Origin of the sequence: uncultured Ruegeria sp., from assembly GCF_947504215.1 — a bacterium.
Taxonomy (GTDB): domain Bacteria; phylum Pseudomonadota; class Alphaproteobacteria; order Rhodobacterales; family Rhodobacteraceae; genus Ruegeria.
This window is the reverse complement of sequence record NZ_CANNGO010000007.1, coordinates 1-115,343: the sequence shown is the minus strand read 5'-3', so window position 1 is coordinate 115,343 and position 115,343 is coordinate 1. Positions and strand designations below refer to the sequence as shown.

Annotated in this window: 91 protein-coding genes, 1 tRNA gene, 2 pseudogenes and 1 riboswitch (1 of these 95 running past the window's edge); of the genes and pseudogenes, 46 read left to right on the top strand and 48 right to left on the bottom strand. The window is 55.3% G+C overall.

All coding sequences use genetic code 11. From position 1 onward, the window contains the following. From hutU to nadC, 4 genes are all read left to right on the top strand, one after another. On the top strand, positions 1-61 hold the 3' end of the coding sequence (gene hutU / locus Q1B21_RS14110) for a urocanate hydratase (protein ID WP_299890268.1). The gene continues 1,622 nt to the left of window position 1, outside the view; only the last 61 of its 1,683 coding nucleotides appear in the window; its start codon lies beyond the left edge, outside the window; its stop codon occupies positions 59-61. 175 nt (positions 62-236) lie between these two features. Next, positions 237-1,286, top strand: coding sequence for a quinolinate synthase NadA (gene nadA, locus Q1B21_RS14105; protein ID WP_298935101.1), 1,050 nt, complete (start codon positions 237-239; stop codon positions 1,284-1,286). A gap of 6 nt (positions 1,287-1,292) precedes the next feature. Then, a complete protein-coding gene (locus Q1B21_RS14100) occupies positions 1,293-2,861 on the top strand; it encodes an L-aspartate oxidase (RefSeq protein WP_299890267.1) in 1,569 nt (522 codons plus the stop codon). Beyond that, the gene (gene nadC / locus Q1B21_RS14095) at positions 2,858-3,706 is read left to right on the top strand and encodes a carboxylating nicotinate-nucleotide diphosphorylase (protein WP_299890264.1); all 849 of its coding nucleotides are present in this window, start codon (positions 2,858-2,860) and stop codon (positions 3,704-3,706) included. Before Q1B21_RS14100 ends, nadC begins: the two co-directional genes overlap by 4 nt. 80 nt (positions 3,707-3,786) lie before the next feature. Here the strand turns inward: nadC and Q1B21_RS14090 are convergent, their stop codons facing one another. Then, entirely contained in the window at positions 3,787-6,198 is a 2,412-nt protein-coding gene (locus Q1B21_RS14090) for a YbcC family protein (RefSeq protein ID WP_299890262.1), read from the bottom strand. A gap of 14 nt (positions 6,199-6,212) precedes the next feature. Further along, complete coding sequence (locus Q1B21_RS14085; protein ID WP_299890260.1) at positions 6,213-7,763, bottom strand: proton-conducting transporter membrane subunit; 1,551 nt, start codon at positions 7,761-7,763, stop codon at positions 6,213-6,215. Positions 7,764-7,879: 116 nt separating this feature from the next. Here Q1B21_RS14085 and Q1B21_RS14080 point away from each other — a divergent pair, with 116 nt between their 5' ends. Next, positions 7,880-8,755, top strand: a complete 876-nt coding sequence (locus Q1B21_RS14080; protein WP_299890258.1) for a LysR family transcriptional regulator — start codon at positions 7,880-7,882, stop codon at positions 8,753-8,755. Between the two features lie 35 nt (positions 8,756-8,790). Here Q1B21_RS14080 and Q1B21_RS14075 read toward each other — a convergent pair whose 3' ends face one another. The 11 genes and pseudogenes from Q1B21_RS14075 to Q1B21_RS14025 form a co-directional block, all read right to left on the bottom strand. Next, positions 8,791-9,801 carry an iron ABC transporter permease gene (locus tag Q1B21_RS14075; RefSeq protein ID WP_299890256.1) on the bottom strand — a complete coding sequence of 337 codons (1,011 nt, stop codon included), beginning with the start codon at positions 9,799-9,801 and terminating at the stop codon, positions 8,791-8,793. Position 9,802: 1 nt separating this feature from the next. Then, positions 9,803-10,753, bottom strand: coding sequence for an ABC transporter substrate-binding protein (locus Q1B21_RS14070; RefSeq protein WP_299890254.1), 951 nt, complete (start codon positions 10,751-10,753; stop codon positions 9,803-9,805). 12 nt (positions 10,754-10,765) lie between these two features. Beyond that, positions 10,766-11,542: an ABC transporter ATP-binding protein gene (locus Q1B21_RS14065; RefSeq protein WP_298935094.1), complete on the bottom strand. Its 777-nt coding sequence runs from the start codon at positions 11,540-11,542 to the stop codon at positions 10,766-10,768. Next, positions 11,539-11,895, bottom strand: coding sequence for a DUF1636 domain-containing protein (locus Q1B21_RS14060; RefSeq protein ID WP_299080324.1), 357 nt, complete (start codon positions 11,893-11,895; stop codon positions 11,539-11,541). The genes Q1B21_RS14065 and Q1B21_RS14060 overlap by 4 nt, the downstream gene beginning before the upstream one ends. Positions 11,896-11,993: 98 nt before the next feature. Further along, positions 11,994-12,204, bottom strand: a riboswitch (cobalamin riboswitch). 45 nt (positions 12,205-12,249) lie between these two features. Then, positions 12,250-12,753 (bottom strand): hypothetical protein, encoded by a 504-nt coding sequence (locus Q1B21_RS14055; RefSeq protein WP_299890251.1) that lies wholly within the window; start codon positions 12,751-12,753, stop codon positions 12,250-12,252. Then, positions 12,750-12,971 carry a hypothetical protein gene (locus Q1B21_RS14050; RefSeq protein WP_298935091.1) on the bottom strand — a complete coding sequence of 74 codons (222 nt, stop codon included), beginning with the start codon at positions 12,969-12,971 and terminating at the stop codon, positions 12,750-12,752. Before Q1B21_RS14050 ends, Q1B21_RS14055 begins: the two co-directional genes overlap by 4 nt. Positions 12,972-13,105: 134 nt before the next feature. Beyond that, positions 13,106-13,771 carry a D-lyxose/D-mannose family sugar isomerase gene (locus tag Q1B21_RS14045; RefSeq protein ID WP_298935090.1) on the bottom strand — a complete coding sequence of 222 codons (666 nt, stop codon included), beginning with the start codon at positions 13,769-13,771 and terminating at the stop codon, positions 13,106-13,108. Between the two features lie 18 nt (positions 13,772-13,789). Beyond that, positions 13,790-14,716 carry a carbohydrate kinase gene (locus Q1B21_RS14040; protein WP_299890248.1) on the bottom strand — a complete coding sequence of 309 codons (927 nt, stop codon included), beginning with the start codon at positions 14,714-14,716 and terminating at the stop codon, positions 13,790-13,792. A 39-nt stretch (positions 14,717-14,755) separates the two neighbouring features. Continuing rightward, positions 14,756-15,715 (bottom strand): ROK family protein, encoded by a 960-nt coding sequence (locus tag Q1B21_RS14035; RefSeq protein ID WP_299890399.1) that lies wholly within the window; start codon positions 15,713-15,715, stop codon positions 14,756-14,758. A gap of 69 nt (positions 15,716-15,784) precedes the next feature. Continuing rightward, positions 15,785-17,083: pseudogene (locus Q1B21_RS14030) on the bottom strand (GH1 family beta-glucosidase); the annotation flags it as partial. A 2-nt stretch (positions 17,084-17,085) separates the two neighbouring features. Continuing rightward, on the bottom strand, positions 17,086-18,117 hold the full coding sequence (locus Q1B21_RS14025; RefSeq protein ID WP_299890246.1) for a LacI family DNA-binding transcriptional regulator: 1,032 nt from the start codon (positions 18,115-18,117) through the stop codon (positions 17,086-17,088). Between the two features lie 221 nt (positions 18,118-18,338). Here Q1B21_RS14025 and Q1B21_RS14020 point away from each other — a divergent pair, with 221 nt between their 5' ends. The 14 genes from Q1B21_RS14020 to Q1B21_RS13955 all read left to right on the top strand — a co-directional run bounded on the left by Q1B21_RS14020 (position 18,339) and on the right by Q1B21_RS13955 (position 35,683). Beyond that, on the top strand, positions 18,339-19,697 hold the full coding sequence (locus Q1B21_RS14020; RefSeq protein WP_299890244.1) for an ABC transporter substrate-binding protein: 1,359 nt from the start codon (positions 18,339-18,341) through the stop codon (positions 19,695-19,697). 57 nt (positions 19,698-19,754) lie between these two features. Beyond that, on the top strand, positions 19,755-20,762 hold the full coding sequence (locus Q1B21_RS14015; protein WP_299890242.1) for a carbohydrate ABC transporter permease: 1,008 nt from the start codon (positions 19,755-19,757) through the stop codon (positions 20,760-20,762). Positions 20,763-20,766: 4 nt separating this feature from the next. Beyond that, entirely contained in the window at positions 20,767-21,915 is a 1,149-nt protein-coding gene (locus Q1B21_RS14010) for a carbohydrate ABC transporter permease (protein WP_299890240.1), read from the top strand. 9 nt (positions 21,916-21,924) lie between these two features. Next, on the top strand, positions 21,925-23,580 hold the full coding sequence (locus tag Q1B21_RS14005) for an alpha-glucosidase (protein WP_299890238.1): 1,656 nt from the start codon (positions 21,925-21,927) through the stop codon (positions 23,578-23,580). Positions 23,581-23,583: 3 nt separating this feature from the next. Next, on the top strand, positions 23,584-24,666 hold the full coding sequence (locus Q1B21_RS14000; RefSeq protein ID WP_299890236.1) for an ABC transporter ATP-binding protein: 1,083 nt from the start codon (positions 23,584-23,586) through the stop codon (positions 24,664-24,666). 142 nt (positions 24,667-24,808) lie between these two features. Continuing rightward, entirely contained in the window at positions 24,809-25,492 is a 684-nt protein-coding gene (locus Q1B21_RS13995; protein ID WP_299890234.1) for a sugar phosphate isomerase/epimerase, read from the top strand. After that, on the top strand, positions 25,492-26,538 hold the full coding sequence (locus Q1B21_RS13990) for a LacI family transcriptional regulator (protein WP_299890232.1): 1,047 nt from the start codon (positions 25,492-25,494) through the stop codon (positions 26,536-26,538). The genes Q1B21_RS13995 and Q1B21_RS13990 overlap by 1 nt, the downstream gene beginning before the upstream one ends. Positions 26,539-26,560: 22 nt before the next feature. After that, positions 26,561-27,310: a basic amino acid ABC transporter substrate-binding protein gene (locus tag Q1B21_RS13985; protein ID WP_299080282.1), complete on the top strand. Its 750-nt coding sequence runs from the start codon at positions 26,561-26,563 to the stop codon at positions 27,308-27,310. A 66-nt stretch (positions 27,311-27,376) separates the two neighbouring features. Next, positions 27,377-29,023 (top strand): amino acid ABC transporter permease, encoded by a 1,647-nt coding sequence (locus Q1B21_RS13980; protein WP_299890229.1) that lies wholly within the window; start codon positions 27,377-27,379, stop codon positions 29,021-29,023. Continuing rightward, a complete protein-coding gene (locus tag Q1B21_RS13975; RefSeq protein ID WP_299890227.1) occupies positions 29,020-31,011 on the top strand; it encodes a beta-galactosidase in 1,992 nt (663 codons plus the stop codon). The genes Q1B21_RS13980 and Q1B21_RS13975 overlap by 4 nt, the downstream gene beginning before the upstream one ends. A 124-nt stretch (positions 31,012-31,135) precedes the next feature. Then, positions 31,136-32,260, top strand: coding sequence for an extracellular solute-binding protein (locus tag Q1B21_RS13970; RefSeq protein WP_298935077.1), 1,125 nt, complete (start codon positions 31,136-31,138; stop codon positions 32,258-32,260). A 117-nt stretch (positions 32,261-32,377) separates the two neighbouring features. Beyond that, positions 32,378-33,490: an ABC transporter ATP-binding protein gene (locus tag Q1B21_RS13965; protein ID WP_298935076.1), complete on the top strand. Its 1,113-nt coding sequence runs from the start codon at positions 32,378-32,380 to the stop codon at positions 33,488-33,490. Positions 33,491-33,503: 13 nt separating this feature from the next. After that, positions 33,504-34,424: an ABC transporter permease gene (locus Q1B21_RS13960; RefSeq protein ID WP_299890224.1), complete on the top strand. Its 921-nt coding sequence runs from the start codon at positions 33,504-33,506 to the stop codon at positions 34,422-34,424. Then, positions 34,421-35,683, top strand: coding sequence for an ABC transporter permease (locus tag Q1B21_RS13955; RefSeq protein ID WP_299890222.1), 1,263 nt, complete (start codon positions 34,421-34,423; stop codon positions 35,681-35,683). The genes Q1B21_RS13960 and Q1B21_RS13955 overlap by 4 nt, the downstream gene beginning before the upstream one ends. A gap of 40 nt (positions 35,684-35,723) precedes the next feature. On the opposite strand, the gene Q1B21_RS13950 is transcribed toward Q1B21_RS13955, so the two are convergent. The 10 genes from Q1B21_RS13950 to Q1B21_RS13905 all read right to left on the bottom strand — a co-directional run bounded on the left by Q1B21_RS13950 (position 35,724) and on the right by Q1B21_RS13905 (position 46,988). Beyond that, complete coding sequence (locus tag Q1B21_RS13950) at positions 35,724-37,643, bottom strand: beta-galactosidase (protein ID WP_299890220.1); 1,920 nt, start codon at positions 37,641-37,643, stop codon at positions 35,724-35,726. Next, entirely contained in the window at positions 37,640-38,500 is an 861-nt protein-coding gene (locus tag Q1B21_RS13945; RefSeq protein ID WP_299890218.1) for an SMP-30/gluconolactonase/LRE family protein, read from the bottom strand. The genes Q1B21_RS13950 and Q1B21_RS13945 overlap by 4 nt, the downstream gene beginning before the upstream one ends. Then, positions 38,497-39,102, bottom strand: coding sequence for a 2-dehydro-3-deoxy-6-phosphogalactonate aldolase (locus Q1B21_RS13940; protein WP_299890216.1), 606 nt, complete (start codon positions 39,100-39,102; stop codon positions 38,497-38,499). Before Q1B21_RS13940 ends, Q1B21_RS13945 begins: the two co-directional genes overlap by 4 nt. Further along, the gene (locus Q1B21_RS13935; protein ID WP_299890214.1) at positions 39,099-39,992 is read right to left on the bottom strand and encodes a 2-dehydro-3-deoxygalactonokinase; all 894 of its coding nucleotides are present in this window, start codon (positions 39,990-39,992) and stop codon (positions 39,099-39,101) included. The genes Q1B21_RS13940 and Q1B21_RS13935 overlap by 4 nt, the downstream gene beginning before the upstream one ends. Positions 39,993-39,996: 4 nt before the next feature. Further along, on the bottom strand, positions 39,997-40,764 hold the full coding sequence (locus Q1B21_RS13930; RefSeq protein ID WP_299890212.1) for an SDR family NAD(P)-dependent oxidoreductase: 768 nt from the start codon (positions 40,762-40,764) through the stop codon (positions 39,997-39,999). Then, positions 40,764-42,473 carry an IlvD/Edd family dehydratase gene (locus Q1B21_RS13925; protein WP_299890210.1) on the bottom strand — a complete coding sequence of 570 codons (1,710 nt, stop codon included), beginning with the start codon at positions 42,471-42,473 and terminating at the stop codon, positions 40,764-40,766. Before Q1B21_RS13925 ends, Q1B21_RS13930 begins: the two co-directional genes overlap by 1 nt. A 26-nt stretch (positions 42,474-42,499) precedes the next feature. Next, complete coding sequence (locus tag Q1B21_RS13920) at positions 42,500-43,840, bottom strand: alpha-glucosidase/alpha-galactosidase (RefSeq protein WP_299890208.1); 1,341 nt, start codon at positions 43,838-43,840, stop codon at positions 42,500-42,502. 21 nt (positions 43,841-43,861) lie between these two features. Beyond that, on the bottom strand, positions 43,862-44,710 hold the full coding sequence (locus tag Q1B21_RS13915; protein WP_298935060.1) for a carbohydrate ABC transporter permease: 849 nt from the start codon (positions 44,708-44,710) through the stop codon (positions 43,862-43,864). A 1-nt stretch (position 44,711) separates the two neighbouring features. After that, on the bottom strand, positions 44,712-45,638 hold the full coding sequence (locus Q1B21_RS13910; protein ID WP_299890206.1) for a carbohydrate ABC transporter permease: 927 nt from the start codon (positions 45,636-45,638) through the stop codon (positions 44,712-44,714). A gap of 90 nt (positions 45,639-45,728) precedes the next feature. Beyond that, a complete protein-coding gene (locus tag Q1B21_RS13905) occupies positions 45,729-46,988 on the bottom strand; it encodes an ABC transporter substrate-binding protein (RefSeq protein ID WP_298935056.1) in 1,260 nt (419 codons plus the stop codon). A 139-nt stretch (positions 46,989-47,127) separates the two neighbouring features. On the opposite strand from Q1B21_RS13905, the gene Q1B21_RS13900 reads away from it, so the two are divergent. The 4 genes from Q1B21_RS13900 (at position 47,128) to Q1B21_RS13885 (ending at position 52,345) form a co-directional block, all read left to right on the top strand. Then, complete coding sequence (locus Q1B21_RS13900; RefSeq protein WP_298935054.1) at positions 47,128-47,934, top strand: IclR family transcriptional regulator; 807 nt, start codon at positions 47,128-47,130, stop codon at positions 47,932-47,934. After that, complete coding sequence (locus tag Q1B21_RS13895; RefSeq protein ID WP_299890203.1) at positions 47,931-48,989, top strand: ABC transporter ATP-binding protein; 1,059 nt, start codon at positions 47,931-47,933, stop codon at positions 48,987-48,989. Before Q1B21_RS13900 ends, Q1B21_RS13895 begins: the two co-directional genes overlap by 4 nt. Before the next feature lie 274 nt (positions 48,990-49,263). Next, positions 49,264-51,477: an NADP-dependent isocitrate dehydrogenase gene (locus Q1B21_RS13890; protein WP_299890201.1), complete on the top strand. Its 2,214-nt coding sequence runs from the start codon at positions 49,264-49,266 to the stop codon at positions 51,475-51,477. A 139-nt stretch (positions 51,478-51,616) separates the two neighbouring features. Beyond that, positions 51,617-52,345: a formyltransferase family protein gene (locus tag Q1B21_RS13885; RefSeq protein WP_299890199.1), complete on the top strand. Its 729-nt coding sequence runs from the start codon at positions 51,617-51,619 to the stop codon at positions 52,343-52,345. Positions 52,346-52,354: 9 nt separating this feature from the next. Here Q1B21_RS13885 and Q1B21_RS13880 read toward each other — a convergent pair whose 3' ends face one another. Beyond that, positions 52,355-53,488: an SGNH/GDSL hydrolase family protein gene (locus Q1B21_RS13880; RefSeq protein ID WP_299890197.1), complete on the bottom strand. Its 1,134-nt coding sequence runs from the start codon at positions 53,486-53,488 to the stop codon at positions 52,355-52,357. A gap of 108 nt (positions 53,489-53,596) precedes the next feature. Beyond that, positions 53,597-53,989 (bottom strand): GtrA family protein, encoded by a 393-nt coding sequence (locus Q1B21_RS13875; protein ID WP_299890195.1) that lies wholly within the window; start codon positions 53,987-53,989, stop codon positions 53,597-53,599. Positions 53,990-54,263: 274 nt separating this feature from the next. Here Q1B21_RS13875 and Q1B21_RS13870 point away from each other — a divergent pair, with 274 nt between their 5' ends. Continuing rightward, a complete protein-coding gene (locus tag Q1B21_RS13870) occupies positions 54,264-55,691 on the top strand; it encodes a hypothetical protein (RefSeq protein ID WP_299890193.1) in 1,428 nt (475 codons plus the stop codon). A 23-nt stretch (positions 55,692-55,714) separates the two neighbouring features. Here the strand turns inward: Q1B21_RS13870 and asnB are convergent, their stop codons facing one another. The 6 genes from asnB to Q1B21_RS13840 are packed head-to-tail and all read right to left on the bottom strand — an operon-like array spanning position 55,715 to position 62,206. Then, positions 55,715-57,649, bottom strand: a complete 1,935-nt coding sequence (asnB, locus tag Q1B21_RS13865) for an asparagine synthase (glutamine-hydrolyzing) (RefSeq protein ID WP_299890191.1) — start codon at positions 57,647-57,649, stop codon at positions 55,715-55,717. 12 nt (positions 57,650-57,661) lie between these two features. Then, positions 57,662-58,783, bottom strand: coding sequence for a glycosyltransferase (locus Q1B21_RS13860; protein ID WP_299890189.1), 1,122 nt, complete (start codon positions 58,781-58,783; stop codon positions 57,662-57,664). Further along, complete coding sequence (locus tag Q1B21_RS13855) at positions 58,784-59,962, bottom strand: DegT/DnrJ/EryC1/StrS aminotransferase family protein (RefSeq protein WP_299890187.1); 1,179 nt, start codon at positions 59,960-59,962, stop codon at positions 58,784-58,786. Positions 59,963-59,976: 14 nt separating this feature from the next. Beyond that, positions 59,977-60,672: a PIG-L deacetylase family protein gene (locus Q1B21_RS13850; RefSeq protein ID WP_298935041.1), complete on the bottom strand. Its 696-nt coding sequence runs from the start codon at positions 60,670-60,672 to the stop codon at positions 59,977-59,979. Next, positions 60,669-61,583 carry a formyltransferase family protein gene (locus Q1B21_RS13845; protein ID WP_299080221.1) on the bottom strand — a complete coding sequence of 305 codons (915 nt, stop codon included), beginning with the start codon at positions 61,581-61,583 and terminating at the stop codon, positions 60,669-60,671. The genes Q1B21_RS13850 and Q1B21_RS13845 overlap by 4 nt, the downstream gene beginning before the upstream one ends. Continuing rightward, positions 61,580-62,206, bottom strand: a complete 627-nt coding sequence (locus Q1B21_RS13840) for a sugar transferase (protein WP_299890183.1) — start codon at positions 62,204-62,206, stop codon at positions 61,580-61,582. The genes Q1B21_RS13845 and Q1B21_RS13840 overlap by 4 nt, the downstream gene beginning before the upstream one ends. 531 nt (positions 62,207-62,737) lie before the next feature. On the opposite strand from Q1B21_RS13840, the gene Q1B21_RS13835 reads away from it, so the two are divergent. From Q1B21_RS13835 to Q1B21_RS13760, 16 genes are all read left to right on the top strand, one after another. After that, positions 62,738-64,603 carry an AAA family ATPase gene (locus tag Q1B21_RS13835; RefSeq protein ID WP_298935038.1) on the top strand — a complete coding sequence of 622 codons (1,866 nt, stop codon included), beginning with the start codon at positions 62,738-62,740 and terminating at the stop codon, positions 64,601-64,603. 237 nt (positions 64,604-64,840) lie between these two features. After that, a complete protein-coding gene (locus Q1B21_RS13830) occupies positions 64,841-66,007 on the top strand; it encodes a polysaccharide biosynthesis/export family protein (protein ID WP_299890180.1) in 1,167 nt (388 codons plus the stop codon). Between the two features lie 54 nt (positions 66,008-66,061). After that, positions 66,062-66,919: a sulfotransferase gene (locus tag Q1B21_RS13825; protein ID WP_299890178.1), complete on the top strand. Its 858-nt coding sequence runs from the start codon at positions 66,062-66,064 to the stop codon at positions 66,917-66,919. Between the two features lie 481 nt (positions 66,920-67,400). Continuing rightward, positions 67,401-69,512: a nucleoside-diphosphate sugar epimerase/dehydratase gene (locus tag Q1B21_RS13820; RefSeq protein WP_299890176.1), complete on the top strand. Its 2,112-nt coding sequence runs from the start codon at positions 67,401-67,403 to the stop codon at positions 69,510-69,512. Positions 69,513-69,603: 91 nt separating this feature from the next. After that, positions 69,604-70,026, top strand: a complete 423-nt coding sequence (locus Q1B21_RS13815) for a GtrA family protein (protein ID WP_299890174.1) — start codon at positions 69,604-69,606, stop codon at positions 70,024-70,026. Next, a complete protein-coding gene (locus Q1B21_RS13810) occupies positions 70,023-71,666 on the top strand; it encodes a hypothetical protein (protein WP_299890172.1) in 1,644 nt (547 codons plus the stop codon). The genes Q1B21_RS13815 and Q1B21_RS13810 overlap by 4 nt, the downstream gene beginning before the upstream one ends. A gap of 106 nt (positions 71,667-71,772) precedes the next feature. Continuing rightward, positions 71,773-72,579: a glucose-1-phosphate cytidylyltransferase gene (rfbF, locus tag Q1B21_RS13805; protein WP_298935030.1), complete on the top strand. Its 807-nt coding sequence runs from the start codon at positions 71,773-71,775 to the stop codon at positions 72,577-72,579. Positions 72,580-72,586: 7 nt separating this feature from the next. Continuing rightward, positions 72,587-73,714: a CDP-glucose 4,6-dehydratase gene (rfbG, locus tag Q1B21_RS13800; RefSeq protein WP_299890169.1), complete on the top strand. Its 1,128-nt coding sequence runs from the start codon at positions 72,587-72,589 to the stop codon at positions 73,712-73,714. A 24-nt stretch (positions 73,715-73,738) separates the two neighbouring features. Beyond that, positions 73,739-74,953: an aminotransferase class I/II-fold pyridoxal phosphate-dependent enzyme gene (locus Q1B21_RS13795; protein WP_299890167.1), complete on the top strand. Its 1,215-nt coding sequence runs from the start codon at positions 73,739-73,741 to the stop codon at positions 74,951-74,953. Next, entirely contained in the window at positions 74,953-75,849 is an 897-nt protein-coding gene (locus Q1B21_RS13790) for a class I SAM-dependent methyltransferase (RefSeq protein ID WP_299890165.1), read from the top strand. The genes Q1B21_RS13795 and Q1B21_RS13790 overlap by 1 nt, the downstream gene beginning before the upstream one ends. Positions 75,850-75,924: 75 nt before the next feature. Beyond that, positions 75,925-76,887, top strand: a complete 963-nt coding sequence (locus Q1B21_RS13785) for an NAD(P)-dependent oxidoreductase (protein WP_299890163.1) — start codon at positions 75,925-75,927, stop codon at positions 76,885-76,887. Then, positions 76,884-77,882 (top strand): glycosyltransferase family 2 protein, encoded by a 999-nt coding sequence (locus tag Q1B21_RS13780; RefSeq protein ID WP_299080189.1) that lies wholly within the window; start codon positions 76,884-76,886, stop codon positions 77,880-77,882. The genes Q1B21_RS13785 and Q1B21_RS13780 overlap by 4 nt, the downstream gene beginning before the upstream one ends. Before the next feature lie 6 nt (positions 77,883-77,888). Further along, positions 77,889-78,947 carry a glycosyltransferase family 4 protein gene (locus Q1B21_RS13775; RefSeq protein WP_299890161.1) on the top strand — a complete coding sequence of 353 codons (1,059 nt, stop codon included), beginning with the start codon at positions 77,889-77,891 and terminating at the stop codon, positions 78,945-78,947. Between the two features lie 78 nt (positions 78,948-79,025). Continuing rightward, complete coding sequence (locus tag Q1B21_RS13770; protein ID WP_299890159.1) at positions 79,026-80,807, top strand: hypothetical protein; 1,782 nt, start codon at positions 79,026-79,028, stop codon at positions 80,805-80,807. A 13-nt stretch (positions 80,808-80,820) separates the two neighbouring features. After that, positions 80,821-82,080: an O-antigen ligase gene (locus Q1B21_RS13765; RefSeq protein ID WP_299890157.1), complete on the top strand. Its 1,260-nt coding sequence runs from the start codon at positions 80,821-80,823 to the stop codon at positions 82,078-82,080. Positions 82,081-82,189: 109 nt separating this feature from the next. Further along, on the top strand, positions 82,190-83,392 hold the full coding sequence (locus tag Q1B21_RS13760) for a glycosyltransferase family 4 protein (RefSeq protein ID WP_299890155.1): 1,203 nt from the start codon (positions 82,190-82,192) through the stop codon (positions 83,390-83,392). 284 nt (positions 83,393-83,676) lie between these two features. On the opposite strand, the gene Q1B21_RS13755 is transcribed toward Q1B21_RS13760, so the two are convergent. Continuing rightward, entirely contained in the window at positions 83,677-84,624 is a 948-nt protein-coding gene (locus Q1B21_RS13755; RefSeq protein WP_366525409.1) for a sulfotransferase, read from the bottom strand. Positions 84,625-84,972: 348 nt separating this feature from the next. Here Q1B21_RS13755 and Q1B21_RS13750 point away from each other — a divergent pair, with 348 nt between their 5' ends. Further along, positions 84,973-86,280, top strand: coding sequence for an oligosaccharide flippase family protein (locus Q1B21_RS13750; RefSeq protein ID WP_298935018.1), 1,308 nt, complete (start codon positions 84,973-84,975; stop codon positions 86,278-86,280). 76 nt (positions 86,281-86,356) lie between these two features. Next, a complete protein-coding gene (locus Q1B21_RS13745; protein WP_299890150.1) occupies positions 86,357-87,517 on the top strand; it encodes a glycosyltransferase family 4 protein in 1,161 nt (386 codons plus the stop codon). Between the two features lie 17 nt (positions 87,518-87,534). On the opposite strand, the gene Q1B21_RS13740 is transcribed toward Q1B21_RS13745, so the two are convergent. The 3 genes from Q1B21_RS13740 to Q1B21_RS13730 form a co-directional block, all read right to left on the bottom strand. Then, the gene (locus Q1B21_RS13740; protein ID WP_299890148.1) at positions 87,535-88,524 is read right to left on the bottom strand and encodes a glycosyltransferase family 2 protein; all 990 of its coding nucleotides are present in this window, start codon (positions 88,522-88,524) and stop codon (positions 87,535-87,537) included. A gap of 70 nt (positions 88,525-88,594) precedes the next feature. Next, positions 88,595-90,130 carry a glycosyltransferase family 39 protein gene (locus Q1B21_RS13735; RefSeq protein ID WP_299890146.1) on the bottom strand — a complete coding sequence of 512 codons (1,536 nt, stop codon included), beginning with the start codon at positions 90,128-90,130 and terminating at the stop codon, positions 88,595-88,597. 97 nt (positions 90,131-90,227) lie between these two features. After that, positions 90,228-91,799, bottom strand: coding sequence for a carbamoyltransferase C-terminal domain-containing protein (locus Q1B21_RS13730; protein ID WP_299890144.1), 1,572 nt, complete (start codon positions 91,797-91,799; stop codon positions 90,228-90,230). Positions 91,800-92,334: 535 nt separating this feature from the next. Here Q1B21_RS13730 and Q1B21_RS13725 point away from each other — a divergent pair. After that, complete coding sequence (locus Q1B21_RS13725) at positions 92,335-94,107, top strand: carbamoyltransferase C-terminal domain-containing protein (protein ID WP_299080161.1); 1,773 nt, start codon at positions 92,335-92,337, stop codon at positions 94,105-94,107. A 4-nt stretch (positions 94,108-94,111) separates the two neighbouring features. Then, positions 94,112-94,969 (top strand): polysaccharide deacetylase family protein, encoded by an 858-nt coding sequence (locus Q1B21_RS13720; protein WP_299890141.1) that lies wholly within the window; start codon positions 94,112-94,114, stop codon positions 94,967-94,969. 50 nt (positions 94,970-95,019) lie between these two features. On the opposite strand, the gene Q1B21_RS13715 is transcribed toward Q1B21_RS13720, so the two are convergent. The 12 genes from Q1B21_RS13715 to Q1B21_RS13660 form a co-directional block, all read right to left on the bottom strand. Beyond that, the gene (locus Q1B21_RS13715; RefSeq protein ID WP_299890139.1) at positions 95,020-96,126 is read right to left on the bottom strand and encodes a transporter substrate-binding domain-containing protein; all 1,107 of its coding nucleotides are present in this window, start codon (positions 96,124-96,126) and stop codon (positions 95,020-95,022) included. A 44-nt stretch (positions 96,127-96,170) separates the two neighbouring features. Next, on the bottom strand, positions 96,171-97,433 hold the full coding sequence (locus tag Q1B21_RS13710) for a transporter substrate-binding domain-containing protein (RefSeq protein WP_299890137.1): 1,263 nt from the start codon (positions 97,431-97,433) through the stop codon (positions 96,171-96,173). 21 nt (positions 97,434-97,454) lie between these two features. Then, the gene (locus tag Q1B21_RS13705; protein WP_298935008.1) at positions 97,455-98,240 is read right to left on the bottom strand and encodes a protein phosphatase 2C domain-containing protein; all 786 of its coding nucleotides are present in this window, start codon (positions 98,238-98,240) and stop codon (positions 97,455-97,457) included. 3 nt (positions 98,241-98,243) lie between these two features. Then, the gene (locus Q1B21_RS13700) at positions 98,244-99,251 is read right to left on the bottom strand and encodes an FHA domain-containing protein (protein WP_299890135.1); all 1,008 of its coding nucleotides are present in this window, start codon (positions 99,249-99,251) and stop codon (positions 98,244-98,246) included. Positions 99,252-99,458: 207 nt separating this feature from the next. Next, positions 99,459-101,651 carry a serine/threonine protein kinase gene (locus tag Q1B21_RS13695; RefSeq protein ID WP_299890133.1) on the bottom strand — a complete coding sequence of 731 codons (2,193 nt, stop codon included), beginning with the start codon at positions 101,649-101,651 and terminating at the stop codon, positions 99,459-99,461. A 339-nt stretch (positions 101,652-101,990) separates the two neighbouring features. Beyond that, entirely contained in the window at positions 101,991-103,277 is a 1,287-nt protein-coding gene (locus Q1B21_RS13690; protein ID WP_299890131.1) for a dynamin family protein, read from the bottom strand. Continuing rightward, positions 103,274-105,316: a dynamin family protein gene (locus Q1B21_RS13685; RefSeq protein ID WP_299890128.1), complete on the bottom strand. Its 2,043-nt coding sequence runs from the start codon at positions 105,314-105,316 to the stop codon at positions 103,274-103,276. The genes Q1B21_RS13690 and Q1B21_RS13685 overlap by 4 nt, the downstream gene beginning before the upstream one ends. Before the next feature lie 67 nt (positions 105,317-105,383). After that, positions 105,384-106,256, bottom strand: coding sequence for a hypothetical protein (locus Q1B21_RS13680; protein ID WP_299890126.1), 873 nt, complete (start codon positions 106,254-106,256; stop codon positions 105,384-105,386). Between the two features lie 23 nt (positions 106,257-106,279). Continuing rightward, positions 106,280-106,681: a hypothetical protein gene (locus Q1B21_RS13675; RefSeq protein ID WP_299890124.1), complete on the bottom strand. Its 402-nt coding sequence runs from the start codon at positions 106,679-106,681 to the stop codon at positions 106,280-106,282. A 52-nt stretch (positions 106,682-106,733) separates the two neighbouring features. Continuing rightward, complete coding sequence (locus tag Q1B21_RS13670; RefSeq protein WP_299890122.1) at positions 106,734-108,485, bottom strand: dynamin family protein; 1,752 nt, start codon at positions 108,483-108,485, stop codon at positions 106,734-106,736. Positions 108,486-108,493: 8 nt separating this feature from the next. Continuing rightward, positions 108,494-110,506: a dynamin family protein gene (locus Q1B21_RS13665; protein WP_298934999.1), complete on the bottom strand. Its 2,013-nt coding sequence runs from the start codon at positions 110,504-110,506 to the stop codon at positions 108,494-108,496. A gap of 2 nt (positions 110,507-110,508) precedes the next feature. Beyond that, positions 110,509-110,931 (bottom strand): hypothetical protein, encoded by a 423-nt coding sequence (locus Q1B21_RS13660; RefSeq protein WP_298934998.1) that lies wholly within the window; start codon positions 110,929-110,931, stop codon positions 110,509-110,511. 863 nt (positions 110,932-111,794) lie between these two features. Between Q1B21_RS13660 and Q1B21_RS13655 the strand changes: the two genes are divergently transcribed. Next, positions 111,795-111,879: transfer RNA gene (locus Q1B21_RS13655), tRNA-Leu, on the top strand. Positions 111,880-112,002: 123 nt separating this feature from the next. After that, entirely contained in the window at positions 112,003-113,328 is a 1,326-nt protein-coding gene (locus tag Q1B21_RS13650) for an ISNCY family transposase (RefSeq protein ID WP_299890119.1), read from the top strand. Positions 113,329-114,096: 768 nt separating this feature from the next. Here the strand turns inward: Q1B21_RS13650 and Q1B21_RS13645 are convergent. After that, positions 114,097-115,210, bottom strand: a pseudogene (locus tag Q1B21_RS13645) (IS630 family transposase). Between the last annotated feature and the right edge of the window lie 133 nt (positions 115,211-115,343).

Genomic DNA, 115,343 nt, shown 5'->3' with positions numbered 1-115,343 from the left:
CGACATCGCCAAAGATTGCGCCCGGGAACACGGTTTGCGCCTGCCGGGCATCCTTGGGTGACCAAATCGCCCGGAATGTCTGATGCACTCCGGGCGTTTCCTGCCATCTATGGATTTGCCAGCCTAACTTAGCGCTAACGTCGAAATTTCCGGTTTCGGATTTAAACTCTATCGGATACGCCTATGTTTTTATGTAGCCCGCCAGGCACACGACAACTGAAAAGGTGGTTCGTCCGTTGCTCGATATTACACATGTTCGGTCCGTTCTGACGGACGTCTATGACCTTGCCCCTTCGGCCACGCTGGCCGCAGAGATGCAGGATATCTATGCGCGTATGGACCGGGTGATCAGCCCGCCGGATTGGGCAGTCTATGCGCCCTATGTCCGTGCAATCAATGCGCTAAAGAAAGAGCGTAACGCGGTGATCCTTGGGCATAATTACATGACACCCGAGATCTTCCACGGCGTCTCCGACTTTGTTGGCGATAGCCTGCAGCTGGCCATGAAAGCCAGCGACGTCAAAGAGGACGTGATCGTTCAGGCGGGTGTGCATTTCATGGCTGAGACGTCGAAAATCCTGAGCCCGCAAAAGACCGTGCTGATGCCAGACATGGCCGCCGGTTGCTCGCTAGCAGAATCGATCACGGCCGATGGGGTTGAAGAGATGCGCGCCAAATACCCAGGCGCACCCGTTGTTTCTTATGTAAACACTACGGCCGAGGTCAAAGCCGCCTCGGACATCTGTTGCACGTCGTCCAACGCAGTTCAGATCGTGAATGCGATGGACAGCGACACGGTCATCATGACGCCTGACCAGTATCTGGCGCAAAACGTCGCCAATGAAAGCCACAAGAACGTTGTGTATTGGCCCGGCTCTTGCATTGTGCACGAGCAATACACGGCAAAAGACCTGCGCGATTTCAGAGAGTGGAACCCCGGCACGCAATTGATTGCCCACCCGGAATGTACGCCGGATGTTGTGGCCGAGGCTGATTTTTCGGGATCCACCAGCGGTATTCTCAAGTACGTGCACGACAAAAAGCCCGAGCGCGCGATGCTGATCACAGAATGCTCGATGGCGTCGAACATTGCCGATGAGTTGCCAGAGGTCGAATTTGTCGGACCCTGCAACATGTGCCCCTACATGAAGAAGATCACGCTGGAAAAGATTCTCTACGTTTTGCACACGATGGAAGGTCAGGTCGAGGTCGATGAAGATGTCGCTGACAAGGCACGTAAGTCGGTGCAAGCGATGATTGATCTGTCACGCAAGCTTGGTCTCTGATCGAAAATGACCGAAATCACGACGGACCGGGTTGTTATCGTAGGGGCCGGGCTTGGTGCGCTCTATGCCGCGCTGAAACTGGCGCCGCGACCCGTTGCTGTGATCTCACCTGATCCGTTGGGCGAAGGGGCCAGTTCCGCATGGGCCCAAGGTGGCGTGGCCGCAGCGATGGACCGTGCGGACAGTCCGGAAAGCCACGCAGAAGACACTGTAAAAGCCGGGGCAGGAACCGTCGTGCCCGATGTTGCAGATCTGGTGACCCGCGAAGCACGCGACTACATTCTCGACTTGACGACGATGGGCACACCTTTCGATCGCTCGGAAGATGGCGGCTATGTTCTGTCCCGTGAAGCCGCCCATAGTTTCGCCCGTGTTGTGCGGGTCAAGGGCGATCAAGCTGGCAGTGAGATCATGGCTGCCTTGATTGATCGTGTCCGGGAAACGCCATCTATTCAGGTTCTCGAGGGCACAATTGCCGTTGGATTGGCCGTGTCGGACGGGCAGGTGACGGGCGTCGCTGTTCAGGACGCTTCCGAGGATGGTTCGCAGACCGTGACATTGCGGGCCTCGGCGGTGTTGTTGGCCGGTGGCGGGTCCGGTGGTCTTTATGCACTAACAACCAATCCCCCACGTATTCGCGGGCAGGTTATTGGCATGGCCGCGCGGGCCGGTGCGTTGATTGCCGACGCCGAATTTGTCCAATTCCACCCCACCGCGATGGACGTGGGCGAAGATCCTGCACCCTTGGCGACCGAAGCCCTGCGCGGGGAAGGCGCTGTTCTTATCAACAAACACGGCGCGCGTTTTATGCAGGCCATGCACCCAGACGCAGAACTTGCCCCACGGGACGTTGTGGCCCGCGCCATCTTTGCGGAGGTTCAAGCCGGGAACCGGCCCATGCTGGACACGCGCACAGCCTTGGGCGAGCGGGTCAAAGACCTGTTCCCGTCTGTTGCTAGCTACTGTGCTCGCAATAACATCGACCCCGCAAGAGACCCAATCCCTGTAGCGCCGGCCGCGCATTACCACATGGGCGGGATTGCGACCGACACTGAAGGTCGGGCCAGTCTTAGTGGCTTGTGGGTGTGTGGTGAGGCCTCATCAACGGGATTGCACGGGGCAAACAGATTAGCGTCGAATGGCCTGTTAGAAGCGTTGGTCTACGCCCGCATCTGTGCTGACGGCATAGCGGACACTTTGCCACCCGTTGCAGATGCGGATTTAATCGAAATTCAATTTGCCGACGGTAAGTCGCCCAACAAGGCCAAAGCGGTTGAAGACCTGCGCAAGACCATGACGCAAAACGTCGGGGTGGTCCGAGACCGCGCAGGGTTGACGCGGGCGTTGCAAGTAATCGAAGCGCTTGAGGCGGAACATGGCGATTGCCAGCAATTCCGCAATATGTGCGCCACCGCGACCTTGATTGCCGCAGGTGCCTTGGTCCGCGAAGAAAGCCGCGGTGCCCACGAGCGATCCGATTTTCCGGAAACGACCGAAGGGCCCGGCAAACGGTCTCGGATGTACCTGTCCGATGCACTCACCATTCGGGCCCAGGCCTGCAAGGAGCTAACATGAGTTTCTCAAACCTGCCTGATCTTGTCCTCGAACCGATGATCAAGACTGCGTTGATGGAAGACCTCGGCAGCTATGGCGATGTGACGACACGCACCGTTATTCCCGATGGCGTAACCTACCAGGCACGGCTGAACGCACGCGAGGATGCGGTTGTATCCGGTATGCAAGTGGCAGCGATTGCCTTTCGTTTGGTTGATCCTTCGCTTGAAGTAACTTCACATACACAGGATGGGGCTGCGTGCCGTAGTGGCGATAGCCTTATGACCATCTCCGGATCTGCCGCGTCCATCCTGTCGGGTGAGCGGGTCGCCTTGAACTTCGCCGGTCGGCTGACCGGAATTGCAACTCAGACGGCAGCATTCGTTGAACAAACCAAAGGTACTTCGGCCCGCGTGACTTGCACCCGCAAGACAACGCCGGGGCTTCGGATGGTTGAAAAGCTGGCAGTGCTGCATGGCGGTGGCTTCAATCATCGCTACTCGCTATCCGATGCAATTTTGATAAAGGACAACCACATCGCCGCAGCGGGCGGCATCCGCCAGGTATTGGATGCCGCGAAGGCGCAAGCCAGTCACATGATGGCTGTGGAGATCGAGGTGGACCGGCTGGACCAACTGGCAGAAGTGCTTGAAGTAGGTGGTGCCTCGGTGGTGTTGCTGGACAATATGGACAATGACACGCTGCGCGAGGCGGTTTCCATGGTGGACGGACGTATCAGGACCGAGGCCAGCGGCAATGTGACACTCGACCGAATCGCATCCATTGCTGCGACCGGGGTGGACTATATCTCATCCGGTGCGCTGACGCATTCTGTGCGGACTGTCGATCTGGGCCTGGATTTCTAAAAGGCACTGTTCTGACTTTTCCGCGCTTCGCGGTGTGAAGTTGGTTCGGGGGGCACGTCCGGACCAACCAATTGGCGCCATTATTCTGCGGCTATAGTTTGATGTTCCTCAGCATTGTTTGTCATCGGGACCCATTCCAGATCGCGATGATAGCGCCATGCCAAATCGCCGTTCTCATCCATTGCAATCAAGTGTAGCCAGCGATTATCAAACAGAGCCTTAACACCCGAATGCCTTTCTAGGATGCCATTCATAGCTTCAATCGGGGCTTCGATGATAACGGACAGGCGCAGCGGCTCATGCTGCAGGTTTTCTCCATCATGAACCGACTGCCATGGCAGCCCGGGCCGCAATGACCCGCCATTTCCTTCAACCACGCCGATACCACCGACAACGTTGTGCAACAGCTTGTTGCCGCCACCAAACAGTTTGGGTGCGACGGTCGAGCCGTAATATTGCAAGCTGATCCAGCTGGCGACCACGACTGGCGCGGTCATAATCAGTTCCAAAACTCCAAGACCTTCGTCTGCGCGCCAGTCGTAACTATGAAGGAATGATCGCCCAGCGAGACCGACCCCGTCGGTCCGATTGCGCGAGGCCGCGATGAAGGTCCGGCATCCGGCCAATCCCCATTCCGGCCGCAACTCGGCCCAATCCACGGCGCGGCGCGCGATGTCGTCCGATTTGGTCGCACGCGGCAGTCGGTCGGCGCGTTCGGCCCGCGCCAAACGTCCGGCTGACTGTAACCAACCTCTCAGGTTTTCAATTTCCTCTGCCTGCGCGCCCTTACCGATATCCTGATCGAATAGAGTCACCTCATCGGTTGTCGTATGATGCAACGCTGGCAGGAACAGCGTATCCGTCGGAATATCGATGCCTGCCGTGCGCAACCCGTCACGCACCGCGCCGTCATTTAACAACCCAGCCAAAAGGCGCGCACTGACATCCCCTGCATGCCCTCCGCAGGCGCCGCATTGCAACGCACTTTCGTGCGGGTTGTTTGTGACATCCGCACCATGGCCAGTCAGCATGACAATTGGCGCGAAATTATCGGTCAGTGACATCGCTGTCAGTATGGATTTGGCCATATCGACACGCGTTGCCAGATCAATCGACGGGTCCAATTGCGGCGCGGGATCGATCCGGCCAGTCCCATTCTTCGGACCCATCGCATCGCGCAATAGTTTCCCAGCATAAACGGGGCCGGTGGCTTCGACAAAGGCGAACGACGATACTGCTGCCAGTTTGAACCGACCCCAAGCACGCTTGGCCCGCGCTGTGTACCGACGTTTGAGATCAGCGTGCTGATCCTCCGCCGCGGTTGAGGTGACATTTGGGTTCAACAGGACCGGTCCGCGCAGCTCGGTCACATCTGATCCGGCGGCCTTATGAGCACTGGCCAGCCCAAAAAAACCGGCAAAGCCAATTGTCTCAATACCGGCGCCCTGTGCTTCAAGCGCACGGCGGAACACTTCAGACCGTACGTCGATACAAAACGCAGCCTGAACCAATGGGCGTCCTTCAGCTTTGCGAGGGTGATGCGCCGTCAGAGCTTCGCCAAGCTTCCTTTGCTGCGCCCGTTCTGTAGCATCTTGCCAGATCGCGTCGATAGCCAAGTCTCGGGTCGGGGTAATAGGTGCTTCGTGCTGAGCGATTGTTTCGACCCAACGGGCCGAGATTTGATCCCGATATTGATTGAACAACGCCTCTTCAAACACCAGCCGAATGGCCAGTAGTTCCGTCGTTGTCGTTTCGGTCTGCCCTGCAAGTTCGGCCTGCCACAAAAGGTAGCGCGCATACTGCGCCCAACCGCCCAACGTGATGAGCCAGCGATGAAAGGCTGTGCCTGCCGAGCCCGGCGTCACACCAAGGGTTTCACAGGCCCGGCCAATGGCGCGCCATTGTGATCTGTTGGTCCCGGCCACAAAGGCGCCGAACCCTTTTAGCCCATGAATTTCAAGTGTCAGATCACGCGAGGCAAAGTCGCGCCATGCACTGAACGCCCCGCCTGTCCGGGCGGGCTGCCACAGCGCTTGCCCTTGATCAAAGTGACTGGCCGCCCAAGCGCCAATCCGTTCCTCAATCAATCCCGACCAATCGACACCAGATACTTCGGTGGCAAGTTCAGCAACTGTAGGCAACGCTGCCATAGGTTCAGGTTCTGCGCCCAATGCAGTCTTCAGGTCCTCAAGGCTGGGAATATCAAACGGAGTGTCGATGGCCGTGCGCGCCTCGACCAGATCAGCATCCAACAGTTCACCTGTCCTGAGCTTTTGTGCCCAAACTGACCGATCTGGTGTGATACGTTGGCCCGCCACCCGTCCCAGACGGGCCGCGGCCACGGCGAAACTCTCGTCTTGGTGTCCAAGGAACGGGTTCACGGCAACGCTTGAAGCAAGTGGGAACAGTGGTGGTATCTGACGGACAGCATCATTGGCAATTGCGACCAGTTCCAAAAGAGCGGCGGGATAGCTTTCGTGTTTCATATACATCTCAAGTGGTCCTTTCACGCGGCCCGGTGCCTGGACCATCCGTCCAGCAGCCGATCAAAAATTGCGTTTGCGTACAGCCCGTTCGAAAGATGGACCCGTAAACCGGCGGCAGCCGGATGCGATGCCCAAAGCGGGAAGGTGGATTGTGCTAGCGCAACAGCGCCAAAGCTGACCAAGGCGAGAATGATCAGGGCCCATTCCAAGGGACCGGGGGCAGGGGTTGTTGGCAGAGTTCCTGCAGTCAGGTGTTGCGCGGCCATTTGGAGTACGAAGTAGCTAACCGAGGTGACACTTGCATAGATCACAGTGCGGCGCGTCAGTGCGCCAGGTGCGGCATCGGCAAAGCCCTGCGCCAGCAAATACGCGACGCCAAAGATCAAGATCACACCCAGAGCGATCGCCTGAATTGACTTTCCGTCGATGCCAAAGATCGCGGCAACCACGCCGTATATGAGAATTCCAATCACAAATGCCTGCAGCACATTTCTTGGGCTTGGCACTGCAACCGGGCCGGGTTTGCGCGTTGCGGCCACATTGCGCACAGCCTCACCAGCGCTGAGGAAGGCGTGCGCCTTGTAGAGGGAATGTGCCACGATATGCAGCAGCGCCAGTGGAAACAGGGCCAACCCGCATTGCATGATCATGAACGCCATCTGCGCAATGGTGGACCAGGCTAGTGATGTTTTGACGGCAGGTTGTGTCAGCATCACGAGACCGCCGAACAGCGCGGTGAACCCGCCTAACATTACCAATAACGCCATGATCCCCGGCGCCACCAGCATGACATCGGCAAACCGGATCAACAGGAACCCGCCAGCATTGATGACGCCAGCGTGTAACAGGGCGGAAACCGGCGTAGGGGCCTCCATAACTTCCGTTAACCAGCCATGAATTGGGAATTGCGCTGACGCCATGACAGCCGCGACGGCAATCAGCAGCGCGGCGGCTATGGTCAGTGCTGTGGGCTGCGCCGAGGACAAGATCGTGGCGACGTCCGAGGTACCATAGGCCAAAACCAGCAGTAGTAGAGCACCCGCCAATGCGAGTTCACTGATCCGGGCGACGACTGCCTTTTTGCGGGCGGCGCGTTGCGCCGTGGTGCGGTCTGGATAGAACAGCAAGAGCTTGTGCAACGTCAGGCTTGTCACAACCCAGGCCGCTAGCAATTGGCTTAGATTGCCGGACATCACCAGCAGCAAAACCGCTGCCAGCGTGGCCGACATCCAGCCCATAAAGGCGCCCTGACGGGGTTCTCCGTCCATGTAGGTTGCGGAATACCGAAGGACAATCCAGCCGATGAAACTGACTAGAACCAGCATTATGGCGCTGACCGCGTCCAGACGTACAGACAGGCCGATTCCCCACAATCCGATCAAGCCGGATGTCCCTGCGCCTTGGGTGATCAACAACAAAGCCGCCAAGGCCGACACTGCAAACGCTGCCAAGGCCGACCATTCTGACAGCTTTGGGACTATGCCGGGGCGCAAACCCGGATGTTTGCTGGCATACCAGGCTGAGGCCATTAAGATCAAAGGGCTCAGCAATGGAAAAAACAAGTGAATCATGATTTAGGTCCCTCAAGGTTTCAGGCTGCATCAGCCCGCCTAGCAGGACATATTTCGTAAGTATGATTATGAAAAATTCATTGTTTGGTTGATATCATTCTATTAAATAGAACGATATGCCGTTGAACTATCATCACCTGAGGTATTTTTGGGCCGTCGCACATGACGGGAACCTGACCCGCACAGCACAACGTTTGAACCTGTCGCAATCTGCTTTGTCAGTTCAGATCAAGGATCTTGAAGAACGTCTGGGGCACCCTCTGTTCGAACGCCGGGGTCGCAAGCTGCACCTGACCGAAGCGGGCCGCATTGCGCTGGACCATGCGGACGCAATTTTCGCTACCGGCCAAGAACTTGTGGCCACTTTGCAAGACGCAGCAAACACAAGGCAAGCGCTGCGTGTCGGCGCTCAGGCGACCTTGTCACGGAACTTTCAGATCGGGTTTCTGCGGCCTATTTTAGGGCGAACCGATGTTGAGGTCATCTTGCGTTCAGGCAGCCCAAGCGAATTGCTCGAAGGGTTGGAAACGCTGAATTTCGATCTGGTTTTGATGAATCATGAACCTGCAAGCGACAGCTTGACCAAATTCGAAACCCATCATCTAGCAGAACAACCCGTAAGTATTGTGGGTACTCCGGCCCGGCTGGACCCGAAGCGCGCGATCAAAGACTTGCTGGCGGAACACCCTTTCATTCTGCCGACCACCAACAACAGTGTCCGCACGGCATTCGACGCAATGGCTAGCCGTCTTGCGGTTCGCCCGCAGATCGCGGCCGAGGTTGATGACATGGCGATGATGCGTCTTTTGGCCCGAGAAGATATCGGGCTGGCCCTGGTCGCGCCGATTGTGGTTCAGGATGAGCTATCCTCGGGCCGACTGGTTGAGGCGCAGGAGCATCCGCGCATCAAAGAAAACTTTCATGCGGTGACATTTCGGCGGCGTTTTCCAAACCCGTTGATCCAGCTGTTGTTGGCCAACAATTTGTCCTGATCGAGGTGTCTCTGGCCGGGTTCGAACCGAGATCTTCAGTCGGTACGTGCTGATTTGAACAAGTACAAAAACACAAACAGCGATCCGATGGATGTCGTCACGATCCCAACGGGCAGTTCCTGTGGCGCGAGCAAAAGGCGCGACAGAATATCGGAGAGGGTAAGCAGGATCGCCCCAACAATTGCGGATGCAATCAGAAGGTTACGGTGCAGGGTTCCGGCGATCCCACGTGCGATATGGGGCACCATGAGGCCAACGAACCCGATTACCCCGGCAACCGAAACGAAACTTGCCGTTGCCAAAGCCGCCACGAAGAACATGCGAAAGCGCAAACCCTGAACCGGAATGCCCAATGTGGCGGCCGTGAAATCTCCGGTCAGCAGCGCATCCAGCCAGCGGCTGCGGTACAATGCGTAGCCAAGGATCAGCCCAAGCCCGATCAGCACCAGCGGAAACGTCTCCCACCGGGCCAGCCCCAGCCCGCCAAGCATCCAGAAGATCACCGAATGTGCAGCGCGGCTGTCGCCCGCAAAAATCAGGTAATTTGTGATTGCCGAAAACAGGAACGAAACGGCCAGGCCAGCTAGGATCAGCTTTTCTGGCGCGCTGGTGCGTAGCCCCTGAACCAGTGCAAGCACGATCGCGGATGCAATCAAACCGCCGCAAAATGCAGCAAGGGGCAAGGTCCAGATGCCCAGTACATCACCAGTGACGGTGATGACCAAAACAGCCCCAGCCGCCGCGCCTGAAGACAGTCCAAAAAGGAACGGGTCCGCCAGATCATTGCGTGTCGTGGTTTGCAACACCACGCCGACAACGCCCAAACCTGCGCCAATCACGGCCGCAAACAAGGCGCGCGGCAAGCGCAGGTCGAAGACTATTCGGTGCAGGGGCGACATTTCACCTTCGGTCAGGCCGGTTCCCAATCCAATGGCTGCCAATACGTCCGAAACTGGGATCGGTGTGGTGCCATAGATCGTGGACAACAGCAAAAGGGCGGTCAGAACGACCGCCCCCAGCCCTACTATGCGGCCTGTATGGCCCATGTCAGTTGATTTCCGGGTGCATCGCCCGCGCCATTTTCTCGATCGCTTCGATATTCGCCGGCCCGGGCGTCAGTTCTTCGTATCGCAACCCGATCCAGCGCTCGTTCTTGACCGCATCGGTTTGCGACATCACTGGATGGTCCTGAAGAAATTCGAACGTGTCCGCCGCTCCATTGCCGGTTTGGTAGTCCAACAACACCAGAAACTCGGGGTTTGATGCGGCAACAGCTTCCCACGAGGTGCGGCCCCAGCTGGTGTCCAGATCGTGGGTGACGTTTTCGCCACCGGCGGCAGCGATCATCGCGTCAGGTATGGCAAACTTGCCTGCCGTAAAGGGCGCGTCCGCCGGACCGTCCAACAGGAAGACGCGAGGTTTTGCCAGATCAGCGGTCCGTGTTTCGATGTCCGATAGCTGATCTTTCCATTCGGTGACCAGCGCTTCGGCCTTGTCTTCAACATGCATGACCTTGCCCAGGCGCAATACATCGTCAAACAGAAGGTTCATGCTGGCGTCGGGGCGATCCTTGTCCAGATGCACGCAGCTTTCTGTCAGGATCATGGTTTTGATGCCAAAGGGCGTCAACGTGTCGGGCGTCACGTCGCCACCTGGCTTCATGCCATAGTACCAACCGGCGAAGAACAGATCCGGCTCGACAGCCACCAAATTCTCGATCGTGGGGTATTTTGGGGCAAGTTCAGGGATTTCGCCGCGCAGCGCATCAAAATCGGGGCTGGTTTTGTACCAACCCGTGATCCCGGTCAGACCAACAATCTTGTCTTGCAGACCCAACGCAAAGGCCATGTCGGTCATATTCATATCGTGCACAACCAACCGCTCGGGCATTGTGTCAAACACCAATGGCTCACCGCAGTTTTCCACGGACATTTCGTGCGCGGCAGCACCGTTGGCCAGGCCGGTGATCAACGCCACAGGCCAGAGTTTCTGCATCATGATAAGCTCCTGTTATGATGTCAGTTTTCGTTTTCGGATGTCGAGTGCCGGGATCAAGCGGCCTTCATGCTGGAAGCATAAATAGTCCACTCCAAAGGTGTCCCGGACGCGATCCGGGGTCAGCACTTCAGTCACAGGCCCGAACCCCGTGAGACGGGTGGTTTTCATCAACGCAACATGGGTGGCAAACTCGGGGATCATGACCAGATCGTGGACAATCATGACCACCGTCACACCCAAATTTGCGACCAATGAGAGCATATGCCCCTTGGCGTCCGGATCCAGGTGATTGGTTGGTTCGTCCAGAAACAGCAGCGACGGGTTTTGCGCCAGCGCGCGCGCAATATGTGCGCGCTGCCGTTCGCCGCCTGACAGCATCCGCATTGATTTACCGGCCAAATGGGTCAGCTCGGTTATCGCAAGAACCCGGTCCAGATCTGCTTTGTGGTCAGCCGCTGACCGGTCAGCCTGAATGGGTATTTGGCCCAGTGCAACGTAGTCCCGCAGCCTCAAGCGGCCGTCCGGCAATTCCTGTTGGCCGACCACGGCAATGGTCCGCGCCCTTTGCTGCGCTGACAAGCTACGTAGGCTTTGGTTGCGGATACGCACATCGCCCAGGGCAAGCCGTTCAACACCGCATAACAGGTTCAAGAGGGTGGTTTTCCCGGCACCGTTTGGTCCGGCGATGGCCAGAACCGCGCCCTCGTCGAGATTGAAGGACACGTCCTGAAGCAGGACGTCGCCATTCAATGCATAATATCCAAGGCCTTCGGCGGTCAAAAAGCTCATGACCCGTTCTCGGCAGGCAAACATGGCAACCGCGAGAGTGTTTTGGTGAGCAGGGCAGGCGGGCGCTCGGACGCGCTGGTCCAACCGTCCTCACTGTCGAGATACTGATGGGCAAACTCGGCCACTGCGGTCAGATCCTTTAGGCTTGTGATTTCACCGAAAAGATACTGCGCTTTCTGCTTCGCCTGTAGGCCAACAGTCATGGGCCGTTCACACCCTGCCATGCACGCGATCAGTCGCGTCGCAAATCCGGTTGGCAGCTGCTCATCCAGCAGTTTTTGCGCTGTTTCAGCCGCCACTGGTCCCTGGCAGGTTGAGCAGATTAGTACAAAGTGGTCAGGAGTATCGGACATAGCAGTCCCCGCCACTCAAAAAATGCGGACAGAAAGTGCAAGTCTTGTGAACACGCAGACGCGCCATCATAGCCTCCTTCCAGGACGCCCCGCCCCGGGTTGGTTGAACATCTGATGGCAGGTCTCCTGACTTGCGGGTCGTCGCTTGGCCAACCTTCCCGACCCTCTGGGCCAGTGGTGATTTGGCGTCGCTCACCGCCTACAGTTGCGGGGGCAGTCACGGAATTGGCCCGATTGTCGTGGGCCGCACCGCATTCCCATTTTCATCCCCAAGGAGAACCTAAGGGAACCATCCCAGCCAGCTAGTCTGGTGTCGCATCGATTGTCAAGCGTCAGGTCATTGCCAGCGCGGCGTCACTGAACCACACGTAGAGAAGGGCGTCGTGTCGATTGCCTTTGGTGATCGCCGCTGATGGGAAACCGGCTGGCCAATGTCAGTCCGGCTTGAATCAGATGTGCATCGGGATACCCACCGGTAACCTGACCAACGGCGTCTCGCGCAGCGGGTGTTTCATCGCGTCGCATGTGATGTAGCATTTTCAGTAACGCTCTCTCATCACAAGTGACTTCCCGCCGGTCTTCCAGGCTCAGGGGATCTTTGAAAGCCAGCCCGTCAGTGCGGCAATGCAAGGCGGCCTTGATGACTTTGAAAACAAGGTGCGCAAGATTGAGGCCTTGATCGTGCCCCCACTTTTCGATTGCGACCGAGTATGCATGTTGCCAGGCTTGGGTTGTGGGCTCGGAAAAGCTGAGGATGAAATGCCGCATGACGGGAAGAAGGCCCCGTTCGAAATCATCGAAATCCCGCAATGCATTGGGTGCGCGCGCTTCGCTTTGTCCGGAGGTGGAGAAACTCATGCGCGCCGCCTTTCGGTTTTTACTGAATGGCTGGACAGGCTTTGAACGTTTTCGGGCAGATCGCATTCGGCGATTGGGGTTTCCCGCCGCGGTGATGCTGCGTGGGCTGGGAATCTGAGGGCGGCCTCAATTGCCTGCCGCAATTTTGGCTTCAGCGCACATCCGTGGCGGCTGGCGATAGTATCCATGGCCAATAGGTCGGTGAGTGTTTTTGTCATGATCGTCTCTCGGTCTCTGGTCCTTGACCGGCCGTGATTTCGAGGGATCTGACTGGGTCACACCTTATCTGACAAAAAGAGTCGGAAATGACAAGAGGAGTTGCGTCGCAAATTTACCCAGCTTCAAGCTTGGGTCAGTAGTCGGCGACCAGCAGGAAATCGGGATCAGTATCTTCCTCGATCGTCGCAAAGCGGGGGATTGGCTCTTCGAAAACGTTGTCCGTGCGGTCATCGTTAACGGTAGAAACCTCTCCGATGAGGCAATCGCCGTGTTCCGCCCAGAAAGCATGCCAAATGCCGGGCATCAGCGTCACGCTTGCGCCGGGTTTCAAACGCAGGAGTTCGCCCGGCTGAATTGTCACTGGGCAGCCATCGCTTGGGACAGTCACGGGGTTGTCGCGATCGACACCCCCATCTGGGTTCGATGCATGAACTTCCATGACCAGATCACCACCACCGCGATTGATAATATCCTCGGCCTTGATGACATGACGGTGCATCGGTGACAGCTGTTTATCACGTGAAATCAAAAGCTTTTCAGCGTATAGCATACCACGACCTTGGTTCAGGTCGCCAACGTCTCCGTTGCGCAGGGTGAACAGGAATAGACCTAGGTCATCAAATTTTCCCTGACCATAGTCGGTGATGTCCCAGCCCAACCCGCGTTCGCGGATACTTTCCGCCTTGGGGCCGCGCATTTGTTTCGGAGACCAATCTGCGAACGGTGGTAGAGCAAAACCAAAAGACTGGATGAAGCTATGGGCCTCAGCTTTGATGCGGTTGATGTCTGATCTTTTCATTGTGCTTGCCTCATCAGATCAAAGCTCATGAGCCCACGGTGGGTTTGCCCCGGCACGGGATACGGTTACCCCGGCAACTTTGGTGCCCAACGCAAGGGCTGCGCGCAAACTGTCGGCCGTCAGACCAAGTAAGCCGGATTTGCTCAGGTGGCCCGATCGGTTTAGTTCTGCAAGAACCCCTGCATTAAAAGTGTCGCCCGCGCCGACTGTGTCCACGACCTGCACGGGCTTCACTGGAACAGAGGTTTCAGTGCCATCCGCCAGATAACCCGTTGCCCCATCGCCGCCCCGTGTGACAATGACCACCGAAGGCCCAGCCTGAAGCAACAGTGGCACCTTTTCAGCGTGGCTTTCGGGGCCCGGGATAATCCAGTCCAAATCCTCGTCAGACACTTTGATCATGTCGGCCTGCGCTATCATGCGGTTCAGGCGTGTGCGATACCGGGTCTGGTCCTTGATGAACCCGGGCCGGATATTCGGGTCCAATATAACTGCACTTTCGGGTCCATGGCGATGCAACAGGGCGGCGTAGGCGTCGGCGCAGGGCTCGCAAGCCAGGCTGATTCCGCCGAAATATAGCGCGGACACAGACGAAAGCTGGGTCGGCATATCTTCGGCTTGCAGCATCCGACCTGCGGTGTTTTCGTCAACAAAATTGTACGAGGCTTGCCCGTCCTGCAGTTGGACAAAGGCCAGGGTCGTGGGGCGGTCTGAGGTGATGACATGCGATGCATCCACGTGGCTGGCCTGTAACGTATCTGCCAATTGTTGTCCGAACATGTCCGAAGACAGCCCCGTCAGCATTCCCACCGGCGCACCCAACCGTCCCAACGCAATGGCCGTATTGAAGATCGCCCCACCGGAATGCGGAACAAAACCGTTTGCGCCCGAAACCGTTGGTTCGGCGATCATGTCGATCAGGGCTTCACCGCAGCACAGGATCATCCCGGGGTCCTCTTCTGAAATATGTATGAGGCGGCAAGCTTACCGCATAAGCGCATTTTTGCAGAAGTTGTTAGCGCCAACAATGCCAAATTCAGGTTGCTCTGAAACATAAAGGTTCATTGACTGACGCAGCTCACTAAAACGGCCACCGCCGTTAAACGCCTCGCGAAACTCACGGCCAAACAACCAGCGGTTCTTTTCCGCGACGCCACCGACCAGAAATACGCCCCCTGTAGGCATCAGAGTGACAGCCATGTCACCCATCAAAGCACCAAGATGCGTCGTGAAGATCTGGGCCGCTTGCACCGCCACGGCATCAGCCCCGCTGCGCGCATCCTGCAAGATTTCTTTTGCGGACCTGAGCGGTGTATCGCATTGACCGGCCGCCACACCTGTGGCCTGGTATAAGATCGGCAGCCCCGTGCCACTTAGAAACATCTCGGCTTCCAGCGCCAGACTGTCACCAAAAAAGCTATTTGGCGCGATGCGACGGGCTGCGTCGAAAATTTCAACTTCTTCGCGATGACGAGGCGACAGACCGACATGCCCGCCTTCGCCGGACACAGTATGATAATGACCTTCTGAATAGAGCAGCGCCCCAACGCCAAGCCCGGTCCCGGGCCCGACAACCAGTCGTGTGCCAGCCGGGGGGGTGGCTTCCCCTTGCAAAACGGCGACCTCTGCGCTGGTCACTTCGGCGACCGACCATGCGGCCGCCGTGAAATCGTTGATCACATAGGTATGTTTGGCGCCGGTCGCTTCGTGCAGTTCTGCTTCGGACAGATCCAGATTCGCGTTGGTCAGGCGAATAGTTCCGCTCCTGACCGGGCCTGCTCCGGCGGCGACAACGGCCTGAGGATCGGTCCCAATCTCGTCGCGCAAACTGTGCAGGGCATCCAGGAGATCCGGCAATGTGCCGGTGGGGTGTCTGCGAAGATCGGTCAATAGACCGTTTGAGACAACACCTAGGCGGGTGTTCGTGCCACCAACATCCGCCACCAGATTCCAGTGTTCATGAACCGAACCAGCAGGTTGTGCCAGAGGCAACGCGACGCGATCCGTTGTTTTGAGTGCGGACTTCAGCGCTTGGAAAGACGCTTTGGGTCTTCTTTCAAGAGTTTCAAAATCCACATCCACCAACCCAAAACGCTTTTCGTACCCGTAGGCCCATTCGTAGTTGTCGAGCAATGACCAGATAAAATAACCGTCGATCGGGACACCCTGATCCAATGCGTCCTGAACGGCCGAAAAGTGCTGGTTTAGATAGTCGATACGGTCATCATCTTGCCGACGTTCCGGGCTGGCCATACCGTTTTCGGTAACGTAAATTGGCAGGTCGCCCGTGTATTCCTTCTGCGTCCGCGTCAGGAACCTGGTCAGAGCGGCAGGGTCGATTTCCCATCCCATTTGCGTTTTAGGCAGCGGACCCGGGACCTCTTTCAAGTTTGGCCAGGCCGTGTTTGCAGAGGCAATGAGTTTGCGGGTGTAGTAGTTCAACCCACACCAGTCGACGGGCGCACCAATGGTTTCAAAATCATTTTGCCAGCCAGAGGGCAGGTAAGGCGCCAGACCTTCCAGAACATTTTCGGGGTAGGCTTTGTTGAACACGCCACCAAGGAAGAATCGATTGTAAATGCCGTCATAGAGGTCTGCGGCGCGTCGTGCCTCGGTGCTGTTATCCGCAGGTTCGGACCATTCTAGATTGAACACGGCGCCCAGATTTCCCATCCCAAGACCGCGCATTGCCTGAATAGCGCTGCCATGGGCCAGCAATACATGGTGCATCGCGCGGGCTGCGGCCCGGATATCGCGCAGGCCGGGGGCGTGGTGCCCTTCAAAATGGCTCAGCCAGCTGACGCACCACGGCTCGTTGATCGGGGCAACGCTGTACATGCGATCGCCGATACGGCCCATTATGACTTCGGTAAAATCGGCAAACCAACCTGCAATATCCCGATTGCGCCAACCGCCAAGATCGGCGAGCGGAGAGGGGAGTTCCCAGTGGTAGAGGGTTGCACAGGGGCGGATGCCGCGCTCTAACAGCGCGTCAGCCAGGCGATCATAATAGTCCAGACCGGCTTGATTGACTTGACCGCGCCCCTCGGGCAGCACCCGCGCCCAACTTGTCGAAAACCGATAACAATCGAACCCGGCCTCGCGCACCAGATCAAAGTCTTCGGCAAACCGGTTCAGGTGGTCACAGGCCAGATCGCCGTTTTCCCCTCGCACCACATTGCAGGGTGATGCTGCAAATGTGTCCCAATGGGTCTGTCCGGCACCGCCTTGAGCATGCCCTTCAATCTGGTACGCAGAAGTTGCCACGCCAAAGAGGAAATCTTTGGGAAAGTCAGCGCGTGAGTATTTCATGTTCAGATCCTGTTGGGCGCGGGGCCAGTTGATCTGCCAACTACCAGTTCGGCTTCCAGCAATCTAGTTTTCGTAGGGTCGTCCGGAGATTGGATGCGCTCTATCAACATTTCGGCGGCCATTTCGCCTGCATTGCGCACGGATGAGCGCGTTGCTGTAAAGATCGGAACATCCTGTCCATTCTTGAGATAAGACAGGTCATCGTCATGGGCGATCACCGACACATCCTTACCCAGTTCCAGCCCACTTTCGTCTAGTGCCCTCCGGACCCCGATGGCTGAAATCATTGAGGAACACAAAATAGCCGTGGGCGGGTTATCCAGCCCAAGCATGTCCCGGGTTTCATGGTGGCCATAAACCTCTGTCATCTCGGCGCTGCGCATCAGTTCAGGGTTGGGCGACAACCCGGCCTGACGCAAAGCTTCGAGAAACCCATCGCGGCGACGTTGTGCAAAATCCATGTCTTCAAGCCCGTTGATCAGAGCAATCCGGCGATGACCAAGATCGATCAGGAATCGGGTCGCACGCAAGAACGAGCTTTTGTTGTTCACATCGATCCAGTCATACTGGCCGACTACTCCGGTCGAGCGGCCATGGACAATGAAGGGCACTGCCATACGCGTCAGAACTTCGATCCGGGGTTCATCTACCTTTGGGCCCTGCAGAACAACGCCGTCTACCGCGCCGCGCTGGAACAGGCTGCGATACGCTTCTTCAATCGACGTATCATCGGCATTGGTAAACATCATGTCATACCCATGCTCTGAGTATTTTTTTACGGCGCCGGCGACAAAATCTCCGAAGATCGGGTTAACCATTTCGTGCCTGGACGAGCTGGGAATCACATGACCTATCACCATGGATCGGCCGGTCGCCAAACCCTTGGCGCGGCTGTTTGGGCGATAACCGTGTTTTTGCGCTGCAGCCTGAACCCGCACCCGGGTATCCTCACTAACCTCAGGGTACCCGTTCAGCGCGCGGCTGACCGTTGTCTGCGAGAGGCCAAGAATTTCAGACAGCTGCTTTAGGTTCATCTTAGTATTCAAAGCGCCTTCAAATAGGGTTCAAATCTGTTTTGTGAGCAATTCTGTCGTGCGTCAACCTGTTTTGCCACCTTATCCGGAATTATTAATAGTTATGAGTTTTTCAAACAGATTGTTGACAGGAGCAAAATGTTAGCGGATAAAATCGCCAATCCAAAGCGCTTTGAATATTGAGTCTCATCAAGCGCAGGGTAACGTTGGGAGGAAGATTTATGAAACACGCGCTTTACGCAGGTGCGGCGACGCTCGCCTTGATGGCTGGGGCGGTTCAGGCAGAAGGCGAACTGCTTCATGCCGTCGGCGAAGGCAACTTTGATTGGGATGGATACAGTGCGTTTGCCGAGGCAAATGATCTGTCCGGCGAAAGTCTGACCATTTTCGGGCCATGGCTGGCGGGTGAAGGCAAGTCCTTTGAGAACCTGGTGGCCTATTTCGACGAAGCGACCGGCTCGAACTCCAGCTATGTCGGCTCGGACTCACTGGAGCAGCAGATCCTGATTGATGCTGCTGCCGGTTCCGCGCCGAACCTCACGGTGTTTCCACAGCCTGGTCTGGCTGCGAACATGGCGAAGAACGGTTATCTGACGCCACTGGTAGATGGTTCGGCTGATTGGATCAAAGACAATTTTGCTGCCGGCCAATCCTGGGTCGACCTGGGTACTTTTGAAAATGCCGAAGGAGCGGATGGCTTCTATGGGTTTTTCTTCAATGTGAACGTCAAATCTCTGGTCTGGTACAGCCCCGAGAATTTTGAAGATTTTGGGTATGAAGTGCCCGAAACGATGGAAGACTTCAAAGCGCTGATGGATCAGATGGTTGCGGACGGCGAAACGCCTTTGTGTGTTGGTCTTGCTTCGGGCGGCGCGACTGGGTGGCCAGCAACTGACTGGGTCGAAGACCTGATGCTGCGCACACAGCCACCAGAAGTTTACGACGACTGGGTGTCGAATGAGATGAAGTTCGACGATCCGCGTGTGATCGCTGTGATCGAGGAATATGGCACCTTCACACGCAACGATGATTACGTTGTTGGCGATGCGGATGATACTGCGGCCATCGACTTCCGTGACAGCCCCAAAGGTCTGTTCGACAGCCCGCCGGCATGTATGATGCACCGTCAGGCATCGTTCATTCCGGCATACTTCCCAGAAGGGACGGAATTGGGTGCGGATGCCGATTTCTTCTATTTCCCGGCATTTGCCGAAAAGGATCTGGGTACACCGGTGCTGGGGGCGGGGACGTTGTTTACGGTCACAAACCCCAATCCAGCGGCCGAGGCGTTCATGGAATTCCTGAAAACCCCCTTCGCGCATGAAATCATGATGGCGCAGGATGGTTTCCTGACACCACATCTCGGCGCAAATCCAGATAACTATTCGAACGACACGCAGCGCGGGCAGGGGGAAATCCTGACCAACGCGACGACGTTCCGGTTTGACGGCTCTGACCTGATGCCGGGCGCCGTGGGTGCAGGTACGTTCTGGACGGGAATGGTCGACTACTCCTCGGGTGCCAAAGATGCGGCAACCGTAGCCGGCGAAATCCAGTCTTCCTGGGACGCGGCGAAGTAAGCGCAGTTTGGGGGCAGCCGTTGGGCTGCCCTTCACCTCAAAACGGATGAGAGCGTCATGACACCGGCACTTCAGGGCCTGCTGACCATCGCCATTGGCGTGTCGGGTTGCGTGGGCTACTTCTACCTATCCAATCAGTTCATAGACAAAGTCTTGTTTCCGCCACGCGGTCCTAACGCAGGTCGCAATATCAATCGCGCGAACATTATCCGCCCCTGGCTGTTCCTGTTCCCTGCGATGGCGGCCCTTGGCCTCTATCTGGCCTACCCAGTGGTCGAGACATTGCGCTTGTCCCTGACCGAGCGTGTTCCGGGTGGCAGCTATCGTTGGGTCGGCCTGGACAACTATGTTCAAATGGCAGCTGAGCCGAAATTTTGGGAAGCGATGCGCAACAATATGTTGTGGCTGATCGTAGTGCCCGCGATGTCGACGGCATTCGGATTGCTGGTGGCGCAGCTGACCGACCGGATCAGGTGGGGCAATTTTGCAAAATCGCTGATCTTTATGCCGATGGCGATCTCTTTTGTCGGAGCATCAGTAATCTGGAAACTGGTTTATGACTCGCGCCCTGCTGAGCAGGACCAGATTGGGATTTTGAACGCGCTCTACATCTTTTTCGGTGGAACCGACCCGCAGACGTGGTTGACCTTACCGTTCTGGAACAGCTTGTTTCTGATGGTTGTTTTGATCTGGATTCAAACCGGGTTTGCCATGGTTATCCTGTCGGCGGCATTGCGCGGTATCCCCGAGGAAACGATTGAAGCCGCGATCCTGGATGGCGCCAACCCGTTTCAGATCTTCTTCAAGATCAAGGTGCCGCAGATCAAGACGACCATTCTGGTGGTCTGGACGACGATCACGATCACCGTTCTCAAGGTTTTCGACATCGTCTTTGCCATGACCAATGGTCAGTGGGAGACGCAGGTGCTGGCCAACTACATGTATGACAAATTGTTCCGGGCCAACGATTGGGGTGTGGGTTCGGCCTCGGCCATGGTGATCATGTTGCTGGTGGCCCCAATCCTTGTCTGGAACGTGCGCAATGCGCGCAAGGAAATGGAGTAGGGGCATGAGCGATATTGCAGGAACCAAACCGGCGCTCAGGTGGGTTGTCCACGCCTCGGTCATCTTTTTGGTGGTGCTGTGGGTCGTGCCAACATTGGGGCTATTGATCTCATCCTTCCGAACAGCGGATCAGATCGCAACCAGTGGTTGGTGGCGCTCGCTATTTCCGTCCGAGCAAAACCTGACCCTGCGCAGTGCCGCGCCGGAAACGCAGGTGCTGGATAACGGGGTTTATGTGATTGAAGGCCAGTTGTTTGGAGACGACCAGCAGGCCACAATCTCGAAATGGGGTATCAGCTCGCGCGATGTTGGCGCTTTTGAGCCGGGCCAAACGGCTGAGCTGCGCCGGGGTGGGACCATCACCGTGTCTGCCGACGGTGAATACCGCATGGAAAACACTGAGGAGTTCACGGGCAATCGCGGTCCGCGGATTTTCGTTACCGCTGAACTGCCACCCGAGTTTACCTTCGATAACTACCAAAAGGTTCTTCTGGATCAGAGCAGTACGGACAGTATGGGCAAAGCGTTCTTCAATACGCTGACGGTGACGATCCCGGCGACGATTATCCCAATCCTCGTCGCGGCGTTTGCCGCCTATGCGCTCGCCTGGATGGATTTCCCTGGTCGGGCCTTACTGATCGCGGCAGTTGTCGGATTGTTGGTCGTCCCACTTCAACTGGCGCTTATCCCTTTGCTGAAATTCCACCTGAATATCGGCATTGGCAAAGGCTATCTTGGTGTCTGGCTTGCCCATACAGGGTTTGGAATGCCCTTGGCGATCTATCTGTTACGCAATTACATGGCTGGATTGCCGCGTGATCTGATCGAAAACGCCCGCGTCGACGGTGCAACCGAGTTTCAGATTTTCACCAAACTCATCCTGCCCCTTAGCTTTCCAGCGCTCGCTTCATTCGCGATCTTCCAGTTCCTGTGGACTTGGAATGACCTGCTGGTGGCCAAAGTGTTCCTGATCGATGCGACGGGCCAGACCACAGTTATGACGAACCGCATTGTCGAGCTGTTGGGCACACGAGGCGGGAATTGGGAAATTCTGGCGACGGCGGCCTTTGTGTCGATCTTTGTGCCGCTGGTGGTCTTTTTCGCAATGCAAAAATACCTGGTCCGAGGCCTGTTGGCCGGATCTGTAAAGTAGAGGCGTCTGATGAACGTGCAGAACAACCTGAGTCAAACCAAAGCGACCAAACTGTCCTCTGATTGGTGGCATGGCGGGGTGATCTATCAGATCTATCCGCGCAGCTTTCAGGACAGTAATGGCGACGGGATTGGAGACCTGAAAGGCATCACTGAAAGGCTAGGCTACATCGCGTCACTGGGCGTCGATGCGATCTGGATTTCACCCTTTTTCAAGTCTCCGATGAAGGATTTCGGATACGATGTCAGCGATTACCGCGATGTTGACCCGATGTTCGGAACCCTTGATGATTTTCGTGATCTTCTGGACAAGGCGCACGCGCAGGGTTTGAAGGTTATGACCGATCTGGTGCTGTCACACACGTCGGATCAACACCCTTGGTTTAGCGAAAGCCGCAGCAGTCGAGAAAATCCAAAATCTGACTGGTTTGTCTGGGCTGATCCCAAACCAGATGGTACGCCGCCGAACAACTGGCTGTCCATCTTTGGCGGTTCGGCCTGGCAATGGGATTCCCGCAGACTGCAGTATTACCTTCACAACTTTCTGGCCTCGCAGCCTGATCTGAATTTTCACTGCACAGACGTGCAGGATGCATTGCTGGATGTCGCTCGGTTTTGGCTTGATATGGGTGTGGATGGGTTCCGACTGGATACCATCAATTTCTATTTTCACGACAAGTCGTTGCGCGACAATCCAGCGCTGCCTTTGGATCAGCGCAATGCGTCGATTGCCCCCGCCGTGAACCCATACAACCATCAGGATCACTTGTTCTCAAAGAGCCAACCTGAGAATATTGCCTTTCTCGAGCGGTTGCGCGCATTGACGGATGAATACGAAGGCCGGGCCTGTCTGGGTGAGGTCGGAGACGCACAGCGTGGTCTTGAGATCATGGGGGAATACACCACCGGCGACAAGCGCATGCATATGTGCTATGCCTTTGAATTTCTTGAAAAACGGGCACTAACCGCAAGCTACGCAAAGCAGGTTTTCGATCAGCTTGAGGCCAAAGCTGGTGATGCATGGCCCTGCTGGGCCTTCTCTAACCACGATGTGCAGCGCCACGCGTCGCGCTGGAACCTGGATGGTGCAGCCACCCGTCAATACGCAGTTTTGATGATGTGCCTGCGCGGGTCCGCATGTCTCTATCAAGGCGAGGAGCTTGGGTTGGGCGAAGCAGACGTTCCCTTCGAAAAACTGCAGGATCCCTACGGAATAGAATTCTGGCCCGAGTATAAAGGCCGCGATGGTTGCCGTACCCCTATGGTTTGGGCTGCGCAAGACGAGCAATCCGGGTTCAGCGTCGCAGAGCCCTGGCTGCCAGTCAGCGCTGTACAAGCCGAGAATGCGGTGGATCGGCTGGAATCAAATCCACACTCGATGTTGCACCACTATCGGCGCGCGATTGCACTGCGCCACGCGCACTCTGCGTTGGCGTCCGGCGCGCAGAAGGAAATGGCCCAGAACGGGCCTGTTCTAACCTTCCTGCGCGAGGACGCATTCGAGCAGATCTTTTGCGCATTCAATCTGGGCGGTGATCCAACAAACGTGGAGCTGCCCGATGGCAAATGGCGCGCCATAGGTCGGGATTTGGGTTCCGTCGAGGGCGCCAGCAACGTGATGCTGAATGCATCGCAGTTTTGCCTGATGGTCAGGGATAAGGGGTAAAGAATGTCTGAACTCAAACTCACAGATGTCGCCAAGTCCTATGGCCCGGTCGATGTTCTGAAACACATCAACCTCGATATTGATCGGGGCGAATTGATCGTCTTTGTGGGACCATCCGGCTGTGGCAAGTCCACATTGTTGCGGATGATCGCAGGATTGGAAAAGATTACCGGCGGATCGCTGGAAATCGAAGGTCAGGTCATGAACGATGTCCCGCCCGCACAGCGGGGCATCGCGATGGTGTTTCAAAGCTATGCCTTGTACCCGCACATGACCGTCCGGGAAAACATGGCGTTTGCACTGAAGATAGCCAACATGCCTACGTCCGAAATTGATGCAGGCGTTGATCGCGCCGCCCGCATTTTGCAACTTGAACCGTTTCTGGATCGCCTGCCCAAAGCACTGTCGGGCGGGCAGCGGCAACGCGTTGCCATCGGACGTGCGATTGTGCGTGATCCTAAAGTGTATCTTTTTGATGAGCCGCTATCAAACCTCGACGCAGCCTTGCGCGTGGCAACGCGGATCGAGATTGCGCGCCTGAAGGAAGCAATGCCTGACAGCACCATGATCTACGTGACCCACGATCAGGTCGAGGCGATGACACTGGCCAGCCGCATTGTCGTGCTCGCCAACAAGGGCATCGCTCAGGTGGGTACGCCGTTGGAACTGTACGAGACACCAGACAACGAATTTGTTGCGCAGTTCATCGGGTCGCCTTCCATGAACCTGTTGCCGGGTCAGATCACTGAGACAGGGCAATTGACAACGGTGGCGCTGGAGAGCGGTGGGGTTGCGGTTTCCGCCGTCCCGACTGAGGCGAATGATCAAGGCAAACATGTCAATATCGGTGTCCGGCCCGAAGATCTCGTTATGACAGACAACAGTGCGATTCTTTCTGGGATGGTAGATTTTACCGAAGCCCTGGGAGAGGTCACCTTGTTGTATTTCGACAAAACCGAAGGTGCAGAATCTGTCATCGCCAAGTTGCCGGGGGTGCAAAGGGACCTGCGGGGGCAGACTGTTTCGGTCACGGCTGCGCCAGAAAAAGTCCATCTGTTTCACGATGGCTTGTCGATGCGGAAGTAGGAATTCGCAGATTTCACGTGGTGCTTGACAGCGCCGCCCTTGGTGTTTCACCATATTTGAAACGTTTCAATGGTGAATAATGCGAGTTTCAGCGCAGCTTTATACAGTTCGGCAGTGCGGTGATCTTGCGCAGCAGTTGAAAATGGTAGCCGATGCCGGGTTTACCGATGTCGAAACCACGGGACTGCATCGCTTGTCGCCACCTCAGATGGCTGACATTGTCCAAAAGTCTGGTCTTCGCGTCCGGTCCGCGCATTTTGATTGGGAAGAATTAGAAGACCGTTTCGACGATATTATCGAGGTAATGAACCTTCTGAATTGCGAGGTTGCCGTAATGCCCTGGCTTGCGCCTGAGGCGCGGCCCAGCACCGTCGAAGGATGGAGTGCGGTGTCCGGCCAGTTGTCCGAATGGGCGGATCAGTTGGCGGTTCACGACGTCAAGTTGGCCTACCACAATCACGATTTCGATCTGGTCGGGTGCCCCGGCCATTCTCCATTGGATCTGATTTTGGCGCAGGGAAACATTTATTTGCAGCCCGACATAGGCTGGCTTGTGGTGGCCGGGTTCGATCCTGTCAGTTTCATTCAATGCTATTCCGACCTTATTTTGTCGGTCCACGCCAAGGATGTTGATCCGACTCGTGTGGGTGATGAACGATGGCGTGACCTGGGCGATGGTGTCGTGGAATGGGCCGAGGTTCTGGCGGCGTTGGACGAGACAAATTGTTCCGATTTATTCGTGGAACACGACGAAACCCCCGATCACAGGCGGACGCTGGAAACAGGCAAGTGGTTTCTGGAATCCCAATTGGTTAGGGCTGCCTGATGGCGCGGGCGACAATCAAATCGATTGCCGCCCGGACGGGTTATTCTGTTGGTACCGTTTCCAGCGCGCTGCGCGGGGTCAAATCCGTCAGGCGAGAGACTCGTGAGAAAATACAGAAAGTCGCTAACGAACTTGGATACCGGGTTAATCTGGACGGGTTGAAGCTCCGCACCAATAAATCTTATCACATCGCTGTTCTGGTTGGCGTTTCGATGGATGCGTCCGAAGAATGGGAAGGCGTGGAGTTTACCCGAATTCTGTCCGGGATCTCCATCGCACTGCAAGGGTCACGATACCAGCTAAGCGTGTTTTCTGTGTCGGATATAGAAAGCGCGATTGTGACCCTACAGAGCATTGTTCACGAAGGGTTGGCGGATGGTGTCATTTTTTCAGGTACTCGACGAAACGATCCTCGGATCGCGTATCTGCAGAAGCATGGTTTTCCCTTTGTTACTTACGGGATGAGCGATAGCCCCAAACCCCATCCCTTCGTGGATTTCGACAGTCAGGCAGCGGCATATGATGCCACCACACGACTGATCGATCTGGGGCACCGTCGTATTGCACTGATCAACCCGCCGGGCGATCTGATTTATGCAGCGCAACGAGAGAAAGGCTATTTAGATGCGCTGGCAGCAGCTGGCGTCAGCTTTGATTCTGAATTGATCTGCAATGGCCCGACCACTGCGCTTTTCGGGCGACAGGCTTTTCAAGCGCTGATGCAGGCACCAAACCGTGCAAGTGCCATCATTTGCGCAAACGAAGCAATGACATTGGGCGTGCTTTCAGCTGCAGCTGAAACAGGTGTTCAGGTCGGGCGTGATGTCGTTGTTATCTCGACCGACGACCTGCACCTCAGCCAGTATTTTGTGCCTCCGCCCAGCACGTACTACCTGCCGATTGTCGAAACCAGTCGTTTGCTGGGAGAGTTTATGTTGAAATCCTTGGACGGGGCGGATCCGTCCGAGACCCAGAAAAAGATCAGGGCCACCTTTATCGAGCGTCAACCTGACACGCCTGCGCCGCAAATGGCGCGAGCAAACTGATCCAACAAAGGAGAAACCAGACATGTTCAAGAAACTGCTAGCCGCCGCAACATTGGCCGCGATGACGGCTCCCGTGGCATATGCCGCCGACCTGGAAGGGCGCGTACTGAAGATTGGCACGGATGCGACTTATCCCCCGATGGAAACTGTCGATGAAACCACTGGTGAGATCGTGGGCTTCGACGTGGATGTGATGAACGCCATCTGCGAGAAGGTGAATTGCGTTCCGAACTTCGTAAACACCGCCTGGGATGGGATATTTGCTGCCCTTCAGCAGGGCGAGTTTGATCTGGTGATCTCGGGCGTGTCGATCACGTCGGAACGCGAAGAGACCATGGATTTCTCGGAACCCTATATCATCGTCAGCCAGGCGATCCTGCTGCAGGTCGATAACGGCGACATGACGCTAGATGACTTCAAAGCTGGTGGCCAAAAGCTGGCTGCCCAAACTGGCACCACCAACGCGCAACTGGCCGAGGAAGTGGTCGGTCGCGAGAACGTAAGCCTGTACGACAACTTCTCGGCGGCCATTCTGGCGCTTCAGAACGCGGACGTACAGGGTGTGATCATCGATGGTACGTCCGCCGCTGCCTATGAACAGGAATTCGCAGGTGAGTTGACGGTCGGGATCACTGGCCTTCAATCCGATCCGCTTGGCATCGTTTTTCAGGAAGGTGACGCGACGGTTGATGCTATCAACGCTGGCCTGGCGGCGATCCAGGAAGACGGCACTCTGGATGCGCTGAAAGCCAAGTACTGGGGCACCAACTGATCCTTTGATGCACTTACTGGCCTCGGCGGTAGATACTGCCGGGGTCTTGTCCCAGCGGAGATCCCCATGTCGCGCCTAAGCTCGATCCGCCCGAGCAACCTTGTGTTGCTCGCTGCTGCCCCGTTCATCATTTACCTGTTTGCCACGTCGTCCAAATATTTGCGGTCTCTGATTGCCATACTCGGTATCGGCAACAACGCTGGGCCTATCTTTATCGGTTTCTTGTTAGTTCTGGCAGTCGCTATCCTGTGCTATCTCTGTGCCCGGCATGCGCGGTTTCAAACACATGCGCCCGCTTGGTTGCGGCTATCTGCGCTGGCCGCATTTCCTGCAGCGGTTGCATTGTCGATATTGGGTTTTGTCCAACCGCAGGTACTGATGCCCTTTGCTGAGTCAGTGTTTTTCCATTCACTCAGCGAGAACACGTCAACCTTGATTGATCGGTCGAATCAGACCTGGGTTCTGTTGCCTGACGTGGTCGCACAGGTGCAAACCGGTTTGCAGATTCTATTGGCGGCGTATGCAGTGGTCATTGCACTTTGCCTGGTTTCAGCGCGCCTGATGGTCCCGTTTCGCGGATACATACGGCTTGGGTTCGAAGTTCTGACCGGCGGGCTTTTATTCTATTTAATGTTCATGGCCCATTGGCAATTTGCCACTGGCGTCGCAATCACATTCCGCGCGGCGATTTTCGCCTACATCTTCGCGGCCATCCTTGGTCTGATCTGGGTCGGGCTACAATCCTTCAAGCCTAAGGCGCGGACGACGGTCACTTATGGCTCGATTAGTCTGGCTTTGTTGGCGATCTCAGCGTTTTTTTTCATGCAGCCTCAGGTTAACTACGCGCTGGTCGGCAGCACTGATGCGCGTATTGCCATTGTGCGGGGCACACCGCAAGCACAAGCGGATTTGATCCGCTTCGGCGAATTCGACGGCGGCGGTGAACGACAATACAAAATCCGCAGCGCGACCGATGCGGCAAGCGCTCTAGAACAGATCGAGACCGTTGACAGCGTGTCGGGTGCCTTTGTCCCGGTCGAAGCCAATACCCAGGGGTATCCGGTTCTGTGGCAAACAAGCTTTCTGCCGGACAAGTATCGCAATCCTGCTTTAGCGTTTGCTGTCTTTGGATTTCTCCTGCTCACTTTGACCATCGGGGGTGCTCAGCACAAATTGCACCCCTTGGCCGTTGGGGCCGAGTTTTTCGTGGACACGATACGCGGCATTCCGATGCTGGTGATTATCCTCTATATCGGTTTGCCGCTGGCGGGTGCGGTCAAGGATGCGACCGGTGGCGGCATCGACATGACCAACATGACCCGTGGGATCATCGCCATCTCCGTGGGCTATTCGGCCTATATGGCCGAGATCTTTCGATCCGGTATCGAGGCCATCCCAAAAGGCCAGCTTGAGGCGGGCAGTTCGCTGGGTCTATCCCGCTGGCAAACTGCGCGTCTGATTGTGCTGCCGCAAGCGCTGCGGATTGTTACGCCACCCTTGGGCAATGAATTCATTGCGATGATCAAAGACACCTCGCTGTTGTCCATCCTGTCGGTGCGCGACATGACCCAACGAATGCGCGAATTTCAGGCCGCTAGCTTTCTGCCTTTCGCGCCTTTCAATACCGCGGCGATCTTGTATGTCGTGATCACACTCGCCTGTGCCAGCTTTCTGAAATGGATCGAACGGCGCGCGGCAAAGGACGACCGATGAGCAAACTTGAGCTGGGGGTTTGCTACTACCCCGAACAATGGGACCCATCGCGGTGGAGGGACGACGCTGCGCGGATGGTGGACATGGGTCTGGATTGGGTACGGATTGCCGAATTCACCTGGGGTCTGATCGAACCTGAACGCGGGCGTTTTGAATGGGGATGGCTGGATGAGGTGATCGGAATCCTGGGTGAGGCTGGTCTGCGGGTCATGATGTCGACCCCAACGGCCGCGCCGCCCAAATGGCTGGTCGATGAACATCCCGAAATTCTGCCCGTTGGTCCGGACGGGCAGGTGCGGGGGTTTGGCTCTCGCCGGCATTATTGTTTTTCAAGTGACGTCTATCTGGTCGAGGCGTGCCGGATAGCTACTGAATATGCCCGTCGCTACGGTCAAAACCCATATGTGAAAGCTTGGCAGATCGACAACGAATACAACGATCACGAAACGGTGCTCAGTTATTCCGATGTGGCAAGGCAGGGTTTTCGCCGCTGGCTGGCTGATCGCTACCGCTCGATCGATGTTCTGAACGAGACGTGGGGAACAGTGTTCTGGGGCTCGAGCTATTCAGGCTTCGATCAAATTGAGTTGCCCAATGGATTGGTTGCGTCGCCGAACCCGACCCAATCGCTCGATTTCAGGCGATATTCTTCGGACCGGGTCCGACTGTTCAATAAAGCGCAGGCTGATATCCTGCGTGACCACTCGCCGGGTCGCGATATCACTCATAACTTCATGGCGGGCAGTTTCGAGTTTGATCACCATGATCTCGCCGCCGATTTGGATGTTGTGGGATTTGATAGCTACCCGTTGGGAAATTTGCTGAGCTCTGGGCTGAGTGATCAGGAAAAACACCGCTATCTGCGAACAGGCGCACCGGATTATCAGGGGTTTCACTGTGATCTTTATCGGTCACAAGGGCGCGGGCGTATGTGGGTTCTGGAACAGCAGCCGGGGCCGGTGGATTGGGCCGAGAAAAACCCATCGCCGGCAGAAGGTATGGTGCGGCTTTGGACCTGGGCGGCCTATGCGCATGGCGCAGAGGCGGTGATGTTTTTCCGCTGGCGGCAGGCGAAATCTGCGCAAGAGCAATTTCACACCGCATTGTTCCGCTCAGACGGTAGCCCAGATCAGGCGGCCACAGAACTGAAGCAGATTGTGCTAGACCGGGCTGCTTTGCCGCCGACCAAGCGGGGCAAAGCAGCAGTCGCAATGCTGCTGGACTATGCTTCTATCTGGGCGGCGGACGTCCTGCCGCATGATGACAGTTTTCCAAATGCTCAGATCGTTCGTGACTGGTATGCGGCGCTGCGCGAGATGGGTGTCGATCTGGATTTTGTTGGTCCCAAGGATGATCTGAGTGGGTACGCTCTGATCGTTATACCTCAAAGCATGATTGTCACGCAGCAACTCGCTTCTCGTTTGACTGCGACGCAGGCGAAACTTCTGATTGGTGCGCGATCCGGCAGTATGACATCCGACATGCACACGCCTCCCAATCTAGCACCGGGCACGTTGGCGGATTTGACCGGAGTTCGCGTGTTGCGGGTCGAATCACTGCCCGAACTGGCGAATGAAACTGTGCTTTTTTTGGGGAACACGCCGCTTGGGTTCACAGGCTGGCGCGAAGTTGTAGACACGGATCAGGACGTAATCGGCCGTTTCATCAGTGATTATTGCGATGGCAGCTCTGCTGTGATCCGTTCCAAAAAGGCAACGTATCTGGCCATGGTGCCGGGGCAGGACCTGTTGCGACAGGTGCTACGAAACGCATTGGAATGGGCGGGTATCAGCCCTGCGGACCATGGGCCCGATCTGCGTATTACGCGGCGTGGTGGCTTAGGTTTTGCCTTCAATTTTGGGACAAGTGCCCTGCTCCTTCCGAGCAATGGCGGGCGCAAGATATTGGTTGGATCAGACCCTGTTATGCCCCGGGATGTAACGGTCTGGAAAGAAGATGTACTGCCGGATCAAACCGCTGCAAAATAAACGCAAAACAAAAACTGGACCTAAGAATTCTACAATCTGTCACTTTCGGGCTGACGAACTCGTGCAGAAAGTCCTACAATCGAAACATAACAAAAAACTTCAGTCCAATATCGGGAGAAAACAAATGGCTGACAGAAAAACACTTTCCAGACGATCTGTCCTAAAAAGTGCAGGTGCCGCCGCCTTGGCAGCACCGCTCTATAGCAAGAGCGCTTTGGCATCGTCGGGTGAAATCAACATCTTGATGTGGTCGGATTATCTTCCGCCCGCGTTCATCCAAGAGTTTGAAACCCTGACCGGAATCAAGGTGAACTACACCGGTATCGGTTCGAACGAAGAAATCATCAACAAGATGAAGGCCACCAAGGGCCAGGGCTTTGATATTGTCTCGCCCACCAACAACCGCTCGCTTCAGTGGGGGCCGTTGGAGCTGCTGCAGCCATTCGACATGAACAAGGTTCCGATCGATCTGGTGAACCCGGCGATGGCCAAAATCGGTACGGATGCGTGGAACTTTGGCGATAGCGGCGCACATTGGTTGCCGCATATCTGGGGAACCGAAGGCATCGCATACCGCACCGACCTGTGGCTGCCGGAAGGCGACGCGCCGTCTTATGGCGACGTTTGGGCCGAAGCGAACGCAGGAAAAACCATGGGTCGCGCGCATTCGATGATGCTGGGCGCGGGTCTGTACATGGAAAGCGCGGGCGAGATGGAGCCTGGTTCGGTCTGGGCGGCCTACGGTGACGAAGACACCATGCGTAAGGTCTGGGGTCAGATCACTGACTGGTGTGTTGAGCGCAAAAACCGGATCAAGTTGATCTGGAATGATGCTGACACACAGAAAAACGGCTTGCTGAACGAGGGCGTGATTGTCGGCCAGACATGGGATGGTCCACCGCTGGCTCTGAAATCTGCTGGTGAGCCGGTGCACTATCAGGCCCCGGTCGAAGGTGCGATGGCTTGGGTTGACGGTATTTCGATGCCCACCGGCGCGACCAATATCGATCAGGTCTATGCCTTTATCGACTTTGCCTATCAGGCCAAACCGGCCGGTGTCGCGATTGACAGCCACGGCTACAACTCACCTGTTCTGGGTGCCGATCAGTATTCCGGCGATACCTACAAGAAGAACTTTGCCGAAGCCTATCCGGGCGACTCGCTGGCGAACCTGAACCCATGGCCCGCCGAGGCGCCTTGGTACGCTGAAACCCGGACCGAGTTCGTCAACAAGTTCAAAAGCGCCTGATCGCTTAGAACCTAAGCCCCTCGCCATGGCGCGGGGGGCAATTCACCCGCACGCCGCCCAGGCGTGACGGCAAATGTTATGGTGCGGCCTAGAACCGTGCCTCAGGGGGATGCCAAAATGAGTGCAGGGGTCGGCGTAGATCTGGAAAACCTTTGGATCCGTTTCGGTGACTTTGTCGCTGTGCGCGATGCAAATGTGAACATAAACGGGGGCGAGTTCTTTTCGTTCCTTGGTCCTTCGGGCTGCGGTAAGACAACGATCCTGCGCGCAGTGTCCGGCTTTCTTGATCCCAGTGAGGGCAACGTCCTGATCGGTGGCAAGAACATGAAAGGGATTGGACCAAACAAACGTCCGACAGCGCTGATCTTCCAGAACCTTGCTTTGTTTCCGCTGATGAAAATCTGGGAAAACATTACCTTCTCGATGGAAATCAAGGGGGCCAGCGCCGCGCAACGTCGAAAACGTGCGGATGAGTTGTTGGATATGATTGCGCTGCCGGGGCAGGGTGACAAGTTGCCCAGCGAATTGTCAGGCGGTCAACGTCAGCGGGTCGCAATTGCGCGTGCGCTTTGCGCCGAACCTGATGTTTTGCTGCTGGATGAGCCGCTGTCGGCGCTGGATCTTAAGCTGCGTCAGCATATGCGGACCGAACTGCGCGAAATCCAACAACGGGTCGGCATTACGTTCATTTACATCACGCACGATCAGGGTGAGGCCCTGACCATGTCCGACAGTATTGCGGTCATGCGGGCGGGGGTGATCGACCAGATTGCCGATGGAAAGACGATATACAACGACCCCAACACTGCATTTGCGGCTTCATTTGTGGGCGAAAACAACGTCTTCCGAGGTAAGGTCAAAAAGGTCATGGACAACGAGGTCCTGATTTCGACCAACCGCTCTGGCGATTTGGTGGCTCGGGTGTCCACCGCCAATCAGGGCAAGATGAGCGAAGGCGACGCCGCCATGATGTTTATCCGCCCCGAGGCGTTCACAATCGCGCCGACCGGAGCAGCCGGCGACCATTTCGTCACCGCCCGCGTCAACCATGAAGAATTTGAAGGCAACGCCTTCAATATTTTCACCGAAGGTGAAGGCGGCAAAGAGATCAAGGTCTCGATCCCGAACCACGGTCAATCCTTTGAAGATCACACCGGTCAGAACATCACGCTGGAATACGAAACCCGCAATGCGGTGGCCGTTCCTGCGGGTGAGCTGGCAGCAGAATAGGGAGGCCAAAGATATGCCCGGCTTCCTAAAGGAGTTTTTCAACCGCAACGGCATTGGTATGGGGGCGGCGATCCTGGGTTTCGTCCTGTTCTGGACGATTGGCCTGATCATCCTGCCACAGCTGTCGATGCTCGACTTTTCTTTCCGCCCAAACTTGCCGCCCCCTGAGATTGGCGGGCCGAAGGACGTCTATACGCTCGAAAACTACAAGTATCTGGTCTTTGGCCCTGAAGGCGGTAGTCAGGACTACAACACCGTCGATCTTCGAGTGTTTTTCCGTACATTGGTTGCTGCGGTCTGCGTCACGATCTTCAACCTGATCATCTGTTATCCGATCGCCTATTATCTTGGTCAGACCGAAGGCAGCCATATCCGCATTTTTGCGATCATGCTGATCATCCCGTATTGGATCAACGAGATCCTGCGTGCCTTTGCCTTGCGGATCATCTTTGGCGAAACGGGTGTTCTCAACACGCTGTTTGTGGGGCTTGGGATCTGGGATGTGCCGTTTGATTTCATCCGCAACGACATCGCGCTATATGCGGGGTTGGGCTATGCCTACATCCTGCTGATGATTTTCCCGATGTATAACGTGATTGAAAGTCTGGATAGAAACCAGATCGAAGCCGCACGGGATTTGGGTGCACCATGGTGGCGGATCCATTGGCGCGTGGTCATTCCTTATGCCAAACCGGGCATCAGTTCGGGCTGTACGATGGTCTTCATGCTCAGCGCGGGTGCGCTTGCTGCCCCCCAAATTCTGGGCGGGCCCTCAAGTCTGTGGTTCACACAACTGATCTATCAACAGTTCAACGACAACAATGACTGGCCACAAGGCGCCGCCTACGCCATCGTGCTGCTGGTGACCTGTATCCTGTTCGTGCTGGCCGTCATGCGCCTGTTCAAGGTGAACATGGGGGATATCGGGAAATGAATACTTCCTTCCTCCGCATAAGCATATGGGTCTATCTGGCGATCTTCTTCGCCTACCTGCTGGGCCCGCTCGTCATCATGTCGGTCACGGCCTTCAACTCTTCGGGCTTCCCAAGGATGAGCCCGTGGGAATGTCTGACCTTCCAGTGGTTCGGAGAGTTGTTTCAGGATCAGCGTATTTTGAACGGCATCAAGAACTCGCTGATTATTGGGGCTGGTACGGTGGCTCTGTCCGTCGCGATGGGCCTGGCCGGGGCTCTGATGCTGACGCAGATATGGCCGAAGCTGCGTGCCACATACTACACAATCATCATCGCGCCGATCCTGATCCCGGGTGTTGTTCTGGGTATCTCGACCCTGGTCTTTTGGGATCGGATCAATCGGATGCTCGGGCTGGGTGCTGACAGTTTCCTGTCGAACGGCATCTTTCTGACGGTGATTGGCCAGTCCACCTTTATCGCCAGCTATTGCATGCTGGTGTTGGTGGCCCGTTTGCAGCGGTATGACATGGCGCTGACCGAGGCCGCATTGGACCTTGGCGCAACCCATGCGCAAGCGTTCCGCAAGATCATGCTGCCGTTTATGCGCCCTGCCATCGCGTCAGCCGCAGTGCTGGCATTTCTCGCATCTTTTGAGAACTACAACACCACCACCTTCACCTTTGGGGAATACCCGACGCTGACGATCGAACTGGCGCAGAAGGTTCGCTATGGCATCACGCCTGCGATTTCAGCGCTGGCCTTCATCATTGTGGCATTGACGGTATTCTTTGCCTTGCTGAACGAAGCCAAGTTGAAACGTCAAGAACTGGTCGCCGCGGCGCGCAAAGAGGCTACGGTCGAAGAACTCGCTGGAAAGATCAAACTGCCCAGCTTTTTCGCGGGGAACATGGCCGCAGTTCTGTTGGTTGTGTTTGCTGTGGCGACGATCACAGTGGTTGGTACGGCAACCGCATACAACCCGGCGCAGTGTATAGCAGATGTGCGCGAGCAAAAGCAGCTTGAAGCTGAACAGCGCATTCAGGAGCTGCGCAAGCAGCGCGAAGAACGGCGCAAGCAGCAAGAGGCCCAGGAAGCTGAACAAGGCGAGGCGCAATCTGCTCCAAAACCATCCAACAATAGCGGCTTTGGCAACGTGTTTGCACCGAATTCGTTGGGTGGTGATGGCGACGACGGTGCATCCGATACTGAAAGCGAACCCTCTAACAACAGCGGTTTCGGAGGGGTCTTTGACCCCAACAGCCTGCAAAGTGATCAGTAGCTTTTAGCTACCCAAGCTTCTGCGTCTGCCCGGTAAGAACTCAGGTTTTACCGGGCAGATTGCGCTGTAAGATAGCGACATCACAGCCTTGGATCACGCGCCTGTTCCAATCGACGGGATGCGCATTGTAATTGATCAGAAAGTCATGGTCCGCAGTTTCGCGTCGACGCAGACCCGCTGGCATCGCATTAACGGTCAATCCGGTTGCCTTTGCGGCCATGGCAATAATACGATCCCAAAGCGCCTCGTTCGGGGACCCCGCCAGATACCAGATACCATCCGTGCCTTTCAGTGCGGCGGTTGAATCTGCAAAGGACAGCAGGTTTGGGGCATCGCCTGACAGTCGGTCAATCCAGTGCTCGGCCGCACCACCGCCATCGACTGGGCGCGTTACATTTGGCGGTAGAGTTTCTACCAGATCAACATGGCAATCCAACCCCGACAGGCCGGGGCGTCCCGGTTCGGGAATTTGAAAGTCATGGGTTATTGCTCCGGCTCTTGGCCCGAGAATTGCTAAGTCGCAGCCGTCCGTCAGCCTCTGCTCGAAATCGTGGTCCACCGTCGCCAGGCCGGTTGCAAAGATCACGGCGTAACCGCTTTTAGGAATGTCCGTGGTCGAAAGGAAGTCCACTGAGAACCCAGCGCGCCGCAGCGCTCGGTAGGTCGAGAGAACCAGTTCGAAATAGTCGAAGCCGGCCCCTTGCGGTTGGGTTGCCCAGGCCCAGTCCGAGGCATAGTCGAACACGATTGCCACCTTTGCCCGTGCCTGCTCGACGGTGCCAAGTTTCGCCAAGTCATCAGCGGTTTGGCGTGCTTCGGCCAGCGCTGGGGCAGGGCGGTTGTCTGGCGCCAACAGTCCCGCATGCATCTGCTCTTGTGCAAATGGCGCCTGCCGCCAGCGAAAATAGCTGACCACTTCAGCCCCGTGCGCAACCGCTTCAAGTGACCAAAGGCGTACCATCCCAGGCAGGGGCGCAGGGTTGTAAGGGGCCCAGTTAACCGGCCCGGGTTGCTGTTCCATCACCCACCAACGGCCACGCCCGACAGCGCGGTACAGATCATGGTGAAACGCCTGCATGTCCGGGTCACCCTGTTGTAGAAACGCTGTTTTATGCGCCTCATCTGCCTGCAGTCGATCAGACAGGAACCCGATCGGATAGCTGTCCCATGTGGCGATATCCAGATCGGCGCCAACCTCGAAATGGTCGAATTCCAGCGTACGACCCATGTAGTTGTGCAGTAGCGGGGCATCTGTCAAAGGGCGCAGAACATCCACCTGCGCCTTGTTAAACGCCACCACCTGATCCGAGCTAAAGCGGCGGAAGGCCAGCACATGTGCCGGGTTGGGATCGGTCACAGTGAAGTTGGGAAGATCAATCTGATCGAAACTGTTGTACTCCATCGACCAGAAGACATTGCCCCATGCTTCGTTCAGGGCTGTAATGGTTTGGTATTGAGTTGCCAACCAGCTTTGAAACGCCTGCAGGGCGGAGGGGCTGTAACTGATGGTGGTGTCGTGGCAGCCATATTCGTTGTCAATCTGCCAGGCGGCAACATGCGGATTTCGCCCATAGCGTTCGCCCATGATCCGCGCAATCCGCGCGCATTCATCGATGTAACCCTGATGGTTAAAGCAATAGTGGCGTCGCGATCCAAATTTACGCGCGCTCCCCTGTTCATCCACCGCCAACATATCCGGATGCTTGTCCAGAACCCATCTGGGTGGCGTCGCCGTGGGTGTGCCCAGCACAACCTTCAATCCAGCTGCGCCAAGCGTTTCGATGGCGCGGTCCAGCCAGTCAAATTGCAGATCGCCGGGGCGCGGTTCCATCCGGCTCCAGCTGAATTCACCAATCCGGACCCATGACAGGCCGGTTTCGACCATGCGTGCGGCATCTTCCGACCACATCGCCTCTGGCCAATGTTCGGGGTAGTAGCAAACGCCAAGTTCTGGCTTCATAAGATGACTCTGTGTTCTGCCCGACCTAGCCCTGCATTTTCGTGGGCAAAGGTCATTCCGTTGGTAGGTTGTGTTTCAATCTCATTTGCACTTAGCCCTTCACGCGCGGTCGTACAAAAGAGTGTCGTCAAATCTGCGCCACCAAATGCCGGGCACGACGTATGGGATGCTTCAAAGGTAACAGCGCGAAGGAAGTACCCTTCGGGGCTGTAGATCGCAACCCGGCCCACGCCCCATTGCGCGATCCAGATGTTGCCCTGTGCGTCGATCACAGCGCCATCGGGGTTCAGGCCTTCATCACGTAAGTCGAGAAAGACGGTGCTGTCCCCGTCAGGCCATCCTGTTTCCGCGTTCAAATCCCAGCGCATGACTAACCGGGTGCGCGTATCACAGAAATAGGCGCAAGAACGATCCGGCGCGAAGCAAATTGCATTTGAGATAGTCACATCGGGTACCAGACGACGCAACTCACCCCGCCAGTACCGATAAATTGAGCCAGCGCCGGGTTCTGCCTGTTTGCCCATGGTTCCAATCCAGAACCCCCCCCACGGATCAGCGCGCCCGTCATTGGACCGGGTCACCGGGTTATCAGCCTCAAGCGGGGTAACCGATACCTTTTTTCCCGTTGGCAGTTCAAACTGCCAAAGCCCGGTTTCTGAGGCGACCAGAAGCGTGTCGCGATCAATCCAACCTGCGGCTGAGACATGTTCAGGAAAGTCCCAGCTTTGTTGCTCGTCGCTCGTGCGGGTCATCAGGCGCTTGCCAACAATGTCGAACCAGAACAGCTGCTGCCTTTCGGGGTGCCATAGCGGCCCTTCGCCCAACTGACAGGGGCGGTCGTCAAAGACCGTGCTCATTTTGCGGCCTCATCATAGGCCGCTACAATCTTTGCAGCCCGGTCTGCGATCTCAGCGACCTGCATGCCTAGTTTATAAAGCGCGGATCCAATACCAAAGCCATCGGCACCAGCCTTGATCCATTGACCAAAGTTCTCTGGTCCGGCGCCACCCACGGCAAACACAAGCGCACCAGTCGGCAATACCGGGCGCAGCGCCGCCAAGCCCGAAGGGCCAGCCATAACACCAGGGAACAGTTTCAATCCTGTGGCACCAGCTTTCAGCGCGGCAAGCGCTTCGGTGGGTGTGTAGATACCCGGCCAACTTTGCATGTTAAGCGCGACGGTACGGCCAATCACATCCGCATCATAGTTAGGTGAGACGATCAGCTTGCCGCCAACACTCGAAACGGCCTCGACCTGTTCGGGTGTCAGCACAGTGCCCGCGCCGATCAGTGAACGATCTCCAAACGCCTCTGCCAGCAAACCAATACTTGTCAGCGGGTCGGGTGAGTTCAAGGGTACTTCGATCCGGTCGATTCCGGCGTCAATCACGGCGCGTCCAACAGCTTCGGCTTCGGATGGTTGCAATCCGCGCAGGATGGCGATGATAGGACGGCTCATGCGGTTTGCCTCGTCAGGTTCCGGGCCAGTGAGAGGCCTGCCAGAGTGGTTTGTGTGGCGTTCGCGGTTTCGACAACAGCGCCTTGTTGTTGCAGGGCCTTCGCATAGATGTGTGACACCTCGTCCGCGCCAATTGTGGCCAGTTGCTGTCCCAGCCAATAGGGTCGGGTGGCGGCCAGCTCCGCACCGATCAACAGGCCAGACAGCTTTGCGCGTGCGACGCCTGCGTCCTGACCCTGCAACAGATCGGCGGCGCGTAAGCCAAATAACCGGGCAGCCAGCTGCTCGGGCTTGGATAAGGTGTCCGCAACTGCATCTGCAAAAGCGTCCTCGTCCCAGCCTTCTGCGACCGAATGCTTCAGGACGGACTGACCGCGCAACAGTTCGAACAATTCACCTGTCATGAAGGTGCGGAAACTTATGACTTCTCCGGCACTGATCTGCACCCATTTGGTATGCGTTCCCGGCAGGCAGAGAACGCCATCCCAGTTCGGTCGCGTGGCCAGAAAACCCGCAATCTGGGTTTCTTCACCACGCATGACGTCGGGCGGGTTGTTCTGTTTGAGGCCAGGCACAACAAACGCACGAATGCGCGAGTCCGTATTGGGAACGCGGATGGGGACTGTTGGAACCGGGGTCGAAGGAACGGCAGAGTAGGGTGCTTCGACCCACCCCTGCCGCGCGCCAACCATCCCGCATGCCATCACGTCAACGGGGCCAGAACCCAACCAGCCACCTATGAGGTCCAACAGGGCCGTTTGGAAATCCCCTCCGGCCAATCGTGCCATACCGCGGTTTGATTTTGCCTGATCCAATACGGCTTCGCCCTGCATGGCCCAGACCCGTAGGTGCGACGTTCCCCAATCGGCGGCGATCCATTCTGTGTTCATGACATCATCCAGACACTACCACGCCGCCGTCAACGGCCATGCATTGACCTGTCATCGCGCGGCTGGCCTCGGAGGCCAAGAACAAGGTCGGGGCTATCATGTCCTCGGGCGTCAGGTGCTCTTTCAAGCATTGACGATCCAAATGTGCTGCCAGATCCTTAGGCGTGGCCCACATATCCAATTGTTTCTGCGTCAACACCCATCCGGGTGCCAAGGCATTCACGCGGATTTTGTGTGGACCCAATTCCCGCGCCAACGAGCGGGTCATTCCCGTGATCCCAGCGTTCGAGGTCGTGTAGATCGGATAGCCGGAATTACCCATCATATAACTGATCGAGCTGAAATTGATGATCGATCCGCCCTTGTCCTGCATCTGACGCGCGGCCTCCTGACAAGCGAAGTAGTAGGCCTTGAGATTGACCTCGATCATCCAGTCCCAAAACTCAGGCGTGGTTTCGTCAAGCGAATGACGTTCGTCATTTGCGGCGTTGTTCACCAGAACACTCAGCGGCCCATGTGCCTCGGAAGCCTTGGTCATCGTTGCGTGTAACAACTCGGTATCCGTCATGTCGCCCTGCATGAACAAGGGCGCACGGCCGTGCTTGTCGCGCATTTCATCCACAAAGGCAGTCGCATCTGAGCGACCAATAAAGGCGACGTTTGCACCCTGCGCAAGGAATCCATCCGTCAACGCGGCACCAACACCGGATCCGCCCCCGGTGATGTATACGGATGCACCATTGAGGTCGTGGAATGTGGTTGATTGATCCATTAGTGGCTCTCTCTCGTCACGAGACGGGTGTCTTTGCCGACAAGGAAATCAAGGTCCGCGCCCTGATCGGCTTGTAGGACGTGATCTATATACAGTTTCGCATAGCCGCGTGTGTAATGCGGCGCGTCCGGTTGCCATGAGGCCCGTCGGGCGTCCAGTTCTTTTTCATCTACAAGCAACTCTAACTCGCCTTTGCTGGCAGAAACGCGAATGCGGTCGCCGGTTTTGACCAGCGCCAAAGGACCTCCGGCCTGCGCTTCGGGGCTGACATGCAGGATCACGGTACCGAATGCGGTGCCGGACATGCGCGCATCCGAGATGCGGATCATGTCGCGTACACCCTCCTTCACCAGCTTGGCTGGGATCGGCATATTGCCGACCTCGGGCATGCCCGGATAGCCCTTGGGGCCGCAGCCTTTGAGAACCAGAATAGTCTCGGGTGTGACCGGCAGGTCGTCGCGGTCAATGTTGGCTTTCAGGTCTTCGATGCTTTCAAAAGCATAAGCCTCGGCCTCGGTTTCGAGCATTTCATCCGTTGCGGCCGAAGGTTTCACTATTGCTCCATTTGGCGCCAGATTACCACGCAGTACACGCAAGCCAGCGGCGGGTTTCACTGGATCATCAAAGGTTTGGATCACATCGCGGTTAAAGCATTCCGCGCCTTCGTAATGGGCAGAAATGTCTTTATTCAGAACCGTCCTGGCTGGGCGTAGAAAGGGTTTGAGTTCTGACAGAACCACCGGCACACCGCCAGCATAGCAGAAATCTTCCATAAGATATTTGCCCGAAGGCATGCAATTGACCAACAAGGGAATTTCGGACCCGAGTTCGAAGTCTTTCAGGGTCAGATCAATACCAACGCGACCGGCCAAAGCAAGCAGGTGCACAACCGCATTTGTTGAGCCACCAACAGCGGCATTGGCCAGAATGGCGTTTTCAAACGCCTCTTTGGTCAGGATGTCGGATGGCTTCAGATCTTCGTCCACCATCTCGACTATCCGCTTGCCGGTCAGATGTGCCAGCGCCATTCGACGGGCGTCAACGGCGGGCAGTGCGGCGTTGGTGGGTAGGCTCATGCCCATTGCCTCGACCAGCGACGCCATGGTTGAGGCAGTACCCATGGTCATGCAGACCCCGGCGCTGCGCGACATACCGGATTCGGCGTTCATGAAGTCTTTCAGGGTCATTTCTCCGGCGCGTACTGCCTCGGAGAATTTCCAGACATCTGTACCGGATCCAATGTCCTGCCCGCGATACTTACCATTCAGCATCGGTCCGGAGCTGACAACGATGGAGGGGAGATCTACAGACGCCGCGCCCATCAACTGACCGGGTGTGGTCTTGTCACATCCGCCCAGCAGGACAACGCCGTCGATGCCATAGGCGCGGATCGATTCCTCGACATCCATCGCCAGCAGGTTGCGGAACAGCATGGCCGTCGGCTTCATCTGGGTCTCGCCAAGCGACATCACCGGAAACTCGACCGGAAAACCACCGGCTTCCCATACGCCGCGTTTTACGCCTTCGGCCAGATCGCGCAGACCTGAGTTGCACGGGGTCAGTTCGGACCATGTGTTACAGATGCCGATGATAGGCCGCCCATCAAAGGCATGATCGGGAAAGCCTTGGTTCTTCATCCACGACCGGTGGATGAATCCATCCTTATCCAGCTTGCCATACCAGTGCTGTGAACGGCGTTTTTTTGTCATTGTTTTTCAGCCTTGCGAAAATAGGGTCAGGCAGCCTTGGCGGGTTTGCACCACTCTGGCAGCCAATCGGCATGCGCAGCGAGAAGATCACTCACCAGATTGCGAATCTGGCGCAAGTCCAGCTCAGCTGCGGTATGTGGGTCCAGCATGGCCGCGTGATAGATGTGTTCGGGGTTCTGCTCAACCAATGCCCGCACGGTCAGCTCCTGCACATTGATCTGCGTGCGCATCAGAGCAACCAACTGCGGCGGGATATCCGTGACGACTGAGGGGTGAACGCCATTTGCATCCACGAGGCACGGCGTTTCAACGACTGCACCCAAGGGCAGTTGCGGGATCTGGCCGGTATTGGGCAGGTTGCCATACGTGGCGTAAGCGGTGTTAGTGACGATTGCGTTCATCAGGTCTGCCGCAAATTCGTGACTGCGGGTGACTTCAATGTCGCGGCCATCCGTCAAGGTCTTGGCTTGTTCCTTCCAGTTGGCGACCTGCTCGACACAGCGCGTCGGGTACTCATCGAGTGGAATGCCGAACTGTTCGATCAGGTCCTTGCGACCATTTTTGATGAACCACGGAACATATTCCGCGAAATGCTCAGAGCTTTCGGTACAGAAATAGCCCAGATGATTCATCACCTCGTACCGAACCTTGTTCGGGCAGCGGGGCATCAACAGCGGCGGCTTCGGCAGGCGACCGCTCTGATAGCCCTGACGCAAGGTCGGGTAGAGATCGCGACCGTCATGTTCCAATTTCAAGAAAAAGGCGACGTGATTGATACCGGCAACCTTGTAACGAAACTCGTCCTTGGGCAGGTCCAGATCGTGGGCCAGTTCTTCAACTGTGTTTTGCACCGAATGGCACAGGCCCACATGATTCAAGCTAGGGAAACGCTCGGCCAGCGCCCATGTGTTGATTGCCATCGGGTTTACGTATTGCAGCAACGTGGCATTCGGACAGAGCTGCATCATGTCCTGCGCGACGTCCCACAGAACGGGAACCGTGCGCAGACCCCGCATGATCCCGCCTACGCCCATCGTGTCGGCAATCGTCTGACGCAGGCCATACTGCTTGGGGATCTCGAAATCCGTCACCGTGCAGGGCTGGTATCCGCCGATCTGAAACGCGGTGATGACGAAATCCGCGCCGTCGAGCGCAGCACGCCGGTCGGTGTGCGTTGAGACGGTCGCGCCGGTCCCAACCGAGCGGATCATGGCCTGGGCCACGGTCTCGCTTTCAGCCAGGCGCACCGGATCAATATCCATCAGTGCAAAATGACTGTCAGCTAGCGCAGGGGTCAGCAGTGCGTCGCCCACGATGTTTTGCATGAAAATCGTGGAACCCGCACCAATAAAGGTGATTCTGGTCATGTAGCGAACTCCGGTTCGAAGTTATTTTACGGCACCGAGGGTCAAACCCGCGATGAAGTGTTTCTGCATCAGGAAGAACATGGCCACCGGCGGCAATGCCGCAACGATGGAACCGGCACTCATTAATTGATAAGCCGCCCTGAATTGCGCGTTAAAGCTGGTAATCCCTGCCGTCACCGGCTGACTTTCAGCGCCTTGGGTCAAAACAACGGCCCAGAAATAGTCGTTCCAGATGAAGGTAAAAATCAGCACACTAAGTGCGGCAATCGCGGGCTTCATCAGCGGCAGGACCACGTACCAGAAGATACGCCATTCGCTGATCCCTTCGACCCGGGCGGCCTCGATCAGTTCAAATGGAAGTGCGCGGATGAAGTTTCGCATGAACAGCGTGCAGAACCCGGTTTGGAAGGCGATATGAAACAGGACCAGGCCGGTTTTGGTATTGTAAAGGCCCAGCTCCAGCGTCAGATCGCGCACGGGCACCATCAGGATCTGGAAGGGCACGAAGTTACCCGCCACAAACATGAAAAAGATCCACAGGTTCGATTTGAACTTGTAAATGCCCAACGCGAACCCGGTCATGCTGCTGAGTGCGACACATCCGATGACGGTGGGGACCGTGATCAGAAACGAGTTCATCAAATAGCGCGGCATGTCCGAGTTAAAGAACACCTGGCCGTAGTTGAACGCACCCTCAAAGCTGGACGGCATGCCCCAATAGTTGGCGTTGGTGAAATCAGCTTCAGGTTTGACCGAGAACAGGGCGACGGCCAACAGGGGTCCAAGCCAAAGCAGCAACGCCAGCGGCAACATTGCCTGATAGGTAATCTGCGTCGCGCGGGGTTGTTTTTCGATAGGTTTCGGAAACATCTCAGTACCCCTTTTCTTCGCGGTACATCGACCAAAGGAAATAGGCGATGAAACACAGCATTATAAGGAACAGGATCACCGCGATGGCGGCACCGTATCCCATACGGAATCCATATTCAGACAGGGCGACTTCGAACATGTAGTAGGCCAGCACGCGGGACGACCCAAACGGCCCGCCCTGCGTCATGATCGAGATCAGGTCAAAGGATCGCAGCGCGCCGATGATGGTGACGACAAAGGCGATGAACGTGGCAGGGCGCAGCTGTGGCAGAATGATGTGCCACAACATCTTTGCGCCTTTTGCCCCGTCCAGACGTCCGGCTTCGATCTGTTCCGGGTCCACAGCGTTCAGGCCAGTTAGATAAAGGATCATGCAATAGGCCGTCTGCGGCCAGAGACCCGCAAAGATGATGCCATACGTCACGAATCGTTCGTCGCCCAGCACGTTCAACGGACCCATACCGAACATGCCGAGGAATTCGTTCAGCAGGCCGAATGTCGGGTCGTAAAACCATGTGAAAACAAGGCCCACCACCACCTGAGAGATAACGAATGGAAAGAAAAACAGCGATTTATACAGGCGTATGCCCCAGACCGTCTGGTTAAGGAACAGTGCGATGAACAGTCCTGCGGGAATTGCCAGAAGATACAGTAGAAGCCAGATCAGGTTGTTCTTGAGCGAGATGTAGAAGGCATCTCGGTCGGACCACTCCCAATACAGATCTTCATAGTTGCGAAACCCGACATATTCAGCAGCCCCAAGCCCGTCCCATTCATACAGTGACAGGTTGAATGACTGGAACACCGGGATGATCACATAGACCATAAAAAACAGCAGGCCCGGGGCCAAAAACAGCCAGGGCGCGATACGCTGTTGATTCCTGTGGAACCAGCTTTCTTGTTCAGGGATGTCGGCTGCAGTGGTCATGGCGATTTTCCCGATTGTGGCGGTGGGGTGAAACCCATCCTAAATCTGGTGTCGGCATAGGCCGGGCTTGAGCCCGGCCTATCCAATTTCTTAGTTGTCGTAGATCCGCTGGCGTGCGCGTTCCAGCTTGGACAGGATCTTGTCTGCGTTGTCAGGCTTGACCATGAATTCCTGGAAACCTTCCATCGACGCTTTGGCCATTTCAGCCGGGGCATCACGGTCCCAGAACTGGGCTACGCCACCGGGGCTGTTTGCTGACAACATCTGGAATCCTTGTTGCAGGAACTTATCCTCATCAACTGACGATTGTGCATTGACCGGAAGCTGGCCGAGGTTTGCGCCATTGTTAATCTCGGTCTGTTCGTCAGGAGATACGGCAAAGCGCAGGAACTCGCGCGCGGCTTCCTTGTTGGCAGCGTTGGCCGGGATGTGGAACGTATCGGTTGGCGCGTCTTCGGCCAGTTCAACATCCGGATTGATGGCAACGAACTGATAGAAGTCCAGTTGATCATCGGTCAGGCCCGCTTCGCGCAGCGGTGCCACAGCAAAGTTGCCCATCAGGTATGCGGTCGCATCGCCTTTGACCATGAAGGGCAGGGCTTCCTGCCAGCTGTAGGTCTGGTGGTTGTCGATGAACGCACCCATGTCGATCAGCTGTTTCCAGTTGGCAAAGGTCTGCTTGACCCGGTCGTCTTCCCAGCTGATTTCGCCATTGGCCAATTGCTGGTGGAAGTCGAACCCGTTGGTACGCATGTTCAGATAGTCGAACCAGCCCCCGGCGGTCCAAAGGAACTTGGTGCCGATTGTGTAACAGGCGCGGCCCGACTCCACGATTTTCTGACAGTTGGCCAGTTCTTCTTCCCAAGTGGTCGGTTCGCTCAGCCCCAGCTCATCAAAGATGTCTTTGCGATAGTAAACACCCCACTGGTAGTAGGTATAGGGCACGCCCCATTGCTTGCCATCAATGGTCATCGCGCCTTTGGTCGACGCCAGGTTGTCGGCAATTGCAGGTTCGGCCCACAAGTCCGACACGTCTTCAAAAAGTCCGGCCTCAACATAAGGCTTCATCCGGTTCGCCGCGTACCATGTGGCAACGTCCGGCGTGTCCGCCGTCAGGAAGTTGCGGATCTGAGTTTTATACGCCTCACGGTCGATGACCGTGGTTTCGATCTCCAGCCCGGGGTGTTGCGCCGCGAATCGCTCGATCATCGCTTCCATCGTCGCGCGGGGCGCGGGGTTCGATGTGTCCAAGAAGATTCGCAGCTCGCCTGTCAGTTCAGCTGATGCCGGAGCGGCTATTGCCACACTGGTCGCCAACGCTGCGGCCGTGCGCTTGAAAATGGAATGCATGGTTTCCTCCCTTAGCTTCCATCATGTTCCATATATTGGAACTTAGTTTTATATATTGAAAACTACACATCAAATCGGTTAGTCTTGTCAAGACCCTCGTGCCAGTGGCCCGCGGGTAAGTGGAGGAGATAAGGCACCCGTGGCTGGTGACGGAACAATAGGTAAAGCATGTGATGTGCTTGATCAGGTGGCGGCTTTTGAACGGCCGGTCCGATTCGCTGAATTGCTGGACAATAGTGATTTCCCAAAGGCGACTCTGTATCGGTTCCTGCAATCGCTGACCAATCAGGGCATGTTGTCTTACGATCCGGACCGTCAGACTTACACGCCGGGGATGCGGTTGGTCAGGCTGGCACACGCGGCGTGGACCCAAAGCTCACTGGCGCCAATCGCTCGGCCATTTCTGGATGCCCTCAGCCGGGAAACCGGCGAAACGGTGCATCTGGCGCAGCTCGATTCCAGCCAAGTTCTGTATGTCGATAAACGCAACGCGGCGAAGCCGGTTGAGATGTTTTCGCAGGCAGGCAAGGTGGGGCCAGCCTATTGCACGGGCGTCGGCAAGGCGATGATGGCATATCTTGACGATGATGCGCTGAACAAAGCGGTATCTCAGCAAAGCTACCACCGGTTCACCGACAAGACCCTGACCTCAGAACAAGCGCTTCGGGCCGATCTCATCCGGATTCGACAACGCGGTTACGCGATTGATGATGAAGAGCATGAGCCCGGAATCATCTGCATCGCCTGCCCAATTCTGACCTCGGGTGGCCGATTGCTGGGTGCAATCTCGGTAACGGGTTCAACAAACCGGATGGATTTCAATCAACTAGAGGCCTGGGTTCCCCGTGTTCGCCGTGTGGCCGACCAAATCGGAACCGAAGCTCAGGCGTGGCGGTTTCCCGACACGCGCCAGAACGTAAGCAATGACAGGATGCAAGCAACATGACCGGAGTAACTCTGAACGGAGCGATCAAGCGCTATGGCCAGACACAGGTCATTCACGGAATTGATCTGCAGATCGAAGACGGAGAGTTTTGCGTCTTTGTTGGCCCTTCGGGCTGTGGCAAGTCCACTCTTCTCAGGATGATTGCGGGGCTCGAAGAGACCTCGAAGGGGGAAATTCACATCGGCGCGCGCGAGGTTACCCATGTCGACCCCGCCAAACGCGGGGTAGCGATGGTTTTTCAGACCTACGCGCTTTATCCGCACATGACGGTTGCCGAGAATATGGGGTTTGGCCTGCGTATGAACGGCGTCGACAAAGCCCAGATCGAACAGAAAGTTCAGGAAGCCTCGGGCATTCTGAAGTTGGATCAATATCTTAAACGCAAGCCCAAGGCACTGTCCGGCGGACAGAGGCAGCGTGTTGCCATCGGTCGGGCCATTGTTCGCGGTCCCGAAGTGTTTTTGTTCGACGAACCGCTTTCCAACTTGGACGCAGAACTGCGGGTCGAGATGCGTGTTGAAATCGCGCGCCTGCATCAGGAAATCGGCGCGACCATGATCTATGTGACCCATGATCAGGTCGAGGCGATGACCATGGCTGACAAGATCGTTGTGCTGCGCGATGGTCGCATCGAACAGGTGGGTGCGCCAATGGATCTGTATCGTGATCCGGACAATCGGTTTGTCGCCGGTTTCATCGGCTCCCCCGCGATGAACTTCCTGGAATGCGACTTTGCAGATGGCCAGGTGACTCACCCTGCGCTCAGCCAACCGCTGCCAATTTCGGCGAACGTGCCCGCGGGCCTGAACAAAGTGACGCTGGGCATGCGGCCTGAACATATCCACATCGACCGCTCGGCCGATTCCTGCACAGTGGACCTGACCGAAGCGCTCGGCGGCGTGTCTTATACATACCTGCTGACGCCGAATGGCGATAAGCTGATCATTGAGGAACGTGATGACCAACGCAGCGCAACCGGTGAGCGTATCGGCATTTCGGTCCAACCCGAACGCGCAATGGTGTTTGATCCTGAAACAGGGCAGCGTTTTAGGTAGGTTGTAGGCAAGGCAGTTGGCTAGCCAGCAGGTCGCGACTACATTCTGCTTCCGGCAAACATTCAATTTTCTACCGGTGGTCTTTTTTAGCCAACCCGTGGCAAAACGCGCGCCCAGTTGCGATTGATTCCAAGCCAAACGTGATTTAAGGGAGGCCCTGTCAAAACAGAGTCACCCAGGGGCAGTACCAACAACACGCCCCTCCCGCGCCGCGCAGATGTGGCACAAACTCTTGGATCGCACGCCCCTGAAAGGCTAAAAAAGGTAAAAGAATATGGCAGATAACTCACACTTCGACATATTGTATACCATTGTAGACGAAGCGCCCGAACTGGCCAGCGCCTCGTTCCTGCCCATCATTCGCAAGTTCGCTTCGGCCGCGGGTGTCAGTGTTGGGACCAAGGACATTTCACTGGCCGGGCGCATCCTGGCCACGTTCCCGGAGAACCTGAGCGAACACCAGCGCATCACCGATGATCTGGCCGCCTTGGGCGAGCTGGTGAAAACGCCTGATGCCAACGTCATCAAACTGCCCAACATTTCGGCCTCGGTCCCGCAACTGGTTGCGGCTGTTGAAGAGCTGCAGGCGCAGGGCTACGACATCCCGACCTACCCTGAAGAGCCGTCGACCGACGAAGAAAAGGCAATTCGCGCGCGCTATGACGCCATCAAGGGGTCGGCTGTGAACCCGGTACTGCGTGAGGGCAACAGTGATCGTCGCGCGGCACGTGCGGTCAAGAATTATGCGCAGAAAAACCCGCATTCGATGGGGGAATGGGCGTCCGACAGCAAAACCAAAGTGTCTTCGATGCCCGGCAACGACTTCTATGCGAGTGAAAAGTCGGCCACTATCACCGCCGCTCAGGCTGGTGATGCAAAGATTGAATTTGTTGGGAATGACGGCGGCGTAACCGCGCTTAAGGACGGCTGGCCGCTGGCAGAAGGTACCGTTGCCGATGCGACCTTCATGTCGGTCAAAGCCTTGTCAGCATTTCTGGCGGGTGCCATCGAGGACACCAAGAAAGACGGCACCATGTTCTCACTGCACATGAAGGCCACGATGATGAAGGTCAGTGACCCGATCATCTTTGGCTATGCCGTTAAAGCGTGGCTGGCCCCGGTGTTCGACAAATTCAGCGCGGAACTGGACGCGCTGGGTGTGAATCCGAACTCGGGTCTGGGAGATTTATTGGAGCGGGTTCAAGGCAATGCCGACATCATGGCCGCCATCGACGCGATCAAGGCTGACCGGCCGTCCATGTATATGGTCGACAGTGACAAAGGCATTACCAACCTGCACGTGCCGTCAGACGTAATCATCGACGCCTCGATGCCCGCTGTAATCCGCGCAGGCGGCAAAGGCTGGGATGAGGCAGGCGCAAAGGGCGACACAAATTGCGTGATCCCCGACCGCTGCTATGCCACCGTTTATGACGAGTCGATCAACTTCTTCAAAGCCAATGGTGCGCTGAACCCGGCCACTGCAGGCGCGGTCGCCAACGTGGGGTTGATGGCGCAGAAGGCAGAGGAATACGGTTCGCATCCAACGACGTTTGAAGCGCCTGCAAACGGTATCATTCGTATCGTTCTGGCCAGTGGCGAAACGCTGCATTCGCATAATGTGGAGAAGGGCGACATCTGGCGCGCCTGCACCGTTAAGAAAGCGCCGATTGAAAACTGGATCCAGCTGGCCCTAGACCGTCAGCGCCTGACCGGGTCCGAGGCGATCTTCTGGCTGGACGCAAACCGCGCCCACGACGCCGAGTTAATCAAGTACATTAAGCCTGCACTTGAAGCCGCTGGTGTTGCTGACAAATTCATGATTATGGCGCCGCGTGAAGCAACGCGGCAATCGTTGGAGACGATAACCGCGGGCAAAGACTCGATTGCCATTACCGGCAACGTTCTGCGGGACTACCTGACTGATCTATTCCCAATCCTTGAATTGGGCACCTCGGCCAAGATGTTGTCCATCGTCAAACTGATGAATGGCGGGGGCTTGTTCGAAACAGGTGCGGGTGGTTCAGCACCGAAACACGTGCAGCAATTGGTCGAGGAAAACCACCTGCGTTGGGATTCGATGGGTGAGTTCTGTGCGCTGGGGGAATCGTTGAATTTCCTCGCTGACAGCAAGGGTAACGCCAAGGCGGGTGTTCTTGGGGCCGCCGCCGAAACGGCCACGCAGGGCATTCTGGACAACAACAAATCACCAAGCCGTAAAGTTGGTCAGCCCGATAACCGTGACAGCCACTATTGGTTTGCACGGTACTGGGCCGATGCGTTGGCAGCCCAGTCTGATGATGCTGATATGGCAGCCGAATTTGCACCTGTCGCGAAACAGCTGGCAGACCATGAAGACCAAATCTTGTCAGAGATGGCTGCAGCACAAGGCGCCGCCGCTGATCTGGGCGGGTACTATCACACCGATCCTTCCAAAGCAGCGGCCGTGATGCGCCCCAGCTCTACGCTAAACTCGATCATCGACTAAGTCCTCAGGGCCTGCGTTAAGGCGCAGGTCCTTTATGCCCCGATGGAAACGCTAGAGCACAAGTTTCTTGTGTGCCATAGTCTGTTGAATGCGCTTCAATCCTAAGTGCATGCACCGATGATTTGAACGAGTGATCTTGATGACAAATGGCATTGATCCGGCGAAACAGGAAGACCGTCCGACGGTACTATTTTTTGGTCGGGAAAACTGTGATGGAACGCAAAAGGCGCTCCAGTTTCTGAATTTTGCGGGCTTTGATGTCAGTTACGTCGAGTCTCAGGGGCTGGGCCAGGCGCTGCCGGATTGGGTGCGCAATTGGCGCGGGGACTACATTTTTTGTTTTCGCAGCTACTTCATTTTGGATCAGGGCTTGATCGATGCGGCATCCATTGCGGCGATCAATTTTCACCCGGGCCCGCCAGAGTATCCAGGCAGCGGGTGCATTAACTTTGCGCTCTATGAAGGGGCCGAAACCTACGGCGTGACCGCGCATATCATAAATGCCAAGGTCGACAATGGCACCATCATCAAGGCGCTGCGCTTTCCAATCCTAAAACACGATGGTCTACGCTCGGTGCTCGCGCGAACGCATCTGTACTTGTTTCATCTGCTTCAGGAGGTTGTTGGCGGCATCGCAACCGGTGGCGAGAACTATCTGAACCATCAGGTTGCGACCTCATCCGCCGAAGCCTGGCGCGGCGAAGCACGCCGGATGAAAGAGCTGTCTGCCTTGCAGAAACTGCCGTTGGATATCGATGCCACCGAGTTTAACAAGCGCCTGCATTCGATGCATCTGCCAGAGTATCCGCTGCATATCTTTTTGCATGGGCGCAAATTTATTCTTTTGGGTGAAGCAGACGAGGACTGATTGCCAACCTCAGGGGCAGGCGATATTGGAGGGATCGAACCGCGTTCGATCAACAAATTCAACGTCCGGGTCGAAAACGGAAACACCTTCGTCTTGCAACAGCTGAGCGACAGTAGACGCTACAGCGAAGTTGCCAAGCTCCTGCAGGTGATGGTCGGGGCTGCCGAAAAGACTGCTGGTGGGAATACCCAAATCCTCTGAGAACTGTACGAGAACGGGCTTCAGGTTCACGTAGGTATATCCGTACTCGTCAACCCCTTGCGCGATGAGAGCACGCGTCGCATCGGCGTAGCCAATCGGGTCGTCCCGAAATGTCACTGTATCTTCCCCAATGAATTCGGAGATATCAGGCAGGGACAACACGATCAGACGGGCACCCTGATCTTCGATCGATTGCGTCAGGTCGCGAAGCGATTCAAAGAACAGTGCCTGTTCTGTTTCCGTGGGAACCGACGGATAGAGTTCTCGATCAAACAGCGCTTGTTTGAACTGCAGAATCAGCTTGCCAACATACAGTTTTCCGACCGCGCGCTTGACCCGTTGAACGAAGGTTGGGTTTTGTGATCGTGTGCTGGGGTTGTCCTGCCATTTGCGAAACCTGACATTGTCGACCAGATCGTTTCGGTTGAAGACGAACATCAGAACTATGTCGTGTGGAATCTGATCTTTGAATTCTTCATACGTAAGGGCGTGCTGAAGCGTCCCATGACCGCCGGTTCCCAGATTCACAAAATGGGAATCGTCAGACCACATGGACAAAAGGGCTGGAATGGTTTCGGTCTCATCCGCAAGCGTTCCGCGGGTGAACGAGTCGCCCAGAACGATAATCTGGGCTTTGTCGTCATCTGACGAAAAATCCCCACGGAATCCATGTTCGTTGATTTCAACAAATGTGACGGTCGCGTTGCGAAACTCGAAATAGGATTGGTTGGGGGTTTCCCGTGAATACACGATGTCATGGGGGGAGCGTCGGTTTGGTCCACCCACGCAGAAGAAATTTTCACTGTTAACCAAAGGCACATTTGCTTGTTTTCGGCTGATATGCGGCTCGAAATTCAGAGGGTCAAACAATCGTAGTCCAATCTCTACGACCCCCAAACTGACCAGTGCACTGATGGCTATCAAAAAAAAGTTCTTAAACACGAAAGGGTTTTCCCCAACTAGTTAACATCGTCTTAAATCGAACAATGCTCTCAGAGTACTTACAGCACTTCTTTGAAGCAATAATTGAGTTTCGCTTAATAAGTATTCCTATTTCTTTAATATCCGTCGCGAAACCATAAAGTTGATGACCATCCCGGCAAGCGTTGCGATCGCCAAGGCGATAACAGGATAGGCTCTGGCGATATCTGATAGATAAAGCACAACGAAGAACGTGCTGAAATTGGTCAACAATCCGATCTGCATGCCACCCACGTAGCTGAGAAACTCAACGAAGCTCGCCGGTTTGGTGGTTCGAAAGGTGAAGGTGCGGTTCAGGTACCAAGTGAATGTGAACGAAGCCAAAATCGAAACGCACCGTGATGCCAACGTTCCCGCACCAAGTGTGTTCAACGTTGTAAAAACCCCGGCGTCCACGAAGAATGCTAGTGATCCGACGACAGCGAATGCCAGCACGTTCCGATATGTTTCATTTGAAAGCACTCAAAGGCTCCTGCGTTTTCACGATTGCACCATGCAACGATCCCTCTCCGAAGGGGAAGCCCGGATATCGGCAAACGCGCTGTTGGAAGCCTGTTTGTGATCTGACAAAGGTCACCGGCGCCCAACTTTATGTGCGCAATCAAAACTTTGCCAGATTTTGACCCTGCTTATCGTTTGGGGTGTCAAACCTGATTGCATCAGCTAGGCTCTGTTCCGGGGATTGAGACAATCTCCGGAGTTTCGTTTTTTGGTTTCGGCAACACTTGGTTCCAACATGCGCTTTTCAAGTTCTCTTTGTCTGACTCTTATTCAATCCGCTGCATTGACGTTTTCGCTTGCAACAGGTGGTCTCACTGATGGCGCGAATAACGCGAATGTCGCTTTTCCGGGCGCGGAGGGGTACGGCAAACACGCGACCGGGTGGCGTGGCGGCAGTGTGTTTTACGTTACCACCCTTGCGGACTCGGGGCGTGGCAGCTTGCGCGAATGCCTGCAGCACCCGGGTGTCGGTCGGGTGTGCATGTTTGCTGTTTCGGGCACGATTGTCGTCGACAAGCAGCTTCGCGTATCTCCCAACACCTACATTGCGGGGCAAACCGCGCCCGGGCAGGGCATTCAGTTGCGGGTTGGGAATGTTCAGAAATCGCCGCTGATGATCTACGAATCTAATGACATTCTGTTGCGCTATCTCAAGTTCCGACCCGGCCCCAGCAAGGAAAAATCCCCGAGCGTCGATGGGTTGATTATCGAAAGCAGCTCGAACATTTATGTCGACCATGTTTCAATTGCATTTGGTGTCGACGAAAACCTCAGCATCGGTACCGAACGAAAAGCCAGCCACGACATCACCATCGCCAACACCATTGCGGCTTATGGTTTGGACAAATCTTCGCATAACGAACGGCGCCACTCGAAAGGCGCGTTGATCTGCGCCAAGGATGGGGCAGTTTCCGATTGTGGGCGGATCACGCTGCTTGGCAATCTGTTCGCGCATAACCGGGACAGAAACCCCGATATCTCATCATCCCCTTTGGGGCCGGTCGATATCGTCAATAACGTGTTCTACGACGCAACTTCGCAATTTGGTGAGTTCCGAAACCTCTATGGTGACACCTGGATCAACTATGTGGGCAATGTGATTCTGCCCGGACCTAGCACGCGGGACCGAAATCGCCCTGCAGCGATCGAAGTTTTTCCAGTCGAGCCCGACAACAAGCTGGAAGTGTTTGAGGAAGACAACCTGTACATGGACAACCGGCTGGATGTTTTATGTGACCGATCGAAACAGGGTCGGATCGTGGATGAGGCGGCTGTTCCAAATGTCGTGGAACAGCCCGCGTTCCCTCTGTCAGTCACGCCGCAACCGGTTGGCGGCGTCTTGGATCATGTGGCGTCGCATGTGGGCGCACGGTTCGGGCCCGATCGACAATTGGACAGTCTGGACGCGTCTATCGTCGAAAACATGCTTGGATGTGATGGGCATAGGATCGATCACCCGGACGAAGTGGGGGGTTGGCCGGATTTGCCCGAGGTCAATGTGTTGGACGACAGGGACCTGGACGGGTTGCCCGATGAATGGGAAGAAACGCATGAGGGGCTTGACCCGAATGATCGCGAAGACACCTGGAAAGACCGCGATGGCGACGGATGGTCGAACCTTGAGGAGTATCTGAGTTTTCTGGCAGGCGATTCAGGACCTTAAGTGGGGTTGGAGAGTTACCTGCTTCAGCGAAGCCACTCTTCCTGCCAGAAGTGGTACATCAGAACGACCCAAAGATGTGGGCCCCAGTTGCGGGCGCCTGACAAATGCTCGGTCCAGCGCTTGTTCAGTTGTGTCCGATCAAATACATCTCCGACCAGGTTGTCGGAGGCAAAAACCTCATTGGCGATGGATTTGAGTGGCCCTCGTAGCCAATCGTTCAAAGGAATGCCAAAGCCTTGCTTGGGGCGATCATACAGTGATTTGGGCACGCGCTTGTCCAGCAGCCGACGCAAGGCAACCTTGCCGGACTTCCCGTCGTAGCGCAGTGAATCCGGCGACCTCCAAGCGGCCTCAACAACGCGGTAGTCCAGCAGCGGAGCGCGAATTTCCAACCCGGTAGACATCGACGCTCGGTCCGCTTTGACCAGAATACTCTCTGGCAGGTACAATTCGGAATCCAGCAGCATCATTTTATCTACGGGACTCAACCCGTCCGGTATTTGGTGCGAATGAAACACACCCTGACAGCTGGCAGCAGGCGGGTTCCATAACGTGAACAGCGCGTCATATCGGCTGCGGAAATCAGGGTGACGTGCGATCGAGGCCACTTTGGACAGTCGATCTGGGGTAATCTGATCACGCATCGACGCTGGGGCGAGGGGTCGTAATACTTTTGCGGCAGCGCTTGTGACAAAAGCTGGGGACGCCGCCAGTGCAGAAACGGCAGGACCGGGTAACTTCGCCCCAATGCGCTCCATCGCCATCATGCGAACATAGCGTTCATAGCCACCAAAAGACTCGTCCCCGCCATCACCAGACATGACGACCTTAAGCTGCGCGCGTGCCAATTCCGACACCAGCAATGTCGGAAAGGCTGACGGGTCGGCAAATGGTTCATCGTAGACCTGCGGAAGCTTTTGCAGCAAATCAAATGCCATTTCGGGCGTCGCCGTGACCTCGTGGTGATCTGTCCCCAAATGCTTGGCGATCGCGGCCGCGTGATCGGCCTCGTTTGTCGCATCGTGATCGAACCGGACGGTAAAGCTGATGACTTTTCCAGCAGCTTGTTCCTGCATCATCGCGGTGATCAGGCTGGAATCGATTCCGCCTGACAAAAAGGTGCCAACAGGGACATCCGCTACCATGCGCTCGCCAACTGCGGCGTGCAAAGCGTCTTCGATCCCACCAAGCGCCTGCGTTTCATCGCCGTAAGGATCAGCCCGGCAAGCCTCAACCCTGTCCCGCAAATCCCAAAACGTTCGCAAGCTATCGACCAGATCATCTGACGACACAGGCGGGGCGTCCAACTGCACCTCAACCATCGTCCCCGCCGGGAGCTTCATCACACCCTGATAGATGGTCAGTGGTGCCGGGATAAACGCATAGCGCGCGTACTGCGCTTGCGCGCGCCTATCGACCTCGGGTGCGCCAAACGCGGGGTGGGCGCGCAGGGCTTTCAACTCCGATCCAAATAGCAGGTGACCGCCTTTGATGCCCAGATACAAAGGTTTTTTGCCTAGCCGGTCCCGGGCAAATACAACTCTGTTGCTTTGCCGATCGAATACTGCAAAGGCAAACATTCCATGTACTAGGTCCAGGGTCTTGCGAATACCCCACAGATCCATCGACGCCAACAGAACCTCGGTATCGGATGTCCCGCGGAATGTGACCCCATGATCAATCAGCTGTTGGCGCAGCTCCAGAAAACCATAGATTTCGCCGTTGTAGACAATGCAATAGCGGCCACTGGGCGATGTCATCGGTTGTTCGCCAGTTTCCGTTAAATCCACAATCGCCAACCGCCGTTGCCCCAACGCAATGCCAGTGTCCTGATCGACAAACATGCCGTCAGCGTCCGGCCCGCGATGCTGGATACTGTCGCACATCGCCTTGAGGCTTGTGGTCCCGTTTTCAAGGCCGACGGGTTTGAATGCAAGATATCCGGCTATTCCGCACATGATCCCGTCTTCCTATCCGGCATGCGGGGCGGTGGATGCCCGCGCCTGCGTTCCAACACCGCGCAGCACTGAATCATAGGCTTCGGCGATCGCGGCCAATGAATAGCTGTCCGCAATGCAATCACGGGCGGCTTGGCTGCGCCCGCCATATTCCTCGGACGACCAATTTGCTGCGTCCGTCAGAGATTGCCCAAGCGCCTGTGCATCGCGCGCGGGTACAACATACCCGCTTTCGCCAACGATTTTGGCCGCATCACCAACGTCAGTTGTAACAACAGGTCGGCCATAGCTCATGGCTTCTGCAATGACATTTGGAAAACCTTCAGTGCGCGAGGACAAAACCAACATATCGATACTGTCGTAGAAGTTCGACATGTCATGCAAGTCGCCACACAGCACCACGCTGTCCTCCGAAAGGTTGTTTTCGGTCAGCAAATCGCGCAGCGTGGCGTTGTCGGCGGTAACACCATCCCCGGCCAGTCGGGCCGTCAGGTCGGGTACAGAACGCCGCGCGATGGCAAAGGCTCGAAAGAAGGTCTCAAAGTCCTTTTGCGGATGAAACCGTGCGGCCAGCCCAAAAACCCGTGCCGGGCCTTTTCGCGATTGTACATTTTTGGGCAGCAGAAACCCGTTCGGCACGACGCTCGCGTTGGCTTCTGAAAACCCGTATTTGGCGTGCTGTTGTAATGCCCGGGTCGAGTTGTAGATGATCCCATCACTGAACCGCGAGAGTTTCTGCGACAGACCAACCGCAACCCGGGTGCTGCGGGTAAAGGCGGCCGGATCATCCAATGCCTGACGCACGGTCCAGATCACAGGTACCCGTCGCATCGATATCAACTTTGCAATCAATCCGACGACCATCGCGTGATACATCCAACACAAGACGACGTTAGGTTTGTGAACCCGGATCAGCCGTGCGATCCGCCATATGGCGCGCGGAAAAGACAGTGGGGATCTGGCATGGAGAGAGATGTATTCAACGTTATCATTCCCGGCCATTGCACGGCAGCGGTCAGACACTTCCGTCAGGGCCACAACGACAGCACGCTCACCCGAGTGCGCAAGTAAGCGCGCCAACATGGCCTGCGCTCCACCCTGTGTCGAGAAATCTGTGACCACGTGAAGGATCATCTAGCCAGCCTTCTGCACAGCCAATGCGCGATTGCCGATGTCTACAATGCACTGAGCAAGGCGCGCGACGTCGTCCTGAGACCAGGTCGGATCGACAAGGAAGGCCAAGCTTGTTTCGCCCAGCTCCCGCGCGACGGGCAGATAATCGGCTGGACCTAACCCGTTCTTAGTGAACGTTTCTTCCAGATAAATCTCGGAACAACTGCCCGAGAATGCAGGGAACCCGGCATCGCTAATCTCGGCAATTATCCGGTCGCGGGACCAACCCGTTGCCAATGCTTCCGGACGTACAAACGCATAGAAACGATAGTAAGCGTGGGTTAGCCCTTGGGGCGGAACTGGCACGCGGAATGCCGGGCACAAGGACAATGCGTCGGCCAACAGTTCAGCGTTTGCAGTCCGGTGGGCGCGCCAATCATTGAGCCGCTTCAACTGCACGCGACCAAGCGCTGCGGAGGGGCCGGTCATGCGCAGGTTTGTACCCGGACCTGAATCGTGCAACCAGCGAAAACCCGGCGGATGTGATGTGTTGAATACCGTGTCATATCCTTTTCCGTGGTCCTTGTAGCTCCAGACCTTTGACCACAGAGCGTCGTCATTAGTCAGCAGCAAGCCACCCTCACCACCCGTTGTCATGATCTTGTCCTGACAGAACGAGTACGATCCAAAGGTTCCGATGGTACCAACATGCCGGTCATCAATCATCGCACCATGGGCCTGTGCACAATCCTCGATCACCCATAAATCATGAGCGCGCGCCAGATCCATGATTGCGTCCATGTCACATGGCCAACCGCCCAGATGCACTGGAATGATCCCGCGCGTGCGCGGTGTGATCAGCGGGGCAATCGTTTCAACTGTCAGGTTTTGTGTGACCGGGTCGACGTCGGCAAAAACGGGCGTGCCTCCGGCCAGCATCACGGAACTGGCGGATGCGATGAAACTGCGCGGCGTCACAATCACCTCATCCCCGGGGTTCAGATTCAACACATGCATCGCGGCGTCCAGTGTCAGGGTGCCGTTGGCCATCGCGATTGCATGAGAGGACCCGGTATAGGCGCGGTATTCTTCTTCGAACGCGCGCACATCAGGACCGGTCCACGCATTGACCTTACCCGAGGCCAGAACCTGGCTGACCGCGTCTATCTGTTCCTGATCGTAGATGGGCCATGAAGGCATGTTCAATCCTCCTGTTAGACGACGGTCCGCACCAGCACGAACCCTTCGGCTGCATGTCGATGCACGGTCGCGCCGCGCAAGGTTGCCAGCGCTCTTATGCTTTCGACCGAGCGTTCATGCGGTGGAAGCTTCGCTTGGCTTTCAAACATGGCAAACGCCTTTAGCTTGCGTTCCAGCGTATCCGAGATGTCGACAAAGACATTGGGTATGAAAGGCGGCGTCAGATATGGGGCGTTCCAGTTTGTTTCCGATAATGTTTCGTAGGCGGCAATGGTCGCTGGATAATCATCCTGGTGTGGACGACTGGCCACAAGGCTGGACAGGAATGTCAGCTGGTGATCCATATGAATATCGCCAGGGTGCGGAGCCAGGATCAGATCGGCGCCAAGGTCGCGCACCAATGTGCCAAGGGCTGCGTTCAGGTCGGAATGCGGCTGCTCGGACAGCTCGGCGGCCGTGAAATCCAACCAATGCGTTTTGGTCACGCCCAGAAACTCATGCGACCGGCGTGCTTCAGCCCGTGTGATTTCGGTCTGAGCGTCCTCAAATTTTGGTGGTTTTGCGCGGGTGACCACCACCACGTGTACCTCACGGCCCGCATCGACCAGCCGCGCTATCGTGCCACCTGCGCCAAGTACCTCATCATCTGGATGAGGGGCGATGACCAGCGCGGGGCCAGCTCCAGCACTGAGTAAGTCAGTGGTAATCATGTTGTCTTTCCCAATTTCGAATGTATGGCTGGCGGAATATCAGCCCCGGACCATTCCAGAATGTCCAGACACCGGCCGTCGCCGCAGGCTACGGTAAAGCCTTGGCCATTGATGGCCTGCACCTGACCAGGCAGCCCGATGTAATAGCCATCGGGTTCGGTAGGTGCGGATTGCGTTATCACCAGTTGGCGGCCATCAGGCCCATGAGTGAAGGCACCTGGGTAAGGTGGGCCAGACGCACGGATCAACCGGTCAATTTCGGTCGCGGGGCGGGACCAGTCGATCAGCCCGTCTTCGGGGCGGCGGCGCGCGCATACGCTGATGCCAGTCTGCGGCTGTGGCTCACGTGGGATATCGCCGACGGCGATCTGTTCCAGCAAGGGTGGCAATAGGCCGGAGATCGCGCGCAGCGACCGATCATACAAATCTCGGGCGGTGACTTTGTCAGGATCAACCGCATAGCGGGCCTGGGCCGCGATTGGCCCGTCATCTGCCCCTTCACCAAGCCAGAACAGCGATGATCCGACATTGCGTTCCTGCATAAGAACGGTCCAGGGGATCACACCGCGACCCCTCAGGCGCGGCAAGGCCGAAGGGTGAAAGCCAATACAACCTATCCGAGGAATGGCGCGAAAGGCTGCATCGCAAATTTGCGACCATCCAATGACCAGAACCAGGTCAGGCTGCACCGTCTCGATTTTTTCAAGCGTTTCAGGGGCGTTGGTTTTCTCGATGTATTCAATCGGCACCCCATAACGATTGGCCACACCGCTTAGATCTACAAAATCGGAATGACGATGCGAAAGATGAGGGGGCAGCGTCATAACCAGATCCGGCGCATGGCCCGCGGCGCAGATCGACACCAGAGCGGCATGCGACGTTTCAACGGCACCAACTAGAATGGTTTTCATGCCGGTGACCCCTGTAGATTGGTCTTTGCGGGGGGGTGGTCCTGCAGCCATCGGGCGGCTGCCTCAATGCGATCGATCCGTCGGTGTTCGCCCCAAATCGCAACACCAATTGTTTCGGCCATGATCCGCAGATCCAACATGGTTGACCGATGCGCCACATACCAAAGATCCAAACCCAGTTTTTCTGTATTGCTAAGCCTGGTGTTTCCACTGACCTGTGCCCATCCTGTCAGGCCGGGCCGAACGGAGCAGCGATACTGGCCTTCGGTTCCAAAGCTTTCGATGGTTTCGAGCAATAAGGGGCGGGGTCCGACCAGAGCCATATGACCACGCAAAATCAGCAGCAGCTGTGGGATTTCGTCCAGCCGTAGCCGCCGGATAAGCGCCGTCGCCTTGGTTTGACGCTGCTCATCGGGCAGCAATGCGCCGTCGGGCCCACGGGCCGCGGACATACTGCGCAGTTTGAACAACCGGAAGATTTGTCCTCCGCGCCCGCAGCGCGGCTGGGAAAACATCAGCGGCGTGCCCACAGAAACAACCACGATCAGGCAAGCGATCAGGAAAAAGGGCAGGGCCACCACACCCAAGACTACGCACAGCAGAATTTCGGGCACTCTATTCACACTTCAATCCAACTCAGTACCACGCGGCGGGCCACAACACATCAAAATCAAAAAAAATTCGTCAAGCTTTGCTGACGATAAAACTGCACGCAGGGGTGAAGAAAAAGATACGCGCACCCCACTGTGTTCGAATTGGATATGATTTGCAAGAAGTGCTGAACCGGGTCCGGCGAATCAAGTGATACAGGGCGTCGTTCCCCGAGAGAGACGCTTTGACCTGCAAGAAATCATAAACGATTCGACGGGTTTTAATGAAATTGTTTCCGACATCAGCATCTGAGGGTAAGAGAGTGGAAATCGGGACCAAATTGCCCAGTTTTGTGCGAATGCCCTCTGTTTTCTAGGATTGTCCCGACAAATACACTAAGAGCACCAACAGTGTCTTGCGATTGTCACCAGATACCGGTTCAATCGCAAGAGGCGAGGTGGGTTAACTCCCGGATGACACGAAACCGATTCTTTGGGCCAAGGTCGCGTAAATGTGCCGCCCAGATCAAGGTCGGAACAACGTTTTACTAACTGGAAAGAGCAGTGCCAGATAATCTTGAACGACCCTATCAGGCCAATCAATTCGAACGATTTGCGCGGCCGATGATCTGGACCGTGTTGCGGCGGCATGCGGTGCTCATGATCGGGATTTGCATCCTGTTTTTTGTGGTAGCTTATTACGTGCTGAAACGGCTGGAGCCGAGCTATAGCGCTCAATCCACCGTTGTGATGGCTCAGCTGGATACCCGCGTTCGCACAACCGACGTTCAGCTGGAAACGTTCGAGTTGTCGCGCGTGGCGATCGAAACCCAACTTGATATCCTCAGATCCCGCGAGTTTGCCGCAGATGTAGCGCAGAACATGGATCTATACACCAATACCGAGTTCATGCCGGCTCCGCCGCCGGATCAACCGGTGCCGCCAGAATTGCGGCGCGAGCAGGTCGTGGACAAGTTGTTGGGGTCCTACAGTATCGCACGGCAGGGAGAGAGCTTGGCGATCAAGATCGATGCGGAATCCCATGATGCACGACTGGCCGCGGATATCGCCAACACTGTCGCCGAAACCTATATTGCCGAAAGCGACCGGGATCGTCAGGCTGGCATCACCCGGTCCATCGACTTCCTGCGCACCCGTGTCACACAGCTGAATGAAGAGCTATCCGCTGACGAAATTGCGTTGGCGGCGTTTGTTCGGGAAAACAGTCTTGATGACGAGACACTACCCGACCGCCAACGCGCTGATATTGAAAGGCTACAGGCGATATATGATGTGGTGTCGGGTGACGATCCCACATCGACCGAAGCAGAAGAGTTAAAGGGCGAACTGGATCTTGCACGTTCGGATCTTCTGATCCGTTCCCGGGCCGAGCTGCGATTGATCGGCATGGAACGATCGCTCGAGCTTCTGCGGTCGCGGTACCAAAGTTCAATTGAACGATTGAATGAACTTGAAACCCAGCTGCAGTTTGTTTCGGAAGGCGCGCGTCAAGTCACAATTGCCCGTATCCCGTCCCGACCTTTCTGGCCTAACCCGGTCGTGATTTTGGGCGGCGGCATTTTTGCCGGTGCATTTTTGTCCGTGCTTCTTGTCGCTCTGCTTGAAGCGATGAACACCCGGATCTGGAGCGACGGGCAAATCAGTGCGTCTGTAGGCGCTGTGAATTACGGCTTTTTGCCTAAAATCAAGAGACGCAAACTATGGGATAAAAAACAGGAACTTGTCCCGTTTTTTGTGGATAACCCGCGCTCACCGTATGCCGAAGCATTGCGAAACTTTTTGACGCTTTGGTTCAATCGCGAAGGTCTGGGGCGGGTTGTCTTGGTGACGTCTGGCCTTCCGAGCGAAGGAAAATCAACCGTCGCCGTCTCTATTGCGTTGGCGGCTGCCCGTGAAGGTTTGAAAGTTCTGGTTCTCGATCTGGATTCCTACAGGTTAGGCGCCAGCCGCACGCTCGGCGCCGTGCATTCGATAAATTCGCTAGAGGACGCGGCGTCTGGGAAAGTAAGACCAAAGGCGTTGGAAATAGAAGGACTGCCAAAAGACTCTATTTCGCTTCTCAACGTTGCCGTCCGCTCGGACGCATCAGTCAAAGACGAAAGCGCGCTCCTGAGTGAGCTTAAGTCACGCATTGACCCCAGCTATGATCTGGTTCTGGTGGATACGCCACCAATCCTTGTGGTCAACGATGCCTGCAGGGTCGGGTCGCTGATCGATGGGACACTGTTTGTCGTTCGTTGGGGGCGTACGCGGCTTGAAGAATTGCAGGACGCATTCGAAAAGTTGGATATGCACGGGATCGAGGCCACGGCGACGCTTATCAATGATGTGGATTTAGACAAGCAGCGCAAATACGGCTACGGGACTTATTCCTATTATAGTGACTACAGCAAGGCGGGTTACTCGTGACGAGAAAGCTTGTTGCCCTTGTCAGTCAGGTCGGCAGACACTAGCTTTCTTGACATAGGCGATGACCCAGAGTTTTTTCAGCACGTGATTGGTCGATCGGTTTTGATCATTGTGTAAGAATTGGTACCGCAGAGTTTTGTCTGATCATCTGGAAATGGTCGCACGCCCTGCAGCGTTAGTGAGTTGGGAGACAAGATTTTGAACAGCTGTTTCAGAATATTCCTTTTGATTTTTGCGATGGCGGCCAGCTCGGTCTTGGCCGAAGGCTATCGCTTGTTGCCGCAGGACAGGGTGTCTCTCAAGGCGATGCGCTGGGATTCAGCCTCTACGACATATGTGACTTGGGATGGTGTGACTGGCGAGTACTCGATCACCGGAGACGGGACTTTGATGGTTCCGCTAGTGGGTCAGGTTGAAGCCGAAGGGCACACCCTGGCGGAACTGGCCGCGCTGCTGGAACTGAAGTTCCGCCGTCAGATCGGCATGGCAGAGCCGCCCAGGATCGCGCTGGAAGTTGTGGGCCACCTGCCCATTTACGTACTTGGCGACGTAAATTCGCCGGGCGCGTATGACTTTCATTTCGGGATTACCGCGCAGCAGGTGCTGGCCTTGGCGGGCGGCACTATCCGGCCACCGATTGAGTTTTCGTCAAGCAATGATTTCCAGATTCTGCGCATGGGTGGCGAAATTCGCTTGCTGTCGACGCAGATCGGAGAGCTGGAGCAGGAAAAGCAACGGTTGGTTGCGGATCTGGCAATTTTGGAAAGCGACGAGAATAGTGGAGAGCTGCCTGAACCTCCGACGGGGCTTGAAGGCGAGATACTGAAGGCAACCATGTCCGCACGCGAAGGTGTAGGCGAACGCATACAAGATCTACAAAACCTTCTGAAAGAGCAGATTTCCAGCCTGACGACCCAGCTGGAACTACGCAACATCCAAATCGCAAATGTCAGCAAAGAACTCGAAAACCTGAACTCGCTTAAGGAAAAGGGTCTGACAGTTTCAAACAGGGTCACAACTATGACCAATCAGCTGAATGATCTTGAATCGAAAAGACTGGATCAGGAAGTTGCGCTGTTGGTCGCTCGGCAGGATTTGAACCGTGCGGAACGAGACGCGCTGGAGCTGGACGATAACGCGCGCTCGGACACGCTGGTTCAGTTGAACAGCGTGGAAAGCGAGCTGGCGTCACTGAAGACAAGGTTAGAGACAGCAACAACCCTGCACGGTGAGCTGGCGGCGGCGGGCTTGCTCAGTGAAGATGATGTAGCCAGCGAAACGATCATAGAATTTGTTGTGACACGTGGCGTTGATGGCCAAACACAACGCGTGACGGGCACTGATCTTGTCCAGCCTGGTGATACAATCGAAGTTGTCAGACGAACTGTTCTGACCTCAAATTGATGACTTTAGTTTGCCGGGGGCGACCCCAAAAGTTCTAGTGTACGAGTTTTTATCATGACGTTGCCCGATGACCGCCCTGTCGATTTTCTGATTATTGGTGCTGCAAAATGCGCCACGACGTGGTTGCAGCAGTCGCTGACGCAAACGCCGGCCATTTACATGCCGGGTCCTGAGTTGCACTTTTTTTCCCGCGAATATGATAGGGGGGTCGGCTGGTATCGGAAGCAGTTTGAAGGGTGCGATACTTCGGGCTTGATCGGCGAGAAATCAAACTCCTACCTGACTGTGCCCGAGGCCGCTCAGCGCATCCGTGATTTTGCCCCCAATGCCCGATTGGTCCTGCAGATGCGTGACCCGGTGCAAAGGGCCTATTCCGACTATTGCATGCTGTTTCGTCGTGGCGAAGTCACTGGCCGAATTGAAGACTACCTTGATCCGGCCCGGGCTGCGAATGGTCGGTTTCTATCGGACGGTCGCTATGCCCATCACCTCGACCGTTTCTATGATCTGTTCCCGGCCGATCAGGTTTTGTTGCTGGCGTTCGAAGACGTCCGCGCAAACCCAAAGGGTAACCTAGAGAAAGTCAGGGCGCACCTAAACCTCAGGGACATGTTGGAGCCGCCTGTAAAAAAGAAGGTGAAAGACAAGAACGAAGCAATGGTTCCGCTGCCTCTGCGCAAAGCGTTAGCGCCTGTTCGCTTCGTGTTGGACCCTGTGCGCAACACTTGGCCGGTTCGATCCTTGCGCAACGCTGTCGCTCGGCAAGTGGAATATCCTGCTCTGACTGACGATTTAGCTGAGCGCATGGGCGACTTTTATGCCGAAGACATTGCCCGGATCGAAAAGCATGATCCGGGTGTCAGCCATGCGTGGGCCGGGGCTCAAAACCACCAGCCGGAGCGAATCAACTGAGTGCTTCTCATGATCATGTGTCCGCTAAGTTTCCGAAGTGGAAACAAAAGCCCAGTGTTGGCACTCTCGTATCTGACTAGCGAGCTTTGGTTCCGGTGTTCATAAACAGAGTGAACAGCAAGCGAACACTGGGAAATTGGACATTTCTTTGGTCAAATGATGTCCAGAATGTTAAAAAAGCGTTTTGATCCGGCTATCGCTGTGATACGTTAACGCTATATTTAGACGATATTGGCCGATGTATTCGGTTGGTTTGAATATTAGTTTGGTTTGTATGAGTGAGAAGGGGGTCTTGGTTTCGGGTACTGTTATTTCTTGTACTTGGACCGTTGTGGGGGACTTTTACCGAAATAAGTCAAACTTGCTGGCGCCATGTGGGTGTTGGCGAATGAGTGCGGCTTTTGAGGCGGAACGGCTGTTTATCGGTCCGTCAATTTGAGTCGATTGGTAGTTGGGCAATTTGTACGCCGGAGTTCAGAGTATGTATGAGCGTGAGTTGGTTAAGCTCAAAAATGGATCCGTTAATGATAGCGCGGCCGAGGCCGAGCTGAAGCTGGGTGACCTGGGGTCCATAATAAAGCAAAAACTTAATGAGCTGAGAGCGAACCGCCGTCTGGTGATTGGTGATGTGCTTGCTTCGGCGATTTCCGTTGTCGTGGCGGTGGTGCTCGCAAATGGCGGCGTGCTGCCGGCCCAGCCAGCGGCCGTATTGGTGCCCTTGGTGCTTATGTCGTGCCTTGTCGCGTTGGCGATTTTGCCAATGTCAGGGATTTACAAGCGCCACACACGCTCGACGTCTTTGCGTGATGTTTCCTTGATTGTTCGTGCATCCGCACTGTGTGTTGGGACGCTGGCCTTGCTGGGTCTGGCAGTTCAGATTACGGCTCAGGTGCCACTGGCTGTGTATGTCATCCAATTTTTCTTGATCGTTCCGGCCTTGGGAAGCCTGCGCATTCTGGCGCGTAGCACCGAGTTCAAGCGCAAAGTGCAAGGGTGTTCGACACGTGCAGATGGTAAAATTCCGGTGATTCTGGTGGGTACCGGTGCCAGCTGCGATCTGTTTGTTCGCTCTCTGAGCAATACGGAGTCTAAGTACGAACCTGTTGGCATCATCGATGACGCCCGCAACACCCAAGGCCTTTACTTTCATGATGTGAAGATCATCGGCTCGTTGCTGGATGCGGATGTCGTCATCGAGCGTTTAAAGTTCAGCGAAACGTTGCCCCAGCGCCTGCTGCTGACGGAGCCCGTGACTCACTTTGAGAGTGATGGCATCCGCAAGCTGACCCGCTGGGCCGAAGCCAACAGCATCACTGTGTCTCGTCTGACCGGTTTGGAAGAGTTGGGTACCGAAAGCTCGGGCATCCGTACCGTAAACCCCGAAGATATTCTGGATCGCCCGCAAAAGGCGGTTGAACGCTCGATGCTGCGTGAGATGTTCGAGGGACGTCGGGTTCTGATCACCGGTGCAGGTGGCTCGATTGGAAGCGAGCTGACCCGTCAGATCGCCTCGTTTGAACCGGCTGAAATCGTCATGATCGAGAATTGCGAATACAATGCCTACTCGATTGATATGGATCTGGGCCAGAACTTCCCTGAAGTGAAGCGCCGTATCTATGTTGCCGATATTCGCAGCGCCGACCGTGTAAACTCGATCTTTGGACGTCATCGTCCCGAGCTGGTGTTTAACGCGGCTGCTCTGAAGCATGTGCCGATGGTGGAACTGAACCCGTGTGAGGGTGTTTTGACCAATGTGATTGGCACACGGAATGTCGCCGATGCCGCCCGCAACGTGGGCGCAATTGCGATGGTTCAGGTTTCAACCGACAAGGCCGTGAACAGCACCAGCGTTATGGGCGCAACCAAGCGTGTTGCCGAGTTCTACTCGCAAGCACAGGACCGCGTAACCAACGAGACTGACGAAGAAACCCGCTTCTTCTCGGTTCGGTTTGGTAACGTACTGGGTTCTTCTGGTTCGCTTATCCCGTTGTTCCAACGTCAGATCTCCGAAGGTGGTCCGCTGACAGTTACCGATCCGAAGATGGAACGGTACTTCATGACGATCCGTGAAGCGGTCCAGTTGACCCTGGTTGCTGCAGCCAAAGGTCTAAATCTTGAAGACAGCCATGGTGAGATCTTTGTTCTGGATATGGGACGCCCTGTGAAGATTGTCGATCTGGCAGAGCGTATGATACGCCTTGCCGGTCTGGTCCCGTACAAAGATGTCGACATCAAGTTCATCGGCATCCGTAAGGGTGAAAAGCTTTATGAAGAGTTGTTCGACGTCACCGAAGAACACCGTGACAGTGGTATTCCAGGCGTGTCTTCGGCAATTCCCGAAGGTGTGTCAGCTGCGCGCCTGCGCGCCATGATCCTCAAGTTGGAACAGGCCGCGCATGAAGGAAACGACCTCGCCGTCAAGAAATTGCTGAAAGAGCTGGTGCCGGGTTACGGTGCCAACGGATTGCGCCCAATCGAAGCGAAGGATCTGACGAACCGTCCGGCAAAGCCTGCAGTTCCAGCGATCTCGTCCAAGAATGTGGTGAACGGCTTTCAAACCCGAGAGTCGTTGGAAACCGTCGGCAATTGCTAAAATTATAGTCTAATGCATTTTTTCTGCCGGCCCGACCCCGCCGCTGTGTGTAGTACGAGTGAATAAGGGCTCTTTTGAGCGAGTTATTGGAATGTCAGGACTAAGTCACTCTGGCGCATATCGCCCCACCCAGCAGAGGTGGCACCAAATCCTGCGATTCTTGGGTGCCGGTGTCGTAAATACGATGTTTGGCTACACCGTATTTGCGGGCCTTGTGTGGTCTGGTGCGCACCCTCAGTTGGCATTGGTGATACAGTTTGTTGTTGGCGTGCTTTGGAATTTTCAGGTGCATGGTCGCTATGTGTTCTATGTGCAAGGCTATGGTCGTCTGCCACATTATGCCGTGTCTTATGTTGTGATTTACGCCTTTAACGCCTTTCTTTTATGGGCTCTGTTGCAATTGGGCCTTGATCCCTATCTGGCTCAGGCCATTGCATTGGGGCCAACGGTTGTCTTGTCATACATACTGATCTCCCGCGCTCTGCACCCAAGCCTGCAGGAGATAACGCCATGACGCAGTCTGCAGATTCCATGCTGGATGCCGATCACCACAACGACACATCAGGCACTTCAGCCCGAGCGGTTTTTGGCAGCGTATTCACGCGCGTTCTGATTGCGGGTGTTCTGGTCATTTTGTTTGCAGCACTTTACGGGCGCATCATGGGGTATGGCTTGCGCCGAGACGAGTTGATGTTTGTGCCGCCAGCGGAATTACTGGGGTACTCAAGCCTTTACGGAGATTTCTTCTATAATCACGTCCCAAACTCAGCTTGGTTCTATCGGGGGTTTTATCTGATATTCGGAGGTGAGGGCCTTTTGGCATCCGCGCGCTTTGGCCAGTTCTGCGCCTGGCTTTTGCTGGCCTCAGGCGTAAGCTGGGCAACGTGGCGGATATCAGGTTCAGCGCTGTTGTCAGTGTTCTTTGTCGTGGTTTTGGTCGTCAACGAAACACTTCAAACCCAGGCCGGTATGGCCGCCAGTAACAACCTGTTGCCTTTGCCATTTGCGGCATGGGGCCTAGGGCTGTTTATTGTCGAAACACTACGGGACCGACCCCGCTTTGCTCAGTTGCTGATATCTGGTCTGCTCTTGTCTATTGCAGCAGGCCTAAAAGTCAGCGCGGTGATTTTCATCCCACCCGTCGCGGTCGCCGCTTTCCTGCTGCCGTGGCATCTGCCTTTTTCTGACCGGTTGCGTTCCGTCGTTCTGCCGGTGCTGATCGGCGGTTTGGTCGGCGCTTTGCCGTTGTTTTGGTATCTTGCCGCGGACCCTTCCGGGTTTTTGGCACATGTTTTGAAGTTTCATACCGGGCCACATATTGCTTATTGGCAGGCCAATGCAGCCTCAGAACCCGGTCTGGCCATGGGCTTGGGCAAAAAGATCCAGCTTGCTTATGCGACATGGTTCAGCGGTGCAGCCTTGATCGGCCTGATGATCTTGTTCTTTCTTGGCGTGCTCAGCGCAGCCAAATCGACACAAAAGCGTAACGGACTGGGTCAGATCCTTGTGGTTTTGGCGGTGCTTGGCATGACCGCACTGTTCAGCTTTGTGCCGACACCGGGCTTCCCACAGTATTACATCCAGCCTTTGATCGCGGTGCCTTTGCTTGCCGCTTTTATCTATCGCCTCTTGCCTGACGAAAAACGAGCGCAGGTTGTTCCGCTTTGTCTTGCAGGATTTGCATTGTTGTTCTTGCTGGGTGCCCCCCGGCTTGCCCCCGGGCTCCTTAGTCTGGCGAAGCCGGATAGCTTCACGTCGGCTCGGATCGCAAAAGGCGGGGCTGCCCTGCGCGACGCTGTCGCCGATAGCGCAACTCCTGACGGGCCGGTCGCAACATTTATGCCGCTTTACCCGCTGGAAGCACACCTACCTGTCTATGCTGAATTGGCGACCGGGCCATTTGCCTATCGCATCGCGCCTTACACCGACCCTGAATTGGCTCAGCAATACGTTATGGCCGGTGAAAAAGACCTGCCGGCACTGTTTGATTCCAATCCACCTTCAGCATTCCTATTAGGATATGATTCTGATCTTGAGGCCCCATTGTTGCGATATGCGAACGAAAATGGCTACGCTGCAGTGCAAAAAGACGGGTTAAACAACCGCTATGGCGAAGGTGTGATATACTTAAGACGCGCAGATGCGGCAGAATGACGACGGAGCAGCACCAAACCCGCTCATGACTCGTTGGCGGAAACACCCCGAGCTCCAACGTGAAAGTGTAGATTTTTGAAAAGGTTTATTTGAGGGAGTAGCACGAATGAAAACAATTCTTCTGGCAGGAGGGCTGGGTTCACGGCTCGCCGAAGAAACAGTCGCGATTCCAAAACCAATGGTCGAGGTTGGCGGCAGACCCATCATCGCGCGCGTTATGGATATTTACAGCCATTTCGGGCACCGCGACTTCGTCGTGGCCGCCGGATACAAGGCGCTGCTGCTGAAGCAGTTCTTTGCCAACTACCACCTGATTGCGAATAACATCTCAGTGGCTCTCGATACCGGAGAGTTGAAGCTGGTGCCATCTGCACCGGGTGGCTGGAATGTATCCGTGGTCGACACCGGGGCCCATACCATGACCAGCGGGCGCATCAGACGTTTGAAAGAGTGGATGAACCCGGGCGAGACTTTCATGTGCACCTATTCTGACGGTTTGGGTAACATCGACATCAACGCGCTGCTCGATTTCCACAAATCCCACGGCAAACTGGCAACGGTGACCGCCGTACAACCGCCTGCTCGGTTCGGGAATATCGAATTGAAGGGCGATCGTGTGGATGCGTTTACTGAAAAAGTACGCCGGCGCGAGACCTGGATTAACGGCGGGTACTTCGTGTTTGAACCGGGCGTCATGGACTACATGGTTGATGATACAGAACCATTGGAACAGTCGCCGCTGTCTCAGATGGCCCGCGACGGAGAGCTGATGGCATACCGCCATGACGGGTTCTGGCATCCGATGGACACAATCCGTGACCGCAACGCCCTGAACGCACTGAGCGAGGAAGAAACGCCTCCCTGGATGCAATTCGGTGAGCAAGCCTCGGCTGAATACCCGGTTGCAATTTGAGGGCAAAATGACGGCTCATGAGACTCAGATGTTCGGCGGCCAGTTTAATGGCCGCCGCGTCCTTGTGACGGGGCATAGTGGCTTTAAAGGAGGCTGGATGTCGCTTTGGCTGCAGCGCCTAGGGGCTAGGGTGACCGGTCTGTCGCTGCCGCCAGAGCCGGGACCGTCCTTGTACGAAGCCTGCGACATCGGCGCAGCGACCGATAGTCGTTTCGACGATATCCGGGACCCCGCCCAACTATCGGAAACACTGGCAGGGGTGGATGCCGAAATCCTGTTTCACATGGCGGCCCAACCGCTTGTTCGGAAATCGTATCGCGAACCGGCTGAGACATTTGCAACGAATGTTCAAGGCACGGCCAACGTCCTGGAAATCGCCCGTAAGATGCCGTCGCTAAAGGCGGTGATCGTGATCACCAGCGACAAATGTTATGACAATCGCGAGTGGGTTTGGGGCTATCGCGAAAGCGATCCTTTGGGTGGCAAAGACCCCTATAGCGCCTCGAAAGCTGCAACCGAACTTGTTGCACAGTCGTATGCGCATTCGTTCTTTTCCGACCCCAACGGTCCCAGGCTGGCAACTGTGCGTGCCGGGAACGTGTTTGGCGGCGGTGATTGGGGTGAAGACCGTTTGGTTCCGGATATCATTCGGGCATGGTCTAAGGGCGACCCGGTTGTGATCCGCAACCCGGCGAGCGTTCGACCTTGGCAACATGTGCTGGAGCCGGTCTCTGGCTATCTGCAGGTTGCCGAAAAAATGCTGACGGGTGGGCAAAACTATGCCGGGGCTTGGAATTTTGGCCCCGATGTCTCCAGCACCGTTGATGTTAGGCAGTTGGCCGACATGATCCAGCGCGCCTGGGGGGCAGGCGCGCCGGTGTTCGACTTCGCAGACCAGGTCTCCGACGCGCCACACGAGGCCGGCATTCTTCGGCTGGACAGCACAAAGGCGCAGACCCGGTTGGGCTGGCGCCCGCGCTTGACATTACAGGACGCAATCAATCTGACCGCAGATTGGTACAAGGCACATGCCACAGGCGGTAAAATGGCGCAGATCACAAATACGCAGATCGACCATTTTGAACGCCTGATATCATCAGTAGAACCAGACCGCCCGACGGTCGCAGCGCAGTAAGCGGCATTTTTAGGAGTAAGATTAATGAGAGTGAATTACGGGCAGACTGTACACGGCCAGGAAGAGATTGATGCCGTTGTTGAGGTTTTGAAGACATCTACCCAAATGGGCCCCAAAGTGCGCGAAATGCAGGAGAAAGTATCTACTCTGTTCGCCAAATCGCACGGGATTATGACCAATTCGGGTTCATCAGCAAACTATTTGGCGGTCGAAATTCTGGACCTGCCCAAAGGCAGTGAGGTTATCACGCCCGCGCTGACCTTTGCCACAACCGTTGCGCCTTTGGTGCGTCAGGGTCTGGTGCCCGCTTTTGTGGATGCCGCAGAAGGCACCTACAACATCGACGTGGATCAAATCGAACGGATGATCACGTCGAATACGTCTGCCGTTATGATCCCATCGCTGATCGGTAACCTGCCTGATTGGCGCAAGATACGCGAGTTGGCGGATGCACATGGATTGAAAGTGATCGAGGACAGCGCCGATACGCTGGGCGCCACGATGGAAGGCGTCAGTACCGGTAAATACTCTGACATTTCGACCACCAGCTTTTATGGCAGCCACGTCATCAACGGCGCAGGCAACGGCGGTATGCTGTGTGTGAATGATGACGAGCTTGCTCGCAAAGCGCTGCTAATGCGGTCCTGGGGGCGCAGCTCATCGCTGTTTGTGGAATCCGAGGCTATTGAAAACCGCTTTAACGTACAGTTGGATGGCATTGAATATGATGCGAAATTCCTGTTCGAAGCGCTAGGATATAACCTGGAACCCTCGGAAGTGAGTGCGGCGTTCGGGTTGGTGCAACTGGGCAAGCTGGACAACAACATCAAGGTTCGCGAAGAGGCATATGATGCCCACCGTGCGTTCTTTGCGCAGTACGAAGAGTGGTTCATTCTGCCGGAACAACTGCCGGGCTCTCGTACAGGTTGGTTGGCCTTCCCGCTGACCATCCGCGAGAACGCACCATTCACGCGGCGCCAGTTGCAGATTTTCCTGGAAACATCCGACATCCAGACCCGCCCGGTCTTTACCGGCAACATTCTGCGCCAACCGGCTATGAAAGGTTTGGAGTATCGCAGCGATCCAGCGGGCTACCCGGTATCGGATTCGGTTATGCGAGGCGGTATCCTGTTGGCGTGTCACCATGGCCTGACCCAGCCTCAGATCGACTATATGCATGAAAAGGTGACTGAATTCTTGGCCCCTCATGCTGCCGGTCTCTCGCGGGAGGCATCCTGATGCCACTGGCCCCGACCGAGGCGATCAAGGATCTGATCCGGGACGACTTCAAGCAAGGGTCTGGCCCTTGCGCCGTCAACGGCGGGGTGCCGGTTTTTGTACGCTATGAAGACTCGGTCATTGAGCCGCCTAAACCAACGGATATCGAGGTTGAATCCCAGATCCACCGACCAGCGTATCGTGGCCCGATCAAGTTCCTGAAACGATTAGCTTCGCCGATCAAGCAGGTCACTTTGCGTAACGTGGATCGGTTTGTGTCCGAGATGAAGGCACTAAACCCAAACCCTCGTGTTTTGATCGTGGGCGGCGGCAGCGTTGGGCAGGGGATGGGAAAACTGTATGACGATCCCAAAGTCCAGATCTTTGCCTTTGACATCTATCAGTCGCCGAATATTCAGTTCGTGGCGGATGCTCATGACATTCCGATGCAGGATGATGTCTTTGACGGTGTGGTCGTTCAGGCTGTGCTGGAACATGTGCTTGACCCGCGCCAGGTGGCGTCCGAGATTCACCGGGTGCTGAAACCAGGTGGTCTGATCTATGCGGAAACGCCTTTTCTCCAGCAGGTACACGAAGGCCCTTATGATTTCACGCGGTTCACCGAAAGCGGGCACCGCTATCTGTTCCGCGCGTTCGAACGCATCGACTCGGGGGCCAGTGCCGGGCCGGGCGTGCAATTCATGTGGTCCGTGGACTATCTGTTTCGGGGGTTGTTCCGGTCGCGCACGGCAGGAAAAGTGGCCAAGCTTTGCGTTTTCTGGGCGCAGTACCTCGACCGTCTGATCCCGGAACCTTATCGGGTTGATGGCGCAAGTGGGGTGTTTTTCCTGGGCCGGAAGTCCGACACTGTGTTGAAACCAAAAGAGGCCGTTACGCACTATCAAGGCGCACAATAAGATTGCGACGATAGCGCAGGCAGAGATGGGTATGTTTAGACATTTGGGACATTATTGGCGCCCGGACAAGACGTTATGATGCGTGTTCTGGTTACTGGCGCAAACGGTTTCATCGGCTCTCATCTGGTGCGCGCATGCGCTGCCCGTGGGGATCATGTGACCGCACTTGTGCGGCCGACAGCGTCTACGGACCGGTTGGGTGAAATGTCGTCAGCCGTTGATTTGCGCCGAGTAGACCTGACCACCAGCACAGACATCCAGAACGCGTTCGATGATTGTCGGCCCGATTTGGTGTTTCACGCTGCAGCCAGAACCCGCATTCCGGCTGTCGCAGATTTGTCTGACGCTGCCGACAGCTTACATGAAAACGTCCAGAGTCTTTTGAACGTTTTGCACGCGTCGGCGAGTTGCGCAGCACCTCCGGGTGCATTTGTCCGGCTGGGAACGATTGCGGAATACGGTGAAAACCCTGTTCCATACGTCGAAACGCAGTGTGAAAAGCCGCGAGACAGCTACGGTACGTCAATGCTGACCGGCACCAAGTACCTTGAGATGCTCCAACCTCGGTTGCCGTTCCCGGCAGTCACCGCGCGCCTGTCCTTGACCTATGGGCCGGGACAGACGGGGCAGCAGCTTGTTCCCTATCTCATCGACAACCTGCTGAACCATCGCACCGCGCAAATTGGCAGACCGGAAGATGCACGGGATCTGATCCATGTGGATGACGTTGTGCGTGGTTTGCTTCTGCTGGGTTCTGATCCATTGGCAGCAGGACCAGTCGTAAACATCAGCACTGGCATCCCAACCAAGGTCCGCGAAGTTGCATTGATCTTGCAGCGATTGACCGAAACACCCGCAGCACTGCTGCAATTTGGCACGGCAAGCGGCCCGGCAATCGACTTGATAAACCATCCGGGATTGATGAAATCCTGCTATGACTGGGCGCCAAAAGCGGCCTTAGAAGAAGGTTTGAAGACCACGGTAGATTGGGCCAAGCGGCATACTCCCGGCGTCAAAGTCACAGGACAGGTAACATGACACTCGTTTCAATCCTCATTCCTGCCTACAACGAAGAAGAAAACGTGCAGATGGCCTATGACCGGGTCATCGCGGTGTTCGACGGTTTGGACGGGTACGAGCCCGAGATCATCTTTACCGACAATCATTCCGAAGACCGAACCTATGAGATTCTGTCCGAAATGGCGGCAGCCGATCCGCGCGTCCGGGTCATCCGGTTTGCCCGGAACATGGGATATCAGGCCTCGGTCTTGACAGCATATCGCTCGGCCAATGGAGCTTGTGCTGTTCAATTGGATTGCGACATGCAGGATCCGCCCGAGCTGATCCCTCAGATGCTGGACCTGTGGAGACAGGGGAACCACGTTGTGTATGGCATCCGCCGCAGCCTGCCAGACGGACCGGTTGTGGCGGCCGCGCGCCGTGGTTTCTATGCGCTGATTGACATGATCAGCGACGATGATTTGCCGCGAAACGCGGGTGAGTTTCGTCTGACGGATCGACGCATCCTGGATGAGCTGCGCCGCGTCGATGATCGATCACCCTATGTTCGGGGTCTGATCAGCGGTATGGGGTTCAATCAAGTTGGGTTCGAATATGACCGTGCGGCGCGCACTGCGGGGGAATCGAAATTCCCTTTCCGCGCGATGCTGTCACTGGCCGTAGATGGGCTGATCAACCATTCGCTTTTGCCTCTGCGTCTGGCCTCGATGATCAGTTTGACGGTTGGGCTTTCAATGTTCCTGCTGATGGTCGGTTATCTGATCGCCAAGGTTGTCTTTGGCCATGACTGGCCTGCGGGTTTTGCGACAACGACCATCCTTTTGCTGCTGTCGATGACGCTGAACGCCATGTTCTTGGGTATCCTGGGCGAATATATCGGGCGCATCTTCTTGCAGTCCAAGGACCTGAACCGGCCAATCATTGAACATGAGCTTAATCGACCCGGTCCGAATGACCAGACGGCTGCGCCGCTGCGCGAGGCCGAAGAGCCGCGCAAGAAGATGTCAGGATAGTCCCGCGTGAAGCTGTTGATCATTCAGGGCGGGTTCGGGGCAGGGGGAGCTGAGAAGATTGTCTCGATATTGGCTGCGCACCGATTGGAGCGTGGAGACGAGGTACACGTCGCGGGCCTGACCATGCCCGAGGCTGGATCGTATTTCCCTTATCCAGACGACGTGACCTTGCATGTGGCCGACGCGAATGGCGGGCAGTTGGATCGGTTTCGCCATATTCGCAAGGTGGTTCAGGACGTCTCGCCGGATGTGGTTGTCACCTTTCTGACGAAGATCAATGTTCTGACGCTTCTGGCGACATTGGATCGGCCTACGCCGGTGATTATTTCCGAGCGCAATAACCCGCGTGCGCAATCTGCCCATCCGTTGTGGCGCCACGCCCAAAACCTGCTGGCCCGGCGTGCATGCACGGTGGTCATGCAAACGCAAAGAGCCAGCGAAGACCTGCCACGAGCGATCCAGCGCAAGGCGCGGATCATTTCCAATCCCTGCTCCTTGCCGGCCGGCGCCCGCGAGCATTTGGGCACTGGGACAAGTAACCTGGTTGCGGTGGGGCGACTGGACCGGCAAAAAGGGTTCGATTTGCTGCTTGCGGCGATGCCCAAGATTCTGAAAGGCAATCCGCAGGCGCGGCTGACCATTTATGGTGAGGGGCCAGAGCGAAAAGCGCTGGAAGCTCAGCGAGATCGTCTGGATTTGACGGATGTTGTTTCACTGCCGGGTCCAAGCCCGGCGCCGGGGGAATGGATGGATGGCGCGGATATCCTGGTGTTCCCATCCCGCTACGAAGGGTTTCCAAATGTGCTGGCCGAAGCAAGCGTTACGGGCCTGCCCATCGTCTCATTTGACTGCCCCTATGGGCCGCGCGAATTGATCCGGCCAGAAGAGAATGGCCTTTTGGTCCCGTTGGAAGATGTCGACGCATTGGCGCAGGCGGTGCTTCGGTTGTCCAATTCTCCTGAGTTGCTACAACGAATGCGGGATGCGGATATGGAAAGCCGGGTCTGGCTGGCACCAGACAACATTCTTGCAGAGTGGGACGAAACAATCGACGATGCGGTCTAAGGCCCTGAAAGCGCCGAGAGACAGAGAAGGTCAGACCGGGTGAATATCTCGAACACTATACCGGACAGGACCAGCGAAATGCAGCTGGATGAGGATCAGGTCGAACGTCTTGGTCTGGTCGGCGTTCGTGCAATCGTGCGACGCAATCTGGTCCTGTTTCTGTCGGTGTTTGCGGCGATCATGTTGGTTGCTGTTTTGGTCGTCATGTTCAAGGACAGACTATACGTCACCGGATCCGTCATTGTTCTGGATGACCGCAGGGTCACGATCCGGGCGGACCTTAGGCCGATCGCGAACCTCGAGGTCGCGCTGTCGGAAATGCAGACCGAGGTGGAAATTATCCGCTCCCGGGACTTTGCTGAGAAAGTCGTCAAGCGATTGGGGCTTGATGAAGACCCAACCTATAATCCGCTTTTGATGCGCGGCCTTGCTGACGCATATTCGCCCATTGAAAACCTGACAGAAACAACGTCTAAACTGCTGGAAAGCTATGTCGTTTCACCTTACCGAAACACGCTGGGGATCGGGATTCAGGTTCACGACACGAACCCAACCCGAGCCGCCCATATCGCCAACGAGATCGCGCGGACTTACATTGATCTGACGCTCGAGATTCAGCAAAGCAGCGCGCATGAGAAAATCGACTTGCTTGTTGATCGAATGGGCGAGTTAGAGGAAGAAATTTCCGGCATCGAAACTGAGTTGTCCAACCTCATCCTCTCCAATCAATTGGATGACGACGTTGAAGGCACCGCCCTGTCTGCCGAGCTTCGAAATGTTTTGGTCCGATTGCGGTTCTTATCTGAAAGCGATGCACCCCAATCCGAGATCGAGCAGCTTGAACAGCGCGCGGAACGCGTGCAAGCGCAGCTTGAGCAACGTTCGAAAGCGGCGCAAGAGCGTATAACGTTGGAACAACGGCTTGAAGATCTATTGGCCCGACGCCAGATTCTGTTTCAACGCAACCGTGATCTGGCGGTTCATGCCGGATTGATGGAACCTTTGGCGCGTCAGATTTCAGTCGCGCAGCCGCCGCTTGAACCTGCGCTTCCAAACCGAAATACGGTTCTGGCCGGCAGCTTTGCCAGCGCGCTGGTCATTGCGTTCATTTGCATCCTTCTGCGGGAAATGCTGAACAAGCGGCTGTTCGTCCGCCGGTCCGTTCACCCTGCGCTTGGGCTGCAAGGGGCATTGGCCTTTCCTCAGTTTCCCCGCGCGGCGCGCCACAGCATTTCCGAACTGATCGCATTGTTCGATCAACGCATGCCACCCGACCCTCGGGCCGAAGGCGCCCGGCATGTTTTGTCGGTTCTGATGGATCGGTTGTCGCAGGACGGCTCGGCACGGATGGTGATTACCTCGTCCTCACAAACCGACCAATCCGCCTTTGTCACTCTGTGCCTGTCTGTTTCCGCGGCCAAGGACGGCTTGCGTGTCTTGCTCATAGATATCGATCCGACGGATGACCCCTCGGTCGCGGACCTGTTGCCTCGCGCTAGGTCCCAATACGGCTTGCCGCTGTTGTTGGGCAACGCATTGTTGATGACACAAGAAACAGTCGAAATCGCAGACAAGGTCAAATACGTGAGACCCTCGGTTGATGATCAGGTGCCTGTCGATCTGTTCGATTCACACAACATGTGGTCCGGGACAGCGGCGTTGAGCGATTTGTATGACCAAATAGTTATTCTCGTTCCTCCCATCACCGAAAACGCAGTACTTGGCCGGTTGCTCTCCTTTACGGACAACGTGGTGTTTATCACCCGTGACCAGTCGTCCGGTGTCGAGGAAATTGTCCGCTCATTGGAAAAGCTAAGGCAATTGAATCTAGAGCCGACAAAGCTTGTGAATTTCGGATAGGCACGGTCGGATCATGTTTAAATCTGTCAACGAACACGTCATCCGAACGCACACAAAGCCGGAAACACGAATTGAATTTGTACTGGTTGCGATCGCGGTCTTTTTCTCGCCGCTGAACTATTTTCGACCGGGGTTCGTGTTTTTTACACTTGGAGATTTCTTCATTCTCCTGGCCTTTTTCGTGGTTTTGTTCAAAGGACGCCTGCCGCTTCGCCCGCTGGGATCGGCCTCAACCCTCTGGTTCGCATCAGTACTGACTTTTCTGGCGGGCTTTGCCGCGGCATCGATCATCAATGGTGATGCGATGGCGGGTGCGTTGGGGCTTATGCAGTACTGTTTTTCCTTTGTGCTTCTGCCCTGGATCATCCTGAGACGCTCACGGAAAGAAACAGAGACGCTGATTTTCCTTTTTGTCCTTTCTATTGCGCTGGCGATGGTCCATGGCGCTTACTACGTCAACTTCGTCCCTGGTCGAAACGATTTTGTAAGCGGAAATGGGCGTCTCAGCGGCTTGTTCGAGAAGGAAAATGAATCAGGGGTTCTGGCAGCACTATCACTGGTGTTTCTTGTGTGGTTGCGGGGTGTACATCGCGTGACAACTCTGGGTGCAATCTTACTTTTCTTACCAGTGACTTATGGGGTGCTACTGACAGGATCAAATACAGCTTTCTATTTGTGTATCGTAGGCGTCACGCTTTTTGTTTTGCTGACCGGATCGGTGAAAGCAACCGTTGGTCTGACAATCGGTGTCGTCCTCTTCTTCATCGCGGCTGTGCTGTTTGGTGAGTTTTTCCTGCCCGAAGTGTTTCAGGAGCGCGTGTTTTCGGCGGTTCGTAACGCCGACATCAGTGAGTCCGGGACCATTGATGACAGGTTGTTTCTGGTACAGGAATCCATGAAGTTCGGAAATGAAACGCTTTGGTTGGGATATGGCATCGACCAATACGAAGAAAAAAGTGCAATCGGCGCACCTGTGCACAATGCTTATTTACTGACTTTGACAGAAGGCGGCGCCGTTTCTCTTGTGGGTTTGGCTGGATTGTTTGCTTCCGGAATCTACGTGATCTGGCGCTACAAGATGATGATGGGTGGGGCGAAAGACACAGCACTGGCTGTTACAATTCTGATGATGCTGATGATGGTTCTGAATACATCGCCCCATTTCTACGCCCGGTTCTGGCTGGTGCCGTGGATGCTGGGCTTGTCAGTTTGTCTGACTGGGCGGGAAATCAAGCTTCCCTTGGTTGGGCGGCCTTTGAGACGGGCTCAGTGACGTGTTGACATTGGTCATCAGCCAGCACAATTTCGGGCGTATTTTGTTTAAGATGTTGATTGATTTTCGACCGCGTGGATTGGATAGCAAGTGACTGGAGTGTGTTGTATTGCAATCACTTGAACCCCGAAAAACCGGACAAACTAAACCTGTTCGCAAGATTGCAGTTGTTGCCAATCTGACATCTTCGCTGGTCAATTTCCGCTATGATCTGTTGCGTGAAATGTCGATGCGGGCCGAGGTAATTGCCTGTGGTCCGGAACGCCACGCGCCCAGCGAGGCCGCGCTTCGAGACATCGGCGTCAAGTTTGTAGAATTTCCAATGTCCCGCACTGGTATGAACCCAATCGAAGACATTGGAACGGTGCGCGCGTTAAAGCGCATATTCCAAGACTTTGAGCCGGATACTGTTTTTGCCTACACAATGAAGCCAATCATCTATGGATGCCTGGCCGCACGACTGGCGCGTGTGCCGCGAAAATATGCGATGTGCACAGGCTTGGGCTATGTGTTCAATGCCCAGAATACCAGCCTGAAACGACGGCTGGTCCGCGTACTTTCATCTAACCTGTACCGGTTTTCACTGAGGGGTGTTGACGAACTGCTGGTCTACAACAAAGCCGATGAAGAAGAGTTTCAGGCCCGTGGGATGGTCAGTGCAGGCACAGAGTTGAGCATCGTGCCGGGGTCTGGGGTGAACCTGACGAAATACGCGCATGCAAGCCCACCCGAAGGGCCACCTGTGTTCTTGATGATCTCCAGACTTCTAAAAGAGAAGGGTGTTTTTGACTTTGTCGAAGCAGCGCGTCTGCTAAAGCGCAAACGCCCTCAGGTCCGGTTTCAGCTGTTGGGGCCGATGGATGCCAATCCAGACTCGGTCGGTCAGCGTGAGATAGACACCTGGACGCGTGAAGGTGTCGTTGAATATCTGGGCGAGACAACAGATGTTCGCCCCTATTTGAAAGACTGCTCGGTCTTTGTTTTGCCCTCGGCCTATCGAGAAGGAATACCGCGGACAATCCTTGAGGCGATGTCGACCGGACGCGCTGTCGTAACCACGGACGCGCCGGGGTGCTCTGACCCGGTCATCGAAGGCGAAACGGGTTTCGTCGTACCGATGCGCAACCCGCAAGCGTTGAGCAAAGCAATGGCAAAATTTTTGGACCAACCCGATTTGGTTTCGCAGATGGGGCAAGCCGCGCGCATACGCGCAGAAGCTGTATTTGATGTGCGGCGCGTCAACACAATTCTGCTTAGGAAAATGGGGCTGCTGCGGCAGCAAGAGCAGCTGGCGCCAACTAAGATCAGCTGACATATCTTCAGATTTTTACCACTTGTAGTGAGGTGTGCCGGGTACAGAGCGTTGCCCAGCTCGTATGAAATAATCTCTGTTTTTCAGTATTTTGGCAAAAAACTATAAAACCTACGGGATTCCCCTAATACCCGTCATGCAGATGCTTTGATAAGTTGGGTTCAACCACAGATAAATACCGGTGAAGCCTTAGGGCACTATCACTCACTCGGAAGAAATGACCAGCATTTGGGGTGCTGGTCATTTGCCTTTTTGGGGTACCGTTTTGAAGAGACGACTGGGTCTCAGCGCATACTGTCTGGCAATTGGTAGCCGTAGTCTTCAAGTGGCAGACCCGTAAGGTCTTTGAGGATCGCATTGGACTCCGCAAAGGCCCCTTCGAACTGCGCCGCAGCATGCCTTGCCATACGGGTTTCCAATGCCTGATCCAGTGCGTCCGGGAAAACGCGACTTAATGGCCCGCTCAACTTTCCAAACCGTCGTGTGGCGTAAGGAAAAGGGATCACTGCCCCGGTACTGAGCTGATTGTTACTGAAAACGCGGTTCACCCCGCGTTGCAACAGCTGAAAACTTTGCGAGCGTTTCGTGTTTGTCTTAACGAACTTCCGTTTCGGCGCTGCGACACCTAACGAGCTGCACAAGCTGGACACAAATGCATCTGAATCTCGAACGAACTGCTCGTAGGTGAGACCGTGTACGCGATCAGCGCCAAATAGGTTTTGGTAGTATCGGAAAAGCCTATCATATCTATAAAAGTCAGGGGTAAACATCGGGACCCGGCGCATCATGGGTTCGATCTGTGCGATGTAACCTTTGAAAGACTTGTGACCGCCGTCCGTAATGTACTGGCTGTACATAGACAGAATACTGGACAGCTGTTCCCGGAAGACGATGAGGACATGGGCTTCGGGGAAGGTTTGCTTCAGGCGTTGCGCGATCAACGGGCTGTCGAATCCACCCGAAGCTGGGTAGCCCGAGAACCGCTCGTGCGAGAAGACCGAGATTTTTTCCGATTTGTGCGAAGCGTCAAGAAAATCCGCGTATTGTTCACGAACTGCAGATGAATCAAAGGTCAGCGGCTGCGGCAACACGAATCTGTTTGAAAGGACGAATTTTCGTTCCTCTGGCGGGCTTGCAAACGGACCATCAGACGTTGAGAACAACTGTTTCTGCAACGCGGATGTAGCGGTCTTGTGGTACCCAATGTGGAGGAGAACTTTTGCTTGTTCCATATAGCGTTAATTAATACCCAAACTCGATCGACCACCTAGTACCCGCACCCTAGTGGGATAAGCTACCGCGTTCTTCCACCCTGTTTTGGAAGGGCCCCAACTACAATTTCGCATGTTCAAAACCGGTTTCCCAAAACAGGACTGGATTTCCCTATCAAACTGCGCTTTCGTAAAACGATACAAGCGTAAAAAACAAAATGATAGAAGTAGGGGCGGATAGAATCGCCAAAAATTAGAGTTTGACGAGTTATGAAAGGTATTTGACCTGAGACGAGTACCAAAGTTTTTTTGCACCATGTTGTCTTTGGGTGCCCGGGTCAACGCCCGGAATTACCGCAGCCAAGAACTATGACCCAGTTTGATGCCAGATCTCTGATTGGGCGGCTTGCCAAGAACATGTCATGGCTGTTCTTGTCCCAGATACTGATCGCAGTGTTTGGCCTGGCGACCCTGATCATCACCGCGCGTGCGGTGGGTCCTGCTGCGGTGGGAATTTTGGCGTTAGTAGATGCCTATGTGCAGGTGTTGGACCGGCTGTGCCGATTGGAGCCTTGGCAGGCGGTGATCAAATACGGCAGTGATGCCCTGACCGAGGATGATACCCATCGTTTTGGTCACCTGATCAAACTGTCGATCGTCATCGACATCATTGGCGGCATTTTGGCGGGAACAGTTGCGATATTGCTAGCGCCAACTGTGGCCCCGATGATTGGACTGCCCGAGGATATCGGAGCGTCTTATATCGCCTTGGTCGCGATTGGGCTGATTTTCTCTCTGCGCCCAACCGGCATCGCGGTGCTTAGAATTCATGACAGATTCGATTTGTTGGCGATCTCGGATATGGTCGTGGCCGGGCTGCGCCTTGTTGGAACAATCATCGTATTCCTGCTGGATCTCGGCCTTTGGGCGTTTCTGGCTTTAATGCTGATGCATCAGATCCTAACTGGCCTCGTGGCCTTTTTCATCGCCTTACGGGAACTGCAACGACGGGGCGTGCGCGCCTTTATGTCCTTAAAGCTAAGCACCGCCCTGAAGCAAAATCCCGGATTTCTGCGGTTCTTGTGGAACTCGAACTTCAACGTAGTCCTCAGGCAATCGACACAACGGTTGGACGTTTTGGTTGTGGGTGCGCTGCTCGACGTGACATCGGTGGGTTTTTACCAGGTTGGCAAACGGATAATGACCAACATCGTGCGCATTGGCGGCCCCATCCGACAGGTCCTTTACCCCGAAATGACGCGGCTTTGGTCAGCTCAGAAGCATGATCGCTTCTGGAAGCTGGTTCGCTACATCTCGATGCTGATGTTTGGGGTATCTTTGGCCATCTCGATCCCTCTGGCATGGAAGATGTCTGATCTGGCCGTCTTGTTGTTTGGTGCCGAGTTTCAGGGCGCCGCGCCTGTTATGACAATTTTGATGTTTGCGGCGGTGATCTACCTGGGCGGCTTGGCACTGAACCCGGCGCTGTTGAGCATGGGGTTGGATCGGGCACTGGTGCGCACAACCATGATGGCGACAGGTGTTTTTGCGCTTTCTTTCATACCGCTTTTATTTGTTCTGGGAATTGAAGGCGTCGCCTTTGCCCATGTCATATTTAACATCGTCTGGACGACTGGCTGCATTTTGGCGATCCGGTCCTATCCTGCTCCGAGATAGAGGTCTATAACACACCCATAGTATCGCGACATAAAGCTCGAAATTTACCAGTGACTTACGATTAACGAGAAGAATAATGACCAAACGTATCCTTTTCCCTTTCGAGGGAGACACCGTAATCGGCGGAAGCCATGTCTCGGCCATGAAACTGGCCGCTGGTTTAGACAGATCAAAGTATGAACCCTACATTCTGGTTCACTACAAGGACGGGCTGGCCGGTGAATACGCGCGGTCTCTCGGGTTAGACTATGAGGTGTTGGAGAAACCCGCCCTAATGTCACCGGGGCAAATCAGCTATGACGGAGATTGCGGGCCGGCGAAGTACCTGCTGTCAAGTGTACCGCAGTTCATTTCGGTCCTGAACCGGATCAAGCCGGACATCGTGCACACCAACGAAGGGCGGATGCATTCGAATTGGGCTTTACCGACGAAACTGTCAGGGCGCAAGCATATCTGGCATCATCGACAGGACCCCACAGCCTTTGGGATCAACAAACTGGCCCCGGTCTTGTCGGACCACATCATCAGCGTCTCTCATTTCTCCAAACCCAGCAAGCCTGTACGGTCGGTGGACAAGAAGTTCACCGTTATCCGCAGCCCGTTTGACTTTAGCCCCAATCCACCGGACCCCGCGGCGGCTCGAAAAGAGGTACTCGAAGAAATGGGGTTGCCGGATGATGCCTTGCTGCTGGGGTATTTTGGAAACTTCGTACCCCGCAAGCGCCCGGATCATTTTGTAAAGGCTGTAGCTGCGATCCAAAAGCGCATGCCAGACGTTCCTGTCCACGGCTTCCTTTTCGGTAGCGTTGTCGATCGTGGAAATGCCTTGGACCAAGTATGCACGGACTTGGCCGCCGAGGCGTGGATGGACAAACAAATTCATATGATGGGATTCCGCCAACCGATTGATGGCTATATGGCAGCGATGGATGCAAATCTGGTGACCGCACTGGATGAACCGTTCGGGCGCACCCTGATCGAAACCATGTATCTGGGCACACCAGTTGTTGCGACACGACATGGCGGCAATATCGAAGCGATTGTTGATGGCGAAAACGGCTTTTTAGTCGATCCGTTTGATGCCGAAGGTTTTGTGGAACCTGTCATGCGTTTGCACCAAGATGCGGATATCCGGGCCAAGATTATCAACGCCGGGCAGCGCCACGCCCGCGAGAATTTTGGTATGGCGATCCATATCGATGGTGTCTGCAGGATCTATGACCAGCTGCTAAACTGACTGTCAATGCGTACAGACTAGGATTTGGGCGTATTCGCCGTACCTGGAAACTGCAGATAGGATAAGCGCCGGATTTCACGGCGGCCCCGTGCCAACGAGTCCAGGATCAAAGCGCATACAACCGACAGCATGGACGCGACAAATCCCGAAACAGCAACCAGCAATGACGGTATCCGGTTCACCAGACCGGTTTCCAGATACTCGACCAAAACCGAAAGAAAAACCCACAATGAGGGCAGAAAGAAGATGTATGCCAACGACAGAAAGAAGGTCATTGGCTTTTCTTCTTTGATCAAAAAGCTGATCATCTTGAGGATGCGCCACCCATCTCTGAATGTCGAAAGCTTGGAGCTAGAGTCCGGCAGGCGAGAGAAGTAGTTGGTCTCTACCTCTCCGATCGGCATACGCATTTGCATCGCGTGAACCGTCAACTCGGTTTCTATTTCAAACCCGTTCGACAATGCTGGAAAACTCTTGACAAAGCGCCGGCTGAAAACACGGTAGCCGGACAGAAGGTCGTTGATTTTGTTGCTGAAAAAGAGCTTCACCAACCCGCTGAACAAGGCATTGCCAAATTTATGGCCTCGACGATATGCTTCGCTTTCTTTGTTCACGCGTGCGCCGCTCACCATGTCTAAATTCTGAGAAACAAGCAGTTGCACCAACTCAGGCGCGGCGGCACTGTCATACGTCGCATCGCCGTCCGCCATGACGTAAACATCCGCGTCGACATCCGCGAACATCCGGCGTACAACGTTACCCTTGCCTTGCAACGCTTCGGTGCGCACCGTCGCCCCGGCTTGCTGTGCGACACGGATCGTGTCATCGGTCGAGTTGTTGTCGAAGACGTAGATAGTGGCATTCGGCAATGCCTGGCGAAACTGAGCAACCGTTTCTCCGATTGCAACAGCCTCGTTGTAGCAAGGCAGAATAACAGCGATTTCCAACCCTTGCAGGTCTGGCAACGCCGACGCGTTACCTTTGAAATCGACTGTGCTCTGGCTCATGAGCATAGCATGTCCTCAAGTCCTTCATTCAAGGCGATTGTAACTTGAGGACAAGCCCGCGAGCACGCAGTTAATTCATGTTGGAGCGTAAAAGAGTGCCATCTGTTGTCTGAACAACCTGTTTCAGGTTCAGTTCTTCGGTCAGTTCTTGTTGTGTGGGCAGATAAAACCGCCAGGTCACCTCGTCGAAGTAAGCGACTACAGCTTTGCCTTGCGCAAGACCTTCACGCATCTCTGTTAAGGTTTTGTTGTAGGGGCGTCTGGGGTGTTCTTTACCGGTGCGGCGATCAAACTTCATTGGCAACCATGTCGTCCCTTTGCCCGTCAGTAGGTGCACGACGTCGGGTGCATTGGTGTAGACAAATACGTCGGGCTCCAAATTGTTGATCTCAGACACCAAAGGTGACTGAAACCATTGAGGGCCTGAGAAGAATATGCCTTCGCTGCGGAAGTTGGAAATCAACGTGCCGGTTCTGACAACGTTCGACGCCAGAACCAGCGCTCCAAAAACCAGCAACCCGGTTCCAAGCAGAGCCTGCGCGCGCGTCTTTCCGTCCTCGCGCAACATCACACTGTATTGTGCGCCAATCACGACGATCAACACATACACCGGCGCAAAGTATGAGGGCTTAAGCGGCAGGTTCGGCTCGATCAAGATCGACAGCAACAACAACGCGAAATGGCCAAAAATGTAGACCGCTGATATCAGAGGGAAAGCAACAAGTCTTGCGTTGGGCTGCGAAACATCCATTGCAAATACGTGTCGTTCAGCCCCATACCAGACAACGGCTGCCAGAAGGCCAATCAAAGCAAGCGCGGCTGCGGCTTTCACAAACCCGGGCACTACGCTGGGGAAAAAGGAAACCCAGATCGAATTTGCGCCTTGCATCAAAATGCCAATGGTTGCGTTGCCAAGGAATCCAAATTCACGCCCCAGCCCTGTACCACCAGTTCTGGCTTCGATCACAGACCACAGAAGCAGTGGAGCAGCGACAACGGCAACAAAGGCGAGCGCGTGCAATACGCGGGTTTTCGTATTTCCTGGGCCGAGAAAAAACGCCGTCAAGACCCCCACAACCCAAACTGGTGCGCCATTAAAGCGTGTTAGGAAGACCAAGACCGAGACAAGTCCCGCGAAAAGCAAGAAACGAACCGATCCTGTTCCCGCGTAGACACTAAGTAAGGTCAACGCGGCAACGAGAAGAAAAATGAACATCGCCTCGGACAGAACAGTGACATGCAGTTCAAACACTAGCGGCGATGTTAAAACCAGAACCGCCGACAAAACGGCGATGAGGCGAGTTGCACCAAACCCACGCACAAGACCATATACTGTGAGGGCGGTCAGGATTAAAAATGCAACGTTCAAAATTGTTGCGGCGGCGATGCTGTCCAGACCAAACGCAGAAACAATATCGATCGCCCAGACATATCCCGGGGAATTGCCCTGCAAAAAGTATGGGAAACTCAGGTAAAATGCGGAATCCGGACGGATACCGATGCCCCACGGGGTCGCTGCGACAAACATGAGTATGGAGACCGCTGCGATGCAGCCGCACCAAAGTACATCCGGTCGGGCCAGTCTGTTCGAACGGACGGTATTCACGACCGACCTCCTTCAATACTCGTCAACAAATAACGCGTTACACTTTTCATGATACTCTTTTTTGTCTGGGCGCCTCAAACAACAAAGCTGTTTGGCTTTAAATTTTACCAATCTCGTAGAATGTATTTCCCGCCACAAACCCGTCCAATCCTACTTGCTGGGCGTAGTGAGCCAAATCACTTGTTGAGTTTATAAAGCCTGAGTTTTTGAAGTTCAGTGAAGTGTTACACAATACGCCGACACCCGAGATTGCTTTAAACTCGGCCAGAAGGTCATAGAAAAAGGCGTTCTGATCGCGTCGCACAGTTTGAACGCGGGCGGAGCCGTCCACATGTGTGACCGCCGCGAGGCTAGGATCGATGACCTGGTGGAAGCTCAGCATATAGGGCGATGACCCTTCCAAGTCGAAATGCAGATGCGCATCTTCTTCCAAACATGATGGTGCAACAGGGCTGTTTTCCGCGCGCCCTTTGATCCGGTTCAACCGCGCCCGCGTTTCCGCATTGAACGGTGCAGCCAATATCGAGCGGTTGCCAAGGGCGCGGGGTCCAATCTCACAGTTTCCGCGGGTCCACCCGATGATTTTTCCGTCGTACAAAGCCTGGGCTACGTGCTTTAGGTTTAGTTCGGTCGCTGTAAGCCCTTCCAGATCGGCCTTGTCGTCACAGAAGGATTGGCCCGAATAGACGGACCAATTCAACTTGGCGCGCCCGGTGAAATGCCGCATGGCATCGACAGCGGTACCAATCGCGCAACCGGAATCTCCAGTGGTTGGTGGGACAAACACTTCCCGAAACAGGCCGCTTTTCTCCCACTTGGCGTTCCAGTTTCCATTCAACCCACAACCACCGGCGATGATCAGGGGATACCCCTTTTGCAGATGTGTTTCCGCGAAATCTTGGAACTGCTTGAAAATAGCGTCTGACAGTTTGGTGGCCAGGTTCTTCAACCTCTGGCTGTCGGTTCCGATGTTGAAATACGGCGAATTGACAAACGAGCTTTTGCGCAACGGGTCGGTCGTTGTGTCTATCGACAGAATTTGGTCTATCAACACCTGTTCTTCTTCCTCCGCTGGACCACCTTCGCCGAAAGCGCAGGCAGCCATCAAACGGCCTGGATCTGCTGGCCGTAACTCACCACCTGAGATTGGGAAATCCGGATCAGCCAAAGCATAAAGAAACGCAAAGCGCGTGCCCGGAGAAGTCATAACCCGACCAAGATGGTGAATGTTCAGGTCGCGGTCGATTTCATAAAAGTCGCCAAGTACACCCTCCCAAAGCAGCACGTAACAGGGCTCTCCTTGCGCAAATGGCGACAGGGCGTAACTGCACCAAATATGGGCACGCTCATGGGTCGAAGTATAGTAGTCCACCGTTTTGCCAAAAAATGTGCGCTTGCCGACCGTTTCTGACCCGGCACCAATGCCGAAATATCCAGCTCCTGATGTCGTCACGTGATCAATGCCATTTCTCGACCAGCCACTTAGCGCAAGGACGTCTGGCAAGTCTTTGAACCAAAGGCCGGCATCAATAAACGTGTCCGGCGTTACCGGTGTATATCGGGGGAAGCTGTTCTTTTCGGCCTCATAGGAAAACAACAGGCTGTCATCTGCGCTGTTGACGCCCGCAACGGTGCCGTCGTGGCCTGATTTAAAAGACAGAATCTTCATCCCAAACACCTCACCAAACTGTCGGTTTCAGAGTCACCAAGTCATGCCACCGCTTGCAGCACAATCAGGGCCCAAGCCCTTCCTGAAGAACTGTCTTTGCAACATTCATGCCAATATCCCGCATGCTCTAGCGAGACCAATCTTTGGCGATATGGGAACATATGCAAACCTGAAAATCTTAAACCGAACCAAATGCCAAATTTATCGCCATCAACCTAACAGATGGGGCAGGGGTCTTGTAAACACTCTTTTGCTGCATTCGCTATAGGCCAAATGCAACCACTGTTTTTGTGGACGGATTCGCGACATCTGTACGATTGTTCGCAAATTAGCGCCAGTTCGGCCCATGTATTTGGCCACCAACTAGTTGTCAAAGCTGGTATTTGTATTTGTTTTTCAATCGATCGGACCGTTCAGATCTAATGTGACAAATTTTTAGCCTGCTTTAGTGACCTACGACCTTGCGCCACCAATGCACTCACCGTTACTCTATGCCGGTTATCGGCAGTATATTAGGCCAAAGGTGTTTTAGGTTATGTCAGTGATATTGGGTTTAGCGACGATGAATAACAGCGCAGCGGCGTTGTTTGTAGACGGCAAATTGGTTGCTGCAGTCGAAGAGGAGCGGTTGACGCGGGTCAAGAATGACGGCGCTTTTCCGCATCACGCAATCACCGAAGTTCTGCGAATCGGCGGGTTGAAATTTTCAGATATCGAAGAGGTTGCCGTCTATTGGCAGCCATGGCGCATGGCTGGTCGTGGCGTCGGTACTGTGCGCAAGATCCTGCAAAGCCCCTCGGCGGCAAAAAGTGTGACAACGCGCATTGGCGCATTGTTTTCCTCGGACAGCGGTACTGAAGGCCCACAGGAGAGTGGCTGGATGGATCTGTTCCGCGTCCGTAAGATTCTGACAGCGGAACATGGCCCCTGCGATTTCAAGTTACATTACATCAATCACCACCTGACCCATCAACTCTATGCCGAGGCAATGCGGGATTGGGACAGCTTTGTGTCACTTTCCTATGACGGTGGTGGCGAAGAAAGCTCGACCATCGTGACCACCGTCCGCAATGGCAAACGCGAGGGTATAGCGGATCACCGCTGGCCAAACTCTTTGGGACACTTTTATTCCGCGTTCACTGGCTTTCTTGGCTTCAAGATGCTGGAAGGCGAATACAAGATGATGGGTTTAGCGCCATACGGCAAACCCATTTATCGCGATGCAATCCTCAAGGAAATTCTGCTGCTCGAAGACAATGGCGGCTACCGTGTGAATACCACGCTGTGCGACTATCATTCTGCCTTGCGTGGCGTTTTCCATCCTCGCCTTGAGGAGCTGTTCGGAGAGGCGCGTGAGCCCGGAACCGCCCCGAATGAACGGCATATCGACCTTGCTGCGTCGGTTCAGGCGGCATTTGAGGACGCGCTTCATCACATTCTTGGACCGGTTCGCAAAGCAAATCCAGATCTGCGCAAGTTGGTCGTTTCCGGGGGCTGTGCGCTGAACGTGACAGCCAATGGAACCCTGATTTCCAAAGGTACGTTCGACGAAATCATTATCCCACCTGCGCCGCATGATGCGGGATGCGCGGTGGGCGCGGCGCTGGCCTGCGTTCCCCATGACCAAGTCGACCTGACCTCGGTCCGTAGCCCGTATCAAGGGGCCGAATGGGATACCAAATCCATCGCCACGGCCTTGGATAACTGCTGCGCACAGTCACAAACTGCGCTGGCTCAGTCAGACCTGCTAGATCAGGTGACCGATCTGCTGGCAGACGGTAAGATCATTGCGTGGTTTCAGGGCCGAGCGGAATTTGGACCACGCGCGCTTGGCACGCGATCCTTCCTCGCTGACCCGCGAAAGGACAGTATTCGCGACGACATCAATGCAAAGATCAAGAAACGCGAACACTTCCGCCCCTTCGCACCCAGTGTCGCTGAAGAGGCCGCTTCGGACTTTTTTGAGATTGATCAAACCAGCCCTTATATGAACATCGTTGCTCGCGTTCACGACGAACGCGCCGCAGATATCCCGGCGATCACCCATACAGACCAGACAGCCCGCGTGCATACCGTTTCACAGTCGGCGAACCCGCTATATCACGCGCTGCTGACCACATTCGGCGAAAAAACGGGTGTGCCGGTCTTGTTGAACACCTCATTCAATATTCAGGAACCCATCGTCTACTCTCCGGAACATGCCTGTGCGACCTTTGCAGCCTCGGGCGTTGATGCTTTGGTAATCGGCGACTTTGTCGTGCTTCGCGAGGCGCTGAAAGAGGAAAGCCCCAGCAAAGCCGTGGCATAATCGCGTGTTTCTAAGCATCGACTTCGAAGATTTCTCGCATGATCTGAAGCGAGAACTCGGGGTTTGGGACACAGGGCCGCTTCGGGTTGAAGCGCTTTGGCGCAGTTATGAGACTATTGCTGCGTTTCTTCAGGAACATGGTGGCCCAAGCGGACGCACGGCCACCTTTTTCTGCACGGGCGTCGTCGCCGAAAAAGCCCCGGAACTCGTGGCGCATATCGCAAAACAAGGTCATGAAATTGCCTGCCATTACCACTATCATGACAGCATGGATCGGCAATCGATCGCAACGATTGACCAGATGTTGGCGCGCGCAAAGGACAGTTTGCAACAGGCCGCGAATAGTCCCGTTCACGGGTTTCGCGCCCCAAAATTCCGGCTGAACCGTAATACGTCCGAGCACTACAAACTGATCGAGCGCTATTTTGACTATGACAGCTCATCATTCTTTGGGACCGCGGATGAATGCCAGCAGTTTTCCAATTCGATGACCTTGTCTGACTTACAGCTGATCCCATTGTTTTCCGGGCGGTACAAAGGCTCGGGTCCGCAAATACGGTTGGGAGGCACCTACCTGAAGCTTGCGCCTGATTCGGTTGCGCGGGATTTGATCATCCAGGCAAAAAGCGCGGGAGTCGTTCCGCACGTTTACTTACACCCTTACGAAACGGTTGATCACAGGGAGTTTTGGGTGTCACAGCAGGACTTGAGAAAGCTGGGGATTGGCAAAGCCGCATATTGGGCGGGGCGACAGAACCAGTGGTTGCGGTTTGGCGGTGCGCGCTTACTTCGAAAGTTGACGCGGCTGATCCCTCCCGAGGGGCTGTCCGGTCGTCTGGATCAGCTGATAACCGACAAATAAAAAGGGGGCCAGTCAAAGACCAGCCCCAGTTTATCAGCTGAACCGAGGGATCAGTTCGAAGCTGCGTTCAACTTTTCGTTTTGCTCGCGCAGGGTGTCCGAGATGATCGCGTACCATTCGCCGGATTCGCGCATTTCGATCAGGCCTTTGTTCATCATCGCAATATACTCGCGCGCAAAGGGGTTGGTGCGATGCGCAAGAAAGCTCATCGACGACAGTGTAGAAACGTATGGGTTTTCAACGATGTCAGCAGAAGTCAGACCCATGTCGTTCATCGTTGCCGCGAACAGATCAACTTCAAACGCTGCCACATCCGCTGTTCCAGTCAAAACGGCATCAAGGCATTCGCGGGCCGAGCTGGGATGAACCAAAGTCAGGTTTTCAGAGTTTAATCCGACTTCTTCAAGCACAACCATGCTCCAGCCATCCATGCGGCAGAGGGTTGCGCCTTCAAGGTCTTCGAAGGCTGTTGCCTGTGCGAATTCGCTTTCCGGCAGAGTGAAAAAACCGCCAACGATGTCGTAGACCGGGACCGTAGCAACAAATTCGTTGCACCGGGATTCAGTAGCTGCGGACCACTCATAAGTGCGGTTCGTACAATCAGGCACTGTCCAGGCGATCGAGATATCGAATGCGCCCAGTGGCAAGAGCGTCTCTAGGTGTGAGGACCAGTCATCCACAAAGCTGACCGAAAAATCACGGTTGTTGCCAGCACGCTGAAGGCTGGTTGTCGCCAGGCGGGTCATGATCCCACCTCCGTTCAGCTTTTCACTGGTGAATGGTTCCCATCCGTTGCCCGACACCATCTTGATTGGCGGAGCGTAGACATTCGAACGTTTGACGCTTGCCGCGCGCTGTTCTTCAGCCGCAATTAGTTCTTGGGCGCTTTGACCGTTGGGCAGGCTGCCGTCTTCACAGGGCAGGGCCAGAACCAAACCTGGCTCAAGCGCGCCTGGGTTGGTGATTACATTCCGGTTGGCGTTAAAGATCGGCTGATAGTTTGATGAGCCATAGGCCGCGATGGCGATGGTCGCCATCGTATCACCATCTGCGACTGTATAGTTCGTACAAGCTTCCTGAGCGGCGGCGGCACCGGCGCTTAGGGCAGTGACGGCGGTGGCCGACATCACAACTTTTTTCAAATTAAATTCAAACATGTCCACTTCCTCCAGACTTTTGGTTTGTCAGGCTTTTTGGAGCCCTATCCATTTTCCATTTGATAACGCAGGGCGGTCGACACAATGTCGCGCCATTCGCCGGATTGCTGCATGATTGCCAGACCCTGATTCAGCGTCTCAAGGATCGCTTCCCCATCAGGATTGTCTTTATGGGTCATGACGTTAAGCGACTTGATCGCCGCGAGATTGGGGTTTTCGATAATGCGGTGTTCGTAACCCAGGCGCCCGATTGTCTCGACAGCAAGATGGGCCTCGATTGCGACGATATCGGCTGTTCCTTCCATCACGGCATGGAAGCAGTCATCCGGTGATACCGGGCGCATCAAAGTCACTGCAGGCTCATAGAGCCCGACCGCATCCATGTGGGACAAAGACCAGCCTTCAGGACGGCAGATCGTCGTACCAGCAAAGTCAGCATAAGTCAGCGTCTGCTCATAGCCTGAACCGTTTCGTGCAAAGAACGTATCCACAACCTCATAGAACGGATTCGAGAAGTTGTAGGTCTCGCAACGCGAACGATCCGTTTCAGATAGCGCTTCGGCCGCTTCGCAGTTTGGGCGCGACCACGGGAACGTTCCGTCAAAAGCGAGCGTCGGCATCAGAAGATCCAGATGCGAGGACCAGTCATTGACGAACTGGATTTTGTAAGACTGCTCGGGCGCGGCGCGCAGCATCGCCGTCTCTACCAATTGAGTGTACAGGCCGCGATGCGGTAACGCCTCGTCCGTGAAAGGCGCGTAGTTCCCACTTGTGATCAACAGTAGCTGACGATCACTAAATTCGGGGCGTGCACCCACACCGGCGTCACGGATCAGAGCAGCACCTTCGGCACGGGCCGCTTCAATCTCTTTTTTCGCTTCGGCTTTGGCAGCAGCAACGGCATCCTCACTGGCTTGTTGCGCTTCGGCTTCTGCCGCGGCTACACGGGCTTCGGCTTCTGCAATGGCCTTTTCGGCGCGCGCTTCTGCAGCTTTCACCAGTTCCGCTGCCATAGCAGAGGCAAGCCGTTCGGCCTCGGTATCAGCCAGAACCGGTGCACGCCCAAAGTCTTCGAGACAGGGCATGGTCAGTACGTCGCCGACCCGAATGACGTTCGGGTTTGATCCGATGACATCCCGATTGGCGTCATAGAGGATCCGGAAGTCTTCTGTCGCATAAACCTCTATCGATAGATCACGCAGGCTGTCACCGCGCTGAATCTCGTAGGTTGAACACGCCTCCTGGGCCGAGGCCGCGCCTGTAGCGGCGGCAAGGGCCAGACTGGATATGATCAGATGTTTTCTCATTTTTACTGTTGCTTTGCCTTTTTAGGTTCTCTTCAGTTTCACGACGGCAATTGATAGGTTGTCCTGATCCGGATCGTTTTTGACCTGCAGTGCCTTTAACAATGAGTCCGCGATATCCTGGGCCAATGCCTGTGAGTTGTTGCTCAGAATGGTCTGTATCTCGGCGTTACTCAGGTATTGCAGCCCGTCGCTGCCCAGAACGAGAATGTCCTCTGCCGTCAGTGTCAGCGGCTCTTCTGGGCAATCGACCTGAGGGATTGCAGCCCCCATAACGACCGAAGTCAGCTGGTTGCGGTCAGGATGAACCTGCGCCTCGGCTTCTGTCAGAAGCCCCTGGGCCGCTTGCGCGTCAATCATCGGGGCCATCGAGTGATCTTCGTTGATCTGCTGCAGATCACCGTTTCGGAAAAGATAAAGTGGGCTATCCCCGATTGAAATCCAGAACACGCGCTGATCCAGCAGCAGGACACCCAGAAGGGTGGACCCCATGTTGAATCCGTCACCTTGTTCTTCGTTGTGAGTTGCAATCGACGCATTGGCCTGTATTGCCGCCAAAGGAAGCGTATCAACCAACGTCGCCTCGACCGGATTGTCTTTCTCAAGCTCGCTATCCAGCGAGTCGCGCCATGCGGCAATCACCATCTCTGAGGCAACCTCACCCGCCTCATGGCCACCCATTCCATCAGCAACGACGACATAACCCGAACCCGCTGCGTCAAACACGCGCGAGGCAATCGCGTCTTCCTGAGAATCGCGCCGTCCCTGATCCAGGATCAGCGCAATGTCATATGCCGGGGTCGCCAACATCTATCAGGATTCCCGCCAATCAAAGCCGTCGTCACAGAAGGCGACAAAACGAACAGAGGTTTCGCTGATCCGGATCAGGTCCCCGCTGGCTAACGGAACAGTGCTCAGAACAGGTTTGCCGTTCAGACGCACAAGATTGGCTTTACCGCCATGGCCCAGATAACACTTACGATCTTCGGGATCATACGCAACCACAGCGTGGCTGGACCGCGAGATCCCGGTATCGCCGAAATCCAGCTGAATGGCCTGATCATCATTGCGGCCGATCTGCATCAGGCCTTCAGTCAAACCAATGCTGGCGCCCCGACCGGGACCACCCGTCACAACCAACCATCCCACCGGGAACGATTCTTGAGCAGTTTCCGTTTTCGCAACAGGCGTCGCCGTTTCAATCAGATCCTGAACATGAGTGTCCGCGCGTTCAAAGCCAAGGAAGGTTGTTTTGACACGGGACCTGCGATCCTCGGTGGGTGCAGGTTCCGGGGCCGCCCGCTCGGTTGCTGGATGCTCGGCTGGTTCTAGCTCCGCCTCGGGCGACTGGGCTGAGATATCTACTACAACCTCTGCTGTATCCGCTGCGGTCTCTTCCGTGTTGAGCGAAACCGTTTCGTCGCCAACAATCGCATCGTCCTCAGTAAGATGGAGGGTCAGGATCTGATCGTTGTCATGCGACTCTTCTGCAGACTCGACGGCCGGAACTTCAGCCGCGGTTTCCACGTCTTCGACCGAGGTATCAGGAGCGTTCGCTTCATCTGCGGGTTTTTCACCCTCAGCGATCTCAACTTTGGATTCCTCAAAGTCGGGCATCTTTCCTTCGGGGATCAACTCGTCCGCTTCCTCATAAGCTTCGGAGGCCATGTTTCCGCCAGCCAGGGCTGCACGCAGGGCGTTGAAGTCCGCAATCGGCTCCTGTTTGTCTTCAGCAGGTGTTGTGCTTTCTACAACTTCGTCTTCCTGGGCTTTGCCGGCACCTTCGAGAAGCCGGCTGAGAGGGCTTTTATATTTGAACATGGTGTCGACACCTTTAAGTTAGTGGCACGTAACTTGTGCCTTTGGGCTTCTACCTACCCCTGCGCACGATGGCACAGCGGCAACTACAACATTGGAAACGAGAAAACTCTTAACTCTCTGTTGCGGGCCAGCTCCCGCCAGGGTGGCTAAGCTTGGGGTGCCACCCTCAACAAACAAACGCTGGTACATGTTATTGAACCGGACACATCACTCCTGAACCAATCGCATGGCCGCAGCGGCTTCGGTGCCGTTTCGCGAGACACTAAAGCGTGCCTCAGCTTGATTTGCAGAAACAAGCTGCGCCAGCAATGCATCCAAACTTTCTGACCCATCGAAAGTCATCCCAGTCTGCGCTTCACTCAGCAGCACATCGCCTTTTTGAAGGGAGCCTGAATTCTCTGCTGGAACGTCCGAGACCACAGTCTGCCATTCGGCCTCGCCCGTTCCGCGAATGGTGAACGCATAGCCATTTTCAAGACCTACCGAGCGGATGGCAGGCAAAGCCAACAGTCCATTGCTGGCCCTGGTCTTGCCCAGAGGACGGTACCGGGCGGCGACGCGGGTATAGCCATCTGGGTCCACCTGGAGGTTGTCCAACACTTGTGCTGCGAATGACGCGTCCGATTGAATTGGCTTGCCATTCAAAGTAAAGATCGCGGCCCCTCGGGTCACCCAATCCCCGATCACTGTCATATCAATAGTGGGGTCAACTCCGGTGACTGCAATCACATTGCCGGTCGATGCGCGACGTCTAGAGACATCGAACGGGATTTCTACATCCCAATGCGCAAACGAGACCTGGGTTTCAGCCAGATTGACCGACCCTTCCATGGCGGTCTTGTCTCCCGTCGCAACTGCCAGTGCGCCGGCCTGAGGTTCAGCCTCGGTTGCTTTTGGTTCTGCGGAGGCTGCTTCTATGGCAGCTATTTCCGCAGTCTCGGCCTGTTCCTGCTCGACAGGCTGCGCTACAATGTTTTCTGGTTCAGGCGCTGCGTCTTCGACGATCGGTGTCGGCTCTGGTGTCAAAGTCGCCGATGTCTCTGATTCCGGCTCGGAAGCTGGCGTTTCGGCTTCAGCCTGTGCAGATTGTGTGGCCGGGGCCAATGTTGCGTTCGTCGTCTCTGTGGCTGGCTCAGTCTTGTCGCCGGACATCACGAAGAACCCACCCGCAGCCAGCACCACGGCCACAGCAGCAGCGCCGGCAATTAACTTGCCATTGCCGCCCGAACCGCTCTGAACCACGGTATCTACAGCAACTGCGTTGTCGTCTTTGGCAGAGAACCTGGCAGGTTCTTCGTCTTTCTTGTCTTCGTTGCCTAGGGCAATGTCTGCATTGCCTGCGAGTAAGGCCGTAACAACGGCTTCGGCGTTTTCGCTCTCGGCTTTGATCCGAGCCTGTTCTTCTTCCTTGTCCTTCCGGTCCATGCCAACGATGACAGACACGGGGCGATAAGCAAACGTGTCAAACATTACGCCCGGACCGCGGAACATACGCAACCAATCCAGCGCTGACTGCAGACGGTCCGTGGCGTGCACCTCCATCGCCTTGTCGAGCGCTTCCAGAAACCCCTCTGGATACCCCTCGAAACGACCAGCAAGCGGCTCATAAGGGTCATCGTGACCGTTGTTGAACGCGTTCAGTCGGGTCTGCCCGTCAATTGGGCGTTCGCCACTTATGGCGTGATACAAGGTAGCTGCGAGTACATACAGATCGCTGCTCGGGCCTTGCTCTGCACCGCGAACGTAGAACTCGTGGGGCGAATACCCGTCCTTGATGACGCGCAGGGTCATAAGTGCCGCTGACTTATTGGCTGCTTGCTCGCGCGCTGCACCAAAGTCGATCAGGACCGGGTCGCCATTCTCGTCTATCAAAATGTTGTCGGGCGATATGTCCCGATGCAACATACCGCTTTGGTGGATGAAAGAGACCGCAGACAGCATCTTTTCGGTGACCTGCACGATAAAGTCAGGTCCGCCGTCATTTTCTAGGTTCTCGACGTAATCGAGAAGATCGCACCCACGGATCAAGTCCATTGCGATGTACGCGGTCTCGTTGTCTTCAAAGACCTGATGCACGTCAACGATGTTGGGATGAACCAACCGTGCGTGGTTGCGGGCTTCAAGAATGAAAAGGTCGATGATTGCGCGAAGGTCGTCCTTGAAGGAGGAATCGGCTGGTTCGACCAAGTCGCCGTTTCGACGACACAAAGCGCCGGGGTAGCATTCTTTGATGACCACATTGCGTTCGAGGCTGTCGCGCGCCAGATAGGTTATTCCAAACCCGCCATTGCTGAGGAAGCTAAGAACTTCGTACTGTCCGCGCAGAAGCTTTGAGCCCGGTTGCAGTCCCTCGATTTTTGGTTCGTCGTGCGATGCACCGACAGCCTGATTGTGGCTCATTTCTTTACGCCCGTTCTACTCGTTTAGCGGCACTTCCAACTGCGTAAATAACCCACGAACTCACAACCAAAACAAACGCAGGACACTTGAGAACGGTTAGACGTTTCAAATTTGACTTTATTGGGGCCGCCTCATGGCTTCACTATGGATCGTTTTTGCCATGTTTCTATATGTTGTGTTCCGAATGCTTTATGACACAATATAGTGACACAAAGGGGGCAAAACACGAAAACTGATGTACCTAATTCGGACTCTTGGTCTACGAATTAGAAACAATCTCCACCCGATTCTAAGCGCCTTCGAATCGCCGCAGTTCGGCTCAATCTAAGCGCGAAAGCGTCAGGTTCCGGTTTTGGTCTGTGATTCTGGCAGGGTGCTGCCGGCCCATGCAAGGTTGTCGCTCAGCTGTGCCAGTATGCTGATTGCATCCTTTAACGGGGCATTGCCGCTTTCAAATTGCAGCAGCAGCAACAAATCTGTTGCTTTTTCGAACTCCGCCGGAATCCAGTCGGCTTCCGGGTCGATTTCACCACCTTGATCCAAACGCTCGGCGAAATCCTCGACAATTTCCTGACAACTCTGCAGGAAGGCCGCTGGTTCAATATCCGCAGATTCGCGAAGATCCTCATAGATGCTGGCAATGGCCGCCAACCAATCTTCGAGAATGGGGTTGTTTAGCGGTGGCAAAGCAGATCCAAGCGTGACTTTCATCGACGCGCCATCACTTTCAGTCTGCTCGGGTTCGGGCCCTTGCAGCGTTTCAAGAAATGGCAGGAAATCCTGCTCTAAGTCCTTACGCGCGGCGTCAAGGTCGCTTTGGCGTCGGTTCGACGCCACCTCGAGCACCTTTTCTGCCAGATTTTGCCCTCCGCAAGTTTCCCAAAGCTTGAAATCAGGCTCGGGCTCTTGTGCCATGGCGCGGACCGCAACTGGCGTACCGATTGGCACTACAGAGCGGAACATCGAACCCTTTTCCTTGTTCAAACGAGCCAAAACACGATCGAGCGCGTCATGGACGGGCGGCAAGTCGGAATGGGTGACTGCCAACAGGCTGTTCTCGCGCAATTTTGATGGCACCTGAGCCCAAAGATGGCGTTCAGTCTCGCGCCAGGCATTGGTTCCATTGGTGCACCAGATGGCACAGTCGACGAATTTTAGCAGGTCCAGGGTCTGTTTATACGTATCATCCAACGCACCTGAGCCCGGCAAATCAAACAACGAGATTTCCTTCAGGGCAGGAGTGTTAAGACCTACGGAGATGAAATCAGGATTGTCCGCCGCCGCCTTTTCCAGCGCGATCCCGGAATAGGTCTTGGGTTCCTTTTCCCACCAACCCACGGTGGTTTCAGGTGTGTCGGCATAAGCAACAATTACCAGCGGTAATTTCAGGTGCTGAGGTCCGGTTGGTAATATATCTGCCCCGGCCAACATGTTGGCGAGGCTTGATTTTCCAGCTCCAAACTCCCCGGCGAAACCGATATTTACCGCATTGGACAGACGTTCGGCATGGGCCAACGCCCGTGCTCGCATGTCGTCCAAAGTCGCGTCTGACGGTAGGTCTTCTGACGCGTTCAGAAAGCGCTCCAACTGACGCACTTCCTTTTCGGTTCCGGGAAATTCAATCATTCCGCAGCCTCTGCTTGTCGTTCTTCCGCAATGCTCGTTCCAAAGGCTGTCGCCAGCTTATCAGCAATGCGGCGCGCCCGGTCGAATGCGCCTTGCGCTTCGGCCCGTGCATTTGTTTCATCGGTCCCGGATCTGTGTTCAAGATGCCCGGCCAGCAAAGCCAGATAGTGATCAAGGACCGTATTCAGTCTTTCAGACAGGTCATCCCGCGCAGTGTCAATCAGATCGTCCCCGATCAACTCGAACTCCTGCACGATCATCTTTTCCGCGCGCGACACGACGCTATTGCGCGAAATCAGACGCGACAACCAGTTTACACGCAATTCAACAGTAATTCCACGTGTCAGTGCCGTCGTATCCGGGCGGAACCATCGAACTGCGCTGGTGTTCATACGGTTGTCGGCCGGTTCTTGCCAGCCGGGCAGGGCGCGCAACGAAGCGTTGCTTTGCATGTCAATCGCGTAAAGCTCGCTCAGCATGCGCTGCCGAACGACTTGAGATGCGCCTTGAACCAACTCTCTCATCCGCTCGCGTAACGGTGTGAAATTCAATTCGGTCGCACCGCCTTTGGCCAGCAAGGGCGATTGCCCGTCAGGACCCCGAACGACAGCCGAAACAGCCTCGGCCACGGTGTCATCCATAACGCCACGAAGATTGGACAAAACATCATCCATGTCCTGGGTTATACCTTGTGTTTTACCCGCAACAAGACTGCGCAGTTCTGCCAGGGTCTTGTCGTTTTCATCTGCGCTTGCCAAGTTAGCCGCGTTGTCGTCTTCGAGCGCACGCAGGTGGGCCTGAGACCGCTCCAGTTCCCCCCGGGCAAAACTGTTGAGATGCTGCCATGCCATGCGCAATTGTTCATCGCGTGGACCATCGGTCAAAGCTTGCGTTACATGACGGCGCAGATCCGGAAGACCCGAGGCGATCATAGCAGCAAAGCGCAAAACCGCTTCGCGACTTATCGGGCCGGGGCCTTGTTTGATCTCTTCGACACCGTCCAGATATTGCTTCATCTGTTCGGGATGCGCGCGCAACCAAGCCAGAACCTGATCATGGTTTATCCCCGTCTCATCACCGGTCAGTGCAAAATGTGCCCACTGCGCACTGCCCATCAAAACATCGATATCCGCGTTCCCGAGCGCCTTTTCCAAGCCTTCCAGAACGTCAGCGCGCACTTTTGTGGCGTCTTCGGCCCCGTCGCCCAGCTCGTCGACTCGGTTGATGAATACGACAATCTGACCAAGTTCCAATGCCTGCATCAACCTGAACAGTTTCAGGTCAGCGCGCGAAAGCGCCTGATGCGCCGAAAGGACCACAACAAAGAAATCCGATTCTTTTAGATACTGTCGTGAAATCTCTTCGCGGATCAGCAGCGGATCGTTTACGCCAGGCGTGTCCGTCACTGTCAATGGAAATGGAAAATGGCCGACGTCAAAATAGACCTCGGCCTTGCGAGTAATGTCGCTGTACAAACCCCTGTCGCTGCCCGGATCCAAGACGCTGTCTTCGGTTGGATCGTCGCCTGCACAGACATAGCGCGCAAGATCGTCTGATGTCAGATGCTCCAGATCATGATGTTGGCCGAGCAATTGTTCATAGCTGTCACCCAATCGCCGCCGCGCTCGGACTTGCATCGCCTCGACCTGTTCTTCGATCATCTCACGCTTGTAGCTGTCCTCGTCATCCGGGAACATGTTACGCAGTTCTTCACCCTCGACGATCAAAGACTGCCACTGGTGATTGTCGAAGAAGTGAAATTCTGCCCCTTCGGTCCGCCCGGATGGGTGTCCGAAATGCATATCCGTGATGACAGTCGTCCAAGGGTTGACGTCTGACGGCAGGTACTCTGCCTGACCCGTAAATCCGTTTATCAAACGGGATTTTCCGGCCTTGATTTGCCCAACAAATGCGATCGAAGGCTTAAGATTGGTAAGATCACCGACAATACGCGAGATAAACTGACGCGTTTCGTCGTTGCTGATCTTGTTCATATCTTCTGCAATGCGAATTAACTCGCGACGACTAGTTTCACTCATAACTCTTTACCCTGATACTTGAAACAATGAACTAAATTACTCGAATTTTTGAATATTACAGACGGGGTCATTTTCCCGTCTCCAGAAGCGAACTCCAAAGATTGACAACCGCACCTAATTTGCGCGCTTCATGCAGAGCAACGGCAGTTTTCTCGCCGTCATGTACCACAGCCAGACCGGCACCTTTACCACCCGAAGGGCGCATCACTATCAGTTGGGGGTGGTCCAGTTCTGTCTCTGTATCGTTGTCCCAGCCCGCCAGATCTGCAGCGAAACGCGTCAGCAATTTTTGATCTGGATGCATTGTTCCATCGGGCGCGCACTGCCCTTCGAAACGCAGCGCATCCCCATCCGCACTTTCCATCAAAACGCGGCCAGTCGAGAACCGGTGAACCCCATCAAAAAAGTTCTGAGCCAGGCTTTCCGCCTGCTCGACAATGTCTTCTTCAGATTGTTCGGTAGCGAGCGCTTCTTCGGTCTCCTGTACAACCGACACAATGGGTTCGGAAGGCAGCTCAATCTGCTCACACGCGCTTTCAATTTCGCTTAGCGTGATGCCGACATCATCGGCTTCAAGCGCTGTATCCGGTTTCAGCGACACCAATTCCATCGGGGTAGGGGCGCCGGAGATGTCAGAAACAAGCTGCGCCAATTTACCGACCAAGTCTTCTCGCGCCTCGGTGTTGAAATCGGGAATAGGCCCTGATCGAACCTGGAAGACATCGGTAACCCGCGAGCTATTAACCTCGATTGCCAAGCAGTCGCCATTTGCTGCCGTGAACTCAAGACGACGCGGCAGAACAGTCCCACGAATGACACGCAGAATTTCGACACGTCGTTCCGAAGCAGTGTCACCAGAAACCAAAACGGCCGGCGACAATCTTGCCACCGACGACCGCCCGATATCTTCGAGCATTTCCAGTATGTCAGTATCCATCATGCCGTGACCCCCTCTGGTCCCGCTCAAACTGCGGCCGCAACCGACCCCAAGCTGAGATGTGATTTTGTTAGTGCCAAACCGACATTCGCGCTGTTCCGACAAATGTAGCAAACCACGTGATCCGGATATTCCTGGGTTCGCAAAAAGATGTTCAATCGGTCTTGCGAAAACACCGCGATTTCACCAAACCCCGGGTTTCCCGCCTCTTCCGTTCCTGCCTGCCTTAACAAAGCTTCAAAAGCGGCAACACCGCGTCCCTGAAACAAATTCGCCACAGCAACCGCCAACGCATCCAAGACATTCGCGCTGTCTGGATCGGTAAGACATGTTCCCAAAAGCATGCCCGTTTCCATGTCAACATACCCGCCTGCGATACAGTCGGGTATGGTGTCCATTGCGGATTGAAGTGCGGTTTGGATCGACATATAACTATCTGTTTTCCATTATTAATTATCCACTACCTCGATTCGAGTTCCATTACAACATATGCCATTCTGCGCTGCTGTTTTCGCTGGCGCTCGGGATTGGACGTAAGGACTCCTTTACTTGTCGCGCATTGTGTTCGACGGCGATCTGGTCAAATTCAGCCAGAAAGGCTTTGAAGACGTTCTTCAATCCATCCGCATCCTCAGGAAGGTCTTCTTTGCCGACGATTTCCTGCCACATGGACGAAGCGCTCAACATCGAATCGGCGGATACATCAATCAATTCACCAGCGACGGTTTCTTTGATCTCGCCGACATCCTTGGGCTGCGGCGCGCCTTCGATCTCGATCAACCCGTTGGATTCTGGTTCGGGCTCATAATCGTCAACGCTATCATTCGATTGTTCGGCCATCAGGGCGGTAATGGAAGACACCGAAACTTCAATGCCGTGGTCTTCCGCTGGCTCAACCGATTCAAGTTCTTCACTTTCGATTTCGGATGTGTCCGCCAGGGATCCGTTGAGAGAAACCAAAAGATCTTCTGAGTTATCTGTCTCCTCAACCTGCAATTGGTCCATGTCAGTTTCGTCGTCGAAGAGGGTTTCTTCCTCGATGTCGTCATCAAAATCCGGGTCATCAAGCAGGTCAAGGTCGTCATCATCCCGGTTGGACTCGGGTATGTTGCTCAAATCAAGCGGACCGTTGGACGTATCCTTGAAGAAGGCACGCAACTCGTCATCGTTGGTGTCAGTAGGTTCCGCGGCTGGCTCTGCTTCGGGCACCATTTCCGCCCTCAGCCGCTCGGCCTCTTCCGAGTCAATTCGCGTCCGTTCCGCATCCTCAGAGCGCCGCTCCACGCGGGCAGGGCGCACCGGGAAGCTGGTCACAACTGAAGATTCTGCCGGATCAATGTCCGTACCGTCTGTCAGAGGGTTCACCAGTTTCAATGGCGAGACACCTTCTGTACCCGATCCCAGTTCGGCGGACTTAGATGCTGGGCGCAAAGGTTGAACCTTGGGCGCGTCCGACATGCTTTTGTCGATCTGGTACCGTGCCAACTGATCTGCGCGATTCTCCATGATATGTTCGGTAATCTCAAGGAAACTATCGATCATTTTGCCGCCGCCGCTTCGCGACCACATCTCGGCATCGCCGGTTTTGTCCCGTGCGGTGATCGCGTCCCGTGCAGAGAACAAGATAGAGCGGTTGAACAGATGGCCGGCTTCGCGATTGACTCGGCGCAGAACTTTTTGACGGTCTTTCTGACCCAGTGCATCTGCCCGAGTGACCAGCAACAGAGAGTTGTTTTGCAGCCGTTCGGGCAGCGAGACCCATGTCGCACGCTCCGTTTCTCGCCACGCTTGGGTGGAATGGGTGCACCACAAGACACCGTTGGCCTGACCAACCGCGCGCTGCCACACATCTGTTGAGATCTTGGGGTCGGAGATTCCGGGAGTATCGATCAGATCAACGGCCTCTAGGATATCAGCCTCAAGGAAGATACGGATGAATTGCGCGTCATTCACGCCGACCGCTTCAAGCCGATCAAGTTCAATGTCTTCTGTGCTGCCGTCCTGCCGCTTAACATAGGCTGATTGATTGCCCCAGCTGAACCACACGGGCGGCAGTTGCGTTGCGGTGACTTGCGTTGGCAACGTCTGCGTACGCAACAGAAAGTTCATAAGCGTCGATTTCCCGGCGCTGAACTCTCCCATCAATGCGAAGACCGGCTTGCGGCGGGACCACTGCTCGATGCGTTCCCACGCTTTGGGCGAAACGAAGCGGGTTTGTGAATCTTTTGCCATTTGTTCGCTCATGCCGCTTCGTTGCTCAGATCTTTAAGGATGTCGCCCAGAATATCGTCCCGAGATTTCTGTGGCTGTAAGCCTGCCATCAGCGCGGGATTCTGGCCTCCGTCTTTTTCTGCAGAAGCCGAGATGCTCAACAGAGTTTCTTTTTGCTCGCGCATGAAATCAGCCAGAATTGCCCGGACGTTTTCCAACACGGCCGCGACCTGATTCTCCTCGATATCCTTGGTGATCGAATTAGCCTCTGAGGCAATCAGCCGTGTATAGTCGGCAGCATACGCCTCGAACCCTTTGCGCTTTTGCCACCAACGTCGCCACCATGTGCTCTGAAGATCAAGAGCGATTGTACGGCCAATGCCAAGTGGTGGCGGAACCCGAGGGACAATGGGCGCTTCGATGCTGAACTCGCCCAAGTGGTTGCCAAGAAGCTTATGATACAGCGTTTCCACATCCGCAGCAGCAGAGGAATACAGCGCACCTGCCTCTTTCCGCATGGATCGCGCAAAGCTAAAATACGCGGCTTTTTGCAGGGTTCGCAGCCCGGCCGGGTCATACTGCCAAGTTCCTTGCTCGCCATTCATCTCCAAATGCGAGATCAGGGAATCCGTCGCGCGTTTGACAAAATTGGCTTCAGCCGAGTTCAGCCGCTCCAGTACCTTATCGCGCAATGCCGCCGTCAGATCTGCGACCTTCTTTTCGTACTCGGCGGAAACGGTCGAGATTGCTTCCTCTGGCGAAACACCATCCAAATCACGAACGACACCCTCGCCACTGGACAGATTCTTGGCCACTGCTGTTGCTCGGATCTGACTCGCGATGTTGCGTGCGCGATGGCGGACCCGGTCCAGCAGACGCGTTCCGGCACCTTCGGCGATGCGTTCGCTCATCGCAAGTAATAGATCGGGAAGGCCGGATAGAGCCCAGATCTTGTCGAGCGAGGCCGCCTGATCGCCAAAACCGGCAGCCAGATAGAACGTGTTCAGGGCCGCGCGGGATTCCTCGGTCAGAATATCCGGATTGCCGGTCAAGGCAGCTTCGGCCCACAAAGCACTGCCAAATACAACGCTTGCATTCTTGTCGATATTGTTCTGTTTCAGCGTGTCCTGAATCCTGTCGCGGATTTCGGGCACCTGAGTCACCGGGTCCGACAATTCATCGATGCGGTTCACAAAGAGAATGATCTGACGGTTTTCGAATTGGGAGATGATGCGCATCAGCGCCATGTCCATCGTCGTCAGCGCCTGACTGGCCGCCAAAACAACAATACATACCTCAGATCCGCGGAGGCTACGTAGCGTGATCTGCTCGCGAACCATGAAGGTATCGTTCACACCGGGCGTGTCACACAGCTTCAATGCGACCGGGTATTGCGGAATGTCCATATACAGTTCCGCTGACTTGGTTACATCAGCAAAACGCCCCGTTTTCGGGTCGATATCAGGATCGTCCTCGTCCCCTAAACAAACGTAGCGCTGGATTAGCTCTTCATCGAAATACTCATACTGATGGCTCTGGCCCAGAATCAGATCAAAGTGTTTGCCCAACCGTTCCTCTGATTTGGCCTTCATTTCCCCGATTTGACGGCGAATGTCATCCATTTCGTCGTCCGCACCAGCCCGATTGGCCAATTCACCCAAACGACCACCCCCGACCATCAGGTTGTCCCATTCTTCTTGCTCAAAGAATGTAAACTTAGACTTTGTGTCGCCATGCGTACGCGTGTTGATGTTCAAGGTTGTCACAACAGACGTCCATGGGTTCACATCCGATGGCAAAAGTCCGGGACGGCCCGCAAGAATGTTTACAATCGACGATTTGCCAGCCTTGACCTGACCAACCATCGTCACGCTGGCAGTGAAATTTTCCATCCGCGTCTTAAGCGTGGCCAGCCGCGCCGAGGACCGTGCATCGGCCACCTCAGTCAATTGGTCTATCTGTGCGGTCAGCGAGGACATTGCTGACGTCATCGGCGCCAGAGCTTCGTTGCCGACAGACAAAAGGTGGTCGTTGCGCGCCATTATTAGCCTCCGGTTCCCGTTGCTGCCGTCTGGGACTGTTGTGTAACACGACCGGCAGGGATGCTGGTCAGTGTGTCGATACGTGCAATCAGTTCTATCGCGTTCCCCAAAATCGCAGCTTCTGCCCGAGGCGAAATAGTTTCGTAAGCCAGGGAATCAGCCATAACTTCTATGGAGCTAAAGCGATCTCCGTTTTCCAGGCACGCGACGCGGCGTCCAGTTGGAAACCCGTCAGATTTTGCCGCTGGTAGCGGCATGCTTGCATTGGCCAGCAAGTAGTGCTCGCCGGAATGGGTGCGCAGCGAGATTCCAAAGCCCGTTTCCGGATAATCCCGGTTCAGGGTTTTGAGCTCTCCAAGAAAACTTTCGCGAGCAAAGAAAACGGCGTCTTGCTCGGAAGCGGTAGAGTGGTTCAAATCGGTCACAGCAAACACCTTGTTGTGGAGTTGGGCGGAAAACTCGTACGGGTACCAGAGCGGCGAAAGGACTCTTTAAGTCGTTACGACCAACAAGAACCTTCAAGGCGGTGTTATTTTGACGCCAATGAGATTTTTTGGCGTTTGAATTGTGGCGCAAATGTGGTGTCGTGGCTTGGGAGTGTTTCAACCCTTGCGGGTGTCAGTGTTAGCGGCCCGGCGGCAACCACTCCGAATGACAGCTGGTGGCAGGCAAGTTTGCTGAGGTCATGGCTGCCAAACGCGCCCTCGGCTCCTGACAACAATCCTAGACCGCGGCAATCTCTCGATCAGACGTTTTGAAACCAACAGGCTCGTCCTTTGTACGTTATTTTGTTGGTGTTTAAAATGCTGCCAAACAGCAAGGCGCAATTGTGGCAGTGAATACAAACTGATCAATTTAGCATATGTTTCTTGCTGATAGAGAGTGATCTTGAAGTGATAATATTGAGTAGCGCTGGAAAGATTTCCTTGAGCTCTCGTAAAAGGAGCATAAAGGTGATCTCGGCAAAAACACTCAACGTAAACGAGATTTTCCAGGTAGCTAGTATCATGCTGGCAAAACCTGATCTCTGAACAGCATCGAAAAAAGGCAAATCGCTGCGTTTTCAAGGCCTCAGTATGAGAGATTCGGACGACGTGGCAAAACTCATCAACCAAAAAACCGAACGGATTATTCGCAACGTGCGCTTTTTTCAGCCCAGCACCCATTTGATCCGCAGTTATACATCGATCCCAGCTTCAATAATCTTAACGACGGTCTAATTTTACCTCTCGCACTTGGATGCAAGCTTTGCTATTGAGCGCCTCATTCCGGCACGTCGTGCCAGGTTGCGGGTGTGGCGAAATTGGTAGACGCACCAGATTTAGGTTCTGGCGCCGCAAGGCGTGGGGGTTCAAGTCCCTCCACCCGCACCAAAAATATATTTACCATAATCATTATTCTCCGAATCAGCCCGTGCAGCTGCAAAGCTAGAATTTCACCAATGAGCAATTCAGGAATGTCACTCTGCCCTCAAAAATCATTGAGGGTGAGCGGACATGGGATTGATGATGAGCGAGCGCGAGTTGAACCGCGTGGAGATTTTAGCACAGATCGATGTCGGAAGGCTGAGCGTCGACAACGCGGCAAACATGCTGGACCTGACGGCTCGTCAGGTTTTCCGGCTGCTCAAGCGGTATCGTCAGGACTGCGCGTCAGCGATCCGGCACAAAGCGCGTGGCAAACCTCCAAATAATCGCATCCATCATGCCAAGCGCGACTTTGCTCTGAGCCTGATCAAGGAGAGCCATGCTTATTTCGGTCCGACCTTGGCGGCGGAGATGCTGGCCGAACACCACGGCTTCAATGTCTCACGCGAGACGGTTCGCAAATGGATGCAGGAAGATGGCCTCTGGTTGTCACGCAAGCAGCGACGCACATTCCACCAGCCGAGTATGCGTCGGGAATGTTTCGGCGAGCTCATCCAAATCGGCGGGTCGGATCATCGTTGGTTCGAGGATCGAGGCGATCCTTGCACCCTGCTCGTCTTTATAGATGGCGCGACTAGCACATTGATGGAGCTGCGGTTAGTCACCTCCGAAAGCACCTTTAGCTACTTTGAAGCTCTGGAAAGCTATCTGCTCAAGCATGGCCGCCCAGTTACATTCTACAGTGACAAACACACGGTGTTTCGTGTTCCTAAGCCCAATGAACACATGACGAGCATGACGCAGTTTGGACGCGCCCTGGCGGAGCTGAACATAGAGATCATCTGCGCCAATTCTTCTCAAGCCAAAGGTCGGGTCGAACGCGCGAACCGGACACTGCAAGACTGGTTGGTCAAGGAACTGCGCATTGCAGGCATCTCTAACATGGAAGACGGCAATGTGTTCCTTGCGGGTTTTATGGAGCGTTACAATGCCAAGTTTGCAAAGGCTCCCGCCAAGCTGGACAACCGAAATCGCGCCTTAAACATCGAACTGGATCGTCTTTCCGAGGCCTTCTGCCTTCGTGATAAACGCTATGTCACCAAGGATTTGACGCTGAAGTACGACCGCAAGCGAATCCGGCTGGAGGTCAACGATGTAACGCGCGGTCTGGTCGGCAAATACGTGGAGGTGTACGAGATGCCAGATGGGCGCATCCAAGTCCGTGCCAAAGGGGTCACCCATGCCGCAATCACCGAGAACAAGCATCTCAGCGCCGTGTTGGCACGCATCAAAGAAGAACAGGAGAAGGCCGCGCCGACGCCAAAGGTGAAGCCTGTCAGCGCAAAGAACGGCTACATGAAGACTGGGCGGCGGCCACCAGGACGGCCTTCAAAGATGGAAGCATATTACGAGCGAAGACGAGCTGAGCGGGCTGCTCAAGTCGGACAGGATTGAATGATCCAAACCGCGAGACCTAACAGCAACAGGATCGTCAGAGCATGTAAAACATTGATCACAAGAGTTCGGTCAAACTTCTTCATGCCGACCGCTGCCAAGATCGCATCCTTGATGTCAAAGCGATTATGGCGGGACACAGTGTAAGTCAGCAGAACCGCCATTGGCCAAAAGACCAAATGGATCCAAACCAAGTCTTCACTGCACGGCAAAATAGAAACCTCTTGCTCCAAAACTTCCTACAGACTTAGTGATCAAAGCGTGGCTCGCAAGGCTTTTCAGCCCTGCGATATGTGAGGTCTCCGGGCTGCTAAGCCTTGCTTCCGCTGTGCCCGGTAGTGACATTCCTGCTTTGCAGACCAAACGACATTTCTACTTGGTTGCAACAGTCCTGTACCGGGCACATTGTCGGAGTACGCAAATAGTGAGGCCAATTCTTGAGATTCGACGCCCATTGCCCTCAATAACTTTAGTTTTTTTGACCCACGTAATGCGTTAGAGAAAAGACTCTCCAGTTTGGTGGCGTATGCGTTCCACCAAGCAACTCAAACTGAGTGTCGTTGTAAGGTCGCTGCGCAAATGATTTCGAAAGGACGGCGCCGGACACCCAACTCACGGGAATATTGTATCCGCGAGTTCGAGAAGTTAGAGATTTGCTTAAGATGACTGGCTTTGGGGTCAATTGGTGGACGATAACGGAGTTTCTAAGGTAGGGTCTGTTTATGCCCACTGTTAGGACTGCCGCCACATCACGCTAGTCACCTGAATCTAAAGTTCGCGGCATAAGGTTTGCTGAGTTCGCTGGCAGAACCGTTTGACGGATGCGAGGATTTCGTCTGCGGATTTGACCCACTTGTACGGCGTTGGGTTCTCGTTGTGGGCCTTGATGAATGCCACAATGTCGGCCTCCAACTCTACGGTAGAACGGTGCACGCCACGCTGTAGCTGCTTGCGGGTCAATTCGGCGAACCAGCGTTCCACCTGGTTGATCCATGACGCTGACGTAGGCGTGAAGTGGACGTGCCAATGCGGGCGGCGCGCCAGCCAAGCCTTGACCCTCGGCGTCTTGTGGGTGGCATAATTGTCCATGACGATATGCACGTCGGGGCCTGCGGGCACGTGCCGGTCGATCTTTTTGAGAAAGTCCAGAAACTCGGTCGCACGGTGGCGTTTGTAGCACTTGCCGATGACGGCACCGGTGGCGATATCCAGCGCGGCGAAAAGCGATGTGGTGCCGTGGCGGATGTAGGTGTGAGTTCGCCGCTCAGCCACGCCGGGTGCCATGGGCAGGACCGGCTGTTCGCGATCCAGCGCTTGAATCTGGGACTTCTCGTCTACGCACAACACGATAGCCCGGTTCGGCGGCGACAGGTACAACCCGACAATATCCTGCACCTTGTCCACGAACAGCGGATCGGTTGAGAGTTTGAAGGTCTCGCTGCGGTGTGGCTGTAGCCCGAATGCGTTCCAAATCCGCCGAATTGTTGTGTGAGACAGCCCCGTCGCGGCAGCCATTGAGCGGATCGACCAGTGGGTCGCGTCCTTTGGCATGGTGTTCAGCGTGCGCTCGATCACCTCGGCCACCTGTTCATCCGACACCGTGCGCGGGCGACCGGGGCGGTATTCGTCGGTGAGGCCTTCGATCCGATCCTGTGCAAAACGCCTGCGCCATTTGCCCACCGTGTGCTCGTGCACGCCAAGCTGTGCAGCCACTTCCTTGCTGTGCAGCCACTTCCTTGCTGGGCAGCCCCTCGGCGCACAACAGGATCATCCGACAGCGATCCGACAAAGACCGGGGCGTCTTGTGCCGCCGAACCTGACCTTCGAGAAAGCGGCGCTCTTCATCGCTCAGCACCACCGCATCCGCCACCCGTCCAACCATCGCATCACCTCCTGAAGCTCAGTTCACACAATGATACGAATTACAGTTCCAGGTGACTAGGGTCAGGACTCATAGCCAGTAAATTACGAGCGCCGCGAGAGCGATTGCTGAGAGGAAGACCTTCGGGCATCGG

Excerpts from the sequence above, each read along its gene's own strand:
- nadC (WP_299890264.1), top strand. The coding sequence starts at position 2,858 with ATGAGTTTCTCAAACCTGCCTGATCTTGTCCTCGAACCGATGATCAAG.
- Q1B21_RS13755 (WP_366525409.1), bottom strand. The coding sequence starts at position 84,624 with ATGGAACAAGCAAAAGTTCTCCTCCACATTGGGTACCACAAGACCGCT.
- Q1B21_RS14045 (WP_298935090.1), bottom strand. The coding sequence starts at position 13,771 with ATGAAAAGATCAGACATCAACCGCATCAAAGCTGAGGCCCATAGCTTC.
- Q1B21_RS14080 (WP_299890258.1), top strand. The coding sequence starts at position 7,880 with ATGCCGTTGAACTATCATCACCTGAGGTATTTTTGGGCCGTCGCACAT.
- Q1B21_RS13765 (WP_299890157.1), top strand. The coding sequence starts at position 80,821 with ATGTTTAAATCTGTCAACGAACACGTCATCCGAACGCACACAAAGCCG.
- Q1B21_RS13795 (WP_299890167.1), top strand. The coding sequence starts at position 73,739 with ATGAGAGTGAATTACGGGCAGACTGTACACGGCCAGGAAGAGATTGAT.
- Q1B21_RS14040 (WP_299890248.1), bottom strand. The coding sequence starts at position 14,716 with ATGATCCTGTGCTGCGGTGAAGCCCTGATCGACATGATCGCCGAACCA.
- Q1B21_RS13670 (WP_299890122.1), bottom strand. The coding sequence starts at position 108,485 with ATGGCAAAAGATTCACAAACCCGCTTCGTTTCGCCCAAAGCGTGGGAA.
- Q1B21_RS13845 (WP_299080221.1), bottom strand. The coding sequence starts at position 61,583 with ATGAAAACCATTCTAGTTGGTGCCGTTGAAACGTCGCATGCCGCTCTG.
- Q1B21_RS13970 (WP_298935077.1), top strand. The coding sequence starts at position 31,136 with ATGGCTGACAGAAAAACACTTTCCAGACGATCTGTCCTAAAAAGTGCA.
- Q1B21_RS13985 (WP_299080282.1), top strand. The coding sequence starts at position 26,561 with ATGTTCAAGAAACTGCTAGCCGCCGCAACATTGGCCGCGATGACGGCT.
- Q1B21_RS13650 (WP_299890119.1), top strand. The coding sequence starts at position 112,003 with ATGGGATTGATGATGAGCGAGCGCGAGTTGAACCGCGTGGAGATTTTA.
- Q1B21_RS13930 (WP_299890212.1), bottom strand. The coding sequence starts at position 40,764 with ATGGATCAATCAACCACATTCCACGACCTCAATGGTGCATCCGTATAC.
- Q1B21_RS13715 (WP_299890139.1), bottom strand. The coding sequence starts at position 96,126 with ATGTTTGAATTTAATTTGAAAAAAGTTGTGATGTCGGCCACCGCCGTC.
- Q1B21_RS13935 (WP_299890214.1), bottom strand. The coding sequence starts at position 39,992 with ATGAACACAGAATGGATCGCCGCCGATTGGGGAACGTCGCACCTACGG.
- Q1B21_RS13725 (WP_299080161.1), top strand. The coding sequence starts at position 92,335 with ATGTCAGTGATATTGGGTTTAGCGACGATGAATAACAGCGCAGCGGCG.
- Q1B21_RS14020 (WP_299890244.1), top strand. The coding sequence starts at position 18,339 with ATGAAACACGCGCTTTACGCAGGTGCGGCGACGCTCGCCTTGATGGCT.
- Q1B21_RS14015 (WP_299890242.1), top strand. The coding sequence starts at position 19,755 with ATGACACCGGCACTTCAGGGCCTGCTGACCATCGCCATTGGCGTGTCG.
- Q1B21_RS13830 (WP_299890180.1), top strand. The coding sequence starts at position 64,841 with ATGGCGGCCAGCTCGGTCTTGGCCGAAGGCTATCGCTTGTTGCCGCAG.
- Q1B21_RS13820 (WP_299890176.1), top strand. The coding sequence starts at position 67,401 with ATGTATGAGCGTGAGTTGGTTAAGCTCAAAAATGGATCCGTTAATGAT.
- Q1B21_RS13910 (WP_299890206.1), bottom strand. The coding sequence starts at position 45,638 with ATGACCACTGCAGCCGACATCCCTGAACAAGAAAGCTGGTTCCACAGG.
- Q1B21_RS14050 (WP_298935091.1), bottom strand. The coding sequence starts at position 12,971 with ATGACAAAAACACTCACCGACCTATTGGCCATGGATACTATCGCCAGC.
- Q1B21_RS13770 (WP_299890159.1), top strand. The coding sequence starts at position 79,026 with ATGCAGCTGGATGAGGATCAGGTCGAACGTCTTGGTCTGGTCGGCGTT.
- Q1B21_RS13825 (WP_299890178.1), top strand. The coding sequence starts at position 66,062 with ATGACGTTGCCCGATGACCGCCCTGTCGATTTTCTGATTATTGGTGCT.
- Q1B21_RS13850 (WP_298935041.1), bottom strand. The coding sequence starts at position 60,672 with ATGATTACCACTGACTTACTCAGTGCTGGAGCTGGCCCCGCGCTGGTC.
- Q1B21_RS13665 (WP_298934999.1), bottom strand. The coding sequence starts at position 110,506 with ATGGCGCGCAACGACCACCTTTTGTCTGTCGGCAACGAAGCTCTGGCG.
- Q1B21_RS13750 (WP_298935018.1), top strand. The coding sequence starts at position 84,973 with ATGACCCAGTTTGATGCCAGATCTCTGATTGGGCGGCTTGCCAAGAAC.
- Q1B21_RS13815 (WP_299890174.1), top strand. The coding sequence starts at position 69,604 with ATGTCAGGACTAAGTCACTCTGGCGCATATCGCCCCACCCAGCAGAGG.
- Q1B21_RS13955 (WP_299890222.1), top strand. The coding sequence starts at position 34,421 with ATGAATACTTCCTTCCTCCGCATAAGCATATGGGTCTATCTGGCGATC.
- Q1B21_RS13950 (WP_299890220.1), bottom strand. The coding sequence starts at position 37,643 with ATGAAGCCAGAACTTGGCGTTTGCTACTACCCCGAACATTGGCCAGAG.
- Q1B21_RS14010 (WP_299890240.1), top strand. The coding sequence starts at position 20,767 with ATGAGCGATATTGCAGGAACCAAACCGGCGCTCAGGTGGGTTGTCCAC.
- Q1B21_RS13685 (WP_299890128.1), bottom strand. The coding sequence starts at position 105,316 with ATGAGTGAAACTAGTCGTCGCGAGTTAATTCGCATTGCAGAAGATATG.
- Q1B21_RS13855 (WP_299890187.1), bottom strand. The coding sequence starts at position 59,962 with ATGCCTTCATGGCCCATCTACGATCAGGAACAGATAGACGCGGTCAGC.
- Q1B21_RS13920 (WP_299890208.1), bottom strand. The coding sequence starts at position 43,840 with ATGACCAGAATCACCTTTATTGGTGCGGGTTCCACGATTTTCATGCAA.
- Q1B21_RS14000 (WP_299890236.1), top strand. The coding sequence starts at position 23,584 with ATGTCTGAACTCAAACTCACAGATGTCGCCAAGTCCTATGGCCCGGTC.
- Q1B21_RS13730 (WP_299890144.1), bottom strand. The coding sequence starts at position 91,799 with ATGAAGATTCTGTCTTTTAAATCAGGCCACGACGGCACCGTTGCGGGC.
- Q1B21_RS13680 (WP_299890126.1), bottom strand. The coding sequence starts at position 106,256 with ATGATGGATACTGACATACTGGAAATGCTCGAAGATATCGGGCGGTCG.
- Q1B21_RS13945 (WP_299890218.1), bottom strand. The coding sequence starts at position 38,500 with ATGAGCACGGTCTTTGACGACCGCCCCTGTCAGTTGGGCGAAGGGCCG.
- Q1B21_RS13690 (WP_299890131.1), bottom strand. The coding sequence starts at position 103,277 with ATGATTGAATTTCCCGGAACCGAAAAGGAAGTGCGTCAGTTGGAGCGC.
- Q1B21_RS14005 (WP_299890238.1), top strand. The coding sequence starts at position 21,925 with ATGAACGTGCAGAACAACCTGAGTCAAACCAAAGCGACCAAACTGTCC.
- Q1B21_RS13885 (WP_299890199.1), top strand. The coding sequence starts at position 51,617 with ATGACAAATGGCATTGATCCGGCGAAACAGGAAGACCGTCCGACGGTA.
- Q1B21_RS14065 (WP_298935094.1), bottom strand. The coding sequence starts at position 11,542 with ATGAGCTTTTTGACCGCCGAAGGCCTTGGATATTATGCATTGAATGGC.
- Q1B21_RS13915 (WP_298935060.1), bottom strand. The coding sequence starts at position 44,710 with ATGTTTCCGAAACCTATCGAAAAACAACCCCGCGCGACGCAGATTACC.
- asnB (WP_299890191.1), bottom strand. The coding sequence starts at position 57,649 with ATGTGCGGAATAGCCGGATATCTTGCATTCAAACCCGTCGGCCTTGAA.
- Q1B21_RS13995 (WP_299890234.1), top strand. The coding sequence starts at position 24,809 with ATGGTAGCCGATGCCGGGTTTACCGATGTCGAAACCACGGGACTGCAT.
- Q1B21_RS13960 (WP_299890224.1), top strand. The coding sequence starts at position 33,504 with ATGCCCGGCTTCCTAAAGGAGTTTTTCAACCGCAACGGCATTGGTATG.
- Q1B21_RS14075 (WP_299890256.1), bottom strand. The coding sequence starts at position 9,801 with ATGGGCCATACAGGCCGCATAGTAGGGCTGGGGGCGGTCGTTCTGACC.
- Q1B21_RS13710 (WP_299890137.1), bottom strand. The coding sequence starts at position 97,433 with ATGAGAAAACATCTGATCATATCCAGTCTGGCCCTTGCCGCCGCTACA.
- Q1B21_RS14085 (WP_299890260.1), bottom strand. The coding sequence starts at position 7,763 with ATGATTCACTTGTTTTTTCCATTGCTGAGCCCTTTGATCTTAATGGCC.
- Q1B21_RS13675 (WP_299890124.1), bottom strand. The coding sequence starts at position 106,681 with ATGTCGATCCAAACCGCACTTCAATCCGCAATGGACACCATACCCGAC.
- Q1B21_RS13980 (WP_299890229.1), top strand. The coding sequence starts at position 27,377 with ATGTCGCGCCTAAGCTCGATCCGCCCGAGCAACCTTGTGTTGCTCGCT.
- Q1B21_RS13975 (WP_299890227.1), top strand. The coding sequence starts at position 29,020 with ATGAGCAAACTTGAGCTGGGGGTTTGCTACTACCCCGAACAATGGGAC.
- Q1B21_RS13695 (WP_299890133.1), bottom strand. The coding sequence starts at position 101,651 with ATGAGCCACAATCAGGCTGTCGGTGCATCGCACGACGAACCAAAAATC.
- Q1B21_RS13965 (WP_298935076.1), top strand. The coding sequence starts at position 32,378 with ATGAGTGCAGGGGTCGGCGTAGATCTGGAAAACCTTTGGATCCGTTTC.
- Q1B21_RS13870 (WP_299890193.1), top strand. The coding sequence starts at position 54,264 with ATGCGCTTTTCAAGTTCTCTTTGTCTGACTCTTATTCAATCCGCTGCA.
- Q1B21_RS13925 (WP_299890210.1), bottom strand. The coding sequence starts at position 42,473 with ATGACAAAAAAACGCCGTTCACAGCACTGGTATGGCAAGCTGGATAAG.
- Q1B21_RS13890 (WP_299890201.1), top strand. The coding sequence starts at position 49,264 with ATGGCAGATAACTCACACTTCGACATATTGTATACCATTGTAGACGAA.
- Q1B21_RS14060 (WP_299080324.1), bottom strand. The coding sequence starts at position 11,895 with ATGTCCGATACTCCTGACCACTTTGTACTAATCTGCTCAACCTGCCAG.
- Q1B21_RS14070 (WP_299890254.1), bottom strand. The coding sequence starts at position 10,753 with ATGATGCAGAAACTCTGGCCTGTGGCGTTGATCACCGGCCTGGCCAAC.
- Q1B21_RS14055 (WP_299890251.1), bottom strand. The coding sequence starts at position 12,753 with ATGAGTTTCTCCACCTCCGGACAAAGCGAAGCGCGCGCACCCAATGCA.
- Q1B21_RS13895 (WP_299890203.1), top strand. The coding sequence starts at position 47,931 with ATGACCGGAGTAACTCTGAACGGAGCGATCAAGCGCTATGGCCAGACA.
- Q1B21_RS13940 (WP_299890216.1), bottom strand. The coding sequence starts at position 39,102 with ATGAGCCGTCCTATCATCGCCATCCTGCGCGGATTGCAACCATCCGAA.
- Q1B21_RS13780 (WP_299080189.1), top strand. The coding sequence starts at position 76,884 with ATGACACTCGTTTCAATCCTCATTCCTGCCTACAACGAAGAAGAAAAC.
- Q1B21_RS14100 (WP_299890267.1), top strand. The coding sequence starts at position 1,293 with ATGACCGAAATCACGACGGACCGGGTTGTTATCGTAGGGGCCGGGCTT.
- Q1B21_RS13990 (WP_299890232.1), top strand. The coding sequence starts at position 25,492 with ATGGCGCGGGCGACAATCAAATCGATTGCCGCCCGGACGGGTTATTCT.
- Q1B21_RS13785 (WP_299890163.1), top strand. The coding sequence starts at position 75,925 with ATGATGCGTGTTCTGGTTACTGGCGCAAACGGTTTCATCGGCTCTCAT.
- Q1B21_RS13705 (WP_298935008.1), bottom strand. The coding sequence starts at position 98,240 with ATGTTGGCGACCCCGGCATATGACATTGCGCTGATCCTGGATCAGGGA.
- rfbG (WP_299890169.1), top strand. The coding sequence starts at position 72,587 with ATGACGGCTCATGAGACTCAGATGTTCGGCGGCCAGTTTAATGGCCGC.
- Q1B21_RS13905 (WP_298935056.1), bottom strand. The coding sequence starts at position 46,988 with ATGCATTCCATTTTCAAGCGCACGGCCGCAGCGTTGGCGACCAGTGTG.
- Q1B21_RS13740 (WP_299890148.1), bottom strand. The coding sequence starts at position 88,524 with ATGAGCCAGAGCACAGTCGATTTCAAAGGTAACGCGTCGGCGTTGCCA.
- Q1B21_RS13810 (WP_299890172.1), top strand. The coding sequence starts at position 70,023 with ATGACGCAGTCTGCAGATTCCATGCTGGATGCCGATCACCACAACGAC.
- rfbF (WP_298935030.1), top strand. The coding sequence starts at position 71,773 with ATGAAAACAATTCTTCTGGCAGGAGGGCTGGGTTCACGGCTCGCCGAA.
- Q1B21_RS13860 (WP_299890189.1), bottom strand. The coding sequence starts at position 58,783 with ATGATCCTTCACGTGGTCACAGATTTCTCGACACAGGGTGGAGCGCAG.
- Q1B21_RS13745 (WP_299890150.1), top strand. The coding sequence starts at position 86,357 with ATGACCAAACGTATCCTTTTCCCTTTCGAGGGAGACACCGTAATCGGC.
- Q1B21_RS14090 (WP_299890262.1), bottom strand. The coding sequence starts at position 6,198 with ATGTATATGAAACACGAAAGCTATCCCGCCGCTCTTTTGGAACTGGTC.
- Q1B21_RS14025 (WP_299890246.1), bottom strand. The coding sequence starts at position 18,117 with ATGAACCTAAAGCAGCTGTCTGAAATTCTTGGCCTCTCGCAGACAACG.
- Q1B21_RS13700 (WP_299890135.1), bottom strand. The coding sequence starts at position 99,251 with ATGTTCAAATATAAAAGCCCTCTCAGCCGGCTTCTCGAAGGTGCCGGC.
- Q1B21_RS13790 (WP_299890165.1), top strand. The coding sequence starts at position 74,953 with ATGCCACTGGCCCCGACCGAGGCGATCAAGGATCTGATCCGGGACGAC.